The sequence below is a fragment of the Metallumcola ferriviriculae genome (assembly GCF_035573695.1).
Classification (GTDB): Bacteria; Bacillota; JADQBR01; order JADQBR01; family JADQBR01; genus Metallumcola; species Metallumcola ferriviriculae.
In genome coordinates, this window is the sequence record NZ_CP121694.1 from 1,546,616 (window position 1) to 1,661,958 (window position 115,343).

Consider the following 115,343-nt stretch of genomic DNA (forward strand, 5'->3'; position numbering starts at 1 on the left):
GAGGAGGTACAGCCAGTGGTAAAACCACTACCTTAAACGTACTGTCTGATTTTATTCCTGCCAGTGAAAGAATTGTTACTATTGAGGATGCGGCAGAACTTCAACTTCGTCAACCTCATGTTGTACGAATGGAGTCCCGCCAAGCCAATGTGGAAGGTAAGGGAAGGATTGCAATACGCGATTTAGTGATTAATTCATTGCGGATGAGGCCGAATAGGATAATTGTTGGTGAGGTTAGAGGCGGTGAGGCGTTGGACATGCTGCAGGCAATGAATACCGGTCACGATGGTTCCATAACCACTATTCACGCTAATTCCCCAAGGGACTGTCTTTCCCGCCTAGAAACAATGGTCTTAATGGCGGGGGTAGATCTGCCGGCTAGAAGCATTAGGGAGCAGATCGCTTCAGCGATAGATTTGATAGTGTATCAAGCCCGCCTTAAAGACGGCAGCAGAAAAATAACCTATATCACGGAAGTGGTTGGGATGGAAGGTGATATTATCACCCTTCAGGATATATTTCTCTATCATCAAAAGGAACTTAATGAAAAAGGAAAAGTGGTTGGAAACTTCGTGCCTACCGGGGTAATTCCCAGATTTTATACTTCATTGAAGTCGATTGGGGTTCATGTACCCAACTCAATCTTTTTAAAGTCTGGTGATTAGATGTTAAACCTCATTGTAATTTTTTCGTTTGTTTTTATTGTATTTACACTCAATTCAATATACCTTGCGGCTAGTTCGAACAGGCGGCTAGCGAAATTACAGTTGGCTCAAGTAGTGCAGAGCACATCACTTACTGAAAGTACGACATCGTTACCTGTAAGCACACAAAGAGGCTTTAAAATATTGGGAAATTTAGCTTCTGTATTTTCTCGTATAATGGGCCCTAAATTTATGTCCAGGCTGGGAAACAATTTGATAAATGCCGGCATTGCCCTGCGGCCGGAAGAATTTATCCTATTAGACACTATTACAGCTTTGCTGTTTCTAGTACTATCAAGTGTTTTTGTACCAAGCAGAATAGTAAGTATAATTGCGGGATTGGCAGGGCTATGGTTACCCTTTTTAGTAATTGCCTTACTGAAAAAAAACCGTTTGATAAAATTTGAGGCCCAACTGCTAGATGGATTAGTCCTATTAGCAAATGGACTCCGTTCCGGTTTGTCGCTGATGCAGGCATGGGGGGTGGCCGCGAGAGAGATAGAACCCCCGCTCAGTGATGAATTTAAAAAGGTGATACGGGAAAATAGTTTGGGAGTTGGTGTAAAGGAGTCTTTGCAAAATATGTCTGAGCGAGTGCAAAGCAAGGATGTAGAGTTGGTAATCAGCGGTATTTTGATTCAACGGGAAATCGGTGGAAACTTAGCGGAGGTTCTTGACAGTATTGCTTATACAATTGAACAGCGGATAAAAATGAGGGGAAAAATTAAGGTGTTGACGGCCCAAGGGCGTATTTCCGGGGTAATTGTCTCCTTACTCCCTATTTTGTTAGGTGCATTTATTTTTACTTTTTACCCGGAATTTGGTGAGGTTCTACTGACTGACCCAATCGGCAAGATGATGCTGGTTGGAGCGGCGGTATCATTATTAATAGGTATATATATCGTTCATAAGGTTGTGACTTTTGATGATTAAGGACTATTCTTTAATACTAATTTCAGGATTCACTTTTTTTCTAATAGTGATGTTAATAAATTCTATTTATCAAATTGCTAGCTTTCGCCGCAAGCAGATACTTGATCGGCTGCGGGGGGTGGAAACAAAACGACCTGTGGACCAGGAAGAAGTATTTGATAAGCCTTTCCTTCAACGTTTAATCGGCCCTCTGGCGAATTTTTTAAAGAATGGGAGCAGTAAACTAGCACCGAAAGCAATGCAGCAGGCGGTACAAAATAGACTGATACGGGCTGGAAAAACGGGTATAAAGGCAACTGATTTCATAGCATTTTTGGTGATCATTTCTACTTTAATCGCTGTAGTCTCATGGTTCTTGTTGTCCTTACTTGGTACTGAATTTCTTAAGGCGATACTGCACTCGATGCTTATTGGCTTTTTAGGGGGTTTTGTCAGCTGGTTCTCACTTGGGCGATCAGCTACGCAACGACAGGAGCAGATTAGAAAGCGCTTACCGGATGCAATGGACTTGTTGGTGATTAGTGTCGAAGCTGGATTGGCGTTTGATATGGCGCTGCAAAAAGTAGCCCAGCAATTTCCCGGGCCGCTTGCTGAGGAATTTAATAAAACCTTACACGAAATGAAAATGGGTATGTCTCGTAAAGAAGCTCTAAAGGGCCTTGGGCGACGTGTGGATATCGAGGAACTAAAGGGAATGGTTAGCGCCGTTATACAAAGTGATCAGTTAGGATCAAGTTTAGCTGGGGTACTAAGAATGCAAGGAGATCTAATTAGAACCAAACGGCAGCAGCAAATTGAAGAACGCGCAATGAAAGCGCCGATAAAAATGCTTTTTCCTTTGGTTTTCTTTATCTTTCCCTCGATGTTTGTAGTGTTACTAGGTCCCGCGTTTATAAATATTATGAGAGTACTAGGTGATATGGGAAAGTGATTGTTAACTTAAGCATAAGGGGAAGGGGTCTGTATGACTGGAATTAAAGAGATGGTAATTAACCTTAGTTCAGGGCGGGTTCTAGTGAAAGATTTAATAAAGGCAGATTCCTTCTTGAGGCGGTTAAAAGGCCTAATCCCTTATAAAGGTCTTGAGCATGGGGAAGGGCTCTTACTAACACCCTGCCGAAGCGTACATACTTGCTTTATGTGTTTCGCTATTGATGTCCTTTACTTAGACGAAAATATGACAGTAATAGCCGCCTTTTCCGATGTAGGCCCTTGGCGGTTTTTGCCTGGGCGGAAAGGAACAAGGCAAGTACTGGAACTCCCGGCAGGGACTTTGGTGGCTACAGGTACAGAAAAGGGACACAGATTACAGTTCGGACGGAACTAAGTTAAAGACTAGCTAGCAGTTTTTTTATAAGATTAACCTTGCTATATCATGTAAAATTATTCAATTTAAGTAAATATGTTGAAAATACCATAGGGGGAGGGGTTACCTTAACAGTTTGTTTATTTAGAGGTTCACATCGGCGGGGAAAAAAAAAAGAGGGAGTGTGAATATTGAAAACCATAGGGCTAGGTAAAGGAAAAGGAAGCAAAGTATTATCAGTTTTCATAATTATAAGCTTATTGCTGGTCTATGTTATCTGGGACGGTACGTTACAAAAAGCATATGCAGGAAGTACTCAATTTAGTTTGAGAGGTATGACATACGATAATACAGGTGGTCTTGATTGGGCTTCGGGGTCCGGTAATTTGTCAGGCTGGCGCGAATTGCAGGGGGTCCCATATAGGATGGAAATTAAAAATGCGGAAGAAGGAGTAAAATATCGTTTTGCAGTTTTTCACGATCATCAGGATAAAGACAGCGGAATATATGGAGTTGAAACTGTAGGTTCGCCATCGGTTTCTGACGAGGCTTATGCATCAAATTTTAGTTATGAAATAGTTACTGATAGCAATTCCCAAACAGACCTCATAGGTTATGAATTCACGGTATCATTTTCTAAATCAGGTGATTACGAGGTGGAGTGGGAGGCCTACATTGCTTCAGGAGCACATGAATTCCCCGGTGCTTCGCTGCATGCCCACGCGGGGTATCTTTATGTCAATGATGTGAAGGATAGTATAGGTAAACAGGATGTTCCCATAGATTTAGTCAAAATGCCATCAATAAGTGTAACTAAGACAGCAGATAAGAGCAGCTATAATGTAGGGGAGACTGTTAACTACAGCATTCAGGTGACAAACGATGGTGAAACAGATTTAGACAATGTGACTGTAGTGGATTCCAAGATTGACTTAAATATAAACATTGGCTCCCTCGGCGCCGGTGATATATGGAATCATGACGATACTTATCCAGTGACTGATAGTGATCTGCCGGGTCCCCTTATGAATACTGTAGAGGTCCGCGCTACACCGCCAAGGGGTGAAGATCTGACTGAAAGCGCCAGCGTATCCGTTGATTTGCAGGTGCCGGCTGAACCTGGCTTGACAATAGTTAAAGAAGCCGACGTAATAGAAGCAGAGGCAGGGGATACAGTAAACTACACAATTACAGTGGAGAACACCGGTAACGTAACCTTAAGCAATATAGCTGTAACAGATACAATGTTAGGTTTGAATGAGGTAATTGTTGAATTAGCTGCGGGAGCAAGTGAGACCCTTACCGGCAGCTACGAGGTGCAGTTAACAGACTTCAATAATGAAACGTCCAATCTGGTTAATACTGCCACTGCATCAGTCACTTATGAGCAGGAAGAGCTAGCAGTTAATGATGACGCGACGGTAACCTTAGTAGAAACCTTTGTGGCTGACCCAGAACTGACCATAACTAAAGACGCCAGCCCAACCCAGGCTGAGGTAGGAGATACAATAACATACACTATCATCGTGGAGAATACCGGTAATGTAACTTTGAACAATATAGCAGTAACTGATGATATGTTAAGTTTGAATGAGATAGTTACCGAATTGGCTGCGGGAGCAAGTGAGACCCTTACCGGCAGCTACGAGGTGCAGTTAACAGACTTCAATAATGAAACGTCCAATCTGGTTAATACTGCGACTGCATCAGTCACTTATGAGCAGGAAGAGCTAGCAGTTAATGATGACGCGACGGTAACCTTAGTAGAAACTTTTGTGGCTGATCCAGAACTGACAATAGCTAAAGGAGCCGACGTAACAGAAGCAGAGGCAGGGGATACAGTAAACTACACAATTACAGTGGAGAACACCGGCAACGTAACCTTGAGTAATATAGCTGTAACAGATGCAATGTTAGGATTAAATGAAGTAATTAATGAGTTAGCCGTAGGGGCAAGTAAAACCCTTACCGGCAGCTACCAGGTGCAACCGGAAGACTTTAACGGTGAGGCAGCAACACTAGATAACACTGCTTATACTTCAGTAGATTATGACGAAACAACTATTTCTAAAGATGCTACTGCATCTGTGGATCTAGTCAGCAGTGGCGGTGGTGGCGGCGGTCATCACCACCACTCAAGCCATAACCCCACTGCAGTGGATAACGAGGCAGCTACGGACAGTAATAACTCAATAAATATTGACGTATTAGCAAATGATGATGATTCCAGAGGGCACTATTTAACAGTCATTGATGCAACTTATGGTAATCATGGGGAAACAATGATAAATGAAGACGGTACGATAACATTTATCCCCGAAACCGATTGGTCCGGAAGCGATCAATTTGAATACACCATCGAATGCTCTAGTGGAGATACGGATACGGCAACTGTTGACGTGACAGTTAATGAAAAGATAGCACTCGAGGAGACCAGTGACACCGAGGAAGATCAGATAATCGAAGTCTTCCCGGAACCACCCACAACTGGGCCTGAGCAGCCTCAACCATCAGCTCAACCGCCAAAAGACCTGCCGAATACCGGCGGCAGCTATTTATGGCCGGTCTTAATTGGAATTAGTTTGATTGGAGCAGGTTTACTCTTGCGGAGAAAAAAGCAGTTAGCTTAGGTTAAAAAGAAATTGGGCGCCATCTTGCTCGCCGCTTTAGCAGTACTTGGGGGGGCGGGCGTGGCGTCCCATTTTTTTGTGGAGGGAATCTTATGAAATGGTTATATCGGTTTTTAATAGTAGTGGGCATTGTTTTGGTATTCAGTCCTGTTGCCGCAGAAACTTATACATACTATCAGCAGGGAATCCTTAATAGTAAGCTGATGGCTGATGCTGGGCAAGTTGATGAGGAGGATCCCACCGTTGTTTATCCCGAAGAATTAACAACGGTGGAAGGGTTTAGCGAAAATAGCAGGGAAGAACTTCAAGTGAGTAAACCGGTAAAAGAAGAACCAATAAATGCTCCATTTAAATTAACCATCCCTAAAATTAAGCTAGATGCCGTGGTGGTTGATGGGGTGGGCAAGCAGGATTTGCGTAAAGGGCCCGGTCTTTACCCTCAGGGCAGCCTGCCCGGTGCACCGGGAAATGTAGCAATAGCAGCTCACCGTACTACATATGGCGCTTGGTTTAACCACCTAGATCGACTTGGTTCCGGAGATGAGATTACTATTTCTCGGGAAGGCCGCGATATTATCTACCAGGTCGAGAAAGTATTTACTACTACCAAAGACGACTGGTCGGTAATTGAGCCAATGGGCTATAATACCTTAACGTTAACCACTTGCGATCCGCCGGGATCCGTAAAAAGACGTTTAATCGTCAGGGCTCGGCAGGAGGCAGAGGGTGATGGCGACTAGAGAGTACTAGGGACGTTATCTATTTCAATACTATAGTCAAAGGAAATATTTAATTTACCGCCTTTATAGCTGCCGCTTATAGGCAGATCACCGTAATTCTGAATAATATAGTAACCTGCGGATAAAGAGCCAAAACGGCTGTTGGTAGCAGTGCCTAGGGTCGGGTCGACAGGTATCCAGCCTTGTCCCGGTAGGTAGAATTCGGCCCATTGATGTCTTTGTTTTTCTAATCGGGACGAAGAGCTAGTATCAGCTAAAACTTTCGAGTAGTGGGCAAAACCGTTAACGATCCGGGCAGGAATACCTGCAGCCCGATTTAATGCTACGAACAGGGAGGCATATTCTACACAAGTGCCTTCGCCTTCTCTAAGGCCGGCAAGTGCGCCTTTGTCTGCTGAGGATGCGTTAAGGTTATATTGCAAAGAGTCTCTCGTATAATCATAGGCGGCTTTGGCAAATGTTAAAGTTTCACTGGTGGTTTTCGGTTTACTATCGCCATTCAGTGCATTTGCCACTTGGCGTATTTTATCAGAATCGCTTTCAATCTTTTCTTCCTGCTGTAAATAATTTTGCAGCTGCTTACCGGTACTTTGATTGATTTCTTCTTTTTTCTTTGATAAAGAGAAGGGTATTAATTTAATAATATATGTTTGTTTGATAGGAAATTTCTCTCCCGCAGCCAGGCGTTTAACTTGAAGCCTGGCTTTTTTGTTGCCTCTTGTGGTTATAGTCTCAGAAATAGGTTCGATTGAATAAATTCTTGACAGTACTTTCTGGTACGGTGAGTTGATTTGGGCCATAGTTGGGATGTTTAAAGAGATATCCCGCGCAGGCTCAGCGCCGGAATTTTCCACCCAAACAGTAACCGTCAGTGCATAGGTTTCAGTAGTATCTGCAGAATTATCGGTATTAGAAAAAGCCGTCCTCGTAGGAAATACTAAGATGATAAAAGCGAGTGAAAGCGTAAGCACACTTTTAAAAAATCTAGCATTATTCATTTGATTTCCTCTCCCCCATAGAGACCTTATACCAATAAGAAAGCCTGCCACAGCAAGGCGCCATAACAGACCCAAATCAACAATATTAGTCGTTGGCGGCCCGGCTGCCGTAACTCAAAATGAGTTTTAGACCCGTAGCTTTGCGTCCCTGTCTTTCGACAAGTTTGCCTTTATCGGACAAGCTTTGTCCATATTTTACCAATAAACTACTTATTTGTCTACAATTAAATAAAAAATTTATCAACTTAAATTTAGAAGGAAAAAATTCAAGGGGCATAGATTATTCTTTAACAGAATAACTTGTACAGGCGGTCCAAAAGTAATATGTCAGAAATTTCATTATTATCTTGACAATAATTGAAAGGGTTAATTATAATGGACACAGAATGAATCTTCATTCAGTAATAATGGGGGTGTTTACTTTGGAGGAAAAAAGAGGCGGGCAAAAGTATGATGCGATTTTGCAGGCCGCCGTAAAGGTCTTTGCCCAAAAAGGTTTTCACCGATCTCGAGTCAGTCAAATTGCTGAGCAAGCAGGTATCGGCGATGGTACGGTCTACCTTTATTTTCATAATAAGGAAGACATCTTAGTTTCACTTTTTCAAGAGCGCATGACTGATTTTGTTTACCATTTGAGGCGCCGTTTAGAGCATACCACAACGTTTTATGATACGTTAAAAATCTTGATTCATTATCATTTTGAAGTGATGGAGTTCAATCCCGATCAAGCAATAGTGACCCAATTTGAGCTGCGACAGCAAAATGCAGACATTAATGAAGGGATATCTCCATATTTACGCAAGTATTTTCGCATAATCGAGGAGGTGGTGGATAGAGGGAAGAAACAGGGGTTTGTGAAACAGGACATACCTACTGTGGTGGCCCGAAAAATGATTTTTGGCACCATCGACGAGGTAGTGACAGACTGGGTTAACTGTAATTGCACCGATTTTCTGAAAGAAATGACAGAAATTGTTTACCAGCTATTGATTTATGGCTTATTGGACAGCAAAGCAAGTGAGAGGGGAAACTTGTAAAGGAGGTTGAGATGAATATGCAGATTAAGAGTGCAGCGGTATTAGGAGCAGGCATAATGGGTAGTACCATAGCGGCGCACCTGGCGAATGTGGGTATTCCAACATATTTGCTGGATATCGTGCCCAGGGAACTGACAGAGAAAGAAAAGTCTCAGGGTCTTACTATGGAAAGTCCTGCCGTACGTAATCGCCTGGCAGCCGGTGGTAAACAGGCACTACTAAAGGCTAAGCCTGCACCGCTCTACAGTAAGACGGATGTTGAATTAATAAATGTGGGTAACTTTGAAGATGACTTAAAGGTTTTGGGTGAAGTTGATTGGATCATTGAGGTTGTAGTGGAAAATTTGGCTATCAAGAAAAAACTATTTGCCAGGGTTGATGAGTACCGCAAACCCGGTACTATCGTAAGTTCCAATACTTCCGGTATTTCTATCAATGCAATGATTGAGGATATGCCGCAGGAATTTAAAGAACATTTCCTCGGAACTCATTTCTTCAACCCACCGCGGTACATGAAGCTTTTAGAGATTATTCCTGCCAAGGAAACTAAGCAGGAAGTAGTAGACTTCATGATGCATTTTGGCGAGCGGGTACTCGGCAAAGGTGTTGTCTTGGCTAAGGACACCCCAAACTTTATTGCCAACCGCATCGGTACTTATGGCTTGATTGCTACCGCCAAGGAAATGCAAGAAAGAGGGCTGAGCATATCCCAGGTTGACGCAATCACCGGCCCGGCTATGGGTAGACCCAAGAGTGCGTCTTTCCGAACTTTAGACATGGTGGGTCTGGATACCTTTGTCCATGTGGCTAATAATGTGGTGGAAAACACGGACAGCGCGGAAGAAAAGGCAGCTTTTGACGTACCGAAATTTATGCTTGATATGGTGGATAAAAAGTGGTTGGGCGATAAGAGCGGTCAAGGGTTTTACCGTAAGGAAAGAACGCCTAAGGGTAAGCAAATTTTAGAAATTGATTACAACTCTATGGACTATAAGCCCAAGGAAAAGGCCGGGTTCGCTTCATTGGAAGCTGCTAAAGCCGCACCGGGAAGCAGTGTAGATAAGTTGAAGATGCTGATATACGGTAAAGATGAAGCAGCGAAGTTTGCTTGGGAGACCGCTAAGAAAGCGCTGCTTTACACTGCGGCTAAGATACCCGAGATCGCCGATGATATAGTCAGTATTGATAAAGCGATGAAGTGGGGCTTTAATTGGAAGATGGGACCATTCGAAACATGGGATGCCATTGGTGTTGAAAAGTCCGTAGAGCGAATGAAGCAGGATGGAGAGGATTTGCCGCCACTTGTTGAAAAACTCTTGGCAAAAGGGTATAAGTCCTTTTATAAGAAGGATGAAGGCAGGTTATATTATTTCGATTTAGAGAGCGGCGGCTATAAGCCAACTATCGAAAAGCCTGAAATCATCCAATTGAAAGAAATGAAAAAGGCAGATAAAGTTATCAAGGCTAATTCCGGTGCCAGCCTTATCGATATGGGCGACGGCGTTGCATGTCTTGAGTTCCATTCTCCTAATAACGCCATTGGTGCCGATATAGTGCAGATGATTAACTACGCTGTGGAAGAAGTGGAGAAGAACTATGAAGGGTTGGTAGTCGGTAATCAAGGCAAAAATTTCTGTGTCGGTGCAAACTTGATGCTTTTATTAATGGAAGCTCAGGATGACAATTGGGACGATATTAACTTCATTGTTAAAGGATTTCAGGACGCCTGTATGACATTGAAATATAGCCAAAAACCTGTGGTAGCGGCACCTTTCGCTATGACCTTAGGCGGCGGCTGTGAAGTAATGCTTGGAAGTCACCGGGTGAGAGCGGCTGCAGAAACTTATATTGGCCAAGTTGAGAGCGGCGTTGGTCTTATCCCCGGCGGCGGTGGCAACAAAGAGGTGCTTATACGCTACACCGAAGGAGTAACTGACCCCAAAGCGGACCTGCAGCCATATGTAAATAAAGCATTTGAAATGATTGCCATGAGTAAGGTTGCCACCAGTGCTAAGGAAGCTCAAGATATGAACCTGCTTCGGGACACTGATAAGATTACCGTAAATCAAGATTACCTGCTTTACGATGCCAAGCAGACCGTCCTCGCTATGGCTCAGGAAGGATTTGAACCGCTGCGTCCAAAGAAGCTGCGCGTGGTGGGCGAGACGGGTTATGCTGCTCTTAAGCTTGGTGCCTATACGATGAGAGAAGGCGGTTTCATCAGCGCACATGATGAAAAAATTGCCAACAAGATATCTTACGTCTTAACTGGCGGGTCCGTACCGGCTAATACATTGGTTACTGAACAATATCTGCTGGATCTCGAGCGGGAAGCATTCTTAAGTCTTTGCGGTGAGCCAAAATCTCAAGAGCGGATGATGCACATGTTGAAAACCGGGAAACCGTTGAGGAATTAAGGAGGGGAGAAGCTATGCAAGAAGCTGTAATAGTCTCAGGTGTTCGAACTGCAGTTGGCAGGGCCCCTCGGGGTACTTTAAAGAACTATCGCCCTGAGGATATGGGTGCACAGGTGATTAATGAAGCCATTAGCCGTGCACAGGGATTAAAACCTGAAGAAATTGATGACATAGTTGTTGGTTGTTCTTTCCCCGAAGGTGAACAGGGAATGAACATGGGTAGAATACTGGCCCTGCGGGCAGGTTTGCCGGAAACTGTACCCGGTTTTACCATAAATAGATTTTGCTCTTCCGGGCTTCAGTCCATTGCCATTGCCGCGGAAAAAATCATGGTAGGCTGGGCAGATGTTGTGATAGCCGGTGGTGTGGAGAGTATGAGTCAGGTGCCCATGGGTGGTAATAAAATTGCTCCTAATCCGTATTTAATGGAGCACTATCCTTCGGCATATTTAGGCATGGGTCTTACCGCAGAAAATGTGGCTCAGCGATACGACATCAGTCGAGAACAGCAGGACGAATTTGCAGTGAGAAGCCACCAAAGGGCGGCAGCGGCCATTAAAGAGGGGCGCTTTAAGGACGAAATACTGCCTTTGCAATTGCCGATAAAAGAGATGGTAGGAAATAAGGTGGTAGAAAAGACAATTACCTTTGACACCGATGAAGGGGTCCGGCCGAATACCAGCATGGAAATATTGGCTAAGCTGCGCCCGGCATTTCATGTAAAAGGCAGTGTCACAGCAGGTAACTCTTCTCAGACCAGTGATGCCGCAGCTGCACTGGTGGTCATGTCCAGGGAAAAAGCTGATAAACTGGGCTTAAAGCCTTTAGGCGTATTTCGTTCTTTTGCTGTGGGCGGAGTGCATCCTGATGAGATGGGCATTGGTCCAGTAGTTGCCATTCCTAAGGCGGTTAAATTGGCCGGCATTAACATCGAAGATGTTGATTTATTTGAACTGAACGAAGCGTTTGCATCACAGTCACTCTATGTAGTGCGCGAGCTTGGTATTGATATTGACAAGGTCAATGTCAACGGCGGTGCTATTGCCTTGGGTCACCCGTTAGGGTGCACCGGCAGCAAGCTGTCGGTAACCCTGCTCAATGAAATGCAGCGCAGAGATGCAAGGTATGGCGTTGTTACCATGTGTATCGGCGGCGGTATGGGTGCAGCCGGTGTCTTCGAAAGAATATAAACCAAAAAGGAGTTAAGAGGGAGGGGAATTAAATGTCTGGAGAGTTTGTCAAGGGCGGTAGTTTTATAATTGATGGGGCGAAACCCCAAGATGTATTTACCCCGGAGGATTTCACCGAAGAACATAAGATGATTGCCGAAACCGCCGCCAGTTTTGTGGCGGGCGAGGTGGAACCGAATCTGGATGATTTAGAAGCACAAAAAGAAGGCTTGATGCCGGAATTATTACGCAAGGCTGCGGAATTGGGTCTTTTAGGTGCTGATGTGCCCGAGGATTTCGGTGGGATGGAGCTTGATAAAATCAGTTCCATGCTTATTACTGAAAACCTTGTTCGTGGTGGCTCCTTCAGTTTGGGTCACGGTGCCCACACAGGTATCGGCAGCTTGCCAATCGTCTTTTTCGGCAATCGTGCCCAAAAAGAGAAATACCTTCCGGCATTGGCCAGCGGCGAGAAGTTTGCTGCATACGCCCTTACGGAGCCGGGCGCCGGTAGTGATGCTTTGTCTGCTAAGAGTAAGGCTGTTCTCTCTGAAGACGGCAAGTATTATATCTTAAACGGTGCTAAACAGTTTATTACTAATGCTGGTTTTGCCGATGTCTTTGTTACTTATGCTAAGATTGACGGTGAGAAGTTTACTTCATTTATTGTCGATGCTGACAGCGAAGGCCTTTCCTTGGGTGTTGAAGAAAAAAAGCTGGGCATCAAGGGTTCATCCACTCGTAGTGTAATCTTTGAGGACGTCAAGGTGCCGGTGGAGAATGTACTTTACGGAATCGGTAAAGGCCATGTAGTTGCTTTTAATATTTTAAACATTGGCCGCTACAAACTGGCCCTGGGCTGCATCGGCTCTTCCAAGATTGCCTTAGAATACGCTGTAAAGTATGCTAATGAGCGTAAGCAGTTTAACGTACCTATATCATCGTTTGGCTTGATTAAGGAAAAAATCGGGATGATGGCCGCAAAGATTTATGCATCTGAAAGTATGGCTTATCGCAGCGGCGGTCTTATTGATGACATACTTCACGGTATTGATATGAACGCTGACGATGCCGGGCTGAAGGCCGCGGAAGGCATTTCCGAGTACGCCATTGAGTGTTCTATTAATAAGATTCACGGTTCTGAGGTGTTAGATTTCTGTAGTGATGAAACACTTCAGATATACGGCGGCTATGGTTATACTCAAGAATATCCGGCGGAGCGCTTCTATCGTGACTCTCGTATCAATCGGATTTTTGAAGGTACTAACGAAATCAATCGGTTGATTATTCCCGGAACTTTATTAAGAAAAGCCATGAAGGGTGAGCTGCCGCTCTTGGCCGCAGCTCAAAAGCTGATGGGGGAACTGATGACACCCAGCATGCCGGTAGAAGATGGCTCCTATTTAGGAGAACAAAAGCAAATCGTCGAAAAGGCAAAGAAGATGGTGCTGATGGTAGCGGGAACCGCTGCACAAAAGTATGGTGATAAGCTGCAGCACCAGCAGGAAATTCTCGGCCGGGCCGCAGATATGATTGTAGAAGTATTTGCGATGGAAAGTGCCCTGCTTCGTACATTAAAAGCTTATGAAAAAGACGGAGAGGAAGCTACTGCCGCCAAGAAAGCACTGACAGAAGCTTATATCAACGATGCCATTGGCAAGATGGAACTGTGGGCCAAGGAGGCTTTGGCCGCAGTGGAAGATGGCGATATGCTGCGTACTCAGCTTGCCGCCCTAAGAAAACTTTCCCGCTACACGCCGATAAACAGTGTAAAAGTCAAGCGGGAAGTTGCCGATAGGGTAATTAAAGCAGAGAAATATATAGTATAATCTCAGAGGGCCCTTCGGGGTCCTTTTTTTGATCGAACGTAATTATATTTCGTGACGGTTTTTTTATAATTTTTGTGTCAATTACAAAACATAAAGATAACCTTTGCTAGCAAGGTGGTGAGATTTTGAATATTGGACCTCAGGTAAAATGCCAGGTAAACACCTGCGTTCACTGGATTAAAGATTTATGTGCGGCCGGAAATATCGATATTTTGTATGAAGAAGAGGGAAAAATGGCCCAGCAACAGGAGCAGACCGAGTGTAAAACATTTTATAAAAAGCGCGGCTTGGCTAATTTCATCGGTGGTATGGATAACGTAAATTGGCTGGGCATGGCCAAGGAATATGTAATGCCCGGGCAGCAGATGAGCCCTTCCGTTACTTGTATAGTAAGCAGCTGTAAATATTGGGCTCAGGGAGACCTATGTAATGCCCAAGAGATTGATATCACAGGTATTGATGCCAGAGAATGTCAAGATACCGACTGCAGCACCTTCGTGGACCGTTAGTGGGAAAATATTCCTAGAATAGCTCATTTCTTTGGAGGAACTATATAATAGAAGTTAAAAAAAATGGAGGTGAATCCTTTTGTTTAGGCATGACAAAAAATTACTACATGAGGTTCGGGTAGATAAGCCCAACCCGCATTATGGCGCCCTGCTTCAGGAACAATTGGGTGGAGCTAACGGAGAGATTAAGGCAGGTATGCAATACTTCACTCAAAGTTTCCGTTGCCAGGACAAAAGAATTAAAGATTTGATGTTGGATATTGCTTCAGAGGAATTTGGCCATGCGGAAATGGTAGCCACGATGATTACCATGCTTAATGGGCATGATGTCAATCCTCAAGAAACCGCTATGACACACCAACAGCAGCCCCATGGGAATGTGGAGGCGGCAGTACTCGGAGGGCTAGGCCCATCACTGACCAATGCTTCCGGCTCACCCTTTACCGGGAACTTTATTAATTCAACCGGTGACTTGGTGGCTGATTTACTTTCTGATATGGCAGCAGAGCAGAGAGCGAAGGTGGTTTATGAATATCTTTACCGTCAGATTCACGACAAGGGCGTGCGTTATACCATCGATTTTCTATTGAATAGAGAGGAAGCACATAACGCCTTATTTAGAGAAGCTTTGGAAATTGTGCGGGATACCGGCTCGAATCAGGACTTTGGTACAACAAAAGATGCTCAAATGTATTTTGACCTATCACAACCGGGACGATATTTCCGTAACCCTAATCAAAACCCACAGCAAATAAACGATCATTAAACAATTTAGCAAACAATTTAGCCCGCAGAGTCTGCGGGCTAAAAAATTAGGCCAGCGACAACTGGCCATTTTTTCGTATTTAAATTTTTAGTCGCCACCAGAAATACCCTGCATGGAGTGCAGGCCGAACTTTTCGAAATCATCTCGTAAATAATTAATTGCCTTGGCCGTGACACCGAATTCTTGGGCAATTTCCTGATCAGATTTGTTTTGCTTAAAGCCATCAATTAGTTGGTCTACATCCACGCCAATTTCTTCAGCTTTTTCTTTTAAACTTGGTTGTAAATCCCAAGGTGGGCCTAAGGTACTGAAGTCATCACTGGGATGGCGGTTACCCTCAGACCCGGCAGTTACGTCACCTTCTTTTTCAGACTTGCCGTCCAGGTTAACTCGGGTCGCTGAACCGAGATGTTCCGATACAAATTCCGCTTCATATTCCTTATTCTTATTTTTTTCGGTCATATTGTTGGCCTCCCTTTTTTCTTTTTGTTAAAGACTTCATAATCATCAGGATTTTTATTACTGGCAGCGTTCATCTCGGCAGCTGATAGTTCTTTCTTTTTTTCCTCTTTCAATTTAAGTAACCTCCTTTAAAGAGATACAGGGTCAATGAAAACCTTTTCATCATAACCGCAGCTGGGGCAAGCCGCGATATGGACGCATTGATTACTAACAATTTGTTCCAGGTATGGACTGTAAGGGCCGGCATAATTAGAAAGAGAGCCAGTATCCTCTAGTTGCTGGTGGCAGTAGGTGCAGTGTCGGTCTATGCTAATTAAACCGTTACACAGCGGACATTGTTTCGTCATAAGTATGCCCCCAATTTGCTTTAGTCTTAGGTTTTGTTTCTTACATAAATCAATACGATGAAATAATTACCTGCAGTGATTTTTTTATATGTTAAATGGCCCAAAGGCGTCTGAGTTCTCAAAAGCAGATTAGGATGTATAAATTAAAAAAATAGTTGATTAGCATCTGGTAATGAGATATAATAAATGCAATTAAATATCGAGAGGGGTGAGACGAGTAGAGTTGAGTTGAGAATAGCTGAGGTGTTTTTTCTTATTTTCAGACATTTTTAGTAGGTGAGTTAAGGAGAGGAGAGATAAGTAATGAGTTTAAGAGAGTCTATTCAGGTGTCCTTATTGTTAGGTATAGGTGCTTTGCTGCATCTAATCACTCCCCAGATTTTGCCGGGGATGAAGCCGGACCCATCACTTGCGATGCTATTTGTGGTGGTTATGCTCCACCGCAATATTCGTCCAATTATTTTAGCCGGTATGGTAGCGGCATTGCTGGCAGCTCTTACCGGTACTCCCGGAATGCAGGTTGCCAATTTAATTGATAAGTTTTCTACTACACTGATAGTTTATCTGGTTCTAGTAAAACCGATGTACGGTAAAATTAATGACAAGGTGCTGGCCGGCATTTGCGGTCTTTTTGGTACTATGATCAGCGGCGGTATCTTTTTAACAGCCGCTATCTTTGTTTTAGGTTTGGAGATGAACTTTACTGCCTTGTATGCAACCATTGTCCTGCCCACAGCAATTATCAATACTGTGGTTACAGTAGTACTTTACCCGCTGGTGGTCTTCAGTAAGAATGTGGTTGAAAAGACAAGTGTCTATAAAAGCTATAATCGTAAAGCGTAAAATGATAACAGGCAATAACAGGGCGAGGCCGAAAGGTTTCGCTTTTTTTGTTTTCAGCCCGCCCATGCCTCTGGTGTGGGGAAGGATGGATATGGAAAAAGAGGAAATTTGCCTAATAAGCGCGAAGTAAAATGATAGAGTTGGGCCGGTTTATAATGCCTAAGGTAACTAACTGTGCTTGGCTCGCCTGGCATGGTAAAACGACATAATACTTCAAGGGGGTCAGGAAAATTTGTTAAGAAAAAGCAAATTATTATTTGTTGTTGCATTGACATTGGTGGTAGTATTTGCATTGGCTGGCTGCGGCGCTCCGAAGAATGAAGGCAAGGGTAGCGATAACGCGGGTAAAGAAGAAGTAAAACAGAAGATCACCTATAATTTAGGCAGCGAACCCGAAACGCTAGACCCGGGTAAAGTAACCGGTAATCCTGATATGACCGCTATTAATGCAATGATGGAGGGTTTGACCCGTTATAATATGGACGGTGAATTAGAGCCGGCTATGGCCAAAGATTGGGACATTTCTCCCGATGGCACAGTTTACACTTTTAAAATCAGGGAAGATGCCAAGTGGAGCAATGGAGACCCGGTAACGGCTGAAGATTTTGAATTTGCATGGCGCCAGATTCTTGACCCTGAATTTGCTGCTGACTATGCCTATGAATTATATTACTTGAAAAACGCTGCTGCTTATAACGATTTCGAAGATACTTCCGTGACCAGTCCGGACCAAATAGGTGTTGAGGCAGTAGATGCGAAGACCCTAGAAGTAACCTTGGCAGCGCCGGCACCACAATTTCTAGGATTGACTGCATTCCCGGCATATTTCCCGGTGCATAAGGCAACTGCGACAGCTAATCCCGATTGGCATGCAGAGCCTGAGACTTATGTGAACAATGGCCCCTTTAAGATGACTGTGTGGGAGCATGACCAAAAGATTGTTTTTGAGAAAAATGAAACCTACTGGGATAAGGATAGTGTGAGACTGGATGAATTGGTGATGACTCTGGTGTCTTCAGAGTCTACGGAGTTGGCGATGTTTGAAACCGGAGATATTGATGTCGGTGACAATCCGCCTAATGAAGAAATGGACAGGTTAAAAGCAGATGCTAATTACGGATTAACAATCGGTGGGGACCTGTCTACATACTACTATGTCTTTAATACAACTGCTAAGCCTTTTGATGATGTACGGGTAAGAAAGGCGCTGACTATGGCTATCGATCGTGAAGCAATTGTGGAGAACATTGCCAAAGCAGGTCAAATTCCGGCTTTTGCTTATGTTCCTTTTGGTTTAGACGATGCTGATAAGTCTAAAGACTTCCGGGAAGAAGGCGGTAACGACTATTTTGCAGAAAACTTGGAAAAAGCCCAGGAACTTTTAGCTGAAGCAGGCTACCCCAATGGCGAAGGGTTCCCCGAATTCGAAATCTTGAACACTGACAGGGAATTATACTTAAATATTGCTCAAGCAATTCAAGAAATGTGGAAGCAGAATCTTGGCATTGAGGGTGTAAAAGTCATATCCCAGGAATGGGGTTCCTACCTGAAGGCCCGTGCCGAACTGGATTATCTAGTAGCTGCTGCCGGATGGGGTGCTGATTATGCTGACCCGATGACATTTTTAGATATGTATATTAAGGACGGCGGTAATAATGACACCGGCTGGAGTGACGAGCGCTATGACCAGTCGATTGCCAAAGCTAACAGTACTAATGACCAGGCAGTAAGAATGCAGGCCATGCATGAAGCAGAAGATATTTTGATGGAAGCTATGCCGCTTATGCCCATATATTTCTACACTAACCCATATATAATGAAGGATTACGTAAAGGATGTAGTAGTGCCCGATTTTGGCCCTAATATGGACTTCAAATGGGCGTATGTTGAGAAGTAATAAATTTTAGAATGGCATTAAGCAAAGAATTGCTGTTATGGGTATGGGGTGTATGTGGTCTTTTGGGCTGCATATACCTCAATTTTTATAAGGCAGGTAGTGGAGAAACGTTTTAGGGAGTGAATGGAACGTGAGTTATCTGATGAGAAAGTTTAGTTCAGCTTTAGTTGCTGTGCTGGTTATCATTACCGTCACGTTTTTCCTAATGCATTCTATTCCCGGTGGACCGTTTGACTCCGAAAGGAAGCTGCCTAACACCATTATGAAGAATATTAATGCACGGTATCATCTAGATGACCCTCTATGGGTGCAGTACACAGATTATTTGCAGAATATCGTAAAAGGAGATTTAGGGCCTTCGTTTAGGTACGAGACCAGAACTGTAAATGACATTATTCGTGACGGATTTCCGGTGTCAGCGGCCATAGGGGCTATAGTGATACTGTTGGCCCTCGGCATTGGCATATTGCTGGGGGTTATTGCTGCCTTAAATCATAATAAATGGCAGGATTACGGTGCTATGCTAATAGCGACTATTGGTGTATCAGTGCCTAGTTTTATCGTTGCCGGTTTGGCGATGTATGTCTTTGCGGAGAAACTGCGTTGGTTTCCTCCGGCGTTGTGGGAAGGGCCTGAGTCTATGGTGCTTCCGGTGATTGCCCTTGCCGGATTACCTACGGCGGTAATCGCTCGTTTGATGCGTTCTAGTATGCTGGAGGTATTAAACCAGGATTATATTAAAACTGCCAGAGCCAAGGGTTTGGCAACCCGGGTGATAGTTTATCGTCATGCGTTGAGAAACGCAATATTACCGGTTGTTACCTATCTGGGACCCGCTGTTGCCGGAATTGTTACCGGCAGTTTTATAGTAGAAAATATTTTCGCTATACCAGGTTTGGGCAAATGGTTCGTCATGAGTATCAGTAATAGGGATTATCCGGTGATATTAGGGGTAACCATTTTCTACAGCACACTGCTGATTTTTATGAACATGATAGTGGATATTGCTTATGCTGTGATTGACCCCCGCATTAAACTGTCGGATAGAAAGGGTGAGTAGGATGACACAAAAAAGCATTTCCGCAGAGTTATTTCAACCCGTAAAGAGCAGTACGGGTGATGCTGAAGTGATTGTTCGGCCGAGTGTGTCCTACCGGGCAGATGCGTGGCAGCGGTTAAAACAGAATAAGGCGGCGATAGCAGGGTTAATCATTATCTTATTATTAATAACGATGGCCATAATAGGGCCGCATTTGAACAAATGGTCTTATTCTGAACAGGTATTAGCCAATGCCAATGAAGCGCCCAGCAGTGAATACTGGTTTGGGACTGATTCTTTAGGCAGAGACCTTTTTACCCGGGTTTGGTATGGTGCCAGGATATCTTTGATGATTGGTTTTATTACCAGTGTTAGCAGTATTCTGGTGGGGACTATCTACGGCAGTATTTCCGGTTACTTCGGCGGTCGGGTGGACGATATCATGATGCGAATTGTGGAGATATTTTATGGTGTCCCTTTTTTGTTGTACGTAATTTTATTAATGTTAATCATGGAGCCGGGCTTAAAGACTATTATCATTGCTTTGGGGGCGGTTTACTGGATGGGCACGGCCAGGATAGTGCGCGGTCAGGTGCTCAAGCTTAAACAAGAGGAATTCGTGCTGGCTGCGAAAACCTTGGGTGGCAGTGCCGCTAGAATTATTTTGAGACACCTAATTCCAAATAGCATGGGTCCGATTATCGTCATGATGACACTTACCATTCCAGAAGCCATCTTCACCGAAGCTTTTTTGAGCTTCTTGGGATTGGGCGTCGGTGTACCTAAGGCCAGTTGGGGCTATTTGGCCAACGATGGCATTCAAGCTATCAGGTCATTTCCTTGGCAGCTGCTTTTCCCGGCATTTTTTATCAGTTTAACCATGCTGGCATTTAACTTGCTTGGAGATGGACTACGTGACGTTTCTGACCCACGCATGCGTAAGTAACAGGAGGTGAAGTTGATGGACCCAGGACAGCTTCTCAAAATAGATGATTTGAAAGTATCATTCTTCACCCATGCAGGTGAGGTAAAAGCGGTACGCGGCGTTAATCTGCATCTTAATAAAGGGGATACGCTGGGTATTGTAGGAGAATCCGGCTGCGGTAAGAGTGTTACTGCGCAATCAATTATGAAGTTAATCCCTTCACCTCCGGGTAGGATTGTCTGTGGCTCCATCAACTTTGCTGGTGTTGAGATAGCCACCAAGACTGAACGGGCCATGCAAAAAATTCGGGGTAACGATATCAGTATGATTTTTCAAGATCCCATGACATCTTTAAACCCAACCATGGGCATCGGCAGACAAATTGTTGAGGGACTTCAACTGCATCAAAAAATGAACGCGGATAAAGCACGTAAGAGAACTTTGGAACTACTGGGCTTGGTTGGTATCCCCAATCCGGAAAAGTGCATCACTCAATACCCCTACCAATTAAGCGGCGGCATGCGACAGCGGGTCATGATTGCCATTGCCTTGGCGTGTGAACCGAAGCTTTTGATCGCGGATGAGCCGACCACGGCGCTGGATGTTACCATCCAAGCACAGATATTGGATTTGATGAAGGATTTACAAAAGAAACTAGATACGGCAATTGTCCTCATTACCCATGATTTAGGAGTTGTGGCAGAGGTCTGTGACCGGGTGCTGGTTATGTATGCCGGGAAGGTGGTAGAAGAAGGAAATATCCGTGATATTTTCTATCACTCCCAGCACCCCTACAGTTGGGGACTGCTCAAGTCGGTACCGCGGATGGATAACGAGGCCAAATCCAACTTGGTGCCTATTAATGGTCAGCCGCCGGATTTAATCAGCCCGCCCAAGGGTTGTGCCTTTAGTCCCCGGTGTGAGAAGGCAATGCAGGTATGTCAGCAGCATCAGCCGGAAATGTTTAATATTCGGGACGGCCATTCTGCGGCTTGTTGGTTGTTAGACCCTAGAGCCAAAGGGGTGGTATCATGACCGAAGCACTAATTAAAGTAAGAAATCTTAAAAAGTACTTTCCGGTGTCTAAGGGAATGTTGGCGCCAAAAAGCTATTTGAGAGCCGTTGACGGGGTTTCCTTTAATATAGTGAAGGGAGAGACTCTAGGGCTGGTAGGCGAGAGTGGATGCGGTAAAACTACAGTGGGCCGGACTATTATCAGATTATATCAGCCTACCGACGGCAAAGTGCTTTATAAAGGGAAAAATATTTTCGACATGAAGGGCAAAGAAGCGGCAAGTCTTAACCGCAGTATGCAGATGATTTTTCAGGACCCCTATGCTGCTCTTAACCCCAGGATGACCGTTAGTGATATTATTGGTGAGGCTTTGGATATTCACAAATTGGCTCAAGGCAAAGAGCGTACCAAACGCATACATCATTTATTGGAAATGGTGGGGTTAAACCGCGAACATGCTTCCAGATTTCCGCATGAATTTAGCGGCGGGCAGAGGCAGCGTATTGGTATCGCCCGGGCGCTCGCTGTGGAACCGAAATTTATCATTTGTGACGAGCCCATTTCTGGGTTGGATGTATCAATTCAGGCCCAGGTGGTGAATCTGCTTGAAAAACTACAGCAGGAGCTGGGATTGACATATCTTTTCATTGCCCACGACCTGGCAATGGTCAAGCACATCAGCAGCAGAGTAGCAGTAATGTATTTGGGGCGAATGATAGAATTGGCGGCAAACGATGAACTGTATAGTAATCCACTGCACCCTTATACTAAGGCCTTATTATCCGCTATACCCATTCCCGACCCCGACAGGGCGGCAGCCAAGCAGAGACAGCGGCTGGCAGGGGAAATGACCAGTGTCATTTCCCCTGCGTCAGGATGCAGCTTTGTCAATCGCTGTCCGATCGCTAAAGACATCTGTAAAAACAAAACGCCGGCCCTTAAGGATGCCGGCGGCGGTCACCTAGTGGCTTGTCATTTCCCGGGTAACCTTCTTCTTCGGTGAGGCGGTTTCGCAGCTCTTCCGCTTCTTTTGTATCCGCCGGATTAAGACTCATGGCCAATCTAAACCGGTCTAATGCTAAATGTGCGGAAGACTTCATATTGGGGTTGATGCTTCCCGCGCGTGCCATTAATTCTTCTGCCAACTCTTCATTTTCATCGCGTTTATCTCGTTTATTATCCATAAGATGACCTCCTAAATTTTATTCACTTTTTCTAATTTGATTTATTTGTTTATTTTGTGCCTAATTCTGATATAATATTTCATGAATTGTGTAAGAAATATTTGGAGGGATGAATCATGAAAGGACTCTGGTTTACCGAAAGGCAAAACCCAGGGCTTGAGATATCTTGTTTAACTAAAAAAACTCTGCACTGGGAGAAAACAGACTATCAGGAGTTGGCAGTAATTGATACTGAGACATTTGGCAGGATGCTGCTGCTGGATGGGGTCATTCAAACAACTATTGAGGACGAATTTGTCTATCACGAAATGATTTCCATGGTCGCTTTAAATACCCATCCTAATCCCGAAAAAGTGCTGGTAATTGGTGGCGGCGACGGCGGCACCATTAGAGAAATTGCCAAGCATCCTAAGGTAAAAGAAGCGGTGCTGGTGGAGATAGACGGTCAGGTAGTGGAAACAGCAAAAAAATATTTACCGGAGATATCCGTTGGCTTAGATAATCCTAAAGTCAGAGTAATCATTGACGACGGTATTAAACACGTGCAGGACAATGAAAATACATATGATGTAATCATTGTGGATTCAACTGACCCGGTGGGGCCGGCAGTTGGGCTGTTTTCCGGTGAATTCTATCGCCAGATACATAAAGCACTGACACCGGATGGAATTTTTGTAGCGCAAACAGAATCTCCCTTTTTTAATAAGGACCTTATTAAAGGAATCCAAAAGGACCTAGCGGACATTTTTGCTATAAATAAACTAATATTGGCAAATGTACCTACTTACCCAGGGGGATTGTGGACTTTTTCTCTGGGCAGCAAGAAATATGATCCAGAGAAAGTGGAAAGGGAGAGTATTGCCGAGCTTGATACCAAATACTATTCCCGGGATGTTCACTTTAGTGCCCTGGTACTGCCGCCTTTTGTCAAGGAATTGATGCCATAGGAGGTTAGTTATGACGTTGTTTATGGGGAGTATAGATAAAGCCTTAGGAGCAAAGGTAGTGTTGATCGGGGCACCGATGGATTTTACAGTTAGTTTTCGCCCCGGCACCCGGCTCGGACCGCAGCAGATGCGCAATGTTTCCGACGGGCTCGAAGAGTATAGTCACGATTTGGGCCGGGAATTAGTAGAAACTAAGTTTTTCGACAGTGGCGACCTTGAGCTGCCCTTTGGTAATGTAAGCCGAAGTTTAGACATTATTGGCGGAGCAATTCGAGATATCTTAAAGGAGGGGCAGATGCCTTTCTTGTTGGGCGGAGAACATCTGGTCAGCTTTCCCGCCGTGGAGGCAGTTTATAATAAATATCAGGACCTTGTGGTACTCCATTTTGATGCTCATGCCGACCTGCGTACAGATTACCTCGGAGAAAGTCAATCCCACGCAACGGTCATCAGAAAGGTAAGCGAGCTCATCGGCGGGCAGAATGTCTATCAATTTGGTATCCGCTCAGGTACAAAAGAAGAGTTTGCCTATGCTCGTGACAACACTAACCTCTATTATAAAACAGTGAAGGATGCCCTGGCCGAAGTGTTGCCGACAATTAAGGGGCGCCCTGTCTATCTGACCATAGATATTGATGTATTGGACCCCGCCTTTGCTCCGGGTACCGGCACGCCCGAACCTGGCGGTATTTGCAGTAGGGAATTATTCGAAAGCATTTATTTGCTGAAAGGGCAGCGGGTAGTAGGCATGGACCTAGTGGAAGTTTCACCATTTGGCGATGAGACCTGGCGCACGGCTCTCGCCGGTGCTAAAATTATCCGGGAACTGCTTTTGTTGTTCGCATAGTGATTTGGTAAAGATTGATGGTATAACCTTTTATTTTTATAATTGACCCGTCCAACCTCATCATGTTATAATAGCTTTGCGCTTGTGAGGGCAATGTTACCAAAGATTTCTTTTGACAATTTGCCTTAAATTGTGTATACTAGATTTTGTCGCTGGAAAAAACAAAATAGAAATTGCAGAGTATGGAGCTGTGGTGTAGAGGCTAACATGCCGGCCTGTCACGCCGGAGATCGCGGGTTCGACCCCCGTCAGCTCCGCCATATCTGCCTCGGTAGCTCAGTCGGTAGAGCAGAGGACTGAAAATCCTCGTGTCGGTGGTTCGATTCCGCCCCGAGGCACCATTTTTGCGGGTGTAACTCAGTGGTAGAGTGCGACCTTGCCAAGGTCGAAGTCGAGGGTCCGAATCCCTTCACCCGCTCCAATTTTTTATAACGAGCTGATACCAATAAGGATTGAAACTTAATTGTTTCAATCCTTATTTTTTTTACTGCAAGGGATAAAGTGATAAAGGTCAACAAGTGCAAAAAAGCCTACTATTTTCTGCGTAGGCACAGACGGAAAATTATGCATAATTTAGAGGTATTTGTTATTATTTGTCGAAAAAACCAAGGGATTGGTTGTGATAAATTTAACAAACAAGGGGTGAGTATTAAATGGGGAATATTTTTACGTTAGGTAGTAAAAACAATGTAAGAAAAGAAAAAAATGCATTGCCCGAGGAAGCTATTTTAAAAGCCATTAAGAAATTAGAGAATGGCGAAAGTGCTTACGTCACGGAAGAAGAATTTGGATCGCGAGAAGTTGCACAAGCTTGGAACCAAATGATTGATTCACTATGCAATAACCGCGGCAAATGCGTCCTTCATTTGGGTAAAGTTAATGACGTGCTTTTAGACTTAACCCGAATGGATTTTGCGAAAGACCTAATTAATGATATCCGAGAGCAGACGCGGTCATTTGAAGAAATGGCAGCATCCAGTGAAGAAATGGCAGCGTCCATCAACGAAATAGCTGGCCATGCCCAATCGGTGGCTAGCAGTGCCGACGCAGCAGACCGTGTATCGATGGAGGGTGAAGAAAACATTACTCAAGCATTTAACTTTGTGGAGAATGCCTTTAGTGAAATTGAAACGGTTAACAAACAAATGGAAGTAGTAATGGATAAAACCTATCAGATAAATGCCATTGTCGATATCGTCAAAGAAATTGCAGATCAGACTAATCTATTGGCATTAAATGCGGCCATAGAAGCTGCGCGAGCAGGTGAACAAGGTAGGGGCTTCGCGGTGGTGGCGGAAGAGGTAAGAAATCTCGCTGAAAATACCAAGCAATCTGTTGCGGATATTCAAGAGAACATCAGCCAGCTGGAAAAGGAAATACAGAATTCCGGCACAAAGACTAAGGAAACTTCAGATAGACTTAATGATGGTAAAATGCTAGTGGATGAGGCGCTTCAATCAATAAAATCTATCACAGCAGAAGTTAGGGAAGTAAGTGGCGCAGTTACTCAAATTTCAGCTAATGCTCAGGAGCAAAACGCAGTGAGTGAAAACTTTACAGAAGACATTAATAAGGTCTCGGGCTTTGCAGAAAGACTTCTCAATGAAGCTGACCAAACAGGTAGAGCGATTTTTGAGGTTAGTAAATTGTGTAATGGTCTAAAACTTAATATTCTTAACGATGGCGCACAATTAAGCACGAAGGATTTATTAGATGTATGCAAGACAGATCATCTAATGTGGCGTTGGCGTATATATAACATGATTCTAGGATATGAAACAGTGGATACTGACAAGATTGGTACTCACCATGACTGCCGTTTAGGAAAGTGGTATTATAGTGAGGAAGCAGATCAATTTAAGAAAACGCAGTTATATAAAGAAATGGAAGGGCCTCATGCAGAACTCCATAAGTTAGCTAAAGAGGCATCCCTGGCATATAAAGGTAGGGATATTAAAACTGCGGAAAAGGCTTTGGAAGAGATGGATAAATGCTCAGATAACATACTTCGCAGCTTGGATGAAATGAAAGCGATGTTATAAAAAAAGTGCCCAAAAGGGTAGCAAGTTGGATACAACACCGCAGGCAATTTCTTGGCGGTGTTTTATCTTATGTCCGAGAAGTGTAGAGGATGCCAAATATTAAATTTAACACATTTGATTAAAAAACTATTGAATACAAAAATTTTAAATGGTAAACTAACAACGTACCCTTACCCCTGAGGGGTAGGGTGATTTCTCCGGGAGAAGTCTGTTACAGGTAATTTATTGGTATTGTTTATCTACTGTTACTACTAATGGTAGTAGGTTAAGCGTTAGTTTTCTAGGGGGTGGCCCACAATTCGTAATACCGTAAGGTCTGCATTGATTGGCCTAGACCTAGACTAAAAGAAGCGTATAAGACGCAGAAAGGAAAACCCCTATGAGTAAACAGAGCAAGAAGTTATTAACTTTTTTAGCAGTAATTTTGGGGATTGGGCTAGTAATTGGTCTCTTGTTTTGGGTACCGCTTCAAAAAATTCCTGAGCTAGAAAAGGGAACGGAAGATGCAACTTTTTTACCCAAGACATTGAAAGAAAAAGATATTAACAAAGAATTATTCCCCCAAAAACTAGGGGCACTAAAGCTGGTGCAGTTGCTGGAGGGTGAAGAAGCAAAACAAAATGTCTATAAGCTGCACGGAACCACAATGGAACTTGCTGGAGCATTTGTGGCTAACTATGCCAGTGATTTTGAACAGGTAACAATTTGGGCCTCGGTTGCTCCTAATAAAAAGGAGGCAAAAGAGCAAGTTAATGCGATGCACATAAAGATGGAAATCAGTGAAGTTTTTACTGACCATCAACATGCTCCTGTAGGAAATACTCTTTATCATTCAGTTTTAGGTATGGGTCAATCCCACCTATTTTATCAGCGAGGTGACGATGTCATTTGGATCTCCGTTCAGGCTAAACCGGGTAATGTAAGGGAATTCATTTCCCAAACCGTTGAATTTCTTTAAGAATATTAAGTTTGGAGTGAGGTCTATGAAAGACAAATTACTAAAAGTGGCAATATTTATTTTCATTTTTACTTTGCTTCCGGCAGCACCTGCTTTGTCCACTGTGGGAGTTACAAAGAAAAGCCCAGAGTTTCATAATGTCGGGCATGTTCGTTTTTGGGGAGATTCGGCCTTATCAGGCATCGATGCGCATCTATTTGTATTTTTGTTTATAATAATACCTTTATGTGCCGTTGGATTTTTACTTTATAAACATAAACAAAAGGCTAAAGAAGGGGATGACCCAGGAGGTAAAGAAGAGGAGATCTTTCATCATCTGGTGACCAGGCAGAAGAGCTTGATGAAAATGATTCAGCAGTTGGAAGAACAGCGGGGAAAGAGTCAGTTAAACGAGGAAACTTATCAAAAACTGAAAGATGAGTATAACCGGCGCTTGTCAAAGGTAGAAGCAAAGTTAGAAGAGTTAATATAGAGCAGTATTGCTAACACGAGCCGATAGTTAGTGGTATATATCATGGGAAGTGGTGAAGTGCATGAGTAAAACCCTTTTTCAGGTAAGTCATTTTGAGGTGAAATTATTTGGTGTAACTATAGCTTTGGGTATTTTATTCGGCCTTTGGTTAGCTGTGAAAGAAGCAAAACGGCGGGGTCTTAATACAGAACAGATTCAGGAACTTGTCCTGTACTCTGCTCTAGGCGGGTTACTGGGAGCCAGAGTGGCATACATTCTCTTTTATAGCCCACAGTACTATCTGGCTAATCCCCTTGCTGTTTTTAAGATTTATGAAGGTGGCTTATCTATTCACGGTGGAATTTTGGGTGGACTAATTGTAGGTGCATTTTTTGTTCGTAAGAAAGGGCTGCCCTTTTGGAAAACGGCTGATACTTTAACCCCTGCCCTAATTTTGGGTCAGGCAATTGGTCGTGTTGGCTGTGATGTTTTTGGTAAGCCGATGGCAGGGAATTGGTTTTGGGGTGTTTCTCTTAATGGCCAGCTACTCCACCCTGTTCAGATATATGAATCCTTACTAAATTTCTTATTATTTTTTATTTTGTGGCGAAAGCGTAGAAATCTGCAATACGATGGTCCGCTCTTTACTACCTATTTATGGGCATTTCCGGTAATCCGGGGTGTGGTGGAATTATTTAGGGTAAATCCCCAAGTATTCGGTTTTTCAGTAGCCCACATGTTAACCGCAGGATTTATTGTGGCGGCCTTATTACTAAAAATTAGGCTCAAGGAAATCCCTTATAAAAAAGATAAGAAGCAACCGTCAAAGAAGAAGCAACCCTCAAAGAGCCAAGACCGTTTTTGGCTGGAGCTGGGCTCGGTGGTCGCCGGCGCAGTGGTATCAATTATTGTTTACTACGGAGCTTACTAAAGGGGGAAGGAGGGGTTAGTTAAGTCTTTTGCAGAATATGGGGGAAGGAGGGATCATTTTGAAAAGGGGATTGGTACTTACTGTTTTGGTGGTTTGTATTTTTGCTTTATTATTCTTTTTAGCTTACAGAAGTCATCCACCGGCCCTAAAAGGGGATGAATACGCTATGATATTGGAGTATATTGTCGTGGGGACCTAAATGACTTTAGCGGCGGTATTTAAGTGGGCTAGCAGGCTGTTATCAGTATGGCACCTAAACGTTTACTTGACTACTTTATCAAGAGTGTATATACTATAATTTGCTGTAGAAAAACCAGTCCAAAACCATTGATATTACCAGTTTTTATAACTTGCGTTTTACACTATTTTTATGTATAATGGTTTTTGCACGACTTGTTGGCATTGCAAAACATTATTTTTTTTAATGTGTTTATAGCCTATATGGCGACATGGCCAAGTGGCTAAGGCAGAGGACTGCAAATCCTTTATCCCCGGTTCGAGTCCGGGTGTCGCCTCCAGTAAAAACACCGCTTATAAGCGGTGTTTTTTGCAACTCTAATCGAAGGCATCAATCCAACATCTTTTGCACGCTTTCATTAAATCATGGACTGCCTTGATTCTTTCTCGAATTTCATCTACTTTATGGAGTTCTAAATAAGAAGGACAATCATTTTAGATGGCTCCTAAAAGGATTATATCTAGTTTAACTAATCTTACAATGGAAATCACATAAGACTATTAATTATTACGGGTAAAGATTGGTATTGCATCGAAGGGTTGATTTTGTTACAATGGTTAAGCTACACATACTATAGTCTCAGACATCCTTTTCTATAAAGCACTATATGGGTAGCTTTTCTAGTTGCATTTTGTTTTGGCATTTGTTATACTGTTTAATGTTCTCACAATAAAATGTGCCGGGGTGGCGGAACTGGCAGACGCACAGGACTTAAAATCCTGCGGGCTTTGCGGCCCGTACCGGTTCGATTCCGGTCCTCGGCACCAGTTTTTCTCAATAATACCAAGGGTTTCACGGCTTTGGTATTTTTTTTATTTATGAGAATCCAGCGGATTTTAGGATTTGCTAACGGTTTGCTACGGAGCTATTTTTGCTGTGTAAGTATTGCATCAAACTGGTCAGCAGTTTCTTTATCCGCTTCCTGTAAAACATGGGCATAAATATCCATCGTTATACTAATGGTGCTGTGACCTAATCGTTCTGATATTAGTTTAGATTGGACACCCTTTTTAACCAGCAAGGATGCATGTGAGCGTTGTTTGGTGAAATTTCTTTCATAGCTTTCATAAGTATTAGGAGTTTGATTTGGCTTACAACATTCTTCTAACCAATATTTGAGATATTGCCCAAAAGTAATGTTTGGTTCATCGATGAAAGTGCCGGTATCCAATTCCCTCAATTATTCAGTTAAGAATTTTTCTGCTTGTTTTTTGTTGCCCTGTACGGTAAACCATTTCTGCTTTCTCTTCCCGGTTAAAGGGTCATTTCCTAAATCAATTATGATTGAATAAGAATCTTTTGATCGCTTTCTAATGTGTCCTCGCATTAATTTCTTTCCTCCTTTCAGGCTTTCAGGCTCGAGGACAACTTAATTATATCATGTACTGCCTTATTATTAATTCTAGGCGCCATGGGGTTGTTATTAAAGAAGATCTGGGGCCTGAAAACATATCTAATTTCCATGGGCATGCTGTTTCATGAGTCCGGGCTATTTTCTTTCTAATATTGGCTATTGTTTTGCTTTAGACTTATTGCTCCAAAAAGGTAAAATGCTTCCCCAGTAGGAAGGTGTTTGATCTTACCAAAGAAGTGCACAGTAAAAAGCTGAGTAGTAATGCATAAGAGAAATAAGAAAAGACAAATTCATAATTTCACGTATAGCTTAATTCATTAAGCCATAGTTAAAATCAAAATCGAAATTCCACAAAAATCTAGTTTTGTCCAACATCTTCTTATTGAAGATGTTTTTTATACCACTAGAATATAGTTGACATACAATATGTTATAACATATAATAAATACAAACAAACAAATGTTATAAGACGGAGGGGTTACAAATGAATAATGAAAAAAAGTTTGACAAAAACAGAGTGGAAGAAGAAAAAAGGGGTTTTGTCATTCACAGGATGGTCTATTTTTGTGTGATTACCTTGCTGGCGTTTATTAACTTGACTTTTTCTCCTGAATTTATCTGGTTTGTCTTTCCTCTAATTGGCTGGGGGCTGGGACTCACAATTCATTACATTAATATCCGTAACCTAGTTTAATCTGATTTAAAGCATACTAAGATGCAAAGGCGGTGGTTAATAAGTGAAAATAATTTTACGAAAAAAAGATAGTGTGACCAGTATTGTCTTATTTATCTTTAACATCTATGGGGAATATACAAATCAATACTCAATTCAGCTAAGGCATTTAATAGACTTTATGATGCTGTTTAATAAGAATGAAACGTCGACCCGCATGGGCTTATCCAGGATGGTCAAAGCAGGGATATTGATTAATAGAAAAGTAGATAATGAAGTCGTTTATCAACTTACTGAATTTGGTCTCGACAACATTAATATTTGGAATGACGGCATAACCAATTTTTTTAAACGCTATCAAAAAAGATTCCAAGCATGGGACGGGAAATGGTCTGCAATTATTTTGTTAGACTTTAACAAGTCAGATAAAGAACGACAACCGGTAATTGATGAACTAACCGAGATGGGATTGCGGGAGGTTAATAGAAACAACTGGATTTGCCCATACCAAGTATCAGATGACGTTAAGGCTCTAACCGCCAAAGAAAATATACGTTACCTTGCACTTAATGGCGCCGAAATCCAAAGTGATGTTTCTGGATATAAACTTCTTGATAATGTTTTCGAAGTTGCATCGGTTAGAAAAAAATATCTAGGGTTTTTAGAAATGTTGCAGGAGATAAAAAATGAAATTGACGGTTTAGGAGGGAACGAGGGTTATTGTTTAGCGCTTTTGTTTAAGTTGGGTTGGAATTTTTACGATATTGCTGTTTCCGATCCGGCTTTGCCCAAGGAATTTCTTGAAGACTGGGAGGGTGACAGGGTAGTTGAAGAATTTCAACGGTTAAGGACTTACTTATATCAGAAAGTAGTACAGTATTTTATTAAGAAAAATGACTTTACATCATCTGATTAAATGGGGGGATTAGGTTGACTAACCTTTTAATTACTATAATTGCTGTTTTATGCTTGGTTCTTATGCTGGCCTTGCTTGTACCTATAGTTAAATTCATTAAAAACAAAAAGCTTGAAGAAAAATCTTGGCAGGAAAGCGAGTTCGAAAGTATTACTGACTTGGGCACTGTTAAGGAATTAAAAATTTTACCTTTAATAGATTTTTATACAAAAGACGAGAAATTAATTGGGGAGCCTGGAGTAGCTTACCTTATCTGTGCCAATGATAAAAAGATTCTTTTCGATGTTGGTTATAATTCCAAAAACCAACACCCCTCGCCACTGTTGCATAATATGAAAAAGTTGGGGGTAGAAGTATCCGATATTGACAGCATTGTCATTTCTCATAATCATGCGGACCATGTAGGGGGCATGCAGGCTAAGAAAAATAACACCTTTGCTCTCTCCAGGAAAGATATTGACTTAAAGGTTAAGGCTTTCGTACCTGAACCGATGTCTCATGTGGCTGCGGACATTAAGGTTTCTACAAAGCCTCAAAAATTGTTTGAGGGAGTTGCAACCATTGGGACTATAGATAGGGCTCTTTGCTTTATGGGGCTGACTGCAGAGCAGGCATTAGCAATAAATCTTGAAGGTAAAGGGATTGTGTTAATAGTAGGCTGCGGCCATCAGAAAGCAGAAAGAATTATGAAAAGGACAAAGGAACTGTTTTCAGAGCCTATTTACGGAATAATTGGAGGACTGCATTTCCCTGTTGAAACGTCAAGAATGAAATTCAATATGCAAAAAGTTTTGGGGACTGGCAAATTTCCCTGGCAAAGAATAAGTAAGGATGAGGTTCAGGCAGCAATTTCCAAATTGGATAAAACTAATTTAAAGCTTATAGGACTTTCAGCGCACGATAGCTGTGATTGGGCTTTAAGAACGTTTAGGGATTATTTTAAGGAAAGATATGTTGATGTGACAGTGGGCGAAGAAATAACAATCTAGAGAAATTTAACTCGTATTATTTTCAAGGCGCCGCAAAAAAATAGGAACTTCGTGGGGAGAAAATAACGGCAGTAGGGAAATAGTAAGTGTTGAGGCCAAAGTTGATACATCTTAATATAATTTGAAAATTGTATTAAGGTAGGGGTAGCCGCATCGGGGGATTTTACCGCCCTTGAATATTTCAAGGAAGGGGTTGGCATGGTAAAAGAGAATTTATATATGGTGATGCCCGAGTTACATCAAGCTTAGTAAATTTTTACATCAAATAAGACCAAGGAGGCAAAAAATGATTGATAAAATTAGCAAGATAACTTTATTTGTAAATAATCAAGAGGAAGCTAAGAAATTTTGGACGGAAAAGTTAAATTTTGAGGTTAAATTTGAGAAACCAATGGGGCCGGACATGAAATGGTTAGAAGTTGGCCCCAGTGAAAATGAGTTTACTACTTTTGTTTTATATGATAAGAACATAATGAAAACCCAAAACCCCTCAGCTAATGTTTCGCACCCCAACGTAATATTAAGCACAACAGACATTGATAGTGCATTTAATCAAATGAAAGAAAATGAAGTTGAAGTAGGCGAATTAATGAGGATGCCGTACGGAAAAATGTTTTCCTTTAAAGACCAAGACGGAAATGATTACTTATTGCGAGAAGATAAATGAAATAGACACTGGATTGATGCATATGAAAGCGAACTTGTGCAGTACAATAACAGCGAGATAGTTAAAAAAAGATAGTGCGGGACCGTCAAATAATAGGTTACTGCGCTATTTTTTTTTATTGAACAAAAAAAGATGTGCGAAACAGCAAATATTTATTGACAATAAAATGACAGCCCGCTATAATATTAACGAACGTTAGTTAGTATAAGGAGGGTTAAGCTAAAGGTGAATAAAAAAGAAGTATTCCAAAAAATGATTAATGATGCTGCCACAACGAAGGAACGGATTTTTTATAGTGCCGTGTATCTTTTTTCTACTAAAGGCTTTGCCAATGTTGGCATCAGAGAATTATGTCGTTCTGTTGACATTAAAGAAAGTGCTCTTTATAACCACTATAAGAGTAAAGAGGATTTGTTTTTAAGCATATTGGAGGTTTTTAAAGAAGCAAGCAGTAAAGTGGTTTTTTCTGATGAGGAGATAGAGTCAGCTGTGCAGTCAGGTGATATTGCATTGTTTTTCAAAGAGAATATGAAGAAGTTTAGCTATAGTACCAATAATCCTTTATACCATACCATTCTGCAGATCATCTTGATGGAAAGTTACACCAATGCACATGCACACGACTTGGCTAGGAGTCATTTGTATTATCTCCGCCGCGACTACACCGAAAAAGTATTAAGAGGAATGATGGACAATGGAGATATAAAAGAATGTGATGTTGAAGTGGTAACTGCTGAGTACTATTACGGCCTCAAAGGCTTATTAGACGAATATCTTCTACGGGAAGTGTGGAATGAAGACACCGATGTAATTATGAAAAGAATAGAAAAGCACATTGCTTTCTTTGTGGAAATTTTAAAGAAGTAACCTTCAAAGAGGTGGGTGATTTTTATGGGTTCGGTCCTTAGGGAATTGCCTCCGGCAAAACAAAAAGATATATTTACCAGTTGGCAAGAAAAACTTAAAAGTATCTGTGAATATGTTCTAGCTGAAAAAGAAGGGAAGTTGGAAACTACGGCAGATTTTATTGAATACCTGGTGAATTTGCTTTTGCGGGAAACGTTACAAAAGTCAGTTTGGTTGAAGATCGCGGGTTTTGAAGGACATACACAGCTTTCGCTTCAGGAAAGCGTACAACTGGGGGTTTACAAGATACTGGTGCTATTCGCTTGGCCCTCTGTTTGGTATATTACCTTGATTTATGCCATCGGCAAGCAGTTCATCATGGCAAATGGCAGCATTCCAACTTGGGTAGTTCTGTCGATAATGGTCCTGGGGCCCGGTGCAGAAATGGCGATTGGAGCGGTCTTATTACGTCAAGAAGGACGTAGTCTAACAATACAAGACTTTTGCAACAGAATTAGACTCAGATGGCCCACTGGGCAAAGAGTCTGGATTATAGCTGTTATCGTGTTCTTACTCGCAATGGGCATAAGCATGCTCAGACGATTTTTTTAGTGAAGGCCTTGATTGGCAATTGAGACTAGCTAAAAACCTTTCATGAATTTTTACCAGGATTAAGGAGTAATAGAGAATGCACGAGATAAGTATATATCATATTGAGGTGAAGGGCTTGATGGATGAGGACGCCTTTAATGCAACAAGCCCGCTTGAGGTGGCAGAAGTGCAAGCAGATCCTGCTGCTACTATGTTTATAATCTGCACTGATCAGTCGGGTCTCATCGGCTTGGTAAGGCACCTGCATCGACAAGGATTGGTGCTCTTGTCAGTACATCGTGAACGATAGAAGGAGGACTTTTCAAATGAAGCAAGAGGGAACAGTTAAAGAAAAATTCTCTTTTTACAAGGTAAATGGACCCGTGTCATCGTCACAACCATCGGAGTGATTTTTGGAATCTGTTAACGTCTTATTTAGAAACGAAATTCAAACCAGATTTTACTATTGATGAAGGGTATAATCTTTCCGAATATGGACTTGATGCTAAAGTTCTTTATCTTCCGGGGCACTCAAAAGGGTCAATCGGAATACTGACAGCCAACGGAGATCTTTTTTGTGGCGATTTGTTTACGAATACAAGTAAGCCAGCCATTAGTTCTATTATCGACGACCCTGAGAAAGCAAATTTAAGTATCGAGAAATTAAAAAGCTTAAAAATCAATACAGTTTCCGGGACATGGAAAACCTTTCCCAATGAATAGTTTCGATAATCCGTAGGGATAACTTAGTGCACTTTTAGCTCCCAAAAGCCCAACGTCAAGTCTCTGAAGCCTGACAGTCGGGCTTTTATTTTTTATTACAGTCTGCTAAATCTATTATTTACTTAACCAAGTGATAAGATTCCAGGCTGGAAGATATTTTTTCTCCTCCGACAACAAAATCCTGTTCGACCATTCCAATACCTTTTGCATAATACTGATACATGACCGAACTATCTACTGAAGACGTACTCTTTACCTTAATGCAATTTATAAACGTACCTGCCGGTGTTTCTATTGTGGCGGCAGTATCAATTATCTCTAATTGAGAGTTGCCGTCATTCCATTTCGTGCCGATGGACAGGGGGGATTTGAGTATAATTCTTTGCTCATTAATCTTTTCGTTCAGCCGATTGACGGGCTCAGAGGGCTCTTCCTGTTTAAATATTTCAATCACAGCATCATTAGCAACTTGATATATTTTGGTTACATCAGCGCCTCCGTTAATTTCCAAGGCTTGTGCGAGGCTGCCTTTGGTGAACAGAACTTCTCTGCTAAAAGAAGCATATTCGTTTCCTGTGCCCTGGTAGACCCACTTGCTGCCCTTTTTCAGAGGAAAGTAATCTTCCAAGTTAATGACTTCAGATTCGGCAGTTTGTTTAGAAACAGTTATATTTTCAGTTTTAAGAGGTTTGTTATTAAATATCTGATCAACTTCCTCATAACCTGTCGGAAAGGCGTAATTGTAACGTGCAGGCAAAGCAAAAACATATCCGTTATTGCGGCCGAGTTCACTTGGTCTGATGGGTGCAGCGCCAATATGGAATTCATCCTGTTGGAGCGAATTCCACTGGTCCAGAGTAAAGATCATGACGGGGATGTCCTGCCGCTTGTTTTCTGAAGTCCACAAAGGATGCCTGATGGAAATCATTGGACCGGTTTCAACAGTCTGATTGCCCCCTATAGCCAGCCCTTCCCATTTGTCAGTAATAATAGAGTAACCTTTCCAACTTGCCGGCAAATCAAAACTAAAACCGTATTCGGTATTTCTATAGACAAGGGAATCCTGTGCAGTTTGTCCTGCTGTTTCCTGCGGTAATTTTCCGTCAGTTCCCTTCTTGTCGGCTGATGCAGCTAATTCGTTTTGAGTTTTGGCCGGAGGGGTATCATGCTTAGCTGCCTTAACACCTGAATTGGGGAATGTCATGGCGATAACGGCGACAGCTATGATTGCAGCGGCACCTAACAGCGACCATTTGAAAGAACGTTTCTTAAATAAAGTGATCATCCTAATTCTCCTTTTACTTAGTGACTTGCCTCCGGAAATTCCAACAGTACTGATAAGCTGAGGTGGATTGGAACCGGCGAACTCCAGCACACGAATCAAGGTCCGTCCATAATCTTTAACAGCCTCTGGTTTTAAATATTTTACCGCTTGAGCATCGCGCGACATTTCCTGATCATCCTGCCATCGCTTTAAGCCATACCATATCAAAGGATTAAACCAATGCAATACCCGCAAAGCGGCAGCAATCCAGTTAACAGCAATATCATGACGCTTGAAATGGACAAGTTCGTGTAGAAAAATGTGAGCAAGCTGCTCAGATGTTAAACTATTGGCCAGACCGGTCGGAAGCAGCAATCGTGTCCGAAAGACTCCAAAAAGCGCCGGACTTTTTAAAGTGTCAGTTTCCATTAGGGGTATGGTTTTGCTAACGCCAGCAAGTAGCTTGCAGTCTTCAAGTACAGCAAGCAGGCGGGGCTCGCTGACCGGTTTGGTCTTTATGATTTTCTTGCGGAAGATGTATTCGGCTAAAAAGATCCATACGATTAAGAAAGCTGCTCCTGCAAGCCAAAGCCATGCCCCGAGTTCCCATATGGTATGCACCTTTAGCTCGGTATAAGCCGAACCAGGTTCTGGAGCTGCAGGTAAAGGGCTGCTTATGGTTGAAGAATTTAGCTCGCTATCAGAAGTCGGAGACTGTGTAGAAACTGAATGCGATAATTCAGTATTTGAACTTGGCGCTAGATCCGAAGGTATAATAGTTTCCATAAAAGAAGCTGGGATAGCTTTATAGATACCTAACGGATTGGATGGAGCCCAGGGAACGACCAGTTGTAGAAATAGAATAAACCAAACGGCATAATGCCAATTTGCATCCAGTTTATTCCTCAACAAGAACTTAATTAGAAGTATGAATACTACAAGAATACCGCCTTTAACTGAGGAAAGGAATACCCAGTGAAAAACCTGAGGCAAGATGGAGACCATCACTTACTCACTCCTCTCATCAAGAAGCTGCTTGAGGTCCTTAATATCATCCGCCGTCAGTTTTTCATCCCTAATAAACTGGACGAGCATTGGTTTTAGCGCACCGCCATATACTCTTTGCAGGAAAGATTTGTTTTCGACTCTAATGCATTCAGTCTTGGTAACCAAAGGAAAATAAGAATAAGTACGGTCAACATTACGATAGCCTACAGCATTCTTTTTTACAAGCCTTGCCAACAGCGTTTTTACGGTGGTTGGCTTCCACTTTGTATCGTTAGCCAAAGCCTCAATTATTTCACTGGCGGTACAGGGTGTTTTTTCCCAGAGTACTCTTAAAACTTCCCATTCGGCTTCCGAAATTTTAGGTATATCTTTCATATCCAGTCTCCCCCTGACTACATTTGTAGCTTATAGCTTAACATTAGACTACACCTGTAGTTAGGGCATGTCAATGGAAATTAAAACCACCGGAATGTGCCGTATATGAAATAGTTTTTTCTCCAGGTTTAAGACCTGATCATCACTATGTATGCCAAAGGAATGTCCACTCGTGATATTGAGGATCACATGCAGGACATTTACGGCATAGATGTATCACCCACCATGGTTAGCAAAATCACCGATAAGATCATGCCGATGATACAGAATGGCAGTCCCGGCCCTTAGACCGTATTTACCCCATTGTTTATCTTGATGCAATTCACTTCAAAGTGCGTAAGGAAAACAGAATAATAAACAAAGCAGCCTATAGCGTTTTAGGGATTACCATGGACGGCTTCAAAGAGATTTTGGGAATTTGGGTTGGTGAGAACGAAAGTGCTAAGTTCTGGCTGGGCGTATGTAATGACCTTAAAAACAGAGGCGTTGATGATATCCTTATCTATTATAGAGGGATAAACAAAAATAATGTCAGTGGTATATGCAAGGGAAACCTAGTTCCTGCTGTAACGAAAACATATTCCTTTGGCGGAACCGAATGCAGATCTCATCAGCAACTATGTTTTAGGATTATAATTTGAAAAAAAATTTAACAAGACCCAAGAAGTACAGCGTTCTAGATGTTCTAGAGTAGACGGGTATTTTTGTCTATTATTCTTAAACTATATGCCAGAGTGACACCATAAATCAAGGCGCCTATGAATGTTGTTAAAGCGGGAGTAGGTGGTATATCCTGGAATTGGGCGAGGTTGAAAATAGTTCCAAACCCCATTAATAGAAACCATAATATCGCTCCATAACCTAATCCTTTAAGTACGAAGTACCTATGCGAGGTTAACAAGATAATGTAAGAAAACAGGACGCCAAACATGGTGCCAACAATAATATGACCAATAAATCCGACGATTGTACCTATCAGAGTTTGGGCAGGTTTGTTCATGATTAGTACCTCTGCAAAGTCGCTAAAAGATCTATCAGTTATCCCTGTTGCTTTAATAACTGCCCCGTAGATATTTTGTATTACTCCTGCAATTAATCCAGCGATGCCGCCAGAAATGAGCCTGTCCTTCATTATTAAACCCCCATTAGAAACTTTTTTATCTTATTGAAAGATCTAAATGTTTTAATACTTTAGATGAAACAATGCCATAAATGGATGATCCAATAAAATTTGAAATGGCGGTAGTAAGTGCTACTTTCTCTAAGAGCGGCAAATTAAAAATAAGTCCGGCAGCATAAATAAAGAACCAGCACATTATACCAAATACCCATCCTTTGAAAAGATAATTCTCACTTGTTACATAGGTAAAAGCATAGGATAGAATAATCCCTAGAAAGCCTGCGAAAACGATCTGAGTAATCTGGGCAAAGATAACCTGGGCCAAATTTGTCGGAGCTTTTCCATAAACAAACATAGCTGCATAATCTAAAAACCTTGTTTTGGCGAGACCAAACCAATAGTAGGACATGTAATTAAAGATATTCATTGCAATCCCGCCGGTTATTCCAGCCGTAAATCCCCTGCTTAACCTATCCTTCATTATTTATTTCACCCATTTCGCAATGTCATGTTTGTAGTTTTTGTTTTGCAACCAATTTTATTACTTTTTTTTAAAACATAAATGAAAACTGGGGCATTAATACTTCCCTCCTTTTTAATGGCCAGACGCACTGTGAAGAAGTGCCGGCTAAAAGGTTTTCATACTTATTATTTGGAGCTAAAACGGGAGGAAGGTTACAGTATCAATAAAAACAACGGTTATCCGGTCTAAACTTAGTGTGATATAATCGGATAGAAACTAATTCAAAAAGTGGGGTTGCTGAAGTGAAAAAGGGGTTACTCATATTGTGTGCTGTAATAATGGTATTTATCCTTTCATTATTCGGCAGTTATAAACTGATGAATTCACGAACCTATCAGGTGTTCGGCGGATTAACCAGTCACCAAGAAACAAATCGAAAAGTAGTAGCATTAACATTTGATGACGGCCCTTCAGAGAATGTGGAACAGATATTACCTATTCTGGATAAGTATAATGCAAAGGCAACCTTTTTCTTAATTGGAAATGAGTTGGAGAGGAACTTGGAGGAGGGACAAAAAATAGTAGGGGCAGGGCATCAAGTAGGAAATCATACGTACTCTCATAAACGAATGATCTTCAAAAGTTCTTCTTATTTTAGGCGAGAAATAGAAAAAACCAACCAATTAATTCGCCAAATAGGGTTTAAGGGGGAAATTGATTTTCGACCACCTAATGGGAAAAAGCTCGTTGGTTTGCCATATTATCTTAAGAGACACCAAATGGACACAATTACATGGGATCTGGAACCCGACACTTATTATACTTCTGTTTCAGATAAGATAGATTACGTAGAAAAAAATGTACAACCGGGGTCTATTATTCTGCTGCACCCAATGTATGATAACACCGGGGATGAATTAGAAGTAATTCAAGGAATATTGGAGCATCTATCCCAAAAAGGGTATAAATTTTTAACGGTAAATGAGTTGCAGAAATTATAGTTGCCCTGCAGCAAGAAGTTGTTTGCGAAGCTTATGTGCAACGGGAAGTGTATGCCTCGGTCTGAGAATGAACAATAATCCCGTTTTCGTGGCAAGTTCCTTTCTGTTTAATTGTTTTACATTATTGTTTTAGCACCGGGCTTTTTCTGCGGTTAAAATGCAGTGCCGGTAGCGAATTTTTTGAAATTGATCATCAACAATGTAATAAATATCACCCAAGGTATCAGGGATAGTAAAGAAAATATCATACCTAATACACCGGCCGATGACGGTATAATCATCAAAAATCCTGAGGCTAATCCCCACAAACCAACTGACTTTTTAAACTTGGGGCTCTTTATTAAGGCATATGCAAACAGTAACAGCAATCATATAGCATCGGGTATTACAACCCAAGACGTAACAGTATAGATTTTCGAACTGTTCATTGCTGACTGCTTTATCAGCCAAATTCGGTAATGGAGTCCAAGGGCGAGCGGAGCGAGGGCGCAAGCCTTTACCAGGTCAGGTCGTTGTCTTGATAGCCGGCTCCGAACTGAAGTCGGTTTTTTTGGTGCTTTTTCAGGGACAGAAGCTCTTCAACTGCGGACTTAGAAAAGATTGATACACCTCTGCGCGGTGGATTACATAATAAATGCGGTCCTTGGTACCAAATATCGGTAACAGCATAATTATAAACAAAACGGATAATATTTTTACCCATGTTTATTGATATAATTTTTATAATAAGCTTTTTTACAGACAAGGGGTGTTTACAGTTGAGTATTTGTATAAACTGTATTTGGGAGGAATTCAGTGTACCACTCAAAAGGTTCATTAAGAAACGAGTAGCAAACGACCAAGACGCTGAGGATATTTTCCAAGAGATTTTTATAAAAATCCACAGCAATATTGGAAGCTTGAGGAATGATAATAGAATCCATGCCTGGATATATCGAATAGCTCGTAATACTATTACGGATTATTATAGGAATCAGAATAATATTGAAACAACAGAACTCCCCGGAGATATGGAAAGTAGCAAAGAAGAGGAGTTATCTGCAAATCCTGAAATAGCCTCCTGCTTAAAAGTAATGATAGGCAATTTACCTGAGATATATAAACAGGCTGTACTTCTGACGGAATTTCAAAACATGACACAAAAAGAGTTAAGTGAGGAAATGGGGATTTCCATATCAGGAGCAAAATCAAGGGTTCAGCGTGCAAGAAAAATGTTAAAAGAAATGTTGTTAGACTGCTGTCAGTTGGAAATCGATAGAAGAGGAAATATTATCGCCTATGAGCATAAAAATAGTGAATGCAAATATTGCTGAAAAAATGGGCGTAAAAGTTGCGTCCTTTTTTCTTTTCTTACGTCTTAATAGGTGAGAACCTTTGAATAATAGCTGGATGGAGGGTATGGTATGACAAAAAGTAAAGAAGAGATTAGAGACTTTATCAGGAAAAACTATGCGGAAGTCGCACAGAAAGGGTCTGAAGGAGGTTGCTGCGCTGGTGGATGTAGTTGTAGCGGTGCTCCGGCAGATATAAGTGAAACATCTATCAAAATCGGTTATGCCGAAGGTGATCTTGCAAATGTGCCGCCTGAAGCCAACATGGGACTTGGCTGCGGGAATCCCATCGCTATAGCCGCATTAAAAGAGGGGGAGGTAGTCCTTGACCTTGGCAGCGGAGGCGGTTTTGATTGCTTCCTTGCCAGAAGGCAGGTGGGGGAAACCGGACATGTGATTGGGGTTGATATGACACCTGATATGATTAAGCTGGCGAGGAAAAATGCTGAGAGAAGTGGGTATACAAATGTAGAGTTCAGATTGGGCGAGATTGAACATCTGCCTGTAGCCGATAGTTCAGTGGATATTATTATATCTAATTGTGTAATTAACCTTTCTCTGGATAAGGAACAGGTATTTAAAGAGGCTTTCAGGGTTCTTAAACCTGGTGGAAGGCTATCAACATCGGATGTTGTTGCAACAATGCAATTACCTCAAAATATTAAACAGGATTTGGCATTAATTGCAAGTTGTATTGGTGGCGCAGAGTATGTTGAAAATATCAAAGCAATGCTGCAAAAAGCGGGTTTTTGTGATATCCGAATGACCCGAAAAGAAAACAGCGGCGAAATTGTAAAGTCGTGGGCACCGGATAAGAATATTGAAGATTATGTTGCTTCTTACATAATTGAGGCAACAAAAGAGGTTAGTACGGTAACGAGCGGTGAGCCCTGCTGTAATCCGTCTACATTAAAAGGCAGTTGTTGCTAGTTGTATTTTAAAACATGCGTTACCCAACCTCAGCCTGCCGGCTTTTGACTTTGCATGTAGACCCCAGAAGGTAATAATAAGGAGTACAGGCAATTGGTTTAAACTTAATCGCTAAGGCTAATCCCTGGTCTAAAAAGACTGGGATTTTTTTTATTTTAACCAGAAGTCTTTTCAAACTCCTAGCAATGATATATAATTATATTCGAAAATACTTATATAGTTTTGGGGTGAGAAAATGAAAACAAACAAGTTTATCGGCGTTCTAGGACTTGCCGGCTTTGTAGTTATGGCAGACAACTGGGTAGTTTCACCTATATTACCCGCAATAGCCAATGACCTTGGCTTGGAAATCAGTGAGGCAGGGCTGCTGATTACCGCTTATATGATTCCTTTCGGTCTTTTGCAGCTGATTTTTGGACCGCTGGCGGATCGGTACGGTAAGCGGCAGGTAATAACTGCTTCTATGTTGTTTTTTACTGTGGCCACCGGCTTATGTGCTATTGGGGTTGGCTTAACAGACTTGGCGATTTACCGGGCATTGACCGGTGCTTTTGCTGCCTCGGTAATGCCGGTTTCTCTAGCGTTAATTGGTGATTTGTTTCCATTGAAGGAACGCCAGAGTGCTATTGGCACTTTTATGGGAATATCCTTTCTAGGACAGGGGTTAAGTATGGCCATAGGCGGTACCATTGCGTACTTTTTGAGCTGGCGCGGCGTTTTTGCCGTTTATGCGGTATTGGCTTTGGTGCCATTGGTGTTGCTTCTTACAGTTGCCAAGGAGATACCTTCTAGAAAGAATAAAGATGCAAAGTTTTTTGCTCCTTATAAGGCATTATTGGGCTCTAAGGGCAGTGCATTTACTTACCTGACAGTATTATTGGAAGGGATTTTTATCGTCGGTGGATTTTCTTACTTGGGTGCGTATATAGAAAATGTATACCAGTTTAATTACCTGTTAATCGGTTTCATTATGACTGCTTTTGGTATTGCTGCAGTTATCGGCGGGCGAATCAGCGGTAGACTTGCGGCTAAATCCGGGCGTACTGTAGTACTTAGCATGGGACTTGTTTTTGCAGCCGTAGCCGAGCTAATGGTGTCTTTCCTGGGTACCAACCTTTATCTTTTAATTATCGCTGTAGCTCTGCTCGGGCTGGGCTTTATGCTGGCACATTCCTCTCTTTTAACCATAGCGACTGAATTTGCGCAAAAAGCCCGCGGTGCGGCCATGTCTTTAGTAGCTTTCTGCTTCATGGGCGGCGGTGGTATTGGTACTGCAATCGGCGGCAGGATAATCGATAGTCTGGACATGACCCGTTTATTCCTAATCTACGGCGCGGGCCTGGTGTTCTTGGTAATTTTAGCAAAGGTGCTGGTACCTGCGGGCAGGGTTGACAATGAAGCCGCAAAGCCGGCTCATGCAGGCTAATTATAGGAGCTGATAAAATGTCTTTCACCGGGGTTTTATATATTGCTTCTGCCTTGGGGTTATTGATATCTTTTCTAAGCAATCGCAGCAAGACCAAGCAGGCAGTAAAAAAAGCGTACAAGGCTTTTAGCAACATATTTGCCGACCTTGCAATGGTACTGCTTTTAGTAGGATTAATGATGACTTACATATCGCCGCAAATTATAGGACGGTTTTTGGGAAATGAGTCGGGCGTTTTGGGAGTAGCAGTTGCAGCAATCATTGGGTCAGTTACTTTAATTCCGGGCTTTGTAGCTTTCCCTCTAGCAGCTTCTCTTTTAAATCAGGGTGCGGGGCTGGTGCCCATAGCTGCCTTTGTATCTACCTTGATGATGGTGGGCGTTGTTACTCTGCCGGTGGAAATTAAGTATTTTGGCCGGAAACAGACTTTTCTAAGAAATGGACTGAGCTTTATCTATGCTATAGTTGTTGCTCTTTTACTTGGGGTGCTGCTGTCATGAAATATCTTAAACAATACAAGTGGGTCATACTAGTTGTCGCTGTGGATATTATCATTGCCGCTGCTAATCCTGCAAGCGGTGCCCTGGTAGCTGAAAATACCTGGGATAACTTTCGACAGATGCTGGCGGTAATTCCACCCATCTTTATTCTTCTCGGACTTTTAGATGTGTGGGTGCCCCGGGAGACCATTGTCAAGTTTATGGGCGATAATTCGGGGGTTGTTGGCATATTCTTAAGCATATTTCTGGGCGCAGCAGCAGCCGGCCCTCTTTACGGGGCATTTCCGGTGGCTGTGATGATGATAAAAAAAGGGGCCAAGTTTTCCAATGTTATTACCTTTTTGGGTGCATGGTCAACACTAAAAATTCCTATGTTTCTTTTTGAAATGTCTGCCATGGGTCATGCCTTTGCTGTCAGCCGCTGGCTGATAAATATCCCCGGGATAATCATTATGGGTTTTCTGGTGGATTGGATTATGAAGCGGGAGGAGAAAGAAACATTGTTTCAAGCGGTACAAAGAAACTTTTAAATAGAAATATTTGGGGGGGATGGGAGATGGCGGTAAACAAAAAGGCATTGATTCCAACGGTGATATTGGGGCTGTTTCTATTGGGGGCGATTGTGAAATTAAACACTATAGAACCCGTAGACTTTACACTGGAGGCCTCACCGGTTTACCAGACACTGCAGCAGGCGCAAGCGGAAGGAAAACCGGTATGGCTGCTATTTCATTCAAATACATGCCAGTCCTGTGTGGAAATGATGGAAATCTACAATCAATTAAAACCGCAGTACGAGGGAAAGGTGGTATTTGTCGACGCACTGGTCAGTGATGCCCGAAACAATGAATTGAATAAGACTTATGGAATTCAGTATATACCTACCACGGTGTTAATTGACGGCGGGGGAAAAGAGGTAACGAAAGAGGTCGGAGTAATTACCCCTGAAAAAATGGCCAGGTTTCTGATAGACATCTACGAGGGGGACATGTAAATGGAACAGGCCATTTCAGACCTGGCGGCCAGGTATTTAACTGACTACTCATTTGTGGCCATCATTATTATCTTTCTTGGCGGGGTAATCACCAGCCTTGGTCCTTGCAATCTTTCCATGATACCGGTACTGATGGCTTATGTCGGCGGTGACTTTAATTATTCCCGCGCCCGGGGCTTTGCGTTGGCGCTGTTTTTTACCCTGGGTTCGTCCGCCACCTTTGTGGTGCTTGGAGTGACTATTGCCTTATTCGGCGGTATTTTCGGCCTGGCCAATTCCATTCTCTACTATATAGTGGCCTTGGTGTGTTTTCTAGTCGGCCTTCATATGATGGGTTATTTACATATCTCCACAAGCATATTTAATCGTTTTCAGGTACAAAGACCCCAAAAGACCGGCTACCTCAGTTCATTTTTTCTTGGGGCGGTAATGGGACTGGTGGGAAACCAGTGCGGCACGCCCATATTACTGGTAATACTCACCTTTGTCTTTGCTAAAGGGAAGCTTCTTTATGGTGCCCTGCTGCTCTTTTTCTACGGACTGGGGCGCGGGGTGCCGGTGGTGTTGGCCGGCACTTTTACCGGGCTGGTAAAGAATTTAGGCAGATTTCAACGCTACCAGGAAATGCTTAATAAGGCTGCAGGGGCTGCCCTGCTGTTAGTGGGTGTATATTTTTTCTGGCATGCATAGGTAGGGCAGAGAGTATTCATAAATTTACGGAGGGGTTACTCGTGATTTACCTTGATAATGCAGCCACATCCTACCCAAAACCACCGGAAGTAACTGCGGCGGTTACAGAGTTTCTAAAGGAAATTGGTGTCAATGCCGGGCGCGGTGCTTACCGGCAGGCTCTCAAAGCTGATGAACTGGTCTGGCGTACCAGAATGGATTTGGGAAAGTTGTTTAATATCTCTGATCCGCAAAGAATCATTTTTACTGCTAACGTCACTGAAGCAATAAACCTGTCTTTGAAAGGCTTGTTAAACAAGGGCGGTCATGTCATTACCAGCAATATGGAGCATAATGCCGTGTGGCGGGTACTAAAAAGGCTGGAGAAGGAAAACGGTGTGGAAATTAGTGCTGTACCCGTATCCCTAGCCGGGGAAGTTGATTTGAATAACATGGAATCAATGATAAGAAAAGATACCCGGCGTATTATAATGCTCCATGCTTCCAATGTAACCGGTACGATTTTGCCTATTCGGCAAATTGCTCAGGTAGCACGCAGGCACAGTATCCCGTTATTGATTGATGCTGCCCAGACTGCCGGGTGTCTGCCCCTTGATGTGAAAGAATTAAATATTGATATGCTGGCATTTACCGGGCATAAAGGGCTGCTGGGACCGATGGGAACCGGTGGTTTGTACATTAGGGATGGGGTGAAACTGGAAACCTTAAAGGAAGGGGGGACCGGAGGGGATTCTATTATGGAAGAGATGCCCGGCTATCTGCCTGACAGGTATGAAGCGGGGACTCAAAATATTCCTAGTATGGCGGGCCTGGGCCTGCCGCGAAAGTGCTGCTGCACAAAGGGGTTAAACAAATCCGTAAACATGAGGAAAAGCTTCTTAAATATGCCTGGCGGGAATTGGCGGCTAAGGATAAGATGTTGCTTTACGGTGCTCATGACCAGCAGTCAGGGGTGCCTGTAATTTCCTTTAATATAGACGGCCTGCCGGCAGAGGAGGTGGCGTATGCCCTGGACAGTGCCTATGACATCGCAGTGCGTTCCGGCTTACACTGTGCGTCTCAGGCCCACAGGATTACGGGAACGGAAAAAGTGGGTGCTGTCCGGGTGAGCTTTGGCCATCATACGACTGTTGATGATGTGAGCTGCTTTCTGGAGGCAGTGGCGGAAATTGTCGCAAGAGTGTAAAACGGGAGTGGTGCGAATGGATAGAAAAAAGAAGTCACTGGTTGTGCTGGATGGGGAACAACTGCTCACCGTGGAGCGTATTTGCCTTGGACAAAGAGCCCGATGAGGCCTTGACATTTGTACTTAAGATTATTGTGCCGCAGTTAAAAAAGGAAATTCCCTGTTTAGCCGGTCGGTTAATGAAAGGGGAAAGATGATGTTTTTGGAACGTATCGAAGTGACCTGGATAGGTGACTGTCTGGCTGATGCCAAGAAAATTCGCTTAAAAGCACGACTGCCCAGGGATATAAGTGAAGTTTTCCTTTATCTCAATGCCGTACTGGATAACGGCCTGTATAATCATCACGGTCGCACCTTTACTTTTAATAAGGAGTTCCGGCGAATAAATCTCTATCCGGAAGAATTGACTCTTACCAAAGCTTTAAATACTACTGATGCCTTTCAAGTGCTGGATGAAACAAAAGCTTTAATTAATGAAACCTATGAAAACAAAGACCGGATTGCTCCTAACTACAAAAAACGGGTAAAACCCAATGCTCTGCAAATCTATGAACTGCTGCCGAAAACAAACTGCCGTCAATGTGAGGAACCGACTTGCTTGGCCTTTGCCGCTAAACTGCTACAGGGGCAGCAGAATATTGAAAACTGCGGTCCTTTGAAGGAACCGGCCAATTCCGGTTTGTGGGAAGCGCTGGAGGAACTTGTTGAAGTGCTTGGGTAATGTGGTGAATGTGTAGATAATAACGAGGTACAAAGGGAGAGGGGGTGAAACTATGTCCGCTACTTGGTTCCCGAAGGTGGGTGAGCAGTGTAATAACTGCATGGTTTGCGTAGAGTTTTGCCCGCACGGGGTGTATGAGAATGGGGAAAATGTGCCGGTTGTAGTCAACCCTGAGAATTGTGTTCATGGTTGCCGGGGTTGTGAAAGTGAATGTCCTCAAAGAGCCATCAGCTATCAGGGTGACGATGGTTCGAGCGGGGGCTGCAGCTTCAGCCGCGGCACATGCTGTTAGCGGAAGGTGCAAGGGACTACTGAAATATTGAGCACAGGACGTTAATCTAAATTTTACACCCTATCAATTAAAGGAGTGAGTGATTTATGGAAATCAAAGTATTGGGACCAGGGTGTGCAAACTGCAAGAAATTAGAAAGCATGGCTAAAGAGATTGTACAGGAAATGGCTTTGGATGCTGCGGTGAGTAAAGTTACGGATATTAAAGAAATTGCCAAGGCTGGTGTTCTAATGACTCCGGGACTATTGATTGACGGTGAGGTTAAAATGTCGGGGAAGGTACCTTCTAAAGCTGAACTGACCCAGATAATAACTTCGGCACTGGACAGCTAAACCTGCTACTGCACCCTGAAAAGGGTGCCTTTTTCCCGCAACATTATAAGCAGATAAGAATATACTTATCAAAGAGGTGGTTTTTCATGAAAGAATGGCAAAAGTTCTTACTGTATTTAAGCGTATTTTTAGCCGCTTACCTTGTACCTTTCGGTAATCCCAAAATACAGGCGGCCCTGCTGGAATCCTTTGCCATGCTGGGAGACTACGCTAGGGAGCATGTGCTGTTCTGCCTTATTCCTGCGTTTTTTATCGCCGGAGCAATCTCCCTTTTTGTTTCTCAGCAGGCGGTGCTCAAGTATTTCGGCAGCCAGGCTAAAAAGTGGGTTTCTTATTCAGTTGCTTCCGTTTCCGGCACTATCCTGGCTGTCTGTTCCTGTACGGTACTGCCGCTTTTTGCCGGTATCTATATGCGGGGCGCAGGTATAGGACCAGCCACCGCTTTTTTATATTCCGGTCCGGCCATCAATGTGCTGGCCATAATTCTTACCGGCCGTATTCTAGGATGGCAGCTGGGTTTGGCTCGAGCTGTTGGGGCTGTGGTTTTTGCCGTAATAATTGGATTAACAATGACAGCTATTTACGGAAAGGAAGACCAGAGCCGGGAGCGGGCAGATTTTACCGCTGCTACCAGTGAAGAGGAAAAAAGAAGCGGCTGGCAAAACCTAATGTATTTTGCCAATTTGGTACTAATACTAATTTTTGCTGCCTGGGCCAAACCCCAGTCGCCGGAGGGATTCTGGTATGCTGTTTATCGGGTGCATTGGCCCGTTACCATAGGTCTACTGTTAATCTTGGGCTATATGCTGTGGCGCTGGTTTGGTAAGGCAGAAAGGACCGGTTGGGTGATGGAATCCTGGGATTATGCAAAAAAAATACTGCCGCTGCTGTTGGTTGGCGTTTTGGCCGCAGGTTTTTTAATGGGCCGCCCCGGAACTGAGGCGGGCATTATTCCATCTAATTGGATTTCCACGGCAGTGGGTGGTAACTCCCTGGCGGCCAATTTATTTGCTTCCATTGTGGGCGCATTTATGTACTTTGCTACCCTGACTGAAGTGCCGATCCTGCAGGGGCTGCTGGGTGCCGGAATGGGGCAGGGGCCGGCGTTGGCGCTATTGTTGGCCGGACCTGCTTTAAGCCTTCCAAATATGTTGGTAATTCGCAGTGTGCTGGGGACTAAAAAGACATTAACATATATCGCACTGGTGGTAATTATGGCATCGGTATCGGGAATGATATTTGGGAGCATTGTTTAAGGAATAAAGGTAATTCAATCACAGCTCAAATGACAATTGTTTAATAAAAATGATTGACTGGGGAAGCCGATCGTAATATAATACAATTAAATTAGCATATACTAATATGCAGTGGAGGGATGGTTGTGAAAAGCATTACATTATATGAGCCTGCCATGTGCTGCAGCACCGGTGTTTGTGGGCCCAGTCCGGACCAGGAATTGGTGAGAATGGCCGGCGACTTGAAAAAGTTAGCTGACCAGGGGGTAAAGGTGTACCGCTACAATCTTTCCCAGAGTCCAGAGGTTTTTGCCATCGACAAAACGGTAAAGACATTACTTAAGGAGCAAGGACAGAAAGTACTTCCCATTATCGTAGTGGATGGTGAGGTAAAACTCACCGGCAGGTATCCCACAAAAGATGAACTGCGCAACTGGTAGGAGGTCGTAATTAATTGATTGAACCGTTAGCATTGACGCCATATTTATTTTTTACAGGAAAAGGGGGCGTGGGTAAAACGTCTATTGCCTGCGCCACCGCAATCAGTGCAGCCAAGAACGGGAAAAAAGTTCTACTGGTCAGCACCGACCCTGCATCCAATTTGGACGATGTCTTGGAAATGAAGGTATCTCAGCACCCCGCCCAGACGGCGGTTGCGGGATTATGGGCATTGAACCTTGATCCGGAGGAAGCCGCCAGAGACTACCGGGAGAGTGTCGTGGAGCCGTATCGCGGGGTTCTGCCTGATGAGGCCATTATTTCTATGGAAGAACAGCTTTCGGGAGCCTGCACTGTGGAAATAGCTGCTTTCAATATGTTCTGCCGGCTGCTTGACCAAGCAGATTATCGGGAGCACTATGACCATATTGTCTTTGATACGGCACCAACAGGCCATACATTAAGGCTGTTGTCTTTACCCAAGGCGTGGACCGGTTTTCTCGGTCAAAACCAGCACGGTACCTCCTGTATTGGGCCCCTTGCCGGTCTCGAAGAGCAGAGGCAGCAGTATGAGCATGCAGTGGCGGCCATTACGGATGGCGACGCTACTATGCTTTTTCTTGTGGCTAGACCGGAAGAGTCATCTCTGGCCGAAGCTTATCGGGCCAGCGATGAATTGAAGGAACTGGGCCTTGAGTGCCAGCGGCTGATTATAAATGGGGTGTTTACCGGTGGGGAAAGCGATGATGCGGGAGCAAGCTTGAAACAGCGGCAAGCCCAGGCGTTGGAAAATATGCCGCAAGCTTTAAAAAGCGTACCGCTTCGCATTGTCCCCTTACTCCCGGTGGCACCGGTGGGTCTAGAGGGATTACGGCTTTTAGCAGATCAGCTGGCCTACGGTTCCGACTTAATATCTGCCTTGATGGAAAAAGCTGCATCCCAGGGGCAGGGACACCGGAATGCCCCCGCACTAAAAGATATTCTTACCGGCCTCAAGCCTGTAGTATCCGACTTGAGAAAAAGGGAAAATGGCATTGTCTTGGCAATGGGTAAAGGCGGTGTAGGCAAGACTACTGTTGCTGCGGCAACTGCGTTGGCTTTGTTTAACCAGGGACATACGGTGCATCTTTCCACCACAGACCCGGCTGCACACTTGGAAATGGCCCTTTCCGGAGCCGAAACGGCAGGAGAGGGGAGATTGACCGTCAGCAGGATAGACCCTGAATTGGAATTGAAGGCTTACCGGCAGGAAGTGATGGACACCGTCGGTGCCGGCATGGATGAAGATGAGCGGCAACTGCTGGCTGAGGATTTAGCCTCGCCGTGTACTGAAGAAATTGCCATTTTTCGTGCCTTTGCCCGAGTTGTTGATAAGGTAGAGGAAGGTTTTGTGGTGCTGGATACGGCACCCACAGGACACACTTTGCTGTTGCTGGATAATACCCAGTCATACCATCGGGAAGTGGAACGCAGTACCGGCGAGGTACCAAAGGAAGTGCGGCAGCTGCTGCCGCGATTGCGTGACCCGGAATTAACCCATGTATTGGTTGTCACTCTGGCCCAAGCTACTCCGGTACTGGAGGCATCACGCCTGCAGGACGACCTGCGCCGGGCGGGTATTGAGCCTGCCTGGTGGGTAATAAACCAGACATGGACCGGAGTGCCCACAGAGGACCCGATATTAAAAAGTTTGGCCCGGGCGGAAATTGTCTGGCTGGCAGAAGTAACGGAGAACCTGGCTGAAAAAGTTACGCGTATTCCATGGCAGGTGAAGGAACCAAAGGGCTTGGATTTGATGCAGCTGCTTTGATTACTGCAACGTTATAATCATGGCCTGGAACTAAGGGGGGATAATTATGTCTTTAAGAGAGGCAGAGAACGTAATATCTGCAACTGATTTAGTTGAAAAATTAAAACGTGATAGCTTTGACGCCGGAAATCTAATTATAGCCAATGGCGATGATCTGAAAATTATTCCCCTTAGGCCTAATGCTAAAAAGTTGTATTTGGAAGTTACCACCGGCTGTAATTTTAACTGTACCACCTGCATCCGCCACTCCTGGCTGGATGGAACCGGGCAGATGGAGTGGGCGACTTTTAATAACTTAGTGGAACAACTGGATGATTTCAAGCAGCTTGAGACTGTGCATTTCGGTGGTTTCGGGGAACCGCTCAGTCATCCGCGGGCATTGGATATGCTGGAGACCCTTGCCAAAAAGAAGCTTAATTTAGAAATGATTACTAACGGTTCATTACTTTCTGAAGATATCATCAGGCGCCTGCTGGCTTTGGGTATGGAAAAAATCTACGTGTCATTGGATGGACCGGACGACCAAGAATATAATCAAATTCGAGAAGGCGCAGACTTTAAACAGGTATATAGTAATCTTAAACTGTTGAAGCAGATAAAAGCGGAGCGAGGTTTGGATAAACCTGTTTTGAATATCGAGTTTGTAGCCATGAAGTCCAACTACCGGCGGCTGCCCGACCTGGTGCGGCTGCTGCCGGATATCGGGGCAGAGGAACTGCTGGTAACTAATGTCCTGCCCTATCATGAGTCAATGGCGGATGAGATCTTATATGATAGAGAAGAATCGGAGTTATTCGATCTTCACCAAATATGGGCCATGATGAGGGCGAGAATTCCGCAAATGAAACTGCGTACGGAAAGACGTTGTAAATTTGTTGAAGATAAAGCGATGGTGGTTAACTGGCAGGGCAAGGTGAACCCCTGCTATGCCATGATGCACACCTATGATTGCTATATATACGGCAGGAAGAAGACCTTTTACCAGCATTCTTTCGGCAATATTAATACAGATCGGCTAAAAAATATTTGGACTGACCCGGATTATGCTTACTTCCGGCAGCAGGTAAAAGAATTCAGGTTTCCATCCTGCACGGACTGTTCTGCGGCAGGTTGCAGCCCCGATAACCATACCGACTGCTGGGGAAACAGTCTATCCTGTTCCGACTGCTTGTGGAGCCGTGGGTTGATTGTATGTCCGTGATACTATACTTTTGCCAAAAGAAAGGAGGCGTCTTATTTTGAAACAGCTGGAGCGGGTGTTTAAAGCATTGGGGCAGTCTACGCGGTTAAAAATAATTTTTCTGCTCAACGAACAGGAGTTATGTGTTTGCGAGCTGGAACACATTCTTGGATTAAGTCAGTCCGCCGTTTCTCAGCATATGCGCATCTTAAAAGGGGCAGACCTTGTTAATGAGGAAAGAAAGGGCCAGTGGATTTTCTATTCGCTTAACAAGGCAGCTCTGAGCAGCGAACTGTTAGGTTGTGTCAATATCCTGGAGAATGGTTTAAAAGCGGAAGGTAAGATGCTGCGAGAGGTGGAAAGTTTACAACGACTTCGAGAGCAACCTATAGTTGAGTGCCGCGTTACCCCTGAAGCTGTTAAAGCCGCTGGTGGGGAGGACAATAAGGGATGCAGTTGACTTTTCCCTAATAATTTTCTTAAGATTGAGGAGGTATTCAAATGTCCGAGGGAGCAACTAAAAAACTTTCTTTATTAGATAGATTTTTAACTGTTTGGATATTCTTAGCCATGGCTTTAGGGATTGGCATAGGCTATGTATTTCCCGGGATAGCGGACCTGTTAGACCGGATGTCCATTGGCACCACTTCCATACCGATAGCCGTTGGCTTGATAGTAATGATGTACCCGCCTCTGGCCAAGGTTAAGTATAAGGAATTGCCGAGGGTTTTTAAGGATACCAAGGTATTGGGGCTGTCTCTGGTGCAAAACTGGGTAATTGGTCCGGTATTGATGTTTGTCCTGGCAATCATATTTTTACACAATTATCCCGAGTATATGATCGGTTTGATACTAATCGGTCTTGCCCGCTGCATTGCCATGGTGATTGTCTGGAATACTCTTGCCGATGGAGACAATGAGTATGCCGCAGCATTAGTGGCTTTTAATTCAATATTTCAGGTGTTGTTTTATTCCGTATATGCCTATATCTTCATAACTTTGCTGCCGGATATTTTGGGGCTTCAGGGAATGGAAGTGGATATTACCATTGGTGAAGTGGCAAAAAGTGTTGCCATCTACCTGGGCATTCCTTTTGCTACCGGATTTCTTACCAGGGCTACTTTAGCCCCCGCCAAAGGTGAAGAATGGTATGAAAAAGTATTTGTTCCAAAGATCAGTCCGCTGGCGTTGATTGCCCTTCTTTTTACCATTGTTATCATGTTTTCTTTAAAGGGTAGTATTATCGTGCAGCTGCCCATGGACGTGGTGCGCATTGCCATACCGCTGATTATTTACTTCCTGGTGATGTTTTTGGTTTCCTTCTTCATCAGCCAGCGTATGGGTGTTAACTATCCTCGAACCACCAGTCTTGCTTTTACAGCAGCCAGCAATAACTTTGAACTGGCCATCGCCGTAGCAGTAGCGGTATTTGGTATTAATTCCGGCCAGGCTTTTGCCGCTGTGGTGGGCCCGTTGATTGAAGTGCCCATAATGATCGGACTGGTAAACGTAGCACTGGGTTTCCGAAAGAAATATTTTTCCCGCTCCGCCCAAGGATAATTGCGTCCAGGACAACATGACGTAACAAATTTGCGAGGTGACATAATGAAACTGGCAGTATTTGCCGATGTTCACAGCAACATTAAGGCGTTAAAAACTGTTTTGAAAGATATTAAAGGGCAGGATGTTGAACGTATTTTCTGTGCCGGGGATTTGGTGGGCTATGCGCCTTTCCCTAATGAAGTAATAGATTTAATTAGGAAGGAAAAAATCCTTACAGTGATGGGTAATTATGATGACGGTGTGGGTAATATGCGTATCATCTGTGGCTGTGACTATAAGGATGAATATGCCCAACGTTTAGGCGAGCAGTCCATTGCCTGGACGAAAGAGGAGACCACCAGGGAAAATAAAGAGTTTTTAAGAAATCTCCCCGAAAAGATTAGATTTAACACGGAAAACTACAGGGGACTAATCGTGCACGGCAGTCCTCGCAGGTTAAATGAATATCTGTATGAGGACCTTGAAGAGGATTATTTTCTAGAGATACTGGATGAATTTGAGGCAGATATTTTAGTTTGCGGTCACACCCATAAGCCGTACTTTACGGTGCTTGCCGGAAACAAATTTGTTATCAATGTAGGCAGTGTGGGGAAACCTAAGCACGGCAATCCCAATGCAGTATATGCCCTTATTGAGGTTGGTAGCTCCGTGGCAGTGCAGTTTAAGGAAGTGCCTTATGATTATGAAGCTGTTGCCCGGGCTATTGAAGTCACTTCCCTTCCCGATGAGTTTGCCGACCTTGTTAGGAAAGGAACCGGATAAAATCAGGTAAAAAAAGGGGGGAGTCTATGAGTAAGTGCAGCGAGTGCGGCCTGCTAGAGGACAAAGGGGATGCTGGGTATAAATGTTTTAAATATGGAAAGGAAATAAAGCAAGCGGATACCTTTCTGAGTACAGACTGCCTCTATTTCATCCAGCCTCAATATGAGGAAGGGGTGCCAATTCCCAAACAACAGCTGCTGCTGATAAAAGAGGCGGATCTGAAACGTAAAAAATTGCAAGGACCGGTTTAGTAGATCTAAGAATTGAATAAAAACTATCGATACCTGGGGTTATCCTCTTGAAAGGGGTGGCCCTATATTCATTATTCCCAAAATTTCTCTTAAGTGTAATTGAATTTGGCAGATGCTTAAAGGGTGTTCTTTATTTAGTCGTAACAATTAGTTCACCCCCTAGGGTAATACATAATCACCAGCACCCCAATCAGAGCAATTAGTCCCCCGATAAGGTCATACTTGTCTGGAATAATATTGTCAACCTTCCAACCCCATAGAATGGAAAGCGCTATAAAAATACCGCCATAAGCTGCGTAAACACGCCCAAAATTGGCTGGTTGTAATGTAGGGATAATACCATACAACGCCAGAATAACTGCACCGAACAGTCCAAACCAAATAACTTTACCTTCCCTCAGCCAAAGCCATACCAGATACCCCCGCCAATTTCAAATAATCCAGCCAAAACAAAGTAAAATAATGATTTTGCGAGTTCCATATAACACCCTCCAGTAATTTTATCAGTTTTTGTGATAACTTGAGACTGGACAACTAGAGATAGATTAACTTTCCCAAATTCCTTACCGTTTAACCGATCCATCCTTGAGCGAAAAGATTAACATTTAATTATGCTGTTTATGAGCTGATGCACCGCTGCTTAGTTGATTCCATTCTAAATGCAGCCACGGCACCAAGCAGCGGCAGCAGCATAATTACAAACAATATTTCCCTATACCCTCCAAAGAAGGTATCGTATGCAACAGCGAAGGGTAGCGGACCCATTGCAGAACTGATTACTGTTATCATCATAGCGATTCCCCTGATGCTTCCCAAGTGCTGCCTGCCGAAATAATTAGGCCAAATGATATTGAGTGTAATTTTCTCAAAACCACCGGCTATTCCCCAAGTGACTCCGAAAAGCACGGCCGTTGTTAAGGAGTAGGTATTTAACAGGGTAAAAATAGCAGCTATTTCCAGCAAGAACGTATAGATCAATACCTTTTTCACTTGAAAGCGTTCTACCAAAAAACCTGCCAGAAAAGAAACCGGGAAACCGACCAGTGCCATTAGACTCAATACAAAGGCTGTTGTTAGGGGGGTTATCCCGTTTTCACCCATGATAGAAACAGGCATTTGTAGATCTAGACTTCCTGGACAGCAGCCAAAGCTATATTACCATACTGGTAAATGCAAAATTGCTGGATGTCAGCAAGGAAAACCTGAGTAAAGTGATTCATGCTAAAGACAAGCCCTATTTCAGCAGGATTGACTTCCAAGAAACAGGCAGCAATGAGAGTAAAAAATACTATATTGGTAAGCTATCCCTGCTTAAGGAAAACAATGAACCGCTAATCATCGATTGGCGGGCGCCCATCGCTAGCACTTACTACGATGGGAGACTGGGTGAGGTTTCTTACCAAACGGATACGGGAACAGTTAGCGGTGAGCTGTCCCTCAAAAGACAGTTTACAATCGAGGAAGGTAAACTGCTGGATTTCTTTGATGTGGACATCACCACCAATGATGAGTTCCTGCAGTCCCACCTGGGTGCTCATGCAGATAATCGTTTGAAAGACATCGTATCGACCATTCAAGCGGAACAGAACAAAATTATTCGGGCGGACCTGGAGCAGCCATTGATCGTCCAGGGTGCTGCCGGCAGTGGTAAAACCACCATTGCCTTACACAGAATTGCCTACCTGATTTATACCTATGAAGAAAATTTCGTACCGGAAAATTTTATGATAATTGCACCCAACAGTCTGTTTTTAAACTATATCTCCGGCGTACTGCCGGAACTGGGCGTAGAACGAGTGCAGCAGACCACCTTTACTAAATTCTGCCGCCGGCTGCTGGGTGAAAAATATAAGCTTTTGTCCCCTGAAGAAAAGCTGGGTTTTTTGCTGAAGACAGATGCCGACGAGGCGGAGCGGGTTCAGGTCAAACGGCTTTCCAAATTTAAGGGTTCCATGCAGTTTAAGGTAGTGATTGATAAGTATTTAAATAAGATTGAGAAGGATATGCTGCCTAATACGGACTTTCTCTTGGAAGAATATTTAATAGTGTCCCGGGAGGAAGTAAAACGCCTTTTCTTGGTGGAAAACGGCCACCTTCCCTTACACAGGCGGCTGGACCAGCTGAAGCAGAACTTATCAGTAAAGTTAAAAAACCGAAAAGAAGAATTGCATGATCAGCTACACAACGAATATCAGCCCAGGATTAATGCCATTCGCAAAAGGATGGCCGAAGTTAAAGAAGAATTTGAGGAACAGTCTGAACTAATGGCCGAAGAACAATCTGAGGAACAGTCTGAAGAGGGCGAAAGGGTTCTATCAGAACAACTGGAGAAACTGCGCCTGCAGCTTGTTGCGTTGATGGATGAACGCGATGGAAAACTTGCAAGTATAGATAAAACGGCAAAAACGGTCGTGCGCAAGTACCTGGCCCGGTTTGAAAAAAAGGATGCCCTGCATTATTACAAGCAGCTCTTGACCAAAAAAGAATTATTACTAAGCCTGGCCGGCGATTACCTCTCAGAGGACCACATCCATTACATTCTTGACACGGCTAAAGGCACAGCAAAAAAGAGTACCTTTGAGATTGAAGACCTGCCGGCCCTGCTTTACCTGAAAGCCCGGGTGGAAGGATTCGCAGAGGAGCTGACCATAAATAATGTGGTAATAGACGAGGCGCAGGACTTCAGTATTTTTCAGTTCTTTGTCCTGCGGTACATTTTGAGTACTACCAACTTTACTATTTTGGGAGACCTGTCTCAGGGCATCTACTCATATAGAGGCGTAGACGATTGGCAGGAAGTGCAGGATCAGGTATTTCCCGACGGTTGTTCCTATTTGATGCTGCGCCAGAGCTATCGTACAACTATTGAAATTATGAATTTAGCTAATAGAGTGATTGAAGCCGGAACTCAAGGCAGGGCCGTGTTGGCTGAACCGGTAGTACGCCATGGCCAAAAGCCTACAATACAGCGCTATGATGCTGAAGATGACTTAGTAAATGAGCTGGCTGTCAAAATCACGGAGTTAAAAAGGGAAAACTACAGTTCCATTGCGCTGATTGTCAAAACGATGGATGAGTGTGAAAGAATTAAAAATTTATTGACTGAGCAAGGCTTTGACAATATCACCCTGCTGACAGGGGATGACGAATCCTATGCAGGAGGACTGGTGCTGGTTCCAGCTTATTTGGCCAAAGGGCTGGAGTTTGATGCGGTGGTGGTAGCAGCCTTAAATGAACGGTTTGAGAATAATGACTTCAATGCCAAGCTTTTATATGTCGCCATGACCCGAGCCATGCACAGGTTAGACGTGTATTATCTGGCAGGAACCATGCCTTTACTAGAAGAGAGCGGTGTTATATAAATTGCTAGAACTGACAGGAGAGCGGGTAATACCCAAGTTGATGAAACCAACCAACGGCATGCTGTTGAAGCACATTGCCCGCTATTATTTCGCTATTCCTTATGCCCGGGGCAGGGTGCTGGACATTGCCTGCGGCGCCGGTTACGGCAGCCAGATGATAGCCAAAGCCTGCAAAAAGGAAGTGAGCCATGTAGTAGGGGTAGATATAGATGAAGATACGATCCAGTATGCTAAAAAGACTTACAATCACCCGCGCATCACCTTTAAAACAGGTGACGCCATTGACCCGCACTTGCCGCAAAAACTTGGCCGGTTTGATACCATTTTTAGCTTTGAGACCATTGAACATTTGACCGATGATGCGCAGTTTTTGAATAACATATTTGATATGCTTTCTCCCGGCGGCATATTGGTGCTGTCTACCCCCTTTGGCCGAGGGCGGGGAAAGGAATGTGCAGAACCGTTTCATGTACACCAGTACACTGTAAAGGAATTTGAAGGGCTTTTTACCGCTTACAAGACGGTAGATATTTATTACCAGCGAGGGGTTACCTTCGAACCGCCCCGCAAGGGAATAAAATATCCGCTGGGAGTAGCGGTTTGCACTAAGTAGGATCATTACACTTTGTTAGCAGGTGACGCATGATTCCTAGCGAGAAATTTTTGGAAAAAAGAGGGGGCACTGCCTTGAATAATAAAGCATCAGCTACCAAACAGTACTCCACTGAAAACACTATCTGGAGCAGAACCTTTATTTTAATACTGGGTATTGCTCTGCTGGGTATGATGGGCGGGTCATTGCTGGGGCCGGTGCTGCCTGCCTTGGTTAGTCCATTTGGAATCATTGATGAACAGGTGGGAATGGTACTCGCTGTCTACACTGCTTCTACGGCTCTTTCAATGTCTTTTGTTGGTCCGTTAATAGACAAGTTGGGCCGCAAACAGGTGGTTCCGCCTTAATAATAAACGGCCTGGCAGGGTCGCTAGGGGGATTTGCACCAAACTTTACCGTAATGTTGATCCTCAGGGCAATTCAGGGTGTGGGGATTGCCGGGTTGCTGCCGGTAGCAATGACCTTAATCGGTGATTTTTTCAAAGGGGCACAGAAGGTCAAGGCTATGGGATATATGAGCAGCACAATGGCCCTCGGTGCAGTAGTTGCCCCCATGATAGGCGGGGGTCTTGCCATGCTGAGCTGGCGTTTTTCCTTTTTATTCTATGCTGTAAGCATTCCGCTGGCAGTATCGATTGCTTTGGCTTCCTTCCAGTGAGACCAACAAGGATGTGGTTTGAGTTTGTTTTTCTTTGGAGCCGGCCTGGGGTTGATCATGCCATTAATCAACACCATGGGTACAGATGCTGTACACCGTGAATATATCGGTGCCGCCACTTCTCTGTATAACTCCTTTACTTTTGTGGGCCAGTCCTCATCACCGCTGCTGCTGGGTTTGGTATTCAAATGGTTCGGGTTAGGTGCCGCTTTTTGGACAGCAGGGACAGCTGCGCTGCTGGGTGCGGCAGGTATAATGGTTTTTAAAAAGAGGTAAGGTATCTGGTATTGCAGTCGACGGGTTAAGAGAATAGACCTAATGAACCCTTGTAGATAATTATGGCAATCAGTATGCGAGGGACAATTTTGTGGCTGACGACGGAACAGATTTTAGCTACGAACTAACTAATGGCACATCATTTGTAACTCTAACAAATGGCGCAACCAGCGCTTACTTAGAAATAGCAGATCCGTCACATGCGGCTGCTGCGGGTATTTATACCTTGACCATAACACGGAATAGTGACGGAGTTAAATGGACCAAAGACATAACTGTCACTGACTAATTTTTAGCCAAAGAAGACCAACGGATTTTACGATTTGTTTAGTTGACAGCTTTTTTTAAAAAAGTTATAATTGTAATTAACAAAATACATTCGGGCAAGGTTGTCCGAATAAATGTATGGGCAAAGACGTCCTTGTAAAGTGCGTGGCACTTAACGAGGGCGTATTTTATTTTGGTCCAATTAAGGAGAATGTTCGGAAGGTCACCAAAGAACATGTATTTTAAAAGGGAGGTAGTTTATAAAGGCGAACAGATTTGTTACAAATGGTTAAGGTAATAATCTAAAACTGTGAGGTACAACGGTGTACTTTGTGATTATAAGAGGGCGACGGTGCTTTTCCTTTACTGGATTGAGTGCTGTTTTTTTTGTAGTTAAAGAGAGTATAGATAAACAAAAATAGTTTTTAAGGAGAAGGATTTCTTATGTTAAAAATAGATACTGGTGATACTGCGTGGCTGCTTGTGTCAACAGCGTTTGTTTTCTTAATGATCATGCCGGGCCTGGCGCTGTTTTATGGAGGTTTAGTACGTAAGAAAAATGTATTAAGTACAATTATGTATAGCTTTGCAGCCCTGATACTTATTTCTGTGGAGTGGGTTCTTGTAGGCTATTCCCTTTCCTTTGGTCCTGATAAATTTGGTCTTATCGGTGACCTGTCCTGGATTGGCTTAAGTGGTATAGGGGGGAGTCCAAATCCCGATTATGCTGCAACTATCCCCGCTTTAGTATTCGTGGCATTTCAAATGATGTTTGCAATTATTACACCTGCAATTATTTCTGGCTCTATTGCCGAAAGGATGCGTTTTAATGCATTTGCCTTGTTTATTTTATTTTGGGCAGTGGTTGCTTACAATCCAGTTGCTCATTGGGTATGGGGTGTGGGCGGCTGGATAAGAGAACTTGGCGCTCTTGATTTTGCCGGTGGTACTGTTGTTCATATTTTGTCCGGTGTTTCCGCTTTGGTTGCTGCTTTAGTTCTTGGTAAAAGAAAAAGGGTAGGTAAAGAGCAGTTTGTCCCGCACAATATACCTATGGTAGTGATAGGTACAGGACTTTTATGGTTTGGATGGTTTGGCTTTAATGCCGGAAGTGCTCTTTCCGCAAATGGTTTGGCGGCATATGCTTTTATCAATACCAATACCGCAGCAGCTGCGGGCGCATTGGCATGGCTACTTGTTGAATGGAGTCATTACGGCAAACCTACAAGTGTGGGGGCAGCCAGCGGCGCTGTTGCAGGCTTGGTTGCCATAACTCCTGCGGCGGGTTTTGTCACGCCGCTGGCATCCATTATAATTGGCTTGATTGGTGGAGCTCTCTGCTATAATTCTGTCGCATTATTGAAGGCTAAACTAGGCTACGATGATGCCCTTGACGCATTTGGTATCCACGGTATCGGGGGAACCTGGGGCGCGGTTGCCACCGGATTGTTTGCAACTACGACAATTAACGAAGCAGGTGCAAACGGTCTGTTTTATGGTGACGGATCTTTATTGACTAAGCAGTTGATAGCGGTAGCCGCAACCTATGCTATGGCCGCCGTATCAACCTTTCTTATATTAAAATTGGTATCGCTTATTGTTCCACTTAGAGCTAGTCAGGAAGAAGAAGAGGCCGGGCTGGATCAGTCATTGCACGGCGAAGAAGGCTACAGGGACTATTCTTTGGGGGTAACAGATCCCTCCTATTCCAGCAAATATAATCAGCTAAAAGTACCAGAGCAAGAAGGTTATTCTAGCACATCTTAATTGGCTCCATCCCCAATGGTAACCACCGCGGGAGGGCTTGCAGTACAGACACCTAGTGGTATAATTATGGTAATAGTAGCAGGATGCTTTCAAAACTCATGAATGGAAACATAGCGCTGCAAGTATTTCCATGGAGGTAATCAAATGAAAAAGGTTGAGTGCATTATCAGGCCGGCAAAATTTGAAGAAGTAAAAGATGAATTGGCACAATATAACATCAAAGGGATGACCGTTACCAATGTTATCGGCTGTGGTCTTCAACAGGGTAAAACAGAAGTTTATCGCGGCAGTTCATACACTATTAACCTGTTACCTAAAGTTAAAATTGAGATGGTTGTGAGAGACCAAGAGGTGGAGCAGATTGTTGAGATTATTAAAAAGCAGTCTTATACTGGCGAAATCGGGGACGGTAAGATATTCATATATCCGGTGGAACAGGCCATTCGTATCCGCACTGGTGAATCCGCTGAAGATGCCCTTTAAAATATACAAGAGGTGTAATGTGCTTAATCCCATTACACCTCTTTCTTCAATCTTTTGATAGATAGCTGAATCTGAGTAATGTGGGCCGAATGAAAAATTTGATTCCACGGAAGAACTTGTTTCCTATCAAAAAAAAATATCCTATGGGAAAGAGGAATTTTATCAAAGAGTGAGAATAGTACAAAATAACTAATAATTTAATATTGTTGCTAACAGGTGTCAAAGAGACTTAAAAGGGAAGTCCGTACCTTATTTAAAGGGAACGGCACGGTCCCCGCCACTGTAAATGGGTAGCCTACTGCAAATGCCACTGGACTTTGTATAGTCCGGGAAGGCGCAGTGTGGCTTTGATCCATAGTCAGGAGACCTGCCTGTTACAAACGTATCGTAATCCTACGGGTGATAGGGATGGCTATGTATTTTTGCCTAAAACCCCTTGGCTTGCTGCAAGGGGTTTTCCTTATTATTCAATTACTTTGAAAGGAGGACACTAATATGCATTTGCCGGAGATGTCGCTGCCAGTTCAATGGGCTGCCGGTTGGTTTGGCTTGTCTTTACCGGCGGTTTTGGTAGGGATGAAGCGACTGAAAAAAAGAGCAAAGGAGGATAAATTGGTTAAACCTTTAGTGGGTTTAATGGCAGCAACCGTATTTATAATATCTCTTTTTCCCATTCCACTGCCTTATGGAACCAGCTCTCATGCTATCGGGACGCCTTTGGCTGCCATTATTGTAGGACCATGGATGGCAACATTATTAAGCGTTATTGCTCTTTTTCTGCAAGCGGTTTTCTTTGCCCATGGTGGGTTGACCACTCTTGGCGCTAATGTCTTTTCTATGGGTATAGTCGGTTCCTTTGTATCATATGGTTTGTTTAAATCATTACGAAAAATGCAACTGCCCCTAGTATTGGCAGTAGGAATTTCGGCGTTTGTTGGAGATTTGGCAGTATATTTGGTAACATCTTTGCAATTGGCTTTGGCATTACACGATACAAAACCTCTTTGGGATGTTTGGGTGAAGTTTTTATTAATCTTTATGCCCACCCAATTACCACTGGCTCTGGTGGAAGGCATCTTTACCGGTGGAGTATTTGGTTATTTAAAACAAATCAGGCCGGATATACTGTTAAGAATTGGTTTGAATTTCAAACAAGCGGGTGATGGTAATGAGACCCTATAAGTATTTAGTGCTATGGCTGTCGCTGCTGTTTTCCGTATTTCTTATTGCTGCTTTGATAATAGCGCCAAGGGGCAGCAGTGGTACCGATGATATGGCTGCAAATTTCGCTGTCCAGTTAGGTGCATCGGCAGGGAAGCCCATTCTGGCAATCGGTGGTGCAGGTGAACTTTTTATTTTTACTTTTGGCGGGTTTGTTTCTGGTTTCCTGATCTATCACTACTGGCATAAGGCGTTTGGTAGGAGGGAGCAGGATTGAAACATAAGCTCTATTTTAATGATACCTGGGCATATCGGGATTCCGTGGTTCGTTATGTTGACCCGCGAATCAAATTAGTAACGGCTACGGCTGGGATATTATTTTTGTTTGGCGCAGGCATTTACGGCTCTCTGGCCATATTAACTACGGTATTTGCAGGGGTAATACTTCTTGGGTATCCAATACGTTTTTTTATGGCCCGGCTAGGTTTACCTTTGGTGATTGCTATTTTCTTTATGTTGACTAAAGCGATAATGGTGGGCCAAACTCCCTTGGTTAGTTGGTCTTTAGGTGGCATCAAAGCTTCTATTTTTATAGAAGGTGTGCATGAGGGATTAGTATTGGCCCTTCGCATTATTTCAGGGGTTTCGCTGATCACAATTTTCAGTATTGTCACATCAATGGCCGAATTTATTTCCGCTGCCAGCTGGTTTCATGTACCGGCAGTACTGCTGGAAACACTGGTTTTATGTTATCGTTACATATTTATTCTCTTACTGGAGGCGGCACGTCTACATAATGCTCAGCAGTTACGTCTGGGTCATGATACCTGGAGGCATTCTTTTGTTAACACTATAAAGCTGGGGGCATTGGTGCTGGTTAGAGCATTGGATAAAGCGGAAATTTCTGCCCAAGCTATGCAGTTAAGGGGTTATGAGGATAGTTTTCCCCTGGATACTTTTGAAAGGAGACGGAAATGATTTGGCGCTAATAGATATTAATAAACTTTCCTATAAATATGCCGGCAGCATCAGCGCATTGGAATCAGTAAATCTAACTGTATGGCCGGGTGAATTTTTAGCGGTACTTGGCCGTAACGGGTCAGGTAAAACCACCCTTTTTAAGCTGCTTACAGGGATTTTAGATATTCAAGAAGGGGAAATAAAAATGGGCGATACGCCGTTGGATGATATATCAAAGCGGGAATTGCACAGGCGCATCGGTTTTGTTTTCCAAGACCCCAATGATCAGTTACTGGCTCCCACCGTGGCCCAGGACGTAGCTTTTGGTCCGGCAAATATGGGTTTGCCTAAGGATGAAATTTTTCGTCGGGTACAGCAAAGCCTGGCGGTGGTTGGGCTGGAAGGTTTTGAACATCGCCCCATTCATATGCTGAGCTTCGGCCAAAAGAAAAGAGTGGCAGTGGCTGGGGTGTTGGCTATGGAGCCGGAAATACTTATTTTGGATGAGCCCACAGCAGGGCTGGACCCGGTTGCTGTCAGCGATCTGATGAAATTAGTGCTTCGTCTTAACCAGGAACGAGGTTTGACGGTTATTTTCTCAACCCACGATGTGGAACTGGTGCCGGTATATGCTCATCGAGTACTTATTCTGGAGCGAGGCACTATGGTATTGGAGGGCAATCCCGAGACAGTTTTTAATAACAGAGAGGCGTTACGGCAGGCAGGGTTGAGGCTGCCGCGAATTGGCCATCTGTTTGAGGTAATAGAAAAACATCATGGTTGGCGTTTTCACGATGATATCCCTCTTACTATCGGGCAAGCCTGGCGTACCCTGCTTTATACAGGAACCAAGCCTCAAAAGCGCCGCTGGCGTAAAGGTTATACTACCGGTTCCTGTGCCGCCGCTGCGGCCAAAGGGGCGACTGCGCTGCTTCTAACCAAAGAAAATTTAGATAAAATTTCTATTTATACTCCTTCAGGTGTAATGCTAAACCTGGGTGTTCACGACTGCATTGTTGGTAACCATACCGCCAGTTGCAGCGTGATCAAAGATGCGGGCGATGACCCGGATATCACTGACGGTATTAAGGTTTTTGCCCAGGCAAGTTTGGCCGAGGCCCCCGGGATAACCATTACTACCGGGGAAGGGGTAGGTACAGTGACGAAACCCGGATTGGCAGTGGCTGTGGGGGAACCTGCCATAAACCCGGTGCCTCGCCGGATGATTGAAGAGGCTGTACGGTCAGTAATAACCGCTGATCAAGGTATAAACATAAAAGTCTGGGTGCCGGGAGGCGAACAGGTTGCTGCGAGAACTCTTAACCCCCAATTGGGCATCAAGGGCGGAATTTCCCTTCTGGGAACTACCGGAATTGTTGAGCCCATGTCTGAGGAAGCCTTTAAAAACTCACTGGTACCGCAAATTAAGGTGGCCTTAGCCCAAGGGGAGGATACTATAGTACTTACTCCGGGCCGAATAGGACAAAAGCACGCCCATGCATTGGGTATCCCTGAGCAGGCCGTGGTTCAAATGAGTAATTTTGTCGGGTATATGCTGGACCAAAGTGTGGTTTCGGGGGTTAGAAGAATAGTATTGTGCGGACATTTAGGGAAATTGGCAAAGGTGGCCGCAGGGATTTTCCATACCCACAGTAAAATGGCAGATGCCAGATTAGAGGCGATAATTGTTGAGGCGGCTCTATCAGGGGTGCGGCAGGAGGTTCTGGAGACTTTAGCCCAATGCGTTACCGCTGAGGCGGCTATTCCTGTATTAAAGGAGCATGATTTAGCCCCTGTTCTTTATAAGCTAGCGGGCAGGATATCTGCCAGGGCGCAGCAAAGAATTCACGGGAAGTTGGAAGTTGGAAGCATACTGCTTTCATTAAAAGGTGAAGTAGTGGGTTTTGATGCCAACGCGTTGGCCATAGGGAGGAGTAAACAATGGTATTCCCAATTACCGTAGTGGGCATCGGGCCGGGACATAAAGACTACCTGCTTCCGGCCGCGGTTAAAGCGGTGCAACGATCAGATTATCTTATGGGGGGGCCAAGGGCCCTGGCGCTGTTTTCCCACTTAAAGAAACCTCAGCATGTGATTGACGGAGACCTTCAGGGAACCATCAATAAACTAAAAGGGCTGAGAGAGGATTATAAAGTAGCAGTTTTAGTGAGCGGTGATCCTGGTTTTTACAGTATGCTGAACTATGTAAAGCGCCATTTTACAGAAGAAGAGATTAAGGTAATACCGGGAGTAAGTTCCATGCAGCTGGCTTTTGCCAGGATAGGCCGTACCTGGCAGGATGCGGTGTTCTATAGTGTTCATGGGCGCCCGTTAACAGGGCTGGCGGAAATTATCAGGCCAGACCGGGTGGTGGCCGTACTAACGGATAAGCATCATAACCCCGGGGTCATTGCTCGTTTTCTTCAAGGGAAAGTGCCGGGTGATCCTCTAGTATATGTATGCGACAATTTATGCACGGAAATGGAAAGCATTAGTATCAATTATCTTTCTCAGGTAGAAACGGAGGCAACAAATAGCGTGATGGTGATTTGTTATGAATGAAAAAAAAGCGGTACCCGGGATTCCTGACCATGAGTTTATGCGCGGTGAAGTGCCGATGACTAAAGAAGAAATTCGTGTAATATCCCTGGCTAAGCTGGCACTGGAACGTCATCATGTTCTTTATGATATCGGGGCGGGTACCGGGTCTGTCACTGTTGAAGCTGCTCTCCTTATGCCGGAGGGTAAAGTGTTTGCCATAGAAGAAAAAGAATCTGCGGGGGAACTCATTCAGCGAAACGCAGCGCAATACTCCTTGGAAAACGTCCAGTTGGTGCCGGGAAAGGCACCGGGCTGTCTTGAAGGATTACCTGCCCCCGATCGGGTTTTTATCGGCGGCAGCGGCGGTCAGTTGCAAACTATCATCGAAACTCTTGCAGAACTTCTGCCGGAAGGAGGCCGCATTGTGATCAATGCGGTTACGCTGGAAACCACGTATCAGGCTGTTAATCTCATGGAGATGAACGGCTTCACAGTTGATGCAGTCAGCCTATCTTTAAGCAAAATGAAAAAAGCCGGGAAGGTACATATGTGGCAGGCACTAAATCCGGTTACTATTGCTTGGGGTGTGAAAGGGGGTTAGAGCTTGAACAAATTATACGCGATTGGCGTGGGTCCCGGTGACCCGGAACTATTAACTTTAAAGGCCCACCGGATATTACAGGAGGTGGCCGCCATATTTGTTCCTAAAGCTAAGGAAAAGGAAGAAAGTGTGGCACTGGACATTACACGACGATACATACCTGATGGAATACCGGTCGAATTTCTCTATATGCCCATGATCAGCTGTCGCATTAAGCTGAACGATTATTGGGAAAAAGCCGCGGAAAATGTTCTCAAGCGGCTAATGGACGGCGATGTGGCCTTTTTAACTCTGGGTGACTCACTTACTTACAGTACGGCTTCATATTTGCTGGAAGCGATCCAGCGTATGCAACCGCAAATTAAAGTAGAATTTGTACCCGGGATTACTTCTTTTGCAGCTTGTGCAGCTAGGGCGGGGTTGCCGTTGGTAGAAGGTGATGAAACATTGGTAATTGTACCATCGGTGGGCGCTGAGGTTTATTTGAAAGATATGCTAAGCAAACATGAAAATTGTGTTCTGATGAAAGTATCCCGCTCTTTTGATACCATCGTCAAGGTTCTAGATGAACTTAATCTTAAAGAACAGACATTGTTCATCAGCCGCTGCGGCACGGAAAAAGAGCTGATTACCAATGATATTGATAGGCTGCGGGGGCAACAAATAGACTATTTGTCTCTGATGATTGTCAAGGCTGGGAAAAAAGGGGGATTGTCATGAAAGTAATTTTTATCGGTGCCGGACCCGGAGACCCCGATTTGATTACAGTTAAGGGTGCCAAAGCATTAAATGAGGCGGACGTTATTATTTATGCTGGCTCATTGGTGAATAAGGAAGTATTAGCTCATGGTAGAAAGGATGCGGAAGTTTACGACAGTGCGGGTATGACTTTGGAAGAAGTATTGGCAGTGATGAAAAAGGCCGTAAGCCTAGGGAGAACTGTAGCCCGAGTACATACCGGTGACCCGTGCCTATATGGTGCCATACAAGAACAGATGGATGCGCTGGCACAAGAGGGCATAGCTTTCGATATTATTCCCGGGGTTAGCTCGTTTCTGGCAGCGGCTGCAAGCATTAAGCGAGAATATACCTTGCCTGATATCAGTCAAACGGTAATTCTTACTCGCTTAGAGGGCAGAACGCCCGTTCCGGAGCAGGAAAACCTCGCCGGATTGGCCAAGCACGGAGCCACCATGTGCTTGTTTCTGTCGGTACAGATGATTGATAAAGTAGTAGCGGAACTGCGGCAGGGATATCCTGAGCAGACGCCGGTGGCAGTGGTTCAGAAAGCTTCCTGGCCGGAAGAAAAGATAGTTCACGGTACTTTGTCAAACATTGCAGAAAAAGTAAAAGCAGCAGCTATCAGCCGCACTGCATTAATTTTGGTAGGGGACTTTCTGGGTAACGATTATCAGCGCTCGTTACTTTACCACCCCGAGTTCAGCCATGGCTATCGTGAAGCTAAGCAGGATGAAAGCAAATGAAAATTGCAGTAGTAGCCCTTACTCGAGGTGGCTGTACCCTTGCAGGTAAAATTGCCGAAGTAAAGGACTGTGATGTTTTCGTATTAAACAAACGACAAGATAATAGTTCCCTGCATCCTGAATATAGGACCTTTGCTTCCTTAAAAGATTTGTTTCCCGAAATCCTCTCTCAATACCGAGCAGTGGTGCTGATTATGGCCTTAGGCATTGTGATTCGTACCATTGGTCCATATTTACAGGGGAAAGATCAAGATCCTGCAATACTGGTAATGGATGAAGCAGGCAGATTTGTTGTCAGTGCTCTTTCCGGTCATCTTGGGGGCGCTAATCAGCTAGCCAGTCAGTTGGCAGAAAAGATTGGGGCGGAGCCAGTCATCACTACTTCCACCGATGTTCAGGGCATAGTGGCGATAGACGAATTAGCGCGGCAGCTGGGCTGGAAAGTAGAGCCTATGGAAAGGTTAACGGAAGTTAATGCGGCTCTGGCTAACGGCAGTAGTGTTAGTTTGGTAACTGATTGCGATTATCTTGAGGGCAAAACCTTGGGCGGTTACCCGGTGTCTAAAGCCAAAACACGTTTGGAATTGGAAAACAGCATAAAGGTGTTGGTTACCAATAAAACAGGCCATCAGTTAAAGAAACCTTTTCTTCACCTTAGGCCGCCAAACCTTTACCTGGGTATAGGGTGTAGGAAGGGGATCCACTACCAGAAAATAGAAGGGGCTGTCCTTGAAACGTTAGAAAAAAATAGGTTAAGTATCAGCTCAATCAAACAGGTAGGTACCTGCACGGTGAAAAAGGAAGAAGCGGCGCTGCAGTATTTAGCCCGGCGTTTAGAAGTACCGATTAAATATTTTACCCCTAAAGAATTGGGGGAAACAATAGACCAATTCTCCCTAACGCGATCTCGGGCGGTAAAGGAAAGAATAGGAGTTGAAGGAGTATGCGAACCGGCAGCAATGCGGGAAGCACCAACACCCATACTGGTAGTAGCAAAGACGGTTTTTCCAGGCATAACAGTGGCAGTGGCAGCGGCCACATCTATATAGTGGGGATAGGCCCGGGGAAAAAGGAATTTATATCGGACAGGGCCAGACAGTGCATCACCACCAGCCAGGTGGTGGTAGGGTACAAAGCCTATATTGACTTAATCACTGACTTAACTGCCGATGACCAGCGTGTTATCTCATCCGGCATGACCCGCGAAGTGGAGCGCTGTCAACAAGTGATAAATCTTGCTGCCGCAGGTAAGACAGTGTCCTTGGTAAGCAGCGGAGACCCCGGAATATACGGCATGGCGGGAATCCTTTATCAGATGCTGGATAAAGCAGATGCGGATATAGGGGTAGAGGTTGTACCGGGGATTACCGCAGCCAATGCGGCGGCAGCTTCTTTAGGCGCCCCGCTAATGCATGATTTTGCTTGCATCAGCCTCAGTGATTTATTAACGCCTTGGTCCACGATTATAAAACGAGTAGAAATGGCTGCTCGCGGAGATTTTGTCATTGCTCTTTATAATCCTAAGAGTAAAAAACGGGTTAAGCAGATTGAGGAAGTGCGTCAGCTGTTATTAACCGTCGTTTCCCCGGATACTCCTGTTGGCATCGTGCGCAATGCCAAGCGTGAAGGGGAAGAGGTGACATTATCTAATCTAAAGGAATTTACTCATCATGAGATAGATATGTTCACCACAGTGATTATCGGTAATAGTCAAACTTACGTTGCCGGTAAGCAAATGATAACACCTAGGGGGTACAGGGTGTGATTCTAGTCATTGGGGGCACTGCTGATAGCCGGCAACTAGCGGCTTATTTATCAGGCATGGGTGCTAAAGTAACGTTATCTGTGGCCACGCCCCTGGGTGCCAGGGTTTTTCAAGAAAAAACGGCAATTGAGCTGGTGCAGCAAATCTTTACCGAAGAAACTCTGCCGCGCTTTATCTCTGAAAAAAATATTACTGCCGTGGTGGACGCCAGTCATCCTTTTGCTATACAGGTATCTCAATTGGCTCAGCGGGTATGCGGCGACCTAGGACTGCCATATCTGCGTTTTGAAAGACCGGAGCTGGGTTTCCCCGAACACCCGCTGTTATTACCGGTAGACAATTGGCAGCAGGCGGCAGCAACAGCCCGCCAACAGGCCGGGACGGTATTTCTGGCTGTGGGCGTTAAACCGCTGCCAATACTTCATGAAGCAGGTTTAATGAATAGGAAGCCGGTGGTGGCCCGGGTGCTGCCGGAAGAAAACAGTATTGCTTTGTGCAAGCAATATGACATCGCGGAAATTGTGGCTTTACGGGGAGTAGCTGCGAAAGAGCTAAACTGTGCTCTTTTCCGGCAGTATGATATTGGGGTAGTTATTACCAAAGACAGCGGCAGTACCGGAGGAACACCGGTTAAAGTGGAGGCGGCATTATCTATGAGCTTGCCCATAGTGGTTGTGCGCAGGCCTCGAGTGGATTATATCCGCAAAGTTACCTCGCACCAGGGGGTTAGTAAATTTTTAAAGGGGAGGGGATTATTATGAAAGCGGTAATAGTGTTAGGTCATGGCAGCAGAGCGGCAGAAGCTAATGATTCGTTATATGAAATTGTGAAAATGTTAAAGGAAAGAGCTGATTTTTCAGTACTTGAGCCGGCATTCATGGGCCATTGTCAGCCAGATTTGGAGACATCCGTTAAAAAATTAGTGGAAGCAGGGGTAAAGCAAATCGTGGTGATGCCATTTTTCCTTTACAACGGCATTCACGTACAGGAAGATATCCCGGGGGATATCAGCAGCCTTCAGGAAAAGTATGCTGTGGAAATACGTTTCGCCAAAAATTTGGGTCCTGATCCGAGGATCGTGGATATAGTGTTAGATCGGATTCAGGAGGTAGGCTAATGGATTATGTGAAACATCCTCAGGCAATTCAGTCCGAAAGCCTGGACTTTGTCGGGCAGTATACTAGCGCTTTAGGTTTAGGTCCCGTTGAAGATCAGATTTACCGGCGCATCATTCACACCACCGGTGACCCGGCCATTGTGCCTCTCATTGCCCATCACCCGCAGTTTGTTACTGCGGTGTATCAGGTACTTACAAAGAAAAACTTCACGATTTATACAGATGTCAATATGATTAGAACTGGTATCAGTGAACATACAGTTGTTTCTCTAGGCGGGCAGGTAGTTTGCCGTATTGGTGACGCTGCGGTAGCAGCGGCAGCCAGTGAGGCCGGTGAAACTCGAGCAATGACTGCTGCCCGGATGTCCCAAAATCTTATCAAGGATAACCTGGTGGTTGTGGGAAATGCCCCAACAGCTTTATTTACCATTTTGGAAATGGCTGCCGAAGGTTGGGCTCCTGCGGCAATCGTCGGCACCCCGGTGGGTTTTGTCGGTGCCAAAGAATCCAAAGAATTATTGGAGCAGGCTGACATCCCTTATCTTACTATCCGTGGTACCAGAGGCGGCAGTACCATTGCTGCCGCCGTGGTTAATGCCTTACTCTACAGTTTGAAAGATTAGGAGGGACTTCATGGCGGACCATATTTTCATAACCGGGGGGTCCCGCAGTGGCAAAAGCACCATTGGCGAAACCCTTGCTCAACAGTACGCAGGAAATAGGGTGGCCTATGTGGCCACCGCCGAAACGCTGGATGGGGAGATGCAGGAGCGCATAGATATCCATCGCCGGCGGCGGCCGAAAGAATGGGATACACATGAGGAACCTCTTGATATAGCTTCATTATTGGTTAGCTTGGATAAACGTTATCCGGTAATACTGGTGGACTGCATCACTATGTGGGTATCGAATTTAATGTTTCATGGCAAAGACGTAATGGCTCAGGTTGCTGCCCTGCAACAGGCTTTAAGTGCCATGGATAGTAGGGTAATCATGGTTTCGGGAGAGGTTGGTTGGGGTTTGATAGGCGACAATGCTCTTTCCAGACAATTTGCAGATCACCTGGGCAGCATCAATCAGGCTTTGGCCGGCAGTGCTGCCGACGTTTATTTGGCAGTTTCCGGGCTGCCGGTAGTGTTGAAAAGAGGAGGGGAAGTGCTGGCATGGCCAAGAAAATAATGCTTCAGGGGACATCTTCAAATGTTGGCAAAAGCGTATTGGCCGCAGCTCTGTGCCGAATCTTTGCCCAGGACGGCTATGGTGTGGTTCCCTTTAAAGCGCAGAATATGGCTCTTAATTCCTATGTTACTCAGGACGGGGGAGAAATGGGCAGGGCCCAAGTGGTGCAGGCGGAGGCAGCGGGCATTGACCCGGATATACGAATGAACCCAATCCTATTAAAACCTACCGGCGATGCCAAATCCCAGGTCGTTTTGTTGGGTAAGCCGATACGCAACATGAGCGCACAGGAATATCACTTGGATTTTAACACTACCGCCTTGGGGGTAATTCAGGAATGCCTGGATTATATTGATGGCTTCCAAGTGGCGGTTATTGAGGGTGCCGGCAGTCCTGCCGAGGTGAACTTAAAGGCACGGGATATTGTGAACATGAGAGTGGCGAAAATGTCCGGAGCACCTGTTTTATTGGTTGCCGATATTGACCGGGGAGGGGCTTTGGCTTCAGTAGTTGGCACTCTCGAACTGCTGGATGAAGATGAACGTGACTTGGTAAAAGGAATAATTATAAATAAGTTCCGCGGTGACATTAAGCTGCTGCAGCCTGCTTTGGATTTCCTTGAAGCCAAGACCGGAAAGCCGATACTAGGTGTAGTCCCTTACTTTACTGGCTTTAAAATTCCGGAGGAAGACTCTGTAGTACTGGAACAGGGAGGCGGCACCGACACCGAGGACGTTGAGAAAGTCAATGTAAAGGTGATTCATTTACCCCGCATCTCTAACTTTACTGACATTGACAGCTTGGAGGCCGAACCGGATGTAAGTTTAACTTTTGTCCAAGAACCGGGGCAGCTGAAAGGTGCTGATTTAATCATTATCCCCGGTAGTAAAAATACCATTGAAGACGCCCTTTATTTGGAAAAATCGGGCTTGGCTGAAAAAATAAGGCGTATGGCAGCAGAGGGTTGTCTCGTGATCGGTATTTGCGGCGGTTTTCAAATATTAGGTCGTGAGTTGCGGGATCCGCAGGGCACCGAAGCGTCAGTTCACTTTACCAAGGGGCTGGGCCTGTTGGATTTGGTTACCATCTTTGAACCGCAGAAGGTTACTAATCAAGCCCGGGCGCGCTGCTTGGGCAAGGGTTTTCTTTTTGAGCCGTTTTGCGGAAAAGAATTTTTCGGGTATGAAATCCATATGGGAAGAACTGTGCTGGGACCGGAAACAGATGCGGCGTTTGTGATTACTCAGCGGTCAGGGCAGAAGACTAAGGAAGTTGACGGTGCGGTGAACAAGTCGGGCAAAGTATTTGGCACCTACTTACACGGGCTGTTTGATAACGATGAATGGCGAATGTTTTTACTGAATACACTCCGTGCGGGAAAGGGGCTTGAACATTTAGGCCCGGGTAATACTAGCACTTTTGCTAAACGCCAGCAGGATTATGATAAGCTGGCACAGGTTGTACGGGGCAGCCTGGATATGGATTTACTAAAGGGTATTATGGGATTTTAAGAAGGTGTGGTATGGAAGCGGTTATTTTTATAGGTGCGTACTTATTGGATTTAGCAATCGGTGACCCCAGAACTTTACCGCATCCTGTGGTAATAATGGGAGCAGTAATAACTCGGGGGGAAAGGCTGCTGAGAAGGGTTTCTCCGACCGCTGCGGCTGAGAGGCTGGCAGGTGCGGTATTGACCGTTTCGTTGGTGACAGGAGTTTTCCTTACCGCTTGGCTGGGCTTTAAGGCTTTATATCAGCTTAATTTTTGGCTGGGTGCGGCAGCTAATCTGTGGTTTCTTTCTACAACTATTGCCATCAAAGGATTGGCTGATGCAGCCCTCACGGTCTACCGTTATTTACTCAAAGGCGATTTAGTTGAAGCCCGGCGGGCAGTGGGAATGGTAGTGGGTCGAGACACGCAGCAGTTAACTGCTGCCGAAGTTTCTCGGGCTGCAGTGGAAACCGTGGCAGAGAATTTGGTGGATGGTGTTGTGGCACCGCTCTTTTATGGGGCCATTGGCGGTACACCTCTGGCGCTGGCGTATAAGGCAGTAAACACCTTGGACTCTATGATCGGCTACAAGAATGAAAAGCACCTGCACTTCGGACGCTGGGCGGCCAAATTAGACGATGCGGTAAATTACATTCCGGCCCGGATCACGGCGTGTTTATTGCTTGCCGGTATTTTTATGAGCAACAGGGATACCCGTTCGGCTTTTCGCATTATGAAACGGGACTCCAGCAAACATCCGAGTCCTAATGGCGGTATACCCGAGTCTTTAGTCGCGGGCGCGTTGGGTATACAACTAGGGGGCAAAAATTATTACTTCGGGCAGGCAAACTTTCGCGCGACCATGGGAGACAGAACTAGGGAGATAACACCTGACGACATTCGAGTTACCGTTAGGTTGGTGCGGCTTGCTTCCGCAGTTTTTGTTGGGTTAGCAGTTATTGTAATTATAATGGTAGGGGTGATTGGATGAACATGCCCAGAGTGGTAATCGGCGGTACTCATAGCGGAGTGGGTAAAACTACCCTGGCTACAGGGATTATGGCCGCATTGAAAAATCAGGGGTTAAGGGTCCAGGGATTTAAAGTGGGGCCGGACTATATTGACCCCGGATACCATCGGCTGGCCACAGGTACCATGTCTCGCAACTTGGACTGTTGGATGCTTGGGGAAGACAGGTTACTCCAATCTTTTACAGGGGCGGCTGAGTCAGCTGATATCAGTGTTGTGGAAGGTGTAATGGGGCTTTTCGACGGTGCCCGGGAAGACGGGGCGGGATCTACTGCCCATGTGGCCCGTTTGCTGCAGGCGCCGGTTATTTTGGTGGTGGACGTAAAATCTATGGGGCAAAGTGCCGCAGCAGTGGTTTATGGTTATCAGCATCTTTGGCCGGACCTGAATATTAAAGGAGTAATCATTAATAAAGTAGCTTCTGAAAAACATTATGCCATGGTTAGAGAGTCCATTGAGAAAAAATGTAATATTCCGGTGATAGGTGCTGTCTATCGTGATGCGGCACTTGCCACCCCCGAACGCCATCTGGGTTTGCTGCCCGTGGCTGAGCATGATGAAGTAGACGAAAAGATAAGCAGGCTGGGGGAGAATATAGCAGCTGCCGTAGATTTGGCTGAACTAATTACTATTGCCCGGTCCGCACCGTCTTTAACCTCACCTTATCGCCAAAAAATCTTAAATAACTTTGAGGTCAGCTTGGCTGTGGCCCGGGATGAGGCGTTTAACTTCTACTATCAAGATGGTTTAGACTTGTTAACGGCGATGGGTGCGAAGCTAAAATTTTTTAGCCCTGTGAGGGATAAGGCAATCCCTGAGAATGTAGACGGCATCATTATCGGCGGTGGGTTCCCCGAGACCCACTTAGATGAGTTGGCAAGGAATCGGCAAATGCTGGAATCACTAAACGCTGCACATCACCTTGGTATGCCTATCTATGCCGAATGCGGCGGTTTGATGTTTCTTACAGAGCGGGTAAAGGACCATGATGGGAGGATTTATGAACTGGCCGGTTTGGTTCCAGGCACCTGTGTCATGGGAAAACGACTGGTTGGTATGGGATATATCAAGGCCCAGGCCCTAACGGACAATATCTTATGTCTTAAGGGACAAGAACTGCAGGGGCATGAATTTCATTACTCCGAGTATCACGGTTCATTACATAAGCCGGCTTTTGCTTTTTCCGGAGGTCGGGGAGCGAACGGTAGGTTTGACGGCTTCACCCACAATAATCTACTGGCTTCATATCTGCATCTGAATTTTTTGGGTGTACCTGATGCAGCACGCAGTTTTTTGACAGCTTGCCAACAGTTTGGGAGGCGAGAGGGGAATGGCTAGTTACGGGTTGATACATGTATATTTTGGTGACGGCAAGGGGAAGACTACAGCGGTTTTGGGTCTAATTCTGCGAGCATTGGGCAGGGGCGCTGACGTAGCATTAATCCAGTTTATGAAAGGAAGCACATATTCCGGTGAAATTTATTCCCTGTCTCGTTTTTCCAGCCAATTGCAGCATTTTAAGTTTGGTTGGACTTGCCCCCGCAGTGCCATGATAAAATCCGGGGAAGCAAAGTGTCAAAAATGCGGTCAGTGTTTTCAGGAGAACCGCGACCCCCGGTACGGTTTCGCTAAAGCCGCTTTGCGTAAGGCCGGGGAATTAATGGCAGCAGGCACGTGTCAGGTTATGGTACTGGACGAGGTAGGTAATGCACTGCGCCGCGGATTGATATCGGAAGCCGAATTTCTTGATTTTCTCAATAGTCGGGACGGTAACACAGAGTTAATATTGACCGGCCGTACCATGCCGAAAAAGGTATTGGAGCAAGCTCATTACGTTACCAAGGTAGCAGCTGTGAAACATCCTTTCAAAGACGGGGTAGACAGCCGCAGGGGAATTGAATATTAGGAGGTAGTAACTATGAGTAAATTGGAAAGAACAATTCAGGCCATAGAACCATTAAATGAGGTAGCAATGCATGAGGCACAACAACGATTGGATAACCTTACCAAACCACCGGGTAGTCTGGGGGTATTAGAAGATGTGGTCAAAAAAATAGCGGGTATTATCGGAAAAGCTGCTCTGCCCCAAAGCATGGAAAAGGTAATTATCCTTATGGCCGGTGACCATGGTGTGGTTGCCGAAGGAGTCAGTGCATTTCCTCAAGAGGTCACTCCTCAGATGATACTTAACTTTGCTAACGGCGGTGCAGCTATCAATGTTTTAGCAAAGCATGCAGGAGCTAGATTATATATGGTGGATGTGGGGGTGGCAGTGGACCTGCCTGACCTGCCGGGATTGGATAAGCGAAAGATAGCCTATGGCACGAAAAATATGGCCCAGGGGCCTGCCATGACCATGGAAGAAGCCATTGCAGCACTGGAAGTGGGCATCGATGTAGTCAACGCCCTAATTGATAAGGGAGCGTCTTTTGTGGCTATGGGCGAAATGGGTATCGGCAACACCACGCCCAGTGCTGCGTTGCTTTCAGTTCTGGAGGGATTGCCGATAGAAGAAGCAGTGGGTCGCGGCACCGGCGTAAACGATGAAGGGCTCCGCAGGAAAATTACGGCTATAAATAAGGCACTGGATGTAAACCGGCCTAATTCCGAGCAGCCCTTGGATGCTCTGGTAAAAGTGGGCGGACTAGAGATCGCAGGATTAGCCGGTGTGGTATTGGGGGCGGCTGCAAGGAGAGTGCCGGTAATGGTTGACGGCTTTATTTCCGGAGCTGCAGCTTTGGTGGCAGTAAAGATGGCGCCTCTGGCAAAACATTACCTCATTGGCTCCCATCTTTCAGTAGAACCGGGCCATCGCAAAATGCTGGATGCCATGGAGCTAAAGCCTACTTTAATGATGGATATGCGCTTGGGTGAGGGAACCGGTGCAGCACTGGGTATGTTGATGGTGGATGCAGCTGTCAAGATTTTGAACGAAATGGCCACATTCGATGATGCCGGTGTTTCCAGGGAGTAGTATATGTCTATGTTAAAGAGATTTGTTTGCGCGTTACAATTCCTTACCAGATTACCGGTGGGGTTCAAGCCCAACATCACCCAAAACGATTTTGCACGCAGCATGGCCTTTTTTCCGGTAGTGGGAGTAATAGTTGGCTGTTGCCTATGGCTTTCTTATTGGTTACTGGGAGATATGCTGATCCCGGAAGTAATCGCGGCGATTATTCTTATGGTCGGGATTGCTATCACCGGAGCATTACATTTAGACGGATTTATGGATACCATGGACGGTCTGTTCTGCGGTCGTACCCGCGAAAGGCGCTTGGAAATTCTACGGGACAGCAGGGTAGGCGCTCATAGTGTAGTGTCCGTGGTGATGCTTACTCTGCTAAAATGGGCTTTGTTGTTGCAGCTATTCCAAGATGGTGCAATGATATTGCCGGCTTTGTTGCTCATGCCTGTCTACGGGCGCTTAAATATGGTGTTGGCCACATTCTTCTTTCCTTATGTCAGGGAGGAAGGTCTGGGAAAAGCCTTTTCACAATCCCTGCGAAGGGTGGATATTAGTTTTGCAATACTTTTTACCGCCGCTTTTACCGGTGCACTATTATCATGGGTGGGCCTGGCTGTAGGGGTTGTGGTTATTGGCACTGCCATGTTGTCTGCGGCGGCAATAACTAGGTTGTTGGGCGGGTTGACCGGGGACGTGTACGGATGGATTAACGAAATTTCCGAAGTGGTTTGGCTCTTTTTATTGCTGCTGATGCTTAGCTGAGCTATTTTAAGGAGTGACTGTTATGACGGGCAACGTATTGAGAAAACATGGGGGAAATATAAGAGCAGTGGTATCAAGATACGGTGCCAGGGAGTACTTGGATTTCAGTGCTAACATTAACCCTTTGGGTTTGGTTTCGGGAGTAGCGAAGGCTTTGCGGAAGGGACTGGATGAAATAGTACATTACCCCGAACCGGAAGACGATGCTTTATCCCACGCAATATCAAAATTTTTAGGGGTCAGACAACAAATGGTAATGTGCGGCAACGGGGCCTCCGAATTAATATATTTAGTGGCCAGACTGAAACAAGTCAAGAGAGCAGTTATCCCTCAACCCACTTTCAGTGAATATCAGCTGGCAGCGGAAGCAGCCCAAGTACCTATCGTTTTACCAAATTTAGCTGCCGCTCAGGGTTTTCAATTTACCATGCAGCTCCTAAAAGAAAAGTTGACAGCGGGAGATATGCTTTTTCTCTGTAATCCCAATAATCCCGTGGGCAATGTCATTCCTCTTCGGGAAATGATAAACGTTATTGAATTTTGTGAGGCCCATGGGGTCACGGTGGTGGTGGATGAGTCCTTTAGGGACTTCGTTAGCAATATGCCCTCGGTTATACCCTATGCAGCTCAGTATAAGTGTCTGGTGGTCATTTACTCCATGACAAAATTCTTTGCATTACCGGGCCTGAGATTGGGATGTGCAGTGGCAGACCCCCAGATAATGGATGAAATAAAAGAGTTACGTGACCCTTGGAGTGTAAATGTGCTGGCTCAGATTGCCGGGAAACAAGCGCTGCAAGAAAAGAACTATATTATCCGCTCAAAGAAGTTGGTGGAGACGGAAAAGGAATACCTTTTCGGCGGCCTGAAAGAGGTTCCCGGCCTTCAACCATACTATCCTGCTGCCAATTACATTTTCGTGGATGTCAGCGGCACGGGGCTGGCCTCCACAGCACTGCGAAAATTATTGATTAATGAGGGAATCGTGATTAGGGACTGTAGCACATATCCTACGTTAAATACAGGTTATATAAGAGTGGCAGTCAGGTTGAGGGAAGAGAACCATACCTTGCTGTGCGCATTAAATAAAGTGCTAAGGGACCCCGCCAAAGTTCAGCTGCCCGAAGGAGATATACAGCGGTCAAACGCAGAGCATAAAAATAGTTGGCAAAGTCGTAACGAAATAGGGGCGGATAAGGGATAACATGGATAAAACATTTCCGATACAACTTATCTTAAAAAATAAAAATTGTCTAGTTATAGGTGGGGGTCAGGTGGCGGCACGTAAGATAAAGGCCTTGTTGAGGTGTGGCGCATTAATTCAGGTGGTTAGTCCCAGCGCGGTTAAGTACATTAATGATATGGCCGCCGAAGGGCGTTTGCGGTGGATACCCAGGAAATATAAACCTAATGACCTGGAGGGAATAACCCTGGTTTTTTGTACTACAGATTACAAAAAACTTAACAGCACGGTTGCTAACGAATGTATGAAGCTAGGCATTTGGGTTAATGTCGCCGACAGTGCTAAAGAATCAACTTTCTTTATGCCGGCCATGATGTATCAAGGGGATTTAACCATAACGGTATCTACTAACGGTGCCAGCCCCGGATATGCGGCAAAGCTTCGTAAACAGTTTGAAGACGAATTTGGCCCTGAATATAAAGAGTACTTGTTGCTAATGAGAAGGTTAAGGAAACGAATAATCGCTGAGATGCCTGACCAGGAGCGACGACGTGCTGTCTTTGCCGCTTTAGTAGAGTCTGACCTACCGGAGCTGATTAAAAACGGAGAAGCTAACAAAATTGAAGAACGAATTAAGGAATGTATCTCTACCCGTAAGTTTGACCATTAGTTAGTCTGGGTTACTTAAGAGGATGTTCAAAAAATCCATCGCAGGTGAGCGGCGAATTTCTACGTTGCTCAGTATTTGAGACTGCTCACGTACGCCACCAGTACGCTCCGCGTCTCTTAAAGAAGACTTGCCAGCTTTGCTGGCTTAGTCGCGTTAATGCCCTTGGGTGAAATACTTCGCGCCTTGAACTTCTTGCTCCTGCTACGATGGCCTTTTTGAACACGTACTTTAAGGATTGAAAAAGTGGACTTAAAGTTTAAAATCAAGAATTTATCAGGAAGTGGAGGAAAGGTAATGGGGGGAAAAGTTTATTTAGTAGGAGCTGGGCCGGGTGACCCCGACCTTATTACAATTAAGGGACAACGTTGTATAAAGGAAGCAGACGTACTTATTTATGACCGGTTAGTAGCGCCTGAGCTGCTAAACTATGCTCGGCCAGAATGCAAAATGATTTATGCAGGCAAATCTCCGGAAAAACATGTTATGAATCAAATTGAGATAAACGGCCAGTTATTGTCTTATGCACGTCAAGGGCTGGTAGTAACAAGATTAAAAGGAGGAGACCCATTTGTGTTTGGGAGGGGAGGCGAAGAGGCTCTTGCCTTGGCTGAAAAAGGGATACCATTTGAGGTGGTTCCAGGGGTAACAGCCGCCGTTGCTGTTCCGGCTTATGCGGGGATACCTCTTACCCACCGTACCATTAATTCATCTGTCGCCATTGTTACGGGCAACGAGGACCCCCAAAAAGAAAAGTCAGGGATACCATGGGCTCAATTGGCGGGCATGGAAACTCTTGTAATAATGATGGGTCTTAAGAACTTGGAAAGGATTTCTTTACACTTGATCAATGAAGGTAAGGATCCTATCACACCTGTAGCGGTAATCCAATGGGGTACTACTTCAAAACAACGAACAATAGTTGGTACATTGGGCAGCATCGCCAATGATGTTCGGAGAGTGGGAATAACTCATCCTGCAGTAGTAGTGATTGGTGACACTGTAAAGCTAAGGGATCAGTTGCAGTGGGTTGAAGAATAGCTGTTATTAGCTAGTAGCGACGGCACAATCTAATATGCCAAAAAGACAGTGCGTAAATTTGTTTCACTTCTTTATCAAACCCAGTGAATGTACCCCCAGCAGCTGGTGTTTAGGTATACAAATATACATCTTTTTTCATAAAGATTGCATTTGAGGAACTTAACCTTATCAATAACTTCGTAAAGTATGGGAAACTAAGGGATGGGTTCTAAAATATTTTATTACAGTGACATAATTAGACTTGGAACGCCATAAAAGGTAACTCAGTCAGCCCCAGTCATTTGATTGGGGCTTATATAATGTGGTCAATAGAAAAAAACACAGTGGGAATAAAAAGGAAAAAAGAGGAATTATCTTGCAATATGTTGAAGGATTTTCTAGAAGTATTTTGTTTAGAACATACCAAGTCTTAGAGAACGTTAAGCTGCGCATTATCCATAATATGCCTATATGAATTGCCCAAATTAAGAGCATGAGAATGAAAAGCATGAATTGTTCATGTAATTTGCCCCTCTGTTCTTGACAAAAACCTTGGAGGGGAGTATTATTATTTTAAACATTATTTCGAGAAACGAAATATTTGGAGGGGGAAGAAATGACTGGTTTAGAGGATCTACTGAATTTGTTTATTGAAAATGCTAAAAAGCTCTTTTTCCCTGAAGAATGGGTTAAGCTGGACTTAAACTTCTCTAAGTCGGAGATTTTTACCATGCTGCTTTTGGACAAAAGAGAGGAAATTACTATGACAGAGCTTGTTAGTAATATTAATTCTCCCATGAGTACGGCTACGGGGCTAATTGATAGGCTTGTAAAGAAAGGCTATGTCCAGAGGGATAGGAGTGAAACGGACAGACGCTTAGTGGTCCTGACGTTGACAGAAGAAGGTTCGCAGTTGATTAAAAGACTGAAGGAAATGATATCTGAGTATATTAACATGATAGTTGACGACTTGACCGAGGAAGAAGTTCAGTTTTTAACACGAATCATTCTAAAGATAATGCAAAACTTGCAGACTACGTTGGACAATACGAAGACTAAGGTCCAAGCTGAGGAAGATATCAAGAATATTGACATCGAATAAACTGCCCATGTTAGATGGGCTTTTTATGAACCATATATTTCGTATTAAGTAATATTCGTCTAAGGAATTAAATGTTAAAAAGGGGGCTAAATTATGAGAATCATACTGTATACCGGTAAGGGCGGGGTTGGCAAAACCAGTATCGCTGCCGCGACTGCGGTAGAAAGTGCGGAGCAGGGACTAAAAACACTGGTGGTTAGTACCGATCCTGCTCATAGCCTTGGGGATTCATTTGACATGAAACTTTCACATGAGCCGCTGGAAATAAAAGAAAATCTTTGGGCTCAGGAAATAGATTCAATTCATGAAGTTGAAGAAGGTTGGGGGAAGGTCCAGAAGTATTTAACGGAGCTTTTGACGGCAAAGGCTGTAAAGGATATCACAACCCAGGAATTGACCGTGTTTCCGGGTATGGAAGATTTGTTAAGTCTGTTGAGGATACTTAAATACTATAAGGAAGGCAGGTTTGACGTTATTATTATTGATTGTGCGCCAACTGGCGAAACACTTGCCCTGTTGAGTTTTCCGGAAATGCTACGGTGGTGGATGGAAAAGTTGTTTCCAATGAAGAAAAAAGCCATTAAAGTTGTCGGGCCGGTTGCCGAATCTATTATGAAAATTCCGATGCCGTCAGGTCAAGTTCTCGATGAAATTGATAATATGTATTATCAGTTGGATGAAATGAAACAAATATTCTGCGACAGGGATACTACAAGTGTCAGGATTGTGGTGAATCCGGAAAAGATGGTTATCAAGGAAGCCCAACGAAGCTTTACTTATCTGAACATTTACGATTTTAACGTAGATGCAGTGGTAGTTAATCGGGTAATACCGGATAATGTAACGGATGATTATTTTCAGGTGTGGAAGGATATCCAAAAGAAATACAAGGAAGATATTATTGACAGCTTTAGTCCCATACCTATCTATCGTGCACCGCTCTTTGAAACTGAGGTTGTTGGGTTAGATATGCTTGCTAGGATGGCTAAGGAGGTTTTTGGTAAAGAAAATCCTGTGGAAATTAAATACAATGGTAGGGCACAGAAAGTGTATAAAGATGGAGAGGATTATATTATGGCTATAGAGCTACCGTTCATGGATAAACAGGATCTATCTCTGAACCAAAAAGGTGATCAGCTTATTATCAAGGCAGGAAAAATCAAAAGGAATATTACATTACCGAGGACTCTTTTGAACTATTCGGTTACAAGAGCCAAATTCGAGGAGGAAGTACTTAAAATATGGTTTGGGAGTGACCAAGATGAATGAAACTTTGATAAAAGAACTAATCAAGTACAAGCTAGGTGCTGCAGAAACAATAGTGGACCATTTGCCCAAAACATTATCTGCCGGCTTAAAGGAACTGGGCCAGATAGTTTTTGAAGGTATCAATGAACGTTATTCAGATAATACAGATAAATTCTCAAGGAAGCCAGCGGATAAACTTAACAGCGTCCCGATAGAGTAGAGCAATAGAAGGGCAGAGGGACAGTACAAAGATTGTAGTGACGTAACTAAAAAGGAACACCAGTCAGCTCCAATCACTTGATTGGGGCTTTGAAAATGCAATTAGGCAATTATATTAGCAGTAAAAGGAAAAAAGAGGAATTATATTGCAATGTGTTGAAGCGTTTTCTAGAAGATTGTGTCTAGCAAATTATCCGAAGTTAGGCGTAAAAAAACTCAAACCCAATTTTTTAAGTTTGAGTAATTATATGAGAGTTCTTTGCGGATTTATTACTTACCTAACTTTGGATAATTACATAGTACGAAACCGCTGTTATAAGTAGCCTCTCGCTATGGGGATTGAATATTTTATCTCCTGTCTTTTTTTATGACTTAAACATCATCTTGACATACCGAAATATGATTTAAAATATGAGTGGATACCACCATCTTTGAGATTTGATATTTTCAAGGCATTAATAGAAGGATGCGAAAGTAGTGTACAAGAGTATTGTTTATATAGAGATGGAGCCGTCAGTATAAATAAACCAACGGTGCGATTGTATTCCGTAGAAGACATAGAAGAACGTTATAACCCGGACTTATTCATTCAGATGCTAATAGATTTAGATTGGCACGAAATGTTATCAATTATAGAATTTTACTTAGATGTTGGACCTATTGATGCTGACGAAGTTAATCAATTATTTGAATATCATAAGGTTGCATATAGAATTGAGTCAGGCTACTTGGGATCAAAAGATCAAGTAGTTGTTTATTATTCAGAGCTAATTGATGATAATAATCAAGTTCTTGATATTGACATACCTTACAAAGCTGTAAAAGAATCAATAGAAGCTGCTCGAAACTATCTTACTAATCCACAAAATATTGATATTGCAAATTCCATTAAGTCTTCGGTTAACGCTGTAGAAGGGTATCTTAAAGGATATTTTTCTGATAAAGGGAAAAAGCTCGGTACACTTGGTGATTGTATTAAAGAATTAAAGAACGATAATTCTTATCCAACAAACATAATTAGTTGTCTTAAGCAGTTATACATTTATAGGAATCAGACTGATGACCTTCTCCCGCTAAAATAGACACCGAAAATGGCGGATATTCTCCCGTTCACAGAGTTTTTGGCCGCCCTTGACATGGAGCCTCTGGGCCTATGTTTCTGAGAGGACGGAGGCAGGCCAATAATGCTGCCCTCTTGCCGGAGAGGCTAACACAGGCCCTTCTCCATGTAAAGGGCTGCGCAAGCGTCCAAAAACATGCTCAGGATTACGCGGCAGTTTGTGAAAACAACTGCTCATATTCAACTGGTGACATATACCCAAGGGCGGAATGTAGCCGGCTACGGTTGTAAAAAACTTCGATGTATTCAAATATTGCTTGGCGAGCTTCAGCCCTTGTTCTGAAGCGGATGCCATAGATTAATTCCTGTTTGAGTGTACCAAAGAATGATTCCATGCATGCATTATCATAGCAGTTACCCTTACGGCTCATGCTAGGTACCATATGATAATCTTTAAGGGCTTGTTGGTATTCGTAACTGGCATACTGACTACCCCTGTCTGAATGATGGATTAACCCTGCTTGAGGGCGATATCGACGATGTGCTTGTCTTAGCGCACCCAGTACTAGCTTTCGAGTCATAGTCTTATCCATAGCCCAACCAACAATCTTACGGTTAAACAGGTCTTGTATGGTTGCAAGATAAAGCCATCCTTCGTTTGTAGGGATATAGGTAATATCAGCAACCCAGACGTTGTTCGGCCTATCCACATTGAAGTCTTGGTTGAGTAAGTTTCCGGCAACAGGATAATTGTGTTTGGAATTAGTCGTAGCCTTGAATCTCCTTTTGGTTTTAGCGACAATTCCATTTTCCCGCATGAGGCGGGCAACACGCTTTGGGCTACATCTAACGCCCTGTTTTTGAAGTACCCTGGTTATCCTGGGGCTGCCGTAAGTACCTCGAGAGTCTTTGTGTATTTCACGGATCTTTTTTAGCAAATATTTATCCCGACGTTTTCGGTCACTTTCTGGTCGTTTGAGCCAAGCATAATAACCGCTTCTAGAAACCTCTAGTACTCGGCACATCTTCTGCACCCGAAACTTGAAGCGGTGCTGATAAATGAACTCATATATTATTTCTGGCGCTTTGCGAAGATGGCCGTGGCCTTTTTTAGAATAGCGTTTTCCTCTTGCAGATCATCGATTATTTTCTTTAGACGTTTGATTTCTTCGTCTTCTGTCCTTTGGTTGCCGCTGCCAGGGAAAGCGTCGCCTTTGTGCTCTTTGTACTGGCGTATCCACTTATAGAGGGTATTTTCATGAATACCCAGTTCTTGAGCTACTTTCCTTACTGGACGATCCAAATCCAGAACCAGCTTCACGGCTTCTTCTTTAAAGTTTTTGTCATATTGATTCATGACGGATACCTCCAATGGCTTTATTATACCAGCCATTTGCTGTGTCCATCAAAGTGGGTTAGGGTTACTGAGAATGTTGGACATGGGGATCCAGATTATGGGGAAATGGATAAGGAAGATGCCTTACTTTGTAATGAAATGGCAATTTCCTTCATTAATTACTTCTACCGGAAGACTATAACCTAAATCCGTGATAACATTTTGAGATACAAGATGAGAGGAATATTACCGTTATAAAACTTAGATGAGTGATTAAAGAGAGGTCTTCCCAGTATCTTTATACCAAAATAATAAAATATTGTCGAGCCTAATTACCCATAATGATTTTTTGGCTGTAGGGGTTAGACTTAACGGGGATGGAATATAATGAAAAATATCAGTACAATTAAGAGTAAAGTTATACTATCAGATAAAAAGATCCATAACTATACACACAGGTATTTGTTGGAAAGAGTTTGGAAAAAGGAAAGTCCTAAAGCAACTATTATAATGTTAAACCCAAGTTATGCTGACGAATTAAAGTGGGATTATTCTTCGATGAGAGTAATGAACTTTTTGATTGATCAAGGATATGGTGGTGTAAGTATAGTAAATCTTTTTTCTTGTATTGAAACAAACAGCAAAAATTTACCTCCATATAACATTAGGTATAATGCTGATACTGATAAGTATATTGCAGAAGCTGTGGCACGGAATAAGGATATAATAATAGCTTGGGGTACAAACAAAAACAGAAAGAGACGAATTCAATCGCTCAAGACCATTCTACAAAACCAAACGGAAGAGAAAAGAATATTTAGGCTAATGGATAGTGATGGTAAAATACACCATGTAAGTATTTTAAAAAAGGATATTTATTTAAAACTATTGGAAAGCTTTAATGATATTTAAGATTTCATCAGGGCTAATAACTTACTATCACAGCGGTATTTTAAATTACCTGTTGAAACTTTGGTTTAAAGTAGGTGTTGAATTAGAATCGTAACTTACGAGGTTTCAGACCCTATCAGGTGCAGCTTTGATAATGCGATATTTGTAAGGAAGGAAGAGTAAAATGAACTTTCAGTTATCCAAAGCACCGAAACTTTAAAGAACTTCTGCGAAGGCTAAAACACGAAATTTTTGCAGCTGTAGACTATCTAAAATATGAGAAGAAGCTCCGGCCAAGCCAATCTAGCCGGGGCTTCTTTAGGTTACAGTATTTTATTACAGTGACAAAACGAAAAGTGCTGTTATCAGCCTCAATCATTTGATGATTGGGGCTTTTAATGCTGTCAGAAACAATTATACAATAGTAGTAAGAAGAGGAAAAAAGAGGGATTATATCATAACATGTTGAAGGACTTTTTAGAAGTATTTTGTTTATAACAAGGGAAGAAACCAACTGCGTGTAAGGCTAATAATGTTGAAGTTTTATAACAGGTCTTGTTATAGCAATAATGGGTATTGTGTTGGATGCAAAATAGAAACAGGAGGGTTTAATATGGTTTATCACTACACATCGCCTGATGGCTTATATGCGATACTGAAGTGTAATTCCTTAAGATTTACAGACTGCCAATATATGAATGATAGATCCGAATTTATTTATATTAAAGATACTTTTTTAAAGGGGCTCAAAGAATGTGAAGGAAAATTAAAATACAAGCATTATGATAAGCTTATAGAGTTGGCATTTTCCAATAAATACGGCGAAAAAGATTTTAATTATATACCTCCAAGCAAAGATAGCCCAAAAGGGAAATTCATTACAAGCGATAAGCGTCATTATATTTTTTGCACATCAACTGCAGATGATAGTTTAGGGATGTGGAATTACTATGTAAAAGGCGAGAATTATCAGGGATATAACATTGGACTTGATACAGATTTACTGATCGCGGAAGCTGGTAAAAAAAGCCATGGAAGTTTTTGTTACGATTTGGCACATAATAATGTAATCTACGATGCAGAAAAACAAGTTTTATTACTTATAATGCTTTTGCATAATATCGATAAAGATATTTTTGATTATGCCAGTGAATATGGCGAAGAAGAATTATATAAATACTTAGAGGATTCGACGGCATATTCAATATTTTCTTGCAGATTAAGTTTTAGCTTTTATCGGTTACTATTTAAACATCCTGCCTTTGTAGATGAAAGGGAATATCGCTTTATCTTAAGCATATCTGATAACCAAATCAAAGAGAATTCATCAATATTTAAAAAAGATTATTTTGTTCGTAATGGTGTCATTACACCATGTTGCAAACTAACTTTCGACAAAGAAAGCATAAAAAACATTACTGTTTCTCCTACTATGGAGTTTCAATTGGTAAAATATTCAACTCAGATTTTTCTTGAAGAAAACGGATATGTACATAACATAGATATAAAGCAGTCCGGAATACCAATTCGATATTAAGGTGGAAAGGGGGTATTACATATGGAGAATGCGAATGTTAAAACGAGATGTTCATTATGTTTACAACTGATTAATCCTGTCGCGTTGTGAACTGCACATTATCCATACACCATAATTCTCCGGGGAATTAATTAAACATCATGGCAAGTGGATTAGAATTTACTGCAGATTGCAATTGCTGCTCATCAATATGAGTATATATCTCTGTTGTAGCAACACTTTCATGACCTAGAATTTGCTGCAATGAGCGTAGGTCTACTCTACCATATTTATACATAAGAGTTGCAGCTGTGTGCCGAAGCTTATGAGTTGATATGGAGTGCGGGTCAAGTCCGGCAGCAGTAACATATTTCTTTACAATATTTTGTACTGCTCTCGTAGTAATGCGATTGTTATTTCTGGATATAAACAGAGCTGGGGTCTCAGTATTAAGAGTTTGTCTTATCTGAAGCCATGAATTAAGTGATTTCTTAGTGGCGGGAGTTAGAAAAATTTTTCGTTCTTTATTGCCTTTACCAACAACAGTTAAAACCTCACCACTAACTTGGCCAATGTTTAAACTGGTCAGTTCGGAAAGCCGTAGTGCACAGTTGAGAAAGATGGTAAGGATGCAATGATCTCTTGGGGAACCTTTGCTTTCAATGAGAAGGCGGACAGATTCTTCTAAATTTAAGTATTTAGGAATACGCTTTGGTAATTTGGGAGTTTCTAACTCTTCAGCTATATTGTTATCAATAAGATGAGCCTTGGTTTTGAGATACTTCCAAAACTGTCTTATTGAAACTATTTTTCTTGCTCTGGTACCGTGTGAAGAATTAAGTTCAATTTGGCAATGTGAGATAAAGTTATACATATCATTTAACTCTATGGATTTAATGAAGTCTAATCCTATCATGGAGAAGTCCTTATTAGTTTATGTTTAAAGTGGATTGCCTTAAGGCTTCTTACCATTAAGCTTGCAAATGAACAGATTGATAGCAAAGGAGGACAGATTATGCCATCAATCATTACGAAGATAAAACTGATTAATTATAAAAGATTTAGGGACTATACAATTGAACCAAACGGGCAAATTAATATTCTGGTTGGTGATAACGAGGTTGGTAAAAGCACTGTCCTCGAAGCAATTGATATTGTCGCAAGCGGTAATGTTCGAAGAGTTGAAGCAATAGGTATCGATAAGTTTCTAAATATCGATGCCGTACAGCAGTTTAACACTGGAGAACGTAATTTTGAACATTTACCTAAACTTGCCGTGGAACTTTACCTTAATGGAAGTTTCGACCATACGATGAACGGTAAAAACAATTCGGATGGTATTACTTGTGACGGTATAAGGCTAGTATGTGAGCCAAACTACGATTTTTTGTCTGAAATCACTGAATCATTACAGGCTCGGGCAGATTATTTTCCGTATGATTATTATTCGATTCGTTTTTCGACCTTCGCAGATGAAGGATATACCGGTTATAAGAAAAAAATAAGGAACATTCTTATAAACAGCACCAATATGAGTTCGGAGTTTGCAATTAATGATTTCATCAAGCGTATGTACAACCAATACACCGAGGATGACATAAAAGAGCGTGCTGTGCATAAAAGCAAATATAGACAGTTAAGGAGCGGCTTTTGTGCAGCTAGTTTATGCGCCCTAAATGAGCGTATACCAGCTGAAAAGAACTACACATTTGGATTGAGAACAGGGGCGTCATTGAGTCTTGAAAACGATTTAATGATTTATGAAGATGAAATCGGAATTGACAGTAAAGGAACGGGTAATCAAGTATTCATTAAAACTGATTTTGCCTTGGAACGTTCCGGCTCCAATGTGGATGTAATACTGATTGAAGAACCAGAAAACCACCTAAGTCATGTTAATTTGCGTAAGCTTATCCAGCGTGTTTCGGAAACTCAGCATGGTCAATTGTTTATTACTACGCATAATAGCCTGATTAGTACCCGTTTAGAGTTGCAAAATCTTCTTATTATGCACGAGGAAGCAGAAGATAAGCCTACATCTCTGAGTGGTTTGAAGGCTGAAACTGCTAAATACTTTATGAAAGCTCCGGTCGCGAACGTTATTGAATTTGCTCTTTCCCAGAGAGTAATCCTTGTTGAAGGCCCCTCTGAATACATGCTATTTGAGAGGTTCTACGAAAATATAATTGGCCACAAACCGGAAAGCGACAATGTACACATTATGGATGTGCGTGGATTGAGCTTCAAACGGTATCTCGAAATTGCTCAGCTGCTCAGCAGTAAAGTAGTAGTTGTTACCGATAATGACCACAATACGCAAAAGAACTGCATAGAGAAATACTTGGATTTTGCTACCGATGCAAATATCAAAATATGCTATGAAAACAATGAAATGATGAGCACTTTTGAAAAAGTTTTATATAGCGTTAATCAAACTCTGTGCAATCGGCTATTCGGTGAAAACGCAATTGACTATATGCTTGGAAACAAAACTGAAGCTGCATATACGCTGCTAAGCCAACATGAGACCATTGCCGTTCCGGACTACATTCGAGGAGCGATAGAATGGATAAACGAGTAATCTTTGCCGCAGCTGGTTCGGGAAAAACAACCTATATTGTAAATGGCTTGTCAGACCAAAGAAGGTCTCTCATCGTTACTTACACAAAAGGCAATTACGCGAACATGCTAAAAAAAATCTGTGTGAAGTTTGATGGAAAGTGGCCAGAAAATATTACTTTGATGACCTATTTCTCTTTTCTATATGGTTTCTGTTATAGGCCATTTTTGTCAGACAAGGTAAAAGCGAAGGGCCTTTTATACGAGGCTAACCCTAACAGGTATGCCAAACAAGATCAACCCCAATACTATTTAAGCAAAGGCAGATATTTATACAGTAATCGCTTGTCTTTATTGTTGGAAAAAGCCCAAATTTTAGATGATATCAAAGCGCGCATTAAGACATATTTTGATGAATTTATCATTGACGAGGTTCAGGATATCTCAGGTCGAGACTTTTCGTTTTTAGAGCAGCTCATGACCACAGACGTAGACATGCTATTTGTGGGCGATTTCTATCAGCATACATTTGATACCAGTAGGGATGGTAACGTTAACAAATCACTTTATGACGACAAGGCGGCATATGAAGCACATTTTGCTAGTAAAGGTTGTTCTATCGACAACACAACTCTTAAGAATAGTTGGCGTTGTAGCAAAAACGTATGTGCTTATATCCGTAGTAATATTGGTATCGATATATACTCAAATCGTCCTGACACGGACAATACCTCTATTGAATTCGTATCTGACGTTGATTTAATTGGAAGAATATTCAACGATAATCAAATAATTAAGCTGCACTATCAAAATGGTTCTAAAGCAGGTATTAGTCATAAGAACTGGGGTGAAACGAAGGGCGAAGATCATTATCAAGATGTATGCGTGTTGCTTAACAAAACTACTGCGAGTAAGCGTAAGTCTGATAAATTATCTGAACTTCCCCCGTCAACCAAAAACAAACTGTATGTTGCCATTACACGAGCCAGAAGCAATGTATACCTTATTGATGAGTCATAAATTTTGCTACGGAAAACCTGATTTTGCATTCATATAAACTTCCCGTTATGTTTAATAGAAAAAATACCTATGTAGATAAGTTCGTTTTTCAATTATCAGGAAGTTAGACAAAGACCTTTGCACACTAACGAACGAATTTGAATGATAGACTAAAAATCAATAAATGACGAGAATGAAATGGAGGAAGAGTAATGGCTCTTATTGATACATACCGAAACAATATGCAACGCAAACGTCAAGAGATAGTTTCCTTACGTGAAAAAATGGCTAAAGAAAGTGAAAAAAAGACTGGTATTAATACTAAAATTCTGTCTGCAAAATCCGCTATTAGCCGAACAAAATCCGAGTTAACAATCAAGTCAAAACTTAACGAAATAAGTAGACTGGAAAAATCCTTGTCGGATATTGATAAGGCAATTGCTAATCTGGAAAAGAAAATTGCATCAAAAGAAAAAGAGTACAACACTGAGGCAAAGAAGCATAAAGCCGAGGAGGAAAAGCAGCGCAAAAAGCAGGAGCAGGAAGACAAGCAGCGCCAGAAGGTAAGTGAGCGTACTTTCCAGAAAATTAATCAAGCAATCGCTGCGCAGCAGAGACAGCAGTCTGATATGCAAAATGATATAGAACGGCTCAAAGCTGTTCCCGAAAAAATTACCGTGTTGTTCTTTGCCACCAACCCAACAAATACTAGCAAACTGCGTTTGGATGAAGAATCTCGAACGATACAGGAAATGATTCGCAAATCTGAGCACAGAGATTCTATCTTTTTTGAAAGCAGATGGGCTGTTCGGCCGCTGGATATTCTTCAAGCTATCAACGAGGTAAACCCTGATGTAGTCCATTTTAGCGGTCATGGGGCGTCTCATGGCGACCTTGTTTTGGAAAACACGGACGGTACAGCTAAATTTGTAACTAAAGAAGCCATCACACAAACAATTATGTCATCATCAGATAAAATTCACCTTATTTTCTTTAATGCTTGCTTTTCCTATGAACAGGCCCAATCTGTTATAAATTATGTGGATGCGGCTATTGGTATGACAACATCTGTAGGAGATGCAGCTGCTTGTGCTTTTGCGGCACAATTCTATTCATCCCTTGGCTTTGGCTTTTCGGTCCAAAAAGCATTTGAACAGGCTAAAGGCGTTATGATGCTTGAAGATCCAGATGAATGTAATACCCCTGAACTTTATGTAAAAGATGGTGTTGATGTCGATACACTTTTTATTGTAAAACCCGTCGAAAACTAACGAGTGTAAAGAATGGAAAACTAATAATCGGCATTTCATGTAACTGAATGTTTTAGCAATAATGCGCAATCCTTTAAATGATAGGTTAGCTCCATGATAAGAAGATGAGAGTATACATATCAACAACGCAAACTACAAAATAACCACGTGAAGAAAGCTAAACATGGAAACTTAATCTGACTAAATTTGAAATAAAAAAAGAGGATGTTAAATGTATGAATGGTCCTTATAAAGAATTAACTTTATCAGTATTTGAAAAACTGATTTCTGATACAGACTCATCTATTTTATGCGGAAATGGGTTTAGTATCAATTTCGACAATAGGCTTTCGATGAATAATCTTGGGAAAAGCCTATATCGTGCTCATTGCACTTGGAAAGCACATTCTAACTATAAAATTATTAGCAATGCTGCTTTTAAAGATGGATTGAAAACAAATTATAATGGCGCAAAAAAAATAATTAATAGGATAAAGAGTGAGGAAGATTTAGAAAGCTTTTTCAAATATGCAATTACACTTGCATGTCAAATTGTTGATGATGGCAATGTAGTAAAATGGCTTAATGACAATGGGTTCAACTCCAACTTAGTTTTTGGGGTTAGTCAAATTGATATTTTAAAAGAAATAATATCGCAATCAAAAACCAAAAGTGTTTTATGCGTAAATTATGAGTATTGGAGCTTGGTTGTTTATTTTGTTTTGGCTCTCTCCAATGCTCCCGATGATGTTTACACCTTGGATAAAACAAATTTTTTTGTTGAGGCAGTATTGACTGGCCGTCAATATAGTTCTACTAAACAACAATCAAATTTAAGCGGAGCATCAATGATTAGCGAAACCGTTATAAATGGTGTAACTATCTACTTACGTTTCCTGTTTGCAATAAATATTTTGATTGATGGTAGTGGTGTAAATATAACTGGATTTTCAAATTGGGGCAGACTGAATATTACAAAAATAAATGAACTGTTTTCCAAATTTGATCACTTGCTAACAACAAACTACGATCTGTTGATAGAAAATATTACTAACAGAACAGTTAGACATTTGCATGGAGAATATAGCAAAAATGAAAATGTAGTGTTTTATCAATCGATGTCCGTACTGCTTGGTATGAATAAATTTGATTTATCTACAATAATTTTAGGAGATTATTTTGGTGGAAAAACCTTTTTTATAACTACAGCTCAAGGCTGTGCAGGCAAGTTCCCCAATTCTTCTGTTCAATTTTACTCCAAAATACTTGAAGATATTATTAGAAAACAAAAACCAAAAACCATTGTGCTTTTTGGCTTATGTGCCGATAATGATTATCACATCATTAGAGATTTGCAAGTTTACATGGGATTAGAAAAAACACAAAATGCTGAAATTGTATTTTGCTACTACGATGAATACGCTAAAAACGGATTTTTAGATGTATACGAAAAATGTATTACTTATTCAAGTGAGTTAAGTGATTTTGTGCGAAACAACATTAAATTATCATTGATAGACTCAAAAGAAAGACTTGGTAAATATTTTATTAGTCGTTAAGGTGTAAGATGTGAAAAGGGTGCCAAAAAAACAATACACTCCAGAAGAACCATTTGATGAAAATTAGTGATTGCTGTTATTTCCCATTATGTTTAAAATATTCCAGATCAGTATGTGTCAAACTGCTCATTAGGCTAATAATGCGCAACTGAAAAGCAAAGCTCTATCGACATATGTTTCTTTTATAGCCAATTGCGAAATTCAAAATTTAAAGTAAGCAGTATAAGAAAATTTAATGATGACTTTTCATTTGATGTAATAAAATCTGCCACTCTGCTTATAAAAGTAAAGTAAAATGGGTCCGTCGTATAACAGCCGTTCCCCGGCTTTATCCGGGGAACTGTTCGACAAAATTTATAGTTAAATATAAAAAGCGCAATAGCCACGATTAATGTGGTTATTGCGCTGATAATTACTTTAAGCACACATACCCTTTAATTTAAATGGAGCTGCTTAGCGATACGTATTTATTTTAGCCTAAAACTTTTCTTTTATCTAAATAGTTTAGGACAGACGCTAAAACTAATCCGTAGACAGTACTAGAAATGAAATGAGCTAATGAAGTATGAAAATCATGGTTTGTTAGGGTTGGTAATCTTAATGCAATTGATGTGGCATACAAGCCAAACCACATCAATATACCGAATATCCACCCTTTAAGCAAATAGTTTCCACTTGTAAGTTTTAACAGCATGTAAGAAAATAAAATCCCAGCAAAACCTGAAAAAAATATTTGGCCCAATTGCGCAAAAACAACTTCATAATTTGTAATGGGTAAATGCCCGTAGATGGCAATTGATGCCCAATCTAATAATCGTTCATTATAAAACCCTAAACTGTACCCTATCCAATCTATAATATTCATAGCTATTCCAGCTATAATTCCGCCAATAAATCCCGAGGCTATTCTATCTTCCAATTGTTTAAACATCCTTTCCAGGTTAATTTACTTTGAATAGTATCCCATGGTTTCCTTGGGCGCGGTCAATAATTTTTATCGTGTTTCCATTATTTTGTCTATAATTTGATAGGTGTAACCTGCGGCTATACCCCATATGCCTGCTACAATAAAAGCTTGGAGGACCATAGAAACGGGCAATATCTTAAAAAGTCTTGGTTCTATTACGGCCGGAAGTACCTTACTATGCACTATCCATAAGACAATCCCAAAGCCGGTACTTTTCAGTAAAATATAATCACTTCCCGTCCAGCGTATTAACAAAGATAAGACATTTCCCATAAATGTACCTGAAATAGTCACTGCCAATAGACCTAACAAAAGAGGTAGTGTTGTTATTGGTGTCCCTGGGGGTGTTATTAATACTGCCCCATAATGCACTACTGTAGAAGGGGAAATTCCCATTGTGTAAAGAACCCAACTGATTAAGATATAAGGTATTGTTGCAACAAATCCAATTATGGTACCTCTTAGTAAAGTATCTATCAAGACCATCACCTTTTTTTATATGTACCATTTATCTTTCTTTATGTAACCGGCTGAATGAACTCTAGGGACCCCATTTAAGCCGAAAGATTATGTAGTCTCTTATTAAGTAGATTTAACTAACGTGGTAGCCTGTTTCTGGTTGTCTTTAAACCATAGCAAATGAAATTCTTCATCTATCATGTTATGCCACAACCCTTTTTGCAAATCAGGTCTATCTGCAGTCTCGAGAATTAATGCTCTATACATTTCAATTGCTTTATTCTCCACTGCTGCACCCAGCTTATAGCGATTTTTTGCGGAGGTAATATCCGCCGCTTCTCCAAGAAACATCCCTACCAAAGAGGTAACTCCCCCTGGTATAGAAGGTATCTTCTGTTGGTGCTCCATCAAGAGTTGCTCATAGAAGGTTACATGTCTTCGCTCCGATTGTATCATTCGTTCATATACAGCCCGGAGATACTCATCTTGTAGTGAACCCAATTGAGATTGATACATTTTTAACTGTAGTAGTTCAAGTAGATAGAACTCCTTTAACCTCAGAATGAGCTCCATGTAATTACCCCTCTTTCTTTTAAGTAACTTTCAGTCTTTTTTTAGCAATGCGAAACTGTATTTGATCGTAAGCTGGTTAACATATCGATAAGATTGCCATTTTAACTATTCAATATGGACATTGTTTTCAAGAAGATGCCTGATTATTTTTTACAAAGGCAGAAGAATTATGTGCGGCATTCTCAAGTGTCCACATGAAAAAACCAAAAGGCCTCATAGGTGTTCAAACATTTATGACCTCAAATTTTAATATGAATTTGTAAAATAGCTGCAATTAGGGAGAGGAGAGGAGGAATAATAGTTCTAGATAGCTAACTAAATAAGGACAATGCTGAATTATATTGTTTGTTAAATCGTAGAATAGATGGTAACATAATTAAAACGGCTAACTGGAGGGTACAATGATAGAGCGGTATCAAAAGGTTTTTAAAGCGTTGGGGGAAACGACCAGGCTCAAAATTCTCAAGTTGTTATCCGTAGAATCTTTCTGCGTTTGCGAACTGGCGGCTGCCTTGGATATGCTGCAGCCGAGGATATCGCAGCATCTCAAGATATTAAAAGAAGCAGGACTGGTGAGTGAAAGAAAGGATGCTTACTGGACTTACTATTCCGTGGAAAAGGAACTTATTAATGAAGTCTTTCAGGAATTCGGTACATTTCTGGATAACCCATTGATTGAAACTCCCGGTTTTCAGCCGGTTGCGGAACGGATTGCTACTTTAGAGGATAATGAGGAAGTGAAAAAAAGTAAATCGAGACTCAAGCGCTAAACGAAAATCCCTGGTCTTATGCGGCTGGGGATTTTTTTGTGCCTAGGAGTTAATGGGACCTTTATCCCATTTTTTTCATTATGGCAGGAAATAGGGGTTATTGTGGCAAATTATGCTAAATAGTTGTCGTATTTTCTTCTTTTAGGCGGTGAACAGATGTCTGGCAGTAAAAAAAGTTGGCAAAAGTTTTTATCGGGCCACTATACGCTTATGCTGATTCCGCATTCTCAGGAATCAGCCTATAATATCAGAGTACCCGCCTTGATGATTGTAATTGGCTTAGTAATCTTATTTATTGTTGGTGGGTACGGTTATTATTTCGTATCGGATTACCGGGCTATGAAAATCGAACATATTGAGCTGCAAACGCTGCGACTGGCAAATGAAAAGCAGCAGCGCCAACTCCAGGGGCTTAAGGTTCAAACAGCTAAGCTAAAAGAGAAACTGCCGCAGTTAAATTTGCTGCAGCAGAATGTCCTTAAAATTATTGACCGGGCAGAACGGGAAAAAAGAGGGGATATATTAAGTCGTTCCAGCAGGCGTATTTCTAGAAATGATGTCACTTCGCGTGGTAAACAGCCTGAAGATAATGTAGGTGAATTTGCAGTATCCCAATGGTTATCAGCGGCAGAGACTTGGAGTCAACAATACTACGACCTACAAAATAATCTCCAAAGCTTGTCCACTGAATTCGATAATGCTGCTACCCGCTTATCGGACCAAAAGCCTCAGTTAGTTGAAGCAATTGACTTTTTAAAAGCTGTACCAAGCGGGTGGCCGGTCGAAGGGAGAATAACCTCCCCCTATGGAAACCGGCGTTCTCCTTATTCCAGCCGAAGAGAATTTCACAGTGGACTGGATATAGCGGTTCCCTATGGTACTATGGTAAAGGCCACTGCGTCCGGTGTAGTTGAGTTTGCGGGATATCAGCGAGTACTGGGGAGAATGGTTAAGGTTAAAAGTCAGTATGGTTTCACCACTGTTTATGGCCACAATTCAAAATTACTTGTTAAGCAAGGTGATGTTATCAGCCAGGGAGATTCAATTGCTAAAGTGGGAAGTACCGGACGGTCTACCGGGCCGCATGTCCACTATGAAGTTTTTGTCAATGGCAGCAGGGTGGACCCCACGGATTATTTAGGAGAGTGATAATACCTTTATAGAGGGAGGAAAGCTTATGTTAGGAAAGAAAAAAAAGAAAATAAAACAGGCGAAACTGGACACCATTATTGGAAAAGGCACCTGTTGTCAGGGGAAAGTTGCTGTGGAAGGAACTTTGCGTGTAGATGGTAAAGTCGAAGGTGAGGTCATGGTGGAAGGTTCATTGGTGGTTGGAAAGACCGGTTTTGTAGAGGGTGCAATAAGTGGTAACAACGCTATTATCGCTGGAGAAGTTAAGGGAAATATACAGATGAAAGAGAAACTAGAATTACATGAAACCGCAAAAGTTTACGGGGATGTCATGGTCGGTAGCTTTATTATCTACGAAGGTGCAGAATTTAAAGGGCAAAGCCAAATGGTTGAAGATAATACGGTGGACTTTAAGCCACAAAACGTTGAAGATGTGAAAGTTGGCTAAAGTTTTAGTTTTCGTGCGCTTTTAATAATTTCAAATCAAAGGTTGCATACTACTAACAATGTATTATATTGGGTTAATTTTAATCACAATACGGTTAGGAGCGGCCTTATGAAAATAATGAAATTCTCTGAACGCATTGGTTATATAGGAAAAGGCTCTAGGGAGAAACAGGAAATGATTTCCTTAGGGGAGGCGTATTCCCTTTGGACAACCCTCGAGATGAGGTATGATGCTTTAATCACCTCAAAAACCCTTTTTGAATTAGCGAAAGATGAAGATCTTAAGAAGATTATAAAGGATGGTATCAAAGTACTTTCCTCACAAAAAGAAACATTAGAGAAATTAATGAGAGAATTTCGTATCCCAATGCCCAGCAAGCCACCTGAGGAAGCCAATATTGTAATTGATATAAACACGGTAACCGATAAATACATATATAGGGAAATTTATAATGGTATGGCCAATTTCATGTTTAAGCATGTTTCTAATTATCAGAGGGCAAACGGGTCTTATTTGAGAGAAGATTTTCGGAGATTCTTGATACAGGAAATGGACCTGTATGATAGTTTTTTTGAATATGGAAAGTTAAAGGCATATTTACACGAGGAGCCAACATTTAGAACATAATAAAGGTAGAATGGAATGTAATTTAAACTTCTACACTGGGCAGCATTTTTACCAATTGCCGGACGTCAAGTACTTTAAAAGGAAATTATTAAAACCATATATAACGACTTGTCACCATTGTCTTGATATTGAATACCTTATAAATAAAGGAGGTATTCATAAATGAGACATGAAGTGAACTTTCTGTTGCTGCCCGAGGGGCAGACAGGTGTGGCCACTGATCCAACTGGGAAATTCGCCACAAAATATAGTGTTGACCCGGTTGCACTGTTTAGTGATGCATTTGGCTTTGCCCAGTTGAGTAAGAATGACCCGTTATCTTTGGAAGTGATTATGATAGCACCGAAACCAGACATGATAGGTTTTAGCGGTTGGAAGTACGAGGGGTGGCTAGTGGACCAACCACCTGAAGGAAAGTATTCATCCGCAACCAGTGTTCATCCGGAATTTGGGGGGATTGCTCACCCAACCTTAGACAGTTCGGAATATCCTATTACTACGGGGCTTCTAAGGGATACAGGATTAACCTTGCCAAATGGTTTGGGTGTTTTTGTAAACGTTTTTAACCTTGACCAGTCGGCATGGCCTTATGATGTGGTAGTTATAACCTTTGAGCCGCCGGAAACTGGAACCGGTGACATGAACTACGACCCAAGACCCGATCCGGTGAGACCAATAACCGGAGCAATTCCTGGCAGAATAGCAAAACCCGCTTCACCACCCTGGCCAATGAAAAAATAAGTTCCAAACTCTTAAGTCCTGTAAGGTTACTTGCAGGAGTATTTTTTTAACCCAGGTAGAAATGATACAAATAGTTTATTTCTTTTTATTGGGCCGAACCTTGTCCCAGCCTTTGTCGCCCCTAACTACTTCTTCAGGGGCACTCTCGTCATCTAATCCGTAAACGTCCTCATAGATTACCCCGTCTGCGCCTCTAAAGTAGGGAATCCCTTCAACCGGCTCTACCTGCCCAATGTTTTCGTTTTCGTCAGCGCCGCCATAATAAGCACCGGCCCGGGCACGTTCTGCGTGCTCAGTATACTGCATGGCGTCCTGCCAGGTGTCTTCGCCGTCATATTCGATTTGGTCCGCGTCGCCCAGTACGTCGCCGGGTTCGCCGCCGTATGGCATGGAAATTACCTTTTCCTCGACCGGGCGCACATCGGGGTTACCATGCCCCTCGGAATCCCGTCTACATTCAATACAAAGGTCAGTTTCTGGCTCTACATCCAGACGTTCTTTAGCAATTGGTTGATGACATTTAGCACAGTTACCGTAGGTACCTTCATCAATGTTTTTCAACGCGTTGTCAATTTTGGAAAGCCAAATACGGGATGTTTCCCTTAGGGCAAAATCTTTGCTTCTTTCAAAAGTTTCCGTCCCACTATCAGCAGGGTGGTTGTCATATGAAGAGAGTTCACTGGTGGAATCCTTGAAAGAATTAGATAATCCGCCTTCGTTGATATTGCGTATTTCTTGTTTGGCCTGCTTTTTGGCAGCTAACAGCTTCTTTCTGTAATGGTCTAGATTTTCAAGCATATTTTTTCCTCCCTTAAGTTACAAACCATTTTCTATTATGTTTCCTCAAATTAAGAAGAGGTACGCTGGGAAATATATCCACTTTTAACGGCATTTATAGCTTAATCCCTATCGGTATATTTTTTTATTGTCCTTTTTATGGTCAAGTAAAAAATATGAGTCATAACAGAGGAAAAACTTGCTTAGAAATTATGGCAGCGGATTAAAGCATAAGTTAATAAGGCATGGAAACAAACTATAAGTATTGACAAAAACTACTTGGTTATTGTAATGTTTTATATGAACAACTATTCAAATATTCAAGGTATTGGAGCGTGACATCTATGTCAGAGACAAAAGCATTACAGAGTAGTTTGGTTAAATATACTTTGGCGGGTTTGGACTGTGCCAGCTGTGCACAAAAAATAGAGGATTCGCTGCGAAATAAGGGGATGAAAGATGCTGCAGTTAACTTTGCTGCAGGCACTATATTACTTGATCCCAAGAAGTTAAATGAAGCTCAAAATATAATAGATGGTATTGAACCCGGTGTGATATTGACAGAAGATGGAGCTAATCAAGATACTGCAGGTAAAGACGAAAGCATTAAGAAGCCAGTGCTTATTATGGCTATTTCTTTATTTCTGTTAACTGTGGGCTTGATATTTAATGAACGTCTTTACAATACGCCATATCACGTTGGGGAATACATTGTCTTACTTAGCGCATATTTTTTAGTAGGTTGGAATGTGGTATCTACAGCAGTTCGAAACGTTTTTAGGGGCAACCTCTTTGACGAAAATTTCCTGATGACTGTTGCCACGGTGGGCGCAATCGCCATTCACCAATTGCCTGAAGCAGTTGGGGTAATGCTGTTTTACTACGTGGGGGAATTCTTTCAGGATGTTGCTGTTAATCGATCCAGACGTTCAATAAAAGCATTGATGGACATTCGGCCTGAATATGCTAACCTTAAAACAAATGGTGACCTGGAAAAGGTATCACCGGATACAGTTAATGTTGGCGATATTATTGTCATTAAACCCGGCGAGAAAGTACCATTAGATGGTACGGTGGAAGAGGGAACATCATTTCTTGACACTTCTGCATTAACCGGTGAGTCAGTACCCCGAAAAGCTGAATTGGGAGAAGGGGTTTTGGCTGGGATGATAAACACCGGTAGTTTATTGACCGTTAGGGTTACTAAGGTTTTTGAAGATTCTTCCGTTGCGAAAATTTTGGATCTGATGGAAAATGCCGGTAGTAGAAAAGCACCCACAGAAAAATTTATCACTAAGTTTTCTCAATATTATACACCCGTTGTGGTTTTTGGTGCCTTAGCGTTGGCAGTTATTCCACCATTAGTGATAACTGGAGCAACTTTTTCGGAATGGTTGTATAGAGCATTGATTCTCCTGGTAATTTCCTGCCCTTGTGCACTAGTAGTGTCCATCCCATTAGGATACTTTGGCGGTATTGGCGGCTCTTCTAAGAAAGGCATATTAATCAAGGGAGCAAACTTCTTAGAGGCCATGACAAAGCTTGATACTGTAGTTTTTGATAAGACAGGGACGTTAACCAAAGGTGTTTTTCAGGTTGCGGAAATTAAGACATATGACGGGTGTGCCGATGATGAATTATTAAGATATGCTGCTATTGCTGAAGTAAACTCAAATCACCCAATAGCTAAGTCAATAATCGAGGTATATCAAGGAGACATTGATAGGGAAAGAATTAGAGATTACCAGGAGATATCCGGCCATGGCATTAAAGCAAGCTATGAAGGCAAAGAAATTATTGCTGGGAACGATCGGCTGCTTCATCGCGAGAACATAAAGCATAAAGACTGCTGCGATGTCGAAGGAACTGTCGTCTATGTGGCCGTAGCCGGAAAATTTTTAGGGTATATCACCATCGCGGATGAAATTAAGGAAGATGCTGTGGAGGCGGTGGCAAACCTTAAAAAACTAGGTGTCAGGAAGACTGTAATGTTGACTGGGGATGACCAATCCGTTGCTGAGAAGGTGGCATCAAGAATAGGCATAGACGCGGTATATGCAAATCTTCTGCCTGAGGATAAGGTTTCGAAGCTAGAGGAGTTAATGGAAGGTATCAATCACAAGGCCAAATTAGCATTCGTTGGTGATGGTATTAATGATGCACCTGTGATTACCCGTGCAGACATTGGTGTGGCTATGGGCGGGTTAGGGTCCGATGCGGCGATTGAGGCTGCAGACGTTGTGATTATGGATGATGCACCGTCCAAAATGGCTGCTGTTGTAAGTGTTGCAAGGAATACTAAGAAGATAATTACGCAAAATATTGTATTGGCATTAGGAATAAAAGGTGTGTTTGTTGTATTAGGGTCATTTGGTATGGCCACTATGTGGGAAGCGGTTTTTGCCGATGTGGGTGTCGCGCTTCTGGCGGTACTCAACGCCACCCGGGCTTTAAAGGGGTAGCGCCCAATAACTGACACAGTATTGGGGTTATGCTATCAGAGACTTGCTGGAATTGTCGCCTCTGAATAAGTGTATTATAATAGATAGTAGTAAATTATAGTTGGAGGGTATAATATGGGAAACGGCACAGTGCAGCCTGTTGAAGTAAGATGCTTTTCTTTTCTAAAGAAGATTTGTGATGAGAGAAAGTGGGCTTTTCCCCATTATTTTCGACTGGACCGAGAATGTTCTGCAAGGGAACTTGCAGAAAAGCTGGACCTACCGTTGGATTTGATAGAGGCAGTTTTTATCAACGGCCTGGCAATGCCTATGGATGATGGACAGGTAAAACCCGGTGACCGGGTAGGTTTTGTACCGCCGGGGACACCAGGCCCGTACCGAGCCTTACTAGGTATGGTGAAAGGAAAAGAATAGGATAATTAAAGGAGAGATTTAACAATGGGTTTCCTACAAAAGCTTTTTAGTAAAAACAAAGGAATCACCATTTATTCATCGGAAACATGAAGTGATTGCCGGGCGGCAAAGAGTTTCTTTGCTGACAAGGATATCGAGATAAATTGGAAAGATATTGATAATCAAACCAACAGGGAAGAATTAGTTGAAAAACACGGACGAATGGCGGTACCGACTATTATTGTGGGTAAAGAAGTCATATTAGGTTTTGAAGCTAATAAAAATAAACTTATAAAAATGTTAAATCTCTAGATATTTTTTGGAAAATTTAGCTTAAATTAATTGTCTGACTTTGGGGAACCTTATTAATGAGCAAAAAAATTACTTCAATTTTAAGGAGGCAGGCAAAAATGGCTAAAAAACAAAATAAAGACCCCAAAGCCAAACAAGTGAAGCAGCAGAGTCAGAAATATATGCAGGAAGTAGGCCAAGTGGGGAAACAACAAACAGCAAAAAAAGCTGAACAGAAAATAGCTCAAAGGGAACAGCAGCAAGCGCCAAATGAATATAATAAGTAGAAACTTTTTTCGCAGAGAATCGAAATAGCAGTTTATTAAGGGGGGTTGATTCCGATTGGGGATCAACCCAATTTCTTTATATCATTCGAAAAGCATACGTTCTTGGGTGGCATAAATCGCGATTTTATTGATTATTTACCGCTACTGGAGTAAAATAGAGAATGTTGTCTGTATACTGGTTATTTTTTATAGAGAGGAAGTAGAATTTTGAAACGAGAAGGTATTATCAACATAGCTGTTATTGCCCACGTGGATGCAGGAAAATCTACACTGGTAGATGCTTTCCTTAATCAGAGTGGGGTTTTTCGGGAAAATGAGGCGGTAGTAGATTGTGTAATGGATAATAATGACCTGGAAAGGGAGCGGGGCATTACAATTTACTCCAAGACGTGTTCGATACAGTACAAAGGAAACAAGATTAATATTGTCGATACTCCTGGGCACGCCGATTTCTCTTCAGAAGTAGAGCGAGTGATAAAAACCGTTGATACGGTGGTATTGCTGGTGGATTCTGCAGAAGGTCCCATGCCGCAAACTCGGTTTGTGCTTCAGAAATCCTTAGAACTGGGCCTGCGCCCAATATTATTTATTAATAAGATAGATAAGAAAGACCAAAGAGCCGATGAAGTGGTGGATGAGGTGTTTAACCTGTTCATAGAGTTAAATGCGTCTGAAGAACAGTTAGATTTTCCAATAATTTACGGTGTAGCTAAAGAAGGTGTAGCCAAAAAAGAGATGGAAGATCAGAGCAGTGATTTATCGCCGCTATTCGAAACTCTACTGGATCATGTTAGTACTTATCCTAATTTAGATGAAGAGCCGCTGCAGTTGCAAATTTCGGCGCTGGCATATGATGATTACATTGGTAGACTGGGTATTGGCAGGGTATATAAGGGTACTGTTAAAGAAGGTCAGAATGTATCAATATATAAACGAGATAACAGCATCGTCAGGGCTAAAATTGCGAAGGTATTGGTCTATGAAGGGTTAAATCAGGTACCAAAAAGTGAAGCTGTCAGCGGGGATATTGCTGTAATTGCAGGTATACCGCATATTTCTATCGGCGAAACGGTAGGCAATGAAGATCAAGTCCAGCCAATGGAAATGATAAAAATTGAAGAGCCCACTTTGTCTATGAACTTTCTGGTAAATGATTCGCCATTTGCCGGTAAAAGCGGGAAGTTTGTCACTACCAGGCACTTAAAGGGTAGGCTGGAAAAAGAATTAGAGGTAAATGTGGGATTGAGGGTGGAACCCCTGAATACCACTGAAGGCTACAAAGTCTCTGGCCGGGGTGAACTGCACTTATCTATTCTTTTGGAAAATATGCGTCGGGAAGGATACGAGATTTCAGTATCCAAACCGGAGGTACTCATGCATCAGGAAAACGGCAAGTTAATGGAACCGATGGAGAAGGTTATTATCACCATGCCCAGTATTTACCAAGGCATAGTGATATCAAAATTAAATTTGCGAAAGGGCCTTATGACCGCCATGAATGTGGAAAACGATTACATTAAGCTCGAATACATGGTTCCAACCAGAGGATTGTTGGGATTTAGAAGTGAGTTCATCAATGATACTCGGGGGGAAGGCACGATGGTACGCTCTTTTGACAGCTATGAGGAATATAAGGGTGAAATTCCTCAGAGATTAAATGGAGTATTAATCTCTCAAACCGCCGGCACCTCGATGGCATACGCCCTGGATGCTTTAAGTGACCGGGCAGTAATGTTTATTAGCCCTGGGCTTGAAATCTACGTGGGCATGATTATCGGTATGAACAGCAGGCAAGAAGACTTAACAGTAAACCCATGTAAAAGCAAAAAAATGACTAATGTAAGAGCTTCCGGTTCCGATGATGCAGTGAGGCTTTCACCACCACGGCAGTTTAATCTTGAACAGGCTTTAGAATTTATCGCAGATGATGAATTGGTAGAAGTGGTGCCCGATGCCATCAGGCTGCGGAAAAAATTGCTCAAAGAAGCTGATCGGGCTCGTTACAATAAGAATAAAAAATAAATTTTTAAATATTTTGACAATTTTCCTTGCATTAACTTCATTGCATGGTATACTAATTCGTAAGTCAGGTAGTTACGGTAGAATGGGCTATGGTCTAATTAATTTATCGGTAGCATGGTAGAACGGAAGGGGGTATAGTGTCTAATTTTAGCACTCTTTCGCGGGGTGCTTTTTTATATTCAAAAAAAGAAGTGATATACCTGGCTGAATTCAATAGCTTTATTCAAGGGGGTAACGATATGCTTGGCTTTTCAGATGTTCAGATTATCTCGGCGTATGTATTTTCGGTTTTTGCAGTTATTCTATGTGTGGTCTACGGCGTTATAAACTGGAACAAGGACACCTAGGAGGGATGTAAATGAATTTAGCACTTTTATGGATTTTGGTGGTTATCTATCTCGGTATTACAGGAATTTTGGGTTATATGGGTTACAGTCGTACCAAAGAAGATAAAGATTATTTGATTGCCGGAGGCGACGTTAACCCTTTTGTCTTAGCTATGTCTTATGGTGCGACATTTATTAGCACTTCAGCAATAGTTGGTTTTGGCGGTGTGGCGGGATTATTTGGGATGAGTCTGTTATGGCTAACCTTTTTTAATATTTTTGTGGGTATTTTTATTGCCTTCGTTTTCTTTGGTAAACGAACTTTGCTTATGGGGCGGGCTTTAGGATCCTATACGCTGGCAGAATTTTTAGGGCAGCGTTACCAATCCCGCTTCATTCGAGGTTTTGTGGCCAGCCAAGTTTTTATAATATTGCCCGTTTATGCTGCGGCTGTGTTGATTGGCGGAGCCCGTTTTATGGAAGGTGTCTTGAGTGTTGATTATGCTGTTGCTGTAATGGTGCTTTCGGGAATCGTCGCGGCCTATGTAATGTGGGGCGGCCTGCGCGGTGTGGTCTATACAGATGCTTTTCAGGCAGTGCTGATGTTTATTTTTATGCTGATTATGCTGATAACTACATATGTCAAACTGGGGGGCATTGTTCCTGCGCATCAGGCGTTAACTAATTTAGCGTCAATGGTTCCTGATTCGCTTAAGGCCGGCGGGCATCAGGGGTGGACTGCTATGCCCAAATTTGGCTCCCCCCTTTGGTGGACCCAGGTCTCCACAATTATCTTGGGAGTAGGTATTGGTGTCTTAGCTCAACCACAGTTGGTGGTCCGTTACCTGACAGTTAGAAGTCCTAAGCAGATGAATAGGGCTGTACTCATGGGCGGTATTTTCATTTTCATGATGACCGGAGTGGCATTTATTGTGGGACCGTTGAGTAATGTCTGGTTTGTTCAGGAGACAGGCAAGATAGCGATTGCCAGTGTAGCAAACGGCAATGTTGATTTGATTATTCCCGCGTTTTTAAAATCCATTATGCCTCAATGGTTCAGCTATTTATTCCTGCTGGCCATGCTTGCTGCGGCGATGTCAACTTTGAGCAGTCAGTTCCATGTTCAAGGCGTTTCACTCACCCACGATATTTTTGGAGCATTTTACGGGCCGGGGAGGAAGCTAAAAAATTCTCTTTTGATTAATCGTCTAGGAATACTGGTGGCACTGGTTGCAGTTGTTTGGCTGAGCTTTGTACTGCCGCCGGGGATTATTGCCATTGCTACTGCCTTCTTTTTTGGTACCTGCGCGGTCACATTCTTACCGATATATGTCGGAGCGTTATACTGGAAGGGTGCCACTCGCAGCGGGGCCGTGGCTAGTATGGTTTCAGGTGCCGTTGTTGTTACATTTTTATTACTTTTTGTCCATGCCAAAGAAGCTGCGGCTGTTGGCCTGGTACAGGCGCTGCTGGGGAGACCTGCATTGTTAGGGTTCCCATGGACTGTGGTAGATCCGTTAATCATTGGCCTGCCTATTTCAACGGCAGTATTTATCGGGGTTAGTTTAGTGACACAGCCCATAAAAGAAGAGCATGTTGAACGCTGTTTTCATGACTTGGAAGATGGAAAATCATCGCTTCCTGGAGAAACCATTAATGCGTAAGCTAGTGTAATAGTAATAATGCTAAAATAGCGGAAGGTTGCAATAAAACTTGCAACCTTTCTTTTTTTTATTCGCAGTCTAGTTTCCTTTCAAAAAAATCCTTTGCAGGAATGTTATGGTATTAAGTCGAATATTGTCTCGAAAAGTAAATTGGAGTGAGTTAAGGTGACTGAGAAAATATTTGCACTTGATATCGGTACCCGAACTGTGGTCGGGTTAATCCTGGAAATTACCCAGCATAGGCCCCGAGTACTGGCTGCAGAAATACGGGAACATAGGGAACGCTCAATGCTAGACGGGCAAATTCACGATGTGCCGCAGGTTGCCGGACTGGTAATGGAGGTAAAGGAAACGCTGGAAAAAGCCACAGACTCAAAATTACCTAAGGTTGCGGTGGCTGCTGCCGGTCGGGCTTTAAAGACCACTAAGGCTGCTGTAATTAAGGCGATTAATTCTATCCAAGAAATTAACGATAACCAAGTATTGGCTCTAGAAATTGAGGCAGTACAAGCCGCTCAGACAAAACTAACTGAAAGTAAAGAGCGTTTGGCTGATTATCATTGTGTCGGTTACAGCGTAGTTAGGTATCAATTGGATGGACAGCCCATAGCTAAACTGACCGGTCAATACGGCAATGAAATTGGTGTCGAAATAATTGCTACATTTCTTCCAAGGGTAGTGGTTGATTCTCTGGTTAATGTGGTTCAAAAGGCTGGACTGGAATTGAGTAGCTTAACATTGGAACCTATTGCGGCGTTAAATATAATTATACCGGCCAGTATGCGGCAGATAAATATTGCACTGGTGGACATTGGTGCGGGGACATCGGATATTGCCGTAACTAATAAGGGTACAGTTACCGGTTACGCGATGGTGCCGGCAGCGGGGGATGAAATTACTGAAGCACTATGCGAACATTATTTATTGGATTTTCATACGGGTGAAAGAGTAAAGCGTAGTCTGTCCGTCGGCTGCGAAGTGGTTGAATTTCAAGATATTGTTGGGGTAGATCACCAAGTAAGTGCCCGGGAGGTTACCGCTGCCATCAAACCCGCTATCGATGATCTGGCCCAAAAAATTGCTGCTGGTGTGTTGGAGGTAAATGAAAAGACTCCTCAGGCAGTAATAGCTATCGGTGGCGGCAGTCAGACACCGCTTCTGACTGAAATGCTGGCGGAAAAATTATCCCTGCCCGGCAGCCGTGTAGCAGTTAGGGGGCGGGAGGCGTTGGCGGTGGAAGGACAGGAGGAAGTTCTCATCGGTCCTCAAGCAGTCACTCCTATCGGTATTGCCGCTTCATGGGAGTATAACAGAGCACTGGAATTCTCGGACATCAAAGTAAATGGTCGGCCTGTCCGCCTGATTAGTGAAAATGGTAAAGGGACGGTTGCAGACGCATTACTGGCTGCGGGAATAAATGCGCGACAGTTATATGGCAGACCGGGGATGGGCTTATCAATCACAGTTAATGGTGAAACTCATATCATAAAAGGGTGTTTAGGTGCACCTGCGTCTATAGCGGTAAACGGTAATGATGCAACTCTAGATACGGAAGTGGCGAATGGCTATCTTCTTGAGATATCCCCGGGGGAGAGAGGGCAGGACGCTAGGGCCACTGTTAAGGAATTGATTAATAGTAAATTTCCTACACGCCAGGTTATAGTAAATGGTGAAATCCATTTAATCGAGCCTAAAGTTATAATTAATGGCACTGAAGCGGATGGGGCAGCATTGGTAACAGATAAGGCGGAGATGAAAGTTATTTATCCGCGTACCGCCAAAGAAATATTAAATTTCATGAAGATACCTCTAAAAAATTATCAAGTTTTCATAAATGGAGAGCATTCGGATGAGAATATCATAGCGGCATCAGATGATAAAGTCGAAGTGGTTCTTGGTTCAAATGAGTCCAATTCTTTTGGCAATATCTTAGTGAACGAAGAACCGGTAGAATTAAAAAAAGACGGCGTAATTTTGACAGATTTATTTAACTATATCGATTTCGATCCTATGCCGCCAACTACCGGCAGTAAATTATTAATGCAGGTTAATGGGTCCGCAGCCGGATTTACTACTATGGTTCATGGTGGTGACCAAGTTACGATAAAATGGCAGTAGCTTTAGTGTAAGGTGAAAAAGTTAAAGAACCCGCCGTATAGCCGTTAACAGCGGGTTTTTTTGTGCTCTTACTAATTATGCTCTGGTGTCAGTGAAGTCTTTAAATAACAAGCCTATAGCCCAGATGCCGGAAATTCCTACCAATGTATACACCACTCGGCTAAGAAGAGATGTCTGTCCACCAAGCAGCGCTGCCACCAAGTCGTAACTGAAAAGACCGACCAGCAGCCAGTTCAGAGCACCAACGATTACTAAGAACAAAGCTGTTTTGTTAATAGTTTCCAAGAAATCACCCCACTTTAATATTAACCTTAATTTTCCCTATTAAAACGATATTATACCTTGTAGGTTGGTAAAAAGCGCGGAAGAGTTAAAGGTGTTAACATTGCTTTTTATTATGATGCAGTTATTGTATAATTAAATTGTAATAATTTGATGGGGGAGGGTTTGATGAGTTATGACTTGGCTGCAAATGCTACTTATATTTTTACCGCTGGCAGTGATTTGGAACCTGCTGCGCAGACGTAAATTTGTGCCCGACAAGACATTACAAACAGAGTTTGTAGCACTGCCGGTGTCGGTAGATGTAATTGGGTATGCTAAAGCGTTGACTGCATGGCTTTTTTTATTTACGCGTACCTTCACCATTACTCCGGGTGTGTATTATATGGGCACTTATGACCCTGAAGCGCCGCTACTGGTAACAGGAAATTATTTTTTAACTCTTTTTTCACTAAGGCGGCGATTAGGAAATCGTAATGTAAGGATACTGGTCATTGATACAGAAGGTATAAATGTGTGGTGTTCTTCTGGAAAAGGCAAGTTTTCTGCGGTGGAAATCATTGAAAAGGCTCGGGCTTGCCATCTGTTAGCAGGTGAGGAAAGCCTCCGGCTAATCCTACCGAAATTTTCTATGGCGGGGGTAAAGCTTAACGAATTGCGCAGTGCTGGTATCAAGCCGGTTATCGGGCCGCTTTATGCTAAGGATTTACCCACTTATCTTGAAGGTACGGTACTGCGTCATCGTACAGAAGATAAAGTTCGCTTCAATCTTGAACAACGTTTTTTTACTGCGGTACCGACAGCAATTCAATTTTTTTATAATTTCCTCGGCATTTATGTTGTTACCCTTGGGTGGTTAGACCAAATTATTGTTATGATTGCGGTAGGGCTGGCTTTTTTTTATCCGCTGCTTTTTCCATACTTGCCTGGTAAGTTATTTGCCACGAAGGGAATTTCTCTAGGAATCATTATGGTAGTGTTATTTGCCGGTTATTATAGTCTGTTTTCGCCTACAGCGTTAATAGCAAATTGCTATCTGGCGCCCTTTATTTTTGCTACTGCCATATTGGTGGGCCTTGGCTATACCGGCAATAGTCCCATCAGCAATTATTCTAGG

The 115,343-nt window shown here is 43.0% G+C and carries 124 protein-coding genes, 5 tRNA genes, 3 pseudogenes and 2 riboswitches (2 of these 134 running past the window's edge); of the genes and pseudogenes, 114 read left to right on the forward strand and 18 right to left on the reverse strand.

Going from position 1 to position 115,343, the window contains the following annotated elements:
- The 6 genes from MFMK1_RS07735 to MFMK1_RS07760 form a co-directional block, all read left to right on the forward strand.
- Positions 1 to 665 carry the 3' portion of a TadA family conjugal transfer-associated ATPase gene (locus tag MFMK1_RS07735; RefSeq protein WP_366924544.1) on the forward strand. Its footprint begins 712 nt before the window's first position, so only the last 665 of its 1,377 coding nucleotides appear in the window; its start codon lies off the left edge, out of view; it ends in the stop codon at positions 663 to 665.
- A gap of 231 nt (positions 666 to 896) precedes the next feature.
- Positions 897 to 1,637 (forward strand): type II secretion system F family protein, encoded by a 741-nt coding sequence (locus MFMK1_RS07740; protein ID WP_366924545.1) that lies wholly within the window; start codon positions 897 to 899, stop codon positions 1,635 to 1,637.
- Complete coding sequence (locus tag MFMK1_RS07745) at positions 1,630 to 2,568, forward strand: type II secretion system F family protein (protein ID WP_366924546.1); 939 nt, start codon at positions 1,630 to 1,632, stop codon at positions 2,566 to 2,568. The genes MFMK1_RS07740 and MFMK1_RS07745 overlap by 8 nt, the downstream gene beginning before the upstream one ends.
- Positions 2,569 to 2,601: 33 nt before the next feature.
- On the forward strand, positions 2,602 to 2,964 hold the full coding sequence (locus MFMK1_RS07750; RefSeq protein ID WP_366924547.1) for a DUF192 domain-containing protein: 363 nt from the start codon (positions 2,602 to 2,604) through the stop codon (positions 2,962 to 2,964).
- Between the two features lie 170 nt (positions 2,965 to 3,134).
- Complete coding sequence (locus MFMK1_RS07755; RefSeq protein ID WP_366924548.1) at positions 3,135 to 5,573, forward strand: DUF7507 domain-containing protein; 2,439 nt, start codon at positions 3,135 to 3,137, stop codon at positions 5,571 to 5,573.
- A 92-nt stretch (positions 5,574 to 5,665) separates the two neighbouring features.
- Complete coding sequence (locus MFMK1_RS07760) at positions 5,666 to 6,313, forward strand: sortase (protein ID WP_366924549.1); 648 nt, start codon at positions 5,666 to 5,668, stop codon at positions 6,311 to 6,313.
- Here the strand turns inward: MFMK1_RS07760 and MFMK1_RS07765 are convergent.
- Positions 6,310 to 7,311, reverse strand: a complete 1,002-nt coding sequence (locus tag MFMK1_RS07765; protein WP_366924550.1) for a transglutaminase-like domain-containing protein — start codon at positions 7,309 to 7,311, stop codon at positions 6,310 to 6,312. The genes MFMK1_RS07760 and MFMK1_RS07765 overlap by 4 nt on opposite strands.
- Positions 7,312 to 7,402: 91 nt before the next feature.
- A riboswitch (cyclic di-GMP riboswitch) is annotated at positions 7,403 to 7,490 on the reverse strand.
- A 243-nt stretch (positions 7,491 to 7,733) separates the two neighbouring features.
- Here MFMK1_RS07765 and fadR point away from each other — a divergent pair.
- From fadR to MFMK1_RS07795, 6 genes are all read left to right on the forward strand, one after another.
- Complete coding sequence (fadR, locus tag MFMK1_RS07770; RefSeq protein WP_366924551.1) at positions 7,734 to 8,348, forward strand: fatty acid metabolism transcriptional regulator FadR; 615 nt, start codon at positions 7,734 to 7,736, stop codon at positions 8,346 to 8,348.
- A gap of 11 nt (positions 8,349 to 8,359) precedes the next feature.
- Entirely contained in the window at positions 8,360 to 10,765 is a 2,406-nt protein-coding gene (locus MFMK1_RS07775; RefSeq protein WP_366924552.1) for a 3-hydroxyacyl-CoA dehydrogenase/enoyl-CoA hydratase family protein, read from the forward strand.
- A 14-nt stretch (positions 10,766 to 10,779) separates the two neighbouring features.
- Positions 10,780 to 11,955, forward strand: a complete 1,176-nt coding sequence (locus MFMK1_RS07780; RefSeq protein WP_366924553.1) for an acetyl-CoA C-acyltransferase — start codon at positions 10,780 to 10,782, stop codon at positions 11,953 to 11,955.
- 32 nt (positions 11,956 to 11,987) lie between these two features.
- The gene (locus MFMK1_RS07785; protein WP_366924554.1) at positions 11,988 to 13,763 is read left to right on the forward strand and encodes an acyl-CoA dehydrogenase family protein; all 1,776 of its coding nucleotides are present in this window, start codon (positions 11,988 to 11,990) and stop codon (positions 13,761 to 13,763) included.
- A gap of 125 nt (positions 13,764 to 13,888) precedes the next feature.
- Positions 13,889 to 14,272, forward strand: a complete 384-nt coding sequence (locus tag MFMK1_RS07790) for a DUF1540 domain-containing protein (protein WP_366924555.1) — start codon at positions 13,889 to 13,891, stop codon at positions 14,270 to 14,272.
- 79 nt (positions 14,273 to 14,351) lie between these two features.
- Complete coding sequence (locus tag MFMK1_RS07795) at positions 14,352 to 15,038, forward strand: manganese catalase family protein (RefSeq protein ID WP_366924556.1); 687 nt, start codon at positions 14,352 to 14,354, stop codon at positions 15,036 to 15,038.
- 87 nt (positions 15,039 to 15,125) lie between these two features.
- On the opposite strand, the gene MFMK1_RS07800 is transcribed toward MFMK1_RS07795, so the two are convergent.
- Both MFMK1_RS07800 and MFMK1_RS07805 read right to left on the reverse strand, forming a co-directional pair.
- Positions 15,126 to 15,500, reverse strand: coding sequence for a hypothetical protein (locus tag MFMK1_RS07800; protein WP_366924557.1), 375 nt, complete (start codon positions 15,498 to 15,500; stop codon positions 15,126 to 15,128).
- Between the two features lie 128 nt (positions 15,501 to 15,628).
- Positions 15,629 to 15,847 carry a hypothetical protein gene (locus tag MFMK1_RS07805; RefSeq protein ID WP_366924558.1) on the reverse strand — a complete coding sequence of 73 codons (219 nt, stop codon included), beginning with the start codon at positions 15,845 to 15,847 and terminating at the stop codon, positions 15,629 to 15,631.
- Between the two features lie 303 nt (positions 15,848 to 16,150).
- Between MFMK1_RS07805 and MFMK1_RS07810 the strand changes: the two genes are divergently transcribed.
- The 6 genes from MFMK1_RS07810 (at position 16,151) to MFMK1_RS07835 (ending at position 22,569) form a co-directional block, all read left to right on the forward strand.
- Entirely contained in the window at positions 16,151 to 16,690 is a 540-nt protein-coding gene (locus MFMK1_RS07810; protein WP_366924559.1) for a tryptophan transporter, read from the forward strand.
- 232 nt (positions 16,691 to 16,922) lie between these two features.
- On the forward strand, positions 16,923 to 18,587 hold the full coding sequence (locus MFMK1_RS07815) for a peptide ABC transporter substrate-binding protein (protein ID WP_366924560.1): 1,665 nt from the start codon (positions 16,923 to 16,925) through the stop codon (positions 18,585 to 18,587).
- A 142-nt stretch (positions 18,588 to 18,729) separates the two neighbouring features.
- Entirely contained in the window at positions 18,730 to 19,647 is a 918-nt protein-coding gene (locus MFMK1_RS07820) for an ABC transporter permease (protein ID WP_366924903.1), read from the forward strand.
- Between the two features lies 1 nt (position 19,648).
- A complete protein-coding gene (locus MFMK1_RS07825) occupies positions 19,649 to 20,572 on the forward strand; it encodes an ABC transporter permease (protein WP_366924561.1) in 924 nt (307 codons plus the stop codon).
- Positions 20,573 to 20,587: 15 nt separating this feature from the next.
- Complete coding sequence (locus tag MFMK1_RS07830) at positions 20,588 to 21,586, forward strand: ABC transporter ATP-binding protein (RefSeq protein WP_366924562.1); 999 nt, start codon at positions 20,588 to 20,590, stop codon at positions 21,584 to 21,586.
- Positions 21,583 to 22,569, forward strand: coding sequence for an ABC transporter ATP-binding protein (locus MFMK1_RS07835; RefSeq protein WP_366924563.1), 987 nt, complete (start codon positions 21,583 to 21,585; stop codon positions 22,567 to 22,569). Before MFMK1_RS07830 ends, MFMK1_RS07835 begins: the two co-directional genes overlap by 4 nt.
- On the opposite strand, the gene MFMK1_RS07840 is transcribed toward MFMK1_RS07835, so the two are convergent.
- On the reverse strand, positions 22,505 to 22,750 hold the full coding sequence (locus MFMK1_RS07840) for a hypothetical protein (protein ID WP_366924564.1): 246 nt from the start codon (positions 22,748 to 22,750) through the stop codon (positions 22,505 to 22,507). The genes MFMK1_RS07835 and MFMK1_RS07840 overlap by 65 nt on opposite strands.
- 116 nt (positions 22,751 to 22,866) lie before the next feature.
- Here MFMK1_RS07840 and speE point away from each other — a divergent pair, with 116 nt between their 5' ends.
- The 12 genes from speE to MFMK1_RS07900 all read left to right on the forward strand — a co-directional run bounded on the left by speE (position 22,867) and on the right by MFMK1_RS07900 (position 29,931).
- Positions 22,867 to 23,697 carry a polyamine aminopropyltransferase gene (speE, locus tag MFMK1_RS07845; RefSeq protein ID WP_366924565.1) on the forward strand — a complete coding sequence of 277 codons (831 nt, stop codon included), beginning with the start codon at positions 22,867 to 22,869 and terminating at the stop codon, positions 23,695 to 23,697.
- A 10-nt stretch (positions 23,698 to 23,707) separates the two neighbouring features.
- Positions 23,708 to 24,544, forward strand: coding sequence for an agmatinase (gene speB / locus MFMK1_RS07850; protein ID WP_366924566.1), 837 nt, complete (start codon positions 23,708 to 23,710; stop codon positions 24,542 to 24,544).
- 184 nt (positions 24,545 to 24,728) lie between these two features.
- A tRNA-Asp gene (locus MFMK1_RS07855) sits at positions 24,729 to 24,804 on the forward strand.
- Positions 24,805 to 24,809: 5 nt separating this feature from the next.
- Positions 24,810 to 24,885: transfer RNA gene (locus MFMK1_RS07860), tRNA-Phe, on the forward strand.
- 5 nt (positions 24,886 to 24,890) lie between these two features.
- Positions 24,891 to 24,965: transfer RNA gene (locus MFMK1_RS07865), tRNA-Gly, on the forward strand.
- 232 nt (positions 24,966 to 25,197) lie between these two features.
- Positions 25,198 to 26,586, forward strand: coding sequence for a methyl-accepting chemotaxis protein (locus MFMK1_RS07870; RefSeq protein ID WP_366924567.1), 1,389 nt, complete (start codon positions 25,198 to 25,200; stop codon positions 26,584 to 26,586).
- Between the two features lie 379 nt (positions 26,587 to 26,965).
- Positions 26,966 to 27,544 (forward strand): hypothetical protein, encoded by a 579-nt coding sequence (locus MFMK1_RS07875; protein WP_366924568.1) that lies wholly within the window; start codon positions 26,966 to 26,968, stop codon positions 27,542 to 27,544.
- Between the two features lie 25 nt (positions 27,545 to 27,569).
- Positions 27,570 to 28,016, forward strand: a complete 447-nt coding sequence (locus MFMK1_RS07880; RefSeq protein ID WP_366924569.1) for a hypothetical protein — start codon at positions 27,570 to 27,572, stop codon at positions 28,014 to 28,016.
- Between the two features lie 61 nt (positions 28,017 to 28,077).
- On the forward strand, positions 28,078 to 28,926 hold the full coding sequence (lgt, locus tag MFMK1_RS07885; RefSeq protein ID WP_366924570.1) for a prolipoprotein diacylglyceryl transferase: 849 nt from the start codon (positions 28,078 to 28,080) through the stop codon (positions 28,924 to 28,926).
- A gap of 58 nt (positions 28,927 to 28,984) precedes the next feature.
- The gene (locus MFMK1_RS07890) at positions 28,985 to 29,125 is read left to right on the forward strand and encodes a hypothetical protein (protein ID WP_366924571.1); all 141 of its coding nucleotides are present in this window, start codon (positions 28,985 to 28,987) and stop codon (positions 29,123 to 29,125) included.
- A gap of 244 nt (positions 29,126 to 29,369) precedes the next feature.
- Positions 29,370 to 29,444, forward strand: a tRNA-Cys gene (locus MFMK1_RS07895).
- Positions 29,445 to 29,842: 398 nt separating this feature from the next.
- Positions 29,843 to 29,931: transfer RNA gene (locus MFMK1_RS07900), tRNA-Leu, on the forward strand.
- 98 nt (positions 29,932 to 30,029) lie between these two features.
- Here the strand turns inward: MFMK1_RS07900 and MFMK1_RS07905 are convergent.
- Positions 30,030 to 30,335, reverse strand: a complete 306-nt coding sequence (locus MFMK1_RS07905; protein ID WP_366924572.1) for a tyrosine-type recombinase/integrase — start codon at positions 30,333 to 30,335, stop codon at positions 30,030 to 30,032.
- Between the two features lie 667 nt (positions 30,336 to 31,002).
- Here MFMK1_RS07905 and MFMK1_RS07910 point away from each other — a divergent pair.
- The 7 genes from MFMK1_RS07910 (at position 31,003) to MFMK1_RS07940 (ending at position 35,510) form a co-directional block, all read left to right on the forward strand.
- Positions 31,003 to 31,212, forward strand: coding sequence for a 2TM domain-containing protein (locus MFMK1_RS07910; protein WP_366924573.1), 210 nt, complete (start codon positions 31,003 to 31,005; stop codon positions 31,210 to 31,212).
- Between the two features lie 43 nt (positions 31,213 to 31,255).
- The gene (locus tag MFMK1_RS07915) at positions 31,256 to 32,107 is read left to right on the forward strand and encodes a PaaX family transcriptional regulator C-terminal domain-containing protein (protein ID WP_366924574.1); all 852 of its coding nucleotides are present in this window, start codon (positions 31,256 to 31,258) and stop codon (positions 32,105 to 32,107) included.
- A gap of 14 nt (positions 32,108 to 32,121) precedes the next feature.
- Entirely contained in the window at positions 32,122 to 33,096 is a 975-nt protein-coding gene (locus tag MFMK1_RS07920; protein WP_366924575.1) for an MBL fold metallo-hydrolase, read from the forward strand.
- Between the two features lie 286 nt (positions 33,097 to 33,382).
- Entirely contained in the window at positions 33,383 to 33,763 is a 381-nt protein-coding gene (locus tag MFMK1_RS07925) for a VOC family protein (RefSeq protein WP_366924576.1), read from the forward strand.
- Between the two features lie 225 nt (positions 33,764 to 33,988).
- Entirely contained in the window at positions 33,989 to 34,630 is a 642-nt protein-coding gene (locus MFMK1_RS07930) for a TetR/AcrR family transcriptional regulator (protein ID WP_366924577.1), read from the forward strand.
- Between the two features lie 24 nt (positions 34,631 to 34,654).
- Positions 34,655 to 35,221 carry a hypothetical protein gene (locus MFMK1_RS07935; RefSeq protein WP_366924578.1) on the forward strand — a complete coding sequence of 189 codons (567 nt, stop codon included), beginning with the start codon at positions 34,655 to 34,657 and terminating at the stop codon, positions 35,219 to 35,221.
- Positions 35,222 to 35,297: 76 nt separating this feature from the next.
- The gene (locus MFMK1_RS07940; RefSeq protein WP_366924579.1) at positions 35,298 to 35,510 is read left to right on the forward strand and encodes a hypothetical protein; all 213 of its coding nucleotides are present in this window, start codon (positions 35,298 to 35,300) and stop codon (positions 35,508 to 35,510) included.
- Positions 35,511 to 36,041: 531 nt separating this feature from the next.
- Here MFMK1_RS07940 and MFMK1_RS07945 read toward each other — a convergent pair.
- Both MFMK1_RS07945 and MFMK1_RS07950 read right to left on the reverse strand, forming a co-directional pair.
- A complete protein-coding gene (locus MFMK1_RS07945; protein ID WP_366924904.1) occupies positions 36,042 to 38,192 on the reverse strand; it encodes a TapB family protein in 2,151 nt (716 codons plus the stop codon).
- A 3-nt stretch (positions 38,193 to 38,195) separates the two neighbouring features.
- A complete protein-coding gene (locus MFMK1_RS07950) occupies positions 38,196 to 38,570 on the reverse strand; it encodes a BlaI/MecI/CopY family transcriptional regulator (protein ID WP_366924580.1) in 375 nt (124 codons plus the stop codon).
- Between the two features lie 138 nt (positions 38,571 to 38,708).
- Between MFMK1_RS07950 and MFMK1_RS07955 the strand changes: the two are divergent.
- A pseudogene (locus MFMK1_RS07955) lies at positions 38,709 to 39,073 on the forward strand (IS256 family transposase); the annotation flags it as partial.
- Positions 39,074 to 39,255: 182 nt separating this feature from the next.
- Here MFMK1_RS07955 and MFMK1_RS07960 read toward each other — a convergent pair.
- Entirely contained in the window at positions 39,256 to 39,702 is a 447-nt protein-coding gene (locus MFMK1_RS07960; protein WP_366924581.1) for a hypothetical protein, read from the reverse strand.
- Between the two features lie 25 nt (positions 39,703 to 39,727).
- Entirely contained in the window at positions 39,728 to 40,171 is a 444-nt protein-coding gene (locus MFMK1_RS07965; protein ID WP_366924582.1) for a hypothetical protein, read from the reverse strand.
- Between the two features lie 284 nt (positions 40,172 to 40,455).
- Here MFMK1_RS07965 and MFMK1_RS07970 point away from each other — a divergent pair, with 284 nt between their 5' ends.
- The 21 genes and pseudogenes from MFMK1_RS07970 (at position 40,456) to MFMK1_RS08070 (ending at position 56,795) form a co-directional block, all read left to right on the forward strand.
- Positions 40,456 to 41,154 carry a polysaccharide deacetylase family protein gene (locus MFMK1_RS07970; protein WP_428846293.1) on the forward strand — a complete coding sequence of 233 codons (699 nt, stop codon included), beginning with the start codon at positions 40,456 to 40,458 and terminating at the stop codon, positions 41,152 to 41,154.
- Between the two features lie 162 nt (positions 41,155 to 41,316).
- Positions 41,317 to 41,565 (forward strand): hypothetical protein, encoded by a 249-nt coding sequence (locus tag MFMK1_RS07975; RefSeq protein ID WP_366924583.1) that lies wholly within the window; start codon positions 41,317 to 41,319, stop codon positions 41,563 to 41,565.
- A 347-nt stretch (positions 41,566 to 41,912) separates the two neighbouring features.
- The gene (gene sigZ / locus MFMK1_RS07980; protein WP_366924584.1) at positions 41,913 to 42,467 is read left to right on the forward strand and encodes an RNA polymerase sigma factor SigZ; all 555 of its coding nucleotides are present in this window, start codon (positions 41,913 to 41,915) and stop codon (positions 42,465 to 42,467) included.
- 90 nt (positions 42,468 to 42,557) lie between these two features.
- Positions 42,558 to 43,415, forward strand: coding sequence for an arsenite methyltransferase (locus tag MFMK1_RS07985; protein WP_366924585.1), 858 nt, complete (start codon positions 42,558 to 42,560; stop codon positions 43,413 to 43,415).
- A gap of 235 nt (positions 43,416 to 43,650) precedes the next feature.
- The gene (locus tag MFMK1_RS07990; protein ID WP_366924586.1) at positions 43,651 to 44,841 is read left to right on the forward strand and encodes an MFS transporter; all 1,191 of its coding nucleotides are present in this window, start codon (positions 43,651 to 43,653) and stop codon (positions 44,839 to 44,841) included.
- Positions 44,842 to 44,858: 17 nt separating this feature from the next.
- Positions 44,859 to 45,341 (forward strand): permease, encoded by a 483-nt coding sequence (locus MFMK1_RS07995; protein WP_366924587.1) that lies wholly within the window; start codon positions 44,859 to 44,861, stop codon positions 45,339 to 45,341.
- Positions 45,338 to 45,871 carry a permease gene (locus MFMK1_RS08000; RefSeq protein ID WP_366924588.1) on the forward strand — a complete coding sequence of 178 codons (534 nt, stop codon included), beginning with the start codon at positions 45,338 to 45,340 and terminating at the stop codon, positions 45,869 to 45,871. Before MFMK1_RS07995 ends, MFMK1_RS08000 begins: the two co-directional genes overlap by 4 nt.
- A gap of 26 nt (positions 45,872 to 45,897) precedes the next feature.
- Complete coding sequence (locus MFMK1_RS08005; RefSeq protein ID WP_366924589.1) at positions 45,898 to 46,335, forward strand: TlpA family protein disulfide reductase; 438 nt, start codon at positions 45,898 to 45,900, stop codon at positions 46,333 to 46,335.
- Positions 46,336 to 47,025, forward strand: coding sequence for a cytochrome c biogenesis CcdA family protein (locus MFMK1_RS08010; RefSeq protein ID WP_366924590.1), 690 nt, complete (start codon positions 46,336 to 46,338; stop codon positions 47,023 to 47,025).
- Positions 47,026 to 47,066: 41 nt separating this feature from the next.
- Positions 47,067 to 48,211 (forward strand): annotated as a pseudogene (locus MFMK1_RS08015) (aminotransferase class V-fold PLP-dependent enzyme).
- 193 nt (positions 48,212 to 48,404) lie between these two features.
- On the forward strand, positions 48,405 to 48,932 hold the full coding sequence (locus MFMK1_RS08020) for a (Fe-S)-binding protein (protein ID WP_366924591.1): 528 nt from the start codon (positions 48,405 to 48,407) through the stop codon (positions 48,930 to 48,932).
- 52 nt (positions 48,933 to 48,984) lie between these two features.
- Positions 48,985 to 49,224 (forward strand): 4Fe-4S dicluster domain-containing protein, encoded by a 240-nt coding sequence (locus MFMK1_RS08025; RefSeq protein ID WP_366924592.1) that lies wholly within the window; start codon positions 48,985 to 48,987, stop codon positions 49,222 to 49,224.
- Positions 49,225 to 49,310: 86 nt separating this feature from the next.
- Complete coding sequence (locus tag MFMK1_RS08030) at positions 49,311 to 49,556, forward strand: thioredoxin family protein (RefSeq protein WP_366924593.1); 246 nt, start codon at positions 49,311 to 49,313, stop codon at positions 49,554 to 49,556.
- 86 nt (positions 49,557 to 49,642) lie between these two features.
- On the forward strand, positions 49,643 to 50,812 hold the full coding sequence (locus MFMK1_RS08035) for a permease (protein ID WP_366924594.1): 1,170 nt from the start codon (positions 49,643 to 49,645) through the stop codon (positions 50,810 to 50,812).
- A 125-nt stretch (positions 50,813 to 50,937) separates the two neighbouring features.
- Entirely contained in the window at positions 50,938 to 51,231 is a 294-nt protein-coding gene (gene arsD / locus MFMK1_RS08040) for an arsenite efflux transporter metallochaperone ArsD (protein ID WP_366924595.1), read from the forward strand.
- A 14-nt stretch (positions 51,232 to 51,245) separates the two neighbouring features.
- Positions 51,246 to 53,039 carry an arsenical pump-driving ATPase gene (arsA, locus tag MFMK1_RS08045; protein WP_366924596.1) on the forward strand — a complete coding sequence of 598 codons (1,794 nt, stop codon included), beginning with the start codon at positions 51,246 to 51,248 and terminating at the stop codon, positions 53,037 to 53,039.
- Positions 53,040 to 53,085: 46 nt separating this feature from the next.
- Positions 53,086 to 54,240, forward strand: coding sequence for a tungsten cofactor oxidoreductase radical SAM maturase (locus tag MFMK1_RS08050; protein ID WP_366924597.1), 1,155 nt, complete (start codon positions 53,086 to 53,088; stop codon positions 54,238 to 54,240).
- A gap of 37 nt (positions 54,241 to 54,277) precedes the next feature.
- Positions 54,278 to 54,679, forward strand: coding sequence for an ArsR/SmtB family transcription factor (locus MFMK1_RS08055; RefSeq protein ID WP_366924598.1), 402 nt, complete (start codon positions 54,278 to 54,280; stop codon positions 54,677 to 54,679).
- Between the two features lie 41 nt (positions 54,680 to 54,720).
- A complete protein-coding gene (gene arsB, locus MFMK1_RS08060; RefSeq protein WP_366924599.1) occupies positions 54,721 to 55,779 on the forward strand; it encodes an ACR3 family arsenite efflux transporter in 1,059 nt (352 codons plus the stop codon).
- Positions 55,780 to 55,824: 45 nt separating this feature from the next.
- A complete protein-coding gene (locus tag MFMK1_RS08065; RefSeq protein WP_366924600.1) occupies positions 55,825 to 56,544 on the forward strand; it encodes a metallophosphoesterase family protein in 720 nt (239 codons plus the stop codon).
- Between the two features lie 26 nt (positions 56,545 to 56,570).
- Entirely contained in the window at positions 56,571 to 56,795 is a 225-nt protein-coding gene (locus MFMK1_RS08070; protein ID WP_366924601.1) for a hypothetical protein, read from the forward strand.
- 152 nt (positions 56,796 to 56,947) lie between these two features.
- Here the strand turns inward: MFMK1_RS08070 and MFMK1_RS08075 are convergent.
- Together MFMK1_RS08075 and MFMK1_RS08080 are read right to left on the reverse strand one after the other, a co-directional pair.
- Positions 56,948 to 57,276 (reverse strand): annotated as a pseudogene (locus tag MFMK1_RS08075) (YnfA family protein).
- A 137-nt stretch (positions 57,277 to 57,413) separates the two neighbouring features.
- Positions 57,414 to 57,911, reverse strand: a complete 498-nt coding sequence (locus MFMK1_RS08080) for an MFS transporter (RefSeq protein ID WP_366924602.1) — start codon at positions 57,909 to 57,911, stop codon at positions 57,414 to 57,416.
- Positions 57,912 to 57,973: 62 nt separating this feature from the next.
- Between MFMK1_RS08080 and helD the strand changes: the two genes are divergently transcribed.
- The 35 genes from helD (at position 57,974) to MFMK1_RS08255 (ending at position 87,800) form a co-directional block, all read left to right on the forward strand.
- Complete coding sequence (helD, locus tag MFMK1_RS08085; RefSeq protein WP_366924603.1) at positions 57,974 to 60,157, forward strand: RNA polymerase recycling motor HelD; 2,184 nt, start codon at positions 57,974 to 57,976, stop codon at positions 60,155 to 60,157.
- Between the two features lies 1 nt (position 60,158).
- On the forward strand, positions 60,159 to 60,770 hold the full coding sequence (locus MFMK1_RS08090; protein ID WP_366924604.1) for a class I SAM-dependent methyltransferase: 612 nt from the start codon (positions 60,159 to 60,161) through the stop codon (positions 60,768 to 60,770).
- Positions 60,771 to 60,844: 74 nt separating this feature from the next.
- Positions 60,845 to 61,117, forward strand: a complete 273-nt coding sequence (locus tag MFMK1_RS08095; RefSeq protein WP_366924605.1) for an MFS transporter — start codon at positions 60,845 to 60,847, stop codon at positions 61,115 to 61,117.
- 53 nt (positions 61,118 to 61,170) lie between these two features.
- Positions 61,171 to 61,428, forward strand: coding sequence for an MFS transporter (locus MFMK1_RS08100; protein ID WP_366924606.1), 258 nt, complete (start codon positions 61,171 to 61,173; stop codon positions 61,426 to 61,428).
- Positions 61,429 to 61,452: 24 nt separating this feature from the next.
- Entirely contained in the window at positions 61,453 to 61,704 is a 252-nt protein-coding gene (locus MFMK1_RS08105; protein ID WP_366924607.1) for an MFS transporter, read from the forward strand.
- A 91-nt stretch (positions 61,705 to 61,795) separates the two neighbouring features.
- Entirely contained in the window at positions 61,796 to 61,993 is a 198-nt protein-coding gene (locus tag MFMK1_RS08110) for a hypothetical protein (RefSeq protein WP_366924608.1), read from the forward strand.
- A 422-nt stretch (positions 61,994 to 62,415) separates the two neighbouring features.
- Positions 62,416 to 63,738 (forward strand): ammonium transporter, encoded by a 1,323-nt coding sequence (locus tag MFMK1_RS08115; protein ID WP_366924609.1) that lies wholly within the window; start codon positions 62,416 to 62,418, stop codon positions 63,736 to 63,738.
- A 144-nt stretch (positions 63,739 to 63,882) separates the two neighbouring features.
- A complete protein-coding gene (locus MFMK1_RS08120) occupies positions 63,883 to 64,221 on the forward strand; it encodes a P-II family nitrogen regulator (protein WP_366924610.1) in 339 nt (112 codons plus the stop codon).
- Between the two features lie 197 nt (positions 64,222 to 64,418).
- Positions 64,419 to 64,610: riboswitch (cobalamin riboswitch) on the forward strand.
- A 106-nt stretch (positions 64,611 to 64,716) separates the two neighbouring features.
- Positions 64,717 to 65,403, forward strand: a complete 687-nt coding sequence (locus MFMK1_RS08125; protein WP_366924611.1) for an energy-coupling factor ABC transporter permease — start codon at positions 64,717 to 64,719, stop codon at positions 65,401 to 65,403.
- Positions 65,390 to 65,659, forward strand: a complete 270-nt coding sequence (locus MFMK1_RS08130; RefSeq protein ID WP_366924612.1) for a hypothetical protein — start codon at positions 65,390 to 65,392, stop codon at positions 65,657 to 65,659. Before MFMK1_RS08125 ends, MFMK1_RS08130 begins: the two co-directional genes overlap by 14 nt.
- Entirely contained in the window at positions 65,656 to 66,360 is a 705-nt protein-coding gene (gene cbiQ, locus MFMK1_RS08135; protein ID WP_366924613.1) for a cobalt ECF transporter T component CbiQ, read from the forward strand. The genes MFMK1_RS08130 and cbiQ overlap by 4 nt, the downstream gene beginning before the upstream one ends.
- Position 66,361: 1 nt before the next feature.
- Positions 66,362 to 68,305, forward strand: a complete 1,944-nt coding sequence (cbiD, locus tag MFMK1_RS08140) for a cobalt-precorrin-5B (C(1))-methyltransferase CbiD (RefSeq protein WP_366924614.1) — start codon at positions 66,362 to 66,364, stop codon at positions 68,303 to 68,305.
- Positions 68,284 to 68,904 carry a precorrin-6y C5,15-methyltransferase (decarboxylating) subunit CbiE gene (gene cbiE, locus MFMK1_RS08145; protein ID WP_366924615.1) on the forward strand — a complete coding sequence of 207 codons (621 nt, stop codon included), beginning with the start codon at positions 68,284 to 68,286 and terminating at the stop codon, positions 68,902 to 68,904. The genes cbiD and cbiE overlap by 22 nt, the downstream gene beginning before the upstream one ends.
- Complete coding sequence (cbiT, locus tag MFMK1_RS08150) at positions 68,897 to 69,484, forward strand: precorrin-6Y C5,15-methyltransferase (decarboxylating) subunit CbiT (protein WP_366924616.1); 588 nt, start codon at positions 68,897 to 68,899, stop codon at positions 69,482 to 69,484. Before cbiE ends, cbiT begins: the two co-directional genes overlap by 8 nt.
- Positions 69,485 to 69,487: 3 nt before the next feature.
- Entirely contained in the window at positions 69,488 to 70,204 is a 717-nt protein-coding gene (cobI, locus tag MFMK1_RS08155; RefSeq protein WP_366924617.1) for a precorrin-2 C(20)-methyltransferase, read from the forward strand.
- A complete protein-coding gene (gene cobM, locus MFMK1_RS08160; RefSeq protein ID WP_366924618.1) occupies positions 70,201 to 70,968 on the forward strand; it encodes a precorrin-4 C(11)-methyltransferase in 768 nt (255 codons plus the stop codon). Before cobI ends, cobM begins: the two co-directional genes overlap by 4 nt.
- Positions 70,965 to 72,017: a cobalt-precorrin 5A hydrolase gene (locus MFMK1_RS08165; RefSeq protein WP_366924619.1), complete on the forward strand. Its 1,053-nt coding sequence runs from the start codon at positions 70,965 to 70,967 to the stop codon at positions 72,015 to 72,017. Before cobM ends, MFMK1_RS08165 begins: the two co-directional genes overlap by 4 nt.
- On the forward strand, positions 71,912 to 72,733 hold the full coding sequence (cobJ, locus tag MFMK1_RS08170; RefSeq protein WP_366924620.1) for a precorrin-3B C(17)-methyltransferase: 822 nt from the start codon (positions 71,912 to 71,914) through the stop codon (positions 72,731 to 72,733). The genes MFMK1_RS08165 and cobJ overlap by 106 nt, the downstream gene beginning before the upstream one ends.
- The gene (gene cobK, locus MFMK1_RS08175; protein WP_366924621.1) at positions 72,730 to 73,494 is read left to right on the forward strand and encodes a precorrin-6A reductase; all 765 of its coding nucleotides are present in this window, start codon (positions 72,730 to 72,732) and stop codon (positions 73,492 to 73,494) included. Before cobJ ends, cobK begins: the two co-directional genes overlap by 4 nt.
- Complete coding sequence (locus MFMK1_RS08180) at positions 73,491 to 73,850, forward strand: sirohydrochlorin chelatase (protein ID WP_366924622.1); 360 nt, start codon at positions 73,491 to 73,493, stop codon at positions 73,848 to 73,850. The genes cobK and MFMK1_RS08180 overlap by 4 nt, the downstream gene beginning before the upstream one ends.
- Positions 73,850 to 74,473 carry a precorrin-8X methylmutase gene (locus MFMK1_RS08185; protein WP_366924623.1) on the forward strand — a complete coding sequence of 208 codons (624 nt, stop codon included), beginning with the start codon at positions 73,850 to 73,852 and terminating at the stop codon, positions 74,471 to 74,473. Before MFMK1_RS08180 ends, MFMK1_RS08185 begins: the two co-directional genes overlap by 1 nt.
- Positions 74,474 to 74,483: 10 nt before the next feature.
- The gene (gene cobU, locus MFMK1_RS08190; RefSeq protein WP_366924624.1) at positions 74,484 to 75,029 is read left to right on the forward strand and encodes a bifunctional adenosylcobinamide kinase/adenosylcobinamide-phosphate guanylyltransferase; all 546 of its coding nucleotides are present in this window, start codon (positions 74,484 to 74,486) and stop codon (positions 75,027 to 75,029) included.
- Positions 75,014 to 76,540: a cobyric acid synthase gene (locus tag MFMK1_RS08195; RefSeq protein WP_366924625.1), complete on the forward strand. Its 1,527-nt coding sequence runs from the start codon at positions 75,014 to 75,016 to the stop codon at positions 76,538 to 76,540. The genes cobU and MFMK1_RS08195 overlap by 16 nt, the downstream gene beginning before the upstream one ends.
- A gap of 11 nt (positions 76,541 to 76,551) precedes the next feature.
- Entirely contained in the window at positions 76,552 to 77,511 is a 960-nt protein-coding gene (gene cbiB, locus MFMK1_RS08200; RefSeq protein WP_366924626.1) for an adenosylcobinamide-phosphate synthase CbiB, read from the forward strand.
- Positions 77,508 to 78,887 (forward strand): cobyrinic acid a,c-diamide synthase CobB, encoded by a 1,380-nt coding sequence (locus MFMK1_RS08205; protein ID WP_366924627.1) that lies wholly within the window; start codon positions 77,508 to 77,510, stop codon positions 78,885 to 78,887. Before cbiB ends, MFMK1_RS08205 begins: the two co-directional genes overlap by 4 nt.
- A complete protein-coding gene (locus MFMK1_RS08210; protein ID WP_366924628.1) occupies positions 78,880 to 79,455 on the forward strand; it encodes a cob(I)yrinic acid a,c-diamide adenosyltransferase in 576 nt (191 codons plus the stop codon). Before MFMK1_RS08205 ends, MFMK1_RS08210 begins: the two co-directional genes overlap by 8 nt.
- Positions 79,456 to 79,467: 12 nt before the next feature.
- The gene (gene cobT, locus MFMK1_RS08215; protein WP_366924629.1) at positions 79,468 to 80,523 is read left to right on the forward strand and encodes a nicotinate-nucleotide--dimethylbenzimidazole phosphoribosyltransferase; all 1,056 of its coding nucleotides are present in this window, start codon (positions 79,468 to 79,470) and stop codon (positions 80,521 to 80,523) included.
- Positions 80,524 to 80,532: 9 nt separating this feature from the next.
- Positions 80,533 to 81,279 (forward strand): adenosylcobinamide-GDP ribazoletransferase, encoded by a 747-nt coding sequence (cobS, locus tag MFMK1_RS08220; RefSeq protein WP_366924630.1) that lies wholly within the window; start codon positions 80,533 to 80,535, stop codon positions 81,277 to 81,279.
- Between the two features lie 22 nt (positions 81,280 to 81,301).
- Positions 81,302 to 82,483, forward strand: coding sequence for a threonine-phosphate decarboxylase CobD (gene cobD, locus MFMK1_RS08225; RefSeq protein WP_366924631.1), 1,182 nt, complete (start codon positions 81,302 to 81,304; stop codon positions 82,481 to 82,483).
- 70 nt (positions 82,484 to 82,553) lie between these two features.
- Positions 82,554 to 83,132, forward strand: coding sequence for a precorrin-2 dehydrogenase/sirohydrochlorin ferrochelatase family protein (locus tag MFMK1_RS08230; protein ID WP_366924632.1), 579 nt, complete (start codon positions 82,554 to 82,556; stop codon positions 83,130 to 83,132).
- A 294-nt stretch (positions 83,133 to 83,426) separates the two neighbouring features.
- Positions 83,427 to 84,170 carry a uroporphyrinogen-III C-methyltransferase gene (gene cobA / locus MFMK1_RS08235; protein WP_366924633.1) on the forward strand — a complete coding sequence of 248 codons (744 nt, stop codon included), beginning with the start codon at positions 83,427 to 83,429 and terminating at the stop codon, positions 84,168 to 84,170.
- Between the two features lie 595 nt (positions 84,171 to 84,765).
- On the forward strand, positions 84,766 to 85,251 hold the full coding sequence (locus MFMK1_RS08240) for a MarR family winged helix-turn-helix transcriptional regulator (protein ID WP_366924634.1): 486 nt from the start codon (positions 84,766 to 84,768) through the stop codon (positions 85,249 to 85,251).
- A gap of 93 nt (positions 85,252 to 85,344) precedes the next feature.
- Positions 85,345 to 86,520 (forward strand): ArsA family ATPase, encoded by a 1,176-nt coding sequence (locus MFMK1_RS08245; protein ID WP_366924635.1) that lies wholly within the window; start codon positions 85,345 to 85,347, stop codon positions 86,518 to 86,520.
- On the forward strand, positions 86,513 to 86,719 hold the full coding sequence (locus tag MFMK1_RS08250; protein ID WP_366924636.1) for a hypothetical protein: 207 nt from the start codon (positions 86,513 to 86,515) through the stop codon (positions 86,717 to 86,719). The genes MFMK1_RS08245 and MFMK1_RS08250 overlap by 8 nt, the downstream gene beginning before the upstream one ends.
- Positions 86,720 to 87,149: 430 nt before the next feature.
- Positions 87,150 to 87,800 (forward strand): hypothetical protein, encoded by a 651-nt coding sequence (locus tag MFMK1_RS08255; RefSeq protein ID WP_366924637.1) that lies wholly within the window; start codon positions 87,150 to 87,152, stop codon positions 87,798 to 87,800.
- Between the two features lie 184 nt (positions 87,801 to 87,984).
- Here the strand turns inward: MFMK1_RS08255 and MFMK1_RS08260 are convergent.
- A protein-coding gene (locus tag MFMK1_RS08260; protein WP_428846290.1) for an IS3 family transposase occupies positions 87,985 to 89,135 on the reverse strand; the annotation gives its coding sequence in 2 pieces (ribosomal slippage) (positions 87,985 to 88,883 and positions 88,883 to 89,135; 1,152 coding nt in all).
- A gap of 366 nt (positions 89,136 to 89,501) precedes the next feature.
- Here MFMK1_RS08260 and MFMK1_RS08265 point away from each other — a divergent pair.
- Positions 89,502 to 90,026, forward strand: coding sequence for a DUF1643 domain-containing protein (locus MFMK1_RS08265; RefSeq protein WP_366924638.1), 525 nt, complete (start codon positions 89,502 to 89,504; stop codon positions 90,024 to 90,026).
- A gap of 592 nt (positions 90,027 to 90,618) precedes the next feature.
- A complete protein-coding gene (locus MFMK1_RS08270) occupies positions 90,619 to 91,542 on the forward strand; it encodes a DUF2971 domain-containing protein (RefSeq protein WP_366924639.1) in 924 nt (307 codons plus the stop codon).
- A gap of 127 nt (positions 91,543 to 91,669) precedes the next feature.
- Here the strand turns inward: MFMK1_RS08270 and MFMK1_RS08275 are convergent, their stop codons facing one another.
- Complete coding sequence (locus tag MFMK1_RS08275; protein ID WP_366924640.1) at positions 91,670 to 92,437, reverse strand: tyrosine-type recombinase/integrase; 768 nt, start codon at positions 92,435 to 92,437, stop codon at positions 91,670 to 91,672.
- Positions 92,438 to 92,536: 99 nt separating this feature from the next.
- On the opposite strand from MFMK1_RS08275, the gene MFMK1_RS08280 reads away from it, so the two are divergent.
- From MFMK1_RS08280 to MFMK1_RS08295, 4 genes are all read left to right on the forward strand, one after another.
- Entirely contained in the window at positions 92,537 to 94,102 is a 1,566-nt protein-coding gene (locus tag MFMK1_RS08280; protein WP_366924641.1) for an ATP-dependent nuclease, read from the forward strand.
- The gene (locus MFMK1_RS08285; RefSeq protein ID WP_366924642.1) at positions 94,087 to 95,100 is read left to right on the forward strand and encodes an AAA family ATPase; all 1,014 of its coding nucleotides are present in this window, start codon (positions 94,087 to 94,089) and stop codon (positions 95,098 to 95,100) included. The genes MFMK1_RS08280 and MFMK1_RS08285 overlap by 16 nt, the downstream gene beginning before the upstream one ends.
- A gap of 191 nt (positions 95,101 to 95,291) precedes the next feature.
- The gene (locus MFMK1_RS08290) at positions 95,292 to 96,350 is read left to right on the forward strand and encodes a CHAT domain-containing protein (RefSeq protein WP_366924643.1); all 1,059 of its coding nucleotides are present in this window, start codon (positions 95,292 to 95,294) and stop codon (positions 96,348 to 96,350) included.
- A 215-nt stretch (positions 96,351 to 96,565) separates the two neighbouring features.
- A complete protein-coding gene (locus MFMK1_RS08295; RefSeq protein ID WP_366924644.1) occupies positions 96,566 to 97,888 on the forward strand; it encodes a hypothetical protein in 1,323 nt (440 codons plus the stop codon).
- Between the two features lie 472 nt (positions 97,889 to 98,360).
- Here the strand turns inward: MFMK1_RS08295 and MFMK1_RS08300 are convergent, their stop codons facing one another.
- The 3 genes from MFMK1_RS08300 to MFMK1_RS08310 form a co-directional block, all read right to left on the reverse strand.
- Positions 98,361 to 98,807, reverse strand: coding sequence for a DUF6789 family protein (locus tag MFMK1_RS08300; protein WP_366924645.1), 447 nt, complete (start codon positions 98,805 to 98,807; stop codon positions 98,361 to 98,363).
- A 75-nt stretch (positions 98,808 to 98,882) separates the two neighbouring features.
- Positions 98,883 to 99,335, reverse strand: coding sequence for a hypothetical protein (locus tag MFMK1_RS08305; RefSeq protein WP_366924646.1), 453 nt, complete (start codon positions 99,333 to 99,335; stop codon positions 98,883 to 98,885).
- A 102-nt stretch (positions 99,336 to 99,437) separates the two neighbouring features.
- A complete protein-coding gene (locus MFMK1_RS08310; protein ID WP_366924647.1) occupies positions 99,438 to 99,887 on the reverse strand; it encodes a demethoxyubiquinone hydroxylase family protein in 450 nt (149 codons plus the stop codon).
- Between the two features lie 401 nt (positions 99,888 to 100,288).
- On the opposite strand from MFMK1_RS08310, the gene MFMK1_RS08315 reads away from it, so the two are divergent.
- From MFMK1_RS08315 to MFMK1_RS08335, 5 genes are all read left to right on the forward strand, one after another.
- Positions 100,289 to 100,657: an ArsR/SmtB family transcription factor gene (locus MFMK1_RS08315; protein ID WP_366924648.1), complete on the forward strand. Its 369-nt coding sequence runs from the start codon at positions 100,289 to 100,291 to the stop codon at positions 100,655 to 100,657.
- A 156-nt stretch (positions 100,658 to 100,813) separates the two neighbouring features.
- Positions 100,814 to 101,806, forward strand: coding sequence for a peptidoglycan DD-metalloendopeptidase family protein (locus MFMK1_RS08320; RefSeq protein WP_366924649.1), 993 nt, complete (start codon positions 100,814 to 100,816; stop codon positions 101,804 to 101,806).
- 28 nt (positions 101,807 to 101,834) lie between these two features.
- Positions 101,835 to 102,236, forward strand: coding sequence for a bactofilin family protein (locus MFMK1_RS08325; protein ID WP_366924650.1), 402 nt, complete (start codon positions 101,835 to 101,837; stop codon positions 102,234 to 102,236).
- Positions 102,237 to 102,344: 108 nt separating this feature from the next.
- Positions 102,345 to 102,863: a DUF3231 family protein gene (locus MFMK1_RS08330; RefSeq protein ID WP_366924651.1), complete on the forward strand. Its 519-nt coding sequence runs from the start codon at positions 102,345 to 102,347 to the stop codon at positions 102,861 to 102,863.
- 162 nt (positions 102,864 to 103,025) lie between these two features.
- A complete protein-coding gene (locus MFMK1_RS08335) occupies positions 103,026 to 103,604 on the forward strand; it encodes a hypothetical protein (RefSeq protein ID WP_366924652.1) in 579 nt (192 codons plus the stop codon).
- A 75-nt stretch (positions 103,605 to 103,679) separates the two neighbouring features.
- On the opposite strand, the gene MFMK1_RS08340 is transcribed toward MFMK1_RS08335, so the two are convergent.
- Complete coding sequence (locus tag MFMK1_RS08340) at positions 103,680 to 104,402, reverse strand: TraR/DksA C4-type zinc finger protein (RefSeq protein ID WP_366924653.1); 723 nt, start codon at positions 104,400 to 104,402, stop codon at positions 103,680 to 103,682.
- A gap of 323 nt (positions 104,403 to 104,725) precedes the next feature.
- Between MFMK1_RS08340 and MFMK1_RS08345 the strand changes: the two genes are divergently transcribed.
- The 8 genes from MFMK1_RS08345 to MFMK1_RS08380 all read left to right on the forward strand — a co-directional run bounded on the left by MFMK1_RS08345 (position 104,726) and on the right by MFMK1_RS08380 (position 113,944).
- The gene (locus MFMK1_RS08345; RefSeq protein ID WP_366924654.1) at positions 104,726 to 106,843 is read left to right on the forward strand and encodes a heavy metal translocating P-type ATPase; all 2,118 of its coding nucleotides are present in this window, start codon (positions 104,726 to 104,728) and stop codon (positions 106,841 to 106,843) included.
- Positions 106,844 to 106,957: 114 nt separating this feature from the next.
- Positions 106,958 to 107,257, forward strand: a complete 300-nt coding sequence (locus MFMK1_RS08350; RefSeq protein ID WP_366924655.1) for a MoaD/ThiS family protein — start codon at positions 106,958 to 106,960, stop codon at positions 107,255 to 107,257.
- A gap of 153 nt (positions 107,258 to 107,410) precedes the next feature.
- A complete protein-coding gene (locus MFMK1_RS08355) occupies positions 107,411 to 107,548 on the forward strand; it encodes a thioredoxin domain-containing protein (RefSeq protein ID WP_366924906.1) in 138 nt (45 codons plus the stop codon).
- Between the two features lie 98 nt (positions 107,549 to 107,646).
- Positions 107,647 to 107,814, forward strand: a complete 168-nt coding sequence (locus MFMK1_RS08360; protein WP_366924656.1) for a hypothetical protein — start codon at positions 107,647 to 107,649, stop codon at positions 107,812 to 107,814.
- A 204-nt stretch (positions 107,815 to 108,018) separates the two neighbouring features.
- Positions 108,019 to 109,836, forward strand: coding sequence for a translational GTPase TypA (typA, locus tag MFMK1_RS08365; RefSeq protein ID WP_366924907.1), 1,818 nt, complete (start codon positions 108,019 to 108,021; stop codon positions 109,834 to 109,836).
- A 137-nt stretch (positions 109,837 to 109,973) separates the two neighbouring features.
- Positions 109,974 to 110,183: a symporter small accessory protein gene (locus MFMK1_RS08370; protein ID WP_366924657.1), complete on the forward strand. Its 210-nt coding sequence runs from the start codon at positions 109,974 to 109,976 to the stop codon at positions 110,181 to 110,183.
- An 11-nt stretch (positions 110,184 to 110,194) separates the two neighbouring features.
- Positions 110,195 to 111,826 carry a sodium:solute symporter family protein gene (locus tag MFMK1_RS08375; RefSeq protein WP_366924658.1) on the forward strand — a complete coding sequence of 544 codons (1,632 nt, stop codon included), beginning with the start codon at positions 110,195 to 110,197 and terminating at the stop codon, positions 111,824 to 111,826.
- Positions 111,827 to 111,991: 165 nt separating this feature from the next.
- On the forward strand, positions 111,992 to 113,944 hold the full coding sequence (locus tag MFMK1_RS08380) for a cell division FtsA domain-containing protein (RefSeq protein ID WP_366924659.1): 1,953 nt from the start codon (positions 111,992 to 111,994) through the stop codon (positions 113,942 to 113,944).
- Positions 113,945 to 114,019: 75 nt separating this feature from the next.
- On the opposite strand, the gene MFMK1_RS08385 is transcribed toward MFMK1_RS08380, so the two are convergent.
- Positions 114,020 to 114,229, reverse strand: a complete 210-nt coding sequence (locus tag MFMK1_RS08385; protein ID WP_428846294.1) for a DUF378 domain-containing protein — start codon at positions 114,227 to 114,229, stop codon at positions 114,020 to 114,022.
- Between the two features lie 172 nt (positions 114,230 to 114,401).
- Here MFMK1_RS08385 and MFMK1_RS08390 point away from each other — a divergent pair, with 172 nt between their 5' ends.
- Positions 114,402 to 115,343, forward strand: partial view of a hypothetical protein gene (locus MFMK1_RS08390; RefSeq protein WP_366924660.1) — the 5' portion only. 81 nt of this gene lie beyond the right edge of the window; only the first 942 of its 1,023 coding nucleotides appear in the window; it begins with the start codon at positions 114,402 to 114,404; its stop codon lies off the right edge, out of view.

Bases quoted from the DNA above. Each gene is read 5' to 3' on its own strand.
- MFMK1_RS07740 (WP_366924545.1), top strand. From the start codon at position 897: ATGTCCAGGCTGGGAAACAATTTGATAAATGCCGGCATTGCCCTGCGG.
- MFMK1_RS07745 (WP_366924546.1), top strand. From the start codon at position 1,630: ATGATTAAGGACTATTCTTTAATACTAATTTCAGGATTCACTTTTTTT.
- MFMK1_RS07750 (WP_366924547.1), top strand. From the start codon at position 2,602: ATGACTGGAATTAAAGAGATGGTAATTAACCTTAGTTCAGGGCGGGTT.
- MFMK1_RS07760 (WP_366924549.1), top strand. From the start codon at position 5,666: ATGAAATGGTTATATCGGTTTTTAATAGTAGTGGGCATTGTTTTGGTA.
- MFMK1_RS07765 (WP_366924550.1), bottom strand. From the start codon at position 7,311: ATGAATAATGCTAGATTTTTTAAAAGTGTGCTTACGCTTTCACTCGCT.
- MFMK1_RS07775 (WP_366924552.1), top strand. From the start codon at position 8,360: ATGAATATGCAGATTAAGAGTGCAGCGGTATTAGGAGCAGGCATAATG.
- MFMK1_RS07780 (WP_366924553.1), top strand. From the start codon at position 10,780: ATGCAAGAAGCTGTAATAGTCTCAGGTGTTCGAACTGCAGTTGGCAGG.
- MFMK1_RS07785 (WP_366924554.1), top strand. From the start codon at position 11,988: ATGTCTGGAGAGTTTGTCAAGGGCGGTAGTTTTATAATTGATGGGGCG.
- MFMK1_RS07800 (WP_366924557.1), bottom strand. From the start codon at position 15,500: ATGACCGAAAAAAATAAGAATAAGGAATATGAAGCGGAATTTGTATCG.
- MFMK1_RS07805 (WP_366924558.1), bottom strand. From the start codon at position 15,847: ATGACGAAACAATGTCCGCTGTGTAACGGTTTAATTAGCATAGACCGA.
- MFMK1_RS07810 (WP_366924559.1), top strand. From the start codon at position 16,151: ATGAGTTTAAGAGAGTCTATTCAGGTGTCCTTATTGTTAGGTATAGGT.
- MFMK1_RS07820 (WP_366924903.1), top strand. From the start codon at position 18,730: ATGAGAAAGTTTAGTTCAGCTTTAGTTGCTGTGCTGGTTATCATTACC.
- MFMK1_RS07825 (WP_366924561.1), top strand. From the start codon at position 19,649: ATGACACAAAAAAGCATTTCCGCAGAGTTATTTCAACCCGTAAAGAGC.
- MFMK1_RS07830 (WP_366924562.1), top strand. From the start codon at position 20,588: ATGGACCCAGGACAGCTTCTCAAAATAGATGATTTGAAAGTATCATTC.
- MFMK1_RS07835 (WP_366924563.1), top strand. From the start codon at position 21,583: ATGACCGAAGCACTAATTAAAGTAAGAAATCTTAAAAAGTACTTTCCG.
- MFMK1_RS07840 (WP_366924564.1), bottom strand. From the start codon at position 22,750: ATGGATAATAAACGAGATAAACGCGATGAAAATGAAGAGTTGGCAGAA.
- speE (WP_366924565.1), top strand. From the start codon at position 22,867: ATGAAAGGACTCTGGTTTACCGAAAGGCAAAACCCAGGGCTTGAGATA.
- speB (WP_366924566.1), top strand. From the start codon at position 23,708: ATGACGTTGTTTATGGGGAGTATAGATAAAGCCTTAGGAGCAAAGGTA.
- MFMK1_RS07870 (WP_366924567.1), top strand. From the start codon at position 25,198: ATGGGGAATATTTTTACGTTAGGTAGTAAAAACAATGTAAGAAAAGAA.
- MFMK1_RS07875 (WP_366924568.1), top strand. From the start codon at position 26,966: ATGAGTAAACAGAGCAAGAAGTTATTAACTTTTTTAGCAGTAATTTTG.
- MFMK1_RS07880 (WP_366924569.1), top strand. From the start codon at position 27,570: ATGAAAGACAAATTACTAAAAGTGGCAATATTTATTTTCATTTTTACT.
- lgt (WP_366924570.1), top strand. From the start codon at position 28,078: ATGAGTAAAACCCTTTTTCAGGTAAGTCATTTTGAGGTGAAATTATTT.
- MFMK1_RS07910 (WP_366924573.1), top strand. From the start codon at position 31,003: ATGAATAATGAAAAAAAGTTTGACAAAAACAGAGTGGAAGAAGAAAAA.
- MFMK1_RS07925 (WP_366924576.1), top strand. From the start codon at position 33,383: ATGATTGATAAAATTAGCAAGATAACTTTATTTGTAAATAATCAAGAG.
- MFMK1_RS07935 (WP_366924578.1), top strand. From the start codon at position 34,655: ATGGGTTCGGTCCTTAGGGAATTGCCTCCGGCAAAACAAAAAGATATA.
- MFMK1_RS07940 (WP_366924579.1), top strand. From the start codon at position 35,298: ATGCACGAGATAAGTATATATCATATTGAGGTGAAGGGCTTGATGGAT.
- MFMK1_RS07945 (WP_366924904.1), bottom strand. From the start codon at position 38,192: ATGGTCTCCATCTTGCCTCAGGTTTTTCACTGGGTATTCCTTTCCTCA.
- MFMK1_RS07950 (WP_366924580.1), bottom strand. From the start codon at position 38,570: ATGAAAGATATACCTAAAATTTCGGAAGCCGAATGGGAAGTTTTAAGA.
- MFMK1_RS07960 (WP_366924581.1), bottom strand. From the start codon at position 39,702: ATGAAGGACAGGCTCATTTCTGGCGGCATCGCTGGATTAATTGCAGGA.
- MFMK1_RS07965 (WP_366924582.1), bottom strand. From the start codon at position 40,171: ATGAAGGATAGGTTAAGCAGGGGATTTACGGCTGGAATAACCGGCGGG.
- MFMK1_RS07985 (WP_366924585.1), top strand. From the start codon at position 42,558: ATGACAAAAAGTAAAGAAGAGATTAGAGACTTTATCAGGAAAAACTAT.
- MFMK1_RS07990 (WP_366924586.1), top strand. From the start codon at position 43,651: ATGAAAACAAACAAGTTTATCGGCGTTCTAGGACTTGCCGGCTTTGTA.
- MFMK1_RS07995 (WP_366924587.1), top strand. From the start codon at position 44,859: ATGTCTTTCACCGGGGTTTTATATATTGCTTCTGCCTTGGGGTTATTG.
- MFMK1_RS08000 (WP_366924588.1), top strand. From the start codon at position 45,338: ATGAAATATCTTAAACAATACAAGTGGGTCATACTAGTTGTCGCTGTG.
- MFMK1_RS08005 (WP_366924589.1), top strand. From the start codon at position 45,898: ATGGCGGTAAACAAAAAGGCATTGATTCCAACGGTGATATTGGGGCTG.
- MFMK1_RS08010 (WP_366924590.1), top strand. From the start codon at position 46,336: ATGGAACAGGCCATTTCAGACCTGGCGGCCAGGTATTTAACTGACTAC.
- MFMK1_RS08020 (WP_366924591.1), top strand. From the start codon at position 48,405: ATGATGTTTTTGGAACGTATCGAAGTGACCTGGATAGGTGACTGTCTG.
- MFMK1_RS08025 (WP_366924592.1), top strand. From the start codon at position 48,985: ATGTCCGCTACTTGGTTCCCGAAGGTGGGTGAGCAGTGTAATAACTGC.
- MFMK1_RS08030 (WP_366924593.1), top strand. From the start codon at position 49,311: ATGGAAATCAAAGTATTGGGACCAGGGTGTGCAAACTGCAAGAAATTA.
- MFMK1_RS08035 (WP_366924594.1), top strand. From the start codon at position 49,643: ATGAAAGAATGGCAAAAGTTCTTACTGTATTTAAGCGTATTTTTAGCC.
- MFMK1_RS08050 (WP_366924597.1), top strand. From the start codon at position 53,086: ATGTCTTTAAGAGAGGCAGAGAACGTAATATCTGCAACTGATTTAGTT.
- arsB (WP_366924599.1), top strand. From the start codon at position 54,721: ATGTCCGAGGGAGCAACTAAAAAACTTTCTTTATTAGATAGATTTTTA.
- MFMK1_RS08065 (WP_366924600.1), top strand. From the start codon at position 55,825: ATGAAACTGGCAGTATTTGCCGATGTTCACAGCAACATTAAGGCGTTA.
- MFMK1_RS08070 (WP_366924601.1), top strand. From the start codon at position 56,571: ATGAGTAAGTGCAGCGAGTGCGGCCTGCTAGAGGACAAAGGGGATGCT.
- MFMK1_RS08080 (WP_366924602.1), bottom strand. From the start codon at position 57,911: ATGCCTGTTTCTATCATGGGTGAAAACGGGATAACCCCCCTAACAACA.
- MFMK1_RS08100 (WP_366924606.1), top strand. From the start codon at position 61,171: ATGTTGATCCTCAGGGCAATTCAGGGTGTGGGGATTGCCGGGTTGCTG.
- MFMK1_RS08115 (WP_366924609.1), top strand. From the start codon at position 62,416: ATGTTAAAAATAGATACTGGTGATACTGCGTGGCTGCTTGTGTCAACA.
- MFMK1_RS08120 (WP_366924610.1), top strand. From the start codon at position 63,883: ATGAAAAAGGTTGAGTGCATTATCAGGCCGGCAAAATTTGAAGAAGTA.
- MFMK1_RS08125 (WP_366924611.1), top strand. From the start codon at position 64,717: ATGCATTTGCCGGAGATGTCGCTGCCAGTTCAATGGGCTGCCGGTTGG.
- MFMK1_RS08130 (WP_366924612.1), top strand. From the start codon at position 65,390: ATGAGACCCTATAAGTATTTAGTGCTATGGCTGTCGCTGCTGTTTTCC.
- cbiE (WP_366924615.1), top strand. From the start codon at position 68,284: ATGGTATTCCCAATTACCGTAGTGGGCATCGGGCCGGGACATAAAGAC.
- cbiT (WP_366924616.1), top strand. From the start codon at position 68,897: ATGAATGAAAAAAAAGCGGTACCCGGGATTCCTGACCATGAGTTTATG.
- cobM (WP_366924618.1), top strand. From the start codon at position 70,201: ATGAAAGTAATTTTTATCGGTGCCGGACCCGGAGACCCCGATTTGATT.
- MFMK1_RS08165 (WP_366924619.1), top strand. From the start codon at position 70,965: ATGAAAATTGCAGTAGTAGCCCTTACTCGAGGTGGCTGTACCCTTGCA.
- cobJ (WP_366924620.1), top strand. From the start codon at position 71,912: ATGCGAACCGGCAGCAATGCGGGAAGCACCAACACCCATACTGGTAGT.
- MFMK1_RS08180 (WP_366924622.1), top strand. From the start codon at position 73,491: ATGAAAGCGGTAATAGTGTTAGGTCATGGCAGCAGAGCGGCAGAAGCT.
- MFMK1_RS08185 (WP_366924623.1), top strand. From the start codon at position 73,850: ATGGATTATGTGAAACATCCTCAGGCAATTCAGTCCGAAAGCCTGGAC.
- cobU (WP_366924624.1), top strand. From the start codon at position 74,484: ATGGCGGACCATATTTTCATAACCGGGGGGTCCCGCAGTGGCAAAAGC.
- MFMK1_RS08195 (WP_366924625.1), top strand. From the start codon at position 75,014: ATGGCCAAGAAAATAATGCTTCAGGGGACATCTTCAAATGTTGGCAAA.
- cbiB (WP_366924626.1), top strand. From the start codon at position 76,552: ATGGAAGCGGTTATTTTTATAGGTGCGTACTTATTGGATTTAGCAATC.
- MFMK1_RS08205 (WP_366924627.1), top strand. From the start codon at position 77,508: ATGAACATGCCCAGAGTGGTAATCGGCGGTACTCATAGCGGAGTGGGT.
- MFMK1_RS08210 (WP_366924628.1), top strand. From the start codon at position 78,880: ATGGCTAGTTACGGGTTGATACATGTATATTTTGGTGACGGCAAGGGG.
- cobT (WP_366924629.1), top strand. From the start codon at position 79,468: ATGAGTAAATTGGAAAGAACAATTCAGGCCATAGAACCATTAAATGAG.
- cobS (WP_366924630.1), top strand. From the start codon at position 80,533: ATGTTAAAGAGATTTGTTTGCGCGTTACAATTCCTTACCAGATTACCG.
- cobD (WP_366924631.1), top strand. From the start codon at position 81,302: ATGACGGGCAACGTATTGAGAAAACATGGGGGAAATATAAGAGCAGTG.
- cobA (WP_366924633.1), top strand. From the start codon at position 83,427: ATGGGGGGAAAAGTTTATTTAGTAGGAGCTGGGCCGGGTGACCCCGAC.
- MFMK1_RS08240 (WP_366924634.1), top strand. From the start codon at position 84,766: ATGACTGGTTTAGAGGATCTACTGAATTTGTTTATTGAAAATGCTAAA.
- MFMK1_RS08245 (WP_366924635.1), top strand. From the start codon at position 85,345: ATGAGAATCATACTGTATACCGGTAAGGGCGGGGTTGGCAAAACCAGT.
- MFMK1_RS08250 (WP_366924636.1), top strand. From the start codon at position 86,513: ATGAATGAAACTTTGATAAAAGAACTAATCAAGTACAAGCTAGGTGCT.
- MFMK1_RS08265 (WP_366924638.1), top strand. From the start codon at position 89,502: ATGAAAAATATCAGTACAATTAAGAGTAAAGTTATACTATCAGATAAA.
- MFMK1_RS08270 (WP_366924639.1), top strand. From the start codon at position 90,619: ATGGTTTATCACTACACATCGCCTGATGGCTTATATGCGATACTGAAG.
- MFMK1_RS08275 (WP_366924640.1), bottom strand. From the start codon at position 92,437: ATGATAGGATTAGACTTCATTAAATCCATAGAGTTAAATGATATGTAT.
- MFMK1_RS08280 (WP_366924641.1), top strand. From the start codon at position 92,537: ATGCCATCAATCATTACGAAGATAAAACTGATTAATTATAAAAGATTT.
- MFMK1_RS08285 (WP_366924642.1), top strand. From the start codon at position 94,087: ATGGATAAACGAGTAATCTTTGCCGCAGCTGGTTCGGGAAAAACAACC.
- MFMK1_RS08290 (WP_366924643.1), top strand. From the start codon at position 95,292: ATGGCTCTTATTGATACATACCGAAACAATATGCAACGCAAACGTCAA.
- MFMK1_RS08295 (WP_366924644.1), top strand. From the start codon at position 96,566: ATGAATGGTCCTTATAAAGAATTAACTTTATCAGTATTTGAAAAACTG.
- MFMK1_RS08310 (WP_366924647.1), bottom strand. From the start codon at position 99,887: ATGGAGCTCATTCTGAGGTTAAAGGAGTTCTATCTACTTGAACTACTA.
- MFMK1_RS08315 (WP_366924648.1), top strand. From the start codon at position 100,289: ATGATAGAGCGGTATCAAAAGGTTTTTAAAGCGTTGGGGGAAACGACC.
- MFMK1_RS08320 (WP_366924649.1), top strand. From the start codon at position 100,814: ATGTCTGGCAGTAAAAAAAGTTGGCAAAAGTTTTTATCGGGCCACTAT.
- MFMK1_RS08325 (WP_366924650.1), top strand. From the start codon at position 101,835: ATGTTAGGAAAGAAAAAAAAGAAAATAAAACAGGCGAAACTGGACACC.
- MFMK1_RS08330 (WP_366924651.1), top strand. From the start codon at position 102,345: ATGAAAATAATGAAATTCTCTGAACGCATTGGTTATATAGGAAAAGGC.
- MFMK1_RS08335 (WP_366924652.1), top strand. From the start codon at position 103,026: ATGAGACATGAAGTGAACTTTCTGTTGCTGCCCGAGGGGCAGACAGGT.
- MFMK1_RS08340 (WP_366924653.1), bottom strand. From the start codon at position 104,402: ATGCTTGAAAATCTAGACCATTACAGAAAGAAGCTGTTAGCTGCCAAA.
- MFMK1_RS08345 (WP_366924654.1), top strand. From the start codon at position 104,726: ATGTCAGAGACAAAAGCATTACAGAGTAGTTTGGTTAAATATACTTTG.
- MFMK1_RS08350 (WP_366924655.1), top strand. From the start codon at position 106,958: ATGGGAAACGGCACAGTGCAGCCTGTTGAAGTAAGATGCTTTTCTTTT.
- MFMK1_RS08360 (WP_366924656.1), top strand. From the start codon at position 107,647: ATGGCTAAAAAACAAAATAAAGACCCCAAAGCCAAACAAGTGAAGCAG.
- MFMK1_RS08375 (WP_366924658.1), top strand. From the start codon at position 110,195: ATGAATTTAGCACTTTTATGGATTTTGGTGGTTATCTATCTCGGTATT.